Genomic DNA, 111,419 nt, shown 5'->3' with positions numbered 1-111,419 from the left:
CCGTCGGTAAGCGCGTCGCGCGCCTTGTCGGCGGACTTCACCGCGGTTTCGGGTTTGCCGAGCGCGTTCGACGGCGCATTCGCCATCTTGTTCATGCTGCAGCCGGTGGTCGTGAGGCCGAGCACAAAGCCCGACACGGCAAGCTTCATCAGCAGGTTGCGGTTCATGACAGGTCCCCCTTGTTCACTTAGGACTGCATCGTCCGACGCGACGGGCGCGTGGCCGGCAGGCGGCTCGCCATCGCGTCGATCTCGGGCAGCGTTGACAGAAATTCGTCGAGCAGATCGGTCAGGATCACCTGCGAAGAGCGGTTGGTCACCGCGCTCGCCAGCCGCAACCGCAGATGGCGTTCGGCGTCGAGGCGCAGCGTGAACGCCGCCTTGTCGCGGGCGCGCAGCGCGCGCGGCGCGCGCGGCGCGCGCGGCGCGCGCGGCGCCTTCGGCTCGGCGGGCCGCGCTTCGACCTTGCGCGCTACCGCGGCGACGCGGTCGCTCAGCGATTCCTGCTGGCGGACGATTTCGGGAATGACCGGCAACGGCGCGGGGACGAATTCCTCGGCGGCTTCGCTTTCGCCCAGCCAGTCGACGACCTCGTGGCCGGCGCTGTCCTCGACCGCATGTTCGGCCTCCAGATTATGTTCGGGCACCGATCCGCTGAGCAAAGGCTTCAGGTCGACCATATGCGTCGGTTCGCTCGACTGCACCGGGTCGACGTCATAGCCCATGTCGTTCCAGCCGAGGTCGTCGTAACCGACCGTGCTGACCGGAACCGGGCCGCTGCCGAGCGGCTGGCGGCGCATCGCGGGGCGCGCGGCGCCCTTGCGAGCCAACAGACCGGCGTTCAGCGATGCGAGGGGTTTGGGTTCGCCCATGGCTTCCATCTCCCCTTACTGACCGGCGATGCGGCGGCCGAAACCACCGCCCATCGGACGGACGGCGCCATAGCCGCCTTGCGACGGCATCGGCACACCGCTGAACACGGTGCGGCGGAAATTCTTTTCCAGCCGGTCGTTCATATAGGACCACAGCTGGCGGATCTCGTCGGCCGAGCGGCCGTTGGGATCGACCTCCATCACCGTGCGGCCGTCGATCATCGACGCGGCATAATCGGTGCGGTGGTGCAAGGTGATCGGGGCAACGGTGCCATGCTGCGACAGCGCGACCGCGGCCTCGCTGGTGATCTTGGCCTTCGGCGTCGCGCCGTTCACGACGAACACCAGCGGTTTGCCGGCGCGTTCGCACAGGTCGACGGTGGCGCCGACGGCGCGCAAATCGTGCGGGCTGGGGCGTGTCGGGACGACGATCAGCTCGGCGACCCCGATGACGCTCTGGATCGCCATGGTGATCGCCGGCGGCGTATCGATGACCGCGAGCTTGAAGCCCTGCTGGCGCAGGATTTCGAGGTCCGAAGCGAGCCGTGCGACCGTGGTCTGGGCAAAGGCCGGAAGGTCGGTTTCGCGCTCGTTCCACCAGTCGGCGAGCGAGCCCTGCGGATCGATATCGATCAGGACAACGGGCCCTGCGCCGGCGAGTTGGGCCTGCACCGCAAGGTGCCCCGACAATGTCGTCTTACCCGACCCGCCCTTTTGTGAAGCCAATGCCAAAACGCGCACAGCTGTCCCCCTAATGTGACCACGAATTGGCGGTGGAATGCCATGCGGGGGCCTAAGATTGGGTTAACGATGTGAAAATGACGGTAAACGGTCCGTTGGACATCATGGTAAACAGCGACTTAAGATAAAACTGTGCCGTATCGGATCAGAAACACTCTGGTCGACGCGTCGCTAACGGGGTGTTAGCCATTACCCCCTAGCGCCGGGCCGGGGACTGTCGCCGCCCGGGTCCGGGCTGCTGACGTCAGTGGAGATTGTCATGCGTCTATTCCGCACCATCGCCTTGCTTCCGTTGCTGTCGGTGGCGATGTCCGCCGCACCCGCCATCGCGGCACCCGCGGCGAGCAAGCCCGCCGCCGCGACGCCCAGCGTCAAGGACGGCGTCGATCAATGGGAGGCCGGCAACGCCCAGCAGGCGGTATCGATCTGGCGCCCGCTCGCGCTCGCCGGCGATCCCGATGCCCAGTTCAATCTCGGTCAGGCGTACAAGCTCGGCCGCGGCGTCCCCGCCGACCTCGCGCAGGCCGAAAGCTGGTACCGCCGCGCCGCCAAACAGGGGCATCTTCAGGCCGAGGATAATCTCGGCCTCGTGCTCTTCACCGCCAACCGCCGCGAAGAGGCGATGCCGATGATCGTCCGCTCGGCGGCGCGCGGCGAGCCCCGCGCGCAATATGTGCTCGGCACCGCGCACTTCAACGGCGACCTCGCCGCGCAGGACTGGCCGCGCGCCTATGCGCTCACCAAGCGCGCCAGCGACGCCGGACTCGGCATCGCCTCGGCGCGCCTCGCCCAACTCGACAGCCTGATTCCGCTCGAACAGCGCCAGGCGGGGCTCGCAATGCTGCCCGAGATGGAAAAGGCCGAACAGCGCGAACGCCTCGCCGCGGTCAACGCCGCCGCGCCGCCGCCGCCCAAGCCCGCGCCCTCACCGGTCAAGACCGCCAGCCTGCCCGTTTCGGTTCCCGGCACCAGCTACACGCCGCCGCCGGTGATCAAGGCCGACCCCGGTCCGCCGCCGCCCCGCGCGCCCGACCACCTGCCCGCGCCGCCGCCGCCCGAGCCGCGTCCCGCGGTGCCGCAACCGATCAAGACCGCCGAACTCCCGCCGTCGGCCGCCGCCAACGCCGCGGCAAACGCCGCCGCCGAGGCCGCCGCGGCCGCCACCGACGCGAAGGCGGCGCCCGGCACCAGCTACGCCGCACCGCCCGAAAGCGGCGACCTGCCCCCCGCCGCGCCGCCGAAACCCGCGGCGCCGAAACCCGTGCCCATTCCGGTAAAGGCCACCCCGCCCAAACCGCAACCCGCCCCGCCCGCCGCCGCGGTCCACACCGTCGGCGCGGACAATTGGCGCGCCCAGCTCGGCGCCTTCTCGCAGGACGGCAACGCCCGAAATCTGTGGGCCGCGCTCGAACGCAAATATCCCGGCCTCGCCGACCGCCAGCCCTATCTCGTCAAGAACGGCAAGCTCACTCGCCTCCAGGCTGGCAATTTCGCGACCAAGGCCGAAGCCGACAAATTCTGCGCCACCGTCGGATCGGCGAGCCAGCCCTGCGTGGTGATGCGCGGCAAATAGGCGAAACCAATCCTCCCTGTCGCGAAGCGATGGGGAGGTGGCAGCGCGAAGCGCTGACGGAGGGGCCGACGCCGTCAAAAGCTGGCGCAAGGCCGCGCCCCTCCACCACCGCTTCGCGGCGGTCCCCCTCCCCACGGCTTCGCCGCAGGGAGGAATTTCACCCCCGCAAGATCTTCGCCATCGCCTTGCCCTTGGCCAGCTCGTCGATCAGCTTGTCGAGATAGCGGATTTCGCGCATCAGCGGCTCCTCCACATTCTCGACCCGCACCCCGCAAACCACCCCGGTGATCAGCGACCGCGACGGGTTCAACCCCGGGGCTCGATCAAAGAAATCCTCGAAATTCGTGCCCTTCGCCAGTTCGGCTTCGAGCGCCGTCTGGCCATATCCGGTCAACCAGCGGAAAATCTCGTCGACCTCGGCCTTGGTGCGCCCCTTCTTCTCCGCCTTGGCGATATAATGCGGGTACACGCTCGCGACGCTGATCGAATAGATGCGATGTTGGGCCATGCGATCCTCCGACCCGCACGATACTCCCCTTGCCCATCCCCGTCACCCCGGACTTGATCCGAAGACCCGCCGTCATCTACCGGATTTGGGAGTGGGGAGCGGCCGTCGCCGCTCGCCCCTACCCCATCACCCACTGCCGCCGCGGATAGCCCTGCGCCCACAGCAATGCCGTCAGGTCATGGTGCCGGATCACCGCCGCCGCCGCCGCGCCCGCCGACGGGTGCGGGTAATAGCCCACGCCCAGTCCCGCCGCGGTGATCATCGGGATGTCGTTGGCGCCGTCGCCGACCGCCAGCGTCTCGGCGAGCGGCAGGCCGTGCTTCGCGGCCTCGGCCTTCAACGTTTCCAGCTTCGCGGCGCTGTCGACGATCGGCTCCAGCACCCGGCCCGACAATTTGCCGCCCGAAATCTCGAGATGGTTGGCGACCACCTTGTCGAAGCCGATCGCCTCGCCCACCGGGTCGGCAAAGGCGGTGAAGCCCCCCGACACCAGCACCGAATAGGCCCCATGCGCTTTCATCGTCTGGATCAGCGTCCGGGCGCCGCGGGTCAGCCGCACCCGTTCCATCCGGCATTCGGCGAGCACGCCCTCGGCCAGGCCGCCGAGCAGCCCGACGCGCTCGAACAGCGCGGCGCGGAAATCGAGTTCGCCGCGCATCGCGCGCGCGGTGATCGTCGCGATCTGGTCCTTGATCCCGGCATAGTCGGCGAGTTCGTCGATGCATTCGACGGTGATCATCGTCGAATCCATGTCGGCGACGATCAATTTCTTGGTCCGGTCGCCCAGCGGCTGCACCACGACGTCGAGCGCGCCATGGTCCATCTTCGCCAGTTCGGCGCGCGCGCTGACCAGGCTGCCCTGGAACACGATATCGGCGGCGTCGCCGACGTCGAGCCAATGCGGCGCGCCGACCTCGTGCCCCGTCGCGTCGAGCCGGTCGATGCCTTCGCGAACCACCTCGTCGGTCAGCTTCCCGGCTGCTATCAGCGTCGCTACGAACATGGCATCTCCTTCACTCTCTTCGGCCGCGAGGCCGCCCATCGCGCTTATCGCCGGACCGACCGCCAGCGGCAAGAGCGCTTTGGCGGTGGCCCTTGCCGAGGCGCTTGGCAACGGCGTCGTGATCAACGCCGACGCCAGCCAGGTCTATGCCGACCTCGCCATCCTCTCGGCGCGTCCCTCGACCGAAGAGATGGCGGGGATTCCCCACCGCCTCTTCGGCCATGTCGACGGCGCCGAAGCGCATAACGCCGCGCGCTGGGCCGACGAGGCGCGCGCGGCCATCTCGGACGCCCAAGCCGCGGATATGGTTCCCATCCTCGTCGGCGGCACCGGCCTTTATCTGCGCAGCCTGCTGTTCGGCATCGCCCCGGTGCCCGACATCGCCCCCACGGTGCGCGACGCGGTGCGCGCGATGGACGTCGCCGACGCCCACGCCGCGCTGACCGCCGCCGACCCCGCCGCCGCCGCGCGGCTGAACCCCGCCGACCGCACCCGCGTCGCGCGCGCGCTCGAGGTCGTCCGCTCGACGGGGCGCACCCTCGCCGACTGGCAGGCGGCGCAGGAGGGCGGCATCGCGGGCGAGATCGCGCTCGCCCCCTTCCTCCTGCTCCCACCGCGCGACTGGCTGCGCGCACGCTGCGACCTCCGGCTCGACGCGATGTTCGACGGCGGCGCGATCGCCGAGGTCGAGGCTTTGCTGGCGCGCCGCCTCGACCCCGACCTCCCCGTCATGCGCGCGATCGGCGTGCCCCAGATCGCGCGATATCTGCGCGGCGAGATCGACCGCGCCGAAGCCCTCGCCCTCGCCCAGGCCGCCACCCGCCAATATGCGAAGCGCCAGTTTACGTGGTTCCGCCACCAGCCACCCGCCGACTGGCCACGCCATGCGGAATCATTAAACAAGGATTCGATCAACAAAATAGAAATAATATTACGTGATATGCTGTTGACAGGATAGAATCATATACCTATTGCCCGCCGACCTGTTGCAGCGCACAAGCCTCGCCTTTGTGCGCAACGATCGAGAAACGAGGAGTATAGTCGTGACGGAAATGAGTGGTGCCGACATGGTGGTTCAGGCGCTGGTCGACCTCGGGGTCGACACAGTGTTCGGCTATCCGGGCGGCGCGGTCCTTCCCATCTATGACGCGCTCTACAAGCACCCGACGATCAAGCACATTCTCGTCCGCCACGAACAGGCGGCGACCCATGCGGCGGAGGGTTATGCGCGCTCGACCGGCAAGCCCGGCGTCGTGCTCGTCACCTCGGGACCCGGCGCGACCAACGCCGTCACCGGCATCACCGACGCGCTGATGGATTCGATCCCGATGATCGTGCTCACCGGCCAGGTGTCGACCGCGCTGATCGGCACCGACGCCTTCCAGGAATGCGACACCGTCGGCATCACCCGCCACTGCACCAAGCATAATTATCTGGTGATGGACCCCGAACGCCTCGGCCCGATCCTGCACGAGGCCTTCTATATCGCGACCCATGGCCGCCCCGGCCCGGTCGTGATCGACATCCCCAAGAATGTGCAGGTCGCCACCGGCAATTATGTCATCCCCGAAAAGATCGCGCACAAAAGCTATCGCCCGCAGGTCGAACCCGACGCGGCGGCGATCGCCGAAGCCGTCGCGCTGATCGCCGCCGCCGAGCGCCCGATCTTCTACACCGGCGGCGGCGTCATCAACGCCGGCCCCGATGCCAGCGCGGCGCTGCGCCAGCTGGCGTCGCTCACCGGCGCGCCGGTCACCTCGACCCTCATGGGCCTCGGCGCCTTCCCGTGCGACGATCCCAAATGGCTCGGCATGCTCGGCATGCACGGCACCTATGAATCGAACATGGCGATGAACCGCGCCGACCTGATCATCGCGGTCGGCGCGCGCTTCGACGACCGCGTCACCGGCCGCCTCGACGCCTTCGCGCCCGAAGCGAAGAAGATCCACATCGACATTGACCGCAGCTCGATCAACAAGATCGTCGCCGTGGACCTCGCGATCGTCGGCGACGCCGGCCGCGCGCTCGATGCGATCATCGCCGGCTGGCAGGAGGCGGGCCACAAGGCGCGCGACCTCGGCGAATGGTGGCGTCGCATCGACGGCTGGCGCGCGACGCGCTGCCTCGACTTCCCCGAAAAGAAAGAGGACGCCGCCGAAATCATGCCGCAGCGCGCGGTCCGCGCGCTGTTCGACGCGACCCGCGGCCGCGACCCGATCATCACCACCGAGGTCGGCCAGCACCAGATGTGGGCGGCGCAGCATTTCGGCTTTTCGGCCCCCAACCGGTGGCTCACCAGCGGCGGGCTCGGCACGATGGGTTACGGTTTCCCCGCCGCGGTCGGCGCGCAGATCGCGCACCCGAACCGCCTCGTCATCTGCGTCGCGGGCGAAGCCAGCATCCAGATGAATATCCAGGAGATGAGCACGGTCAGCCAGTACCGGCTGCCGGTGAAGATCTTCATCCTCAACAATGAATATATGGGCATGGTCCGCCAGTGGCAGGAACTGACCTATGAAAGCCGCTATTCGAACAGCTATTCGGACAGCCTGCCCGATTTCGTGAAGCTCGCCGAAGCCTATGGCTGGACGGGCCTGCGCATCGACACGCTCGGCGACCTCGAGGACGGCATCGCGAAGATGATCGACACGCCGGGACCGGTGATCGTCGACTGCCGCGTCGCCAAGCTCGCCAACTGCTTCCCGATGATCCCGTCGGGCGCCGCCCACACCGAAATGCTCCTCCAGCCGAGCGACGTCACCGGCACGATGGACGACGAAGCCAAGGCACTGGTGTAAGACATGAAAATCAAAACCGAAGCGGGCGAGCGTCACGTTCTCGCCGTCACCGTCGACAACGAGGCGGGCATCCTCGCCAAGATCACCGGGCTGTTCTCGGCGCGCGGTTATAATATCGAAAGCCTGACCGTCGCCGACATCAGCGCCGATCATGCCTTGAGCCGCATCACCATCGTCACCTCGGGCCCGCCCGCGGTGATCGACCAGATCATCGCGCAGCTCGACCGCCTCGTGCCCGTCCACAATGTCGTCGACCTCGCCGACCAGGGCGCGCATGTCGAGCGCGAGATCGCGCTCGTCAAGGTCGCGGGCACCGGCGAAAAGCGCATCGAGGCGCTGCGCCTTGCCGACGTCTTCCGCGCCAAGGTGGTCGACACCACGCTGACCAGCTTCATCTTCGAAATCACCGGGAACAGCGACAAGGTCGACCGCTTCATCGCGCTGATGCGCGAATGCGGGCTGGTCGAAGTCGGCCGCACCGGCGTCGTCGCCATCGCCCGCGGGGCGGAGGCGGTTTAGGAATTTTCACACCCGTCATCCCGGCGAAGGCCGGGATCTCACCCTCGCGGCCTGCCGCACCGTCGAGATCCCGGCCTTCGCCGGGATGACGAATTAATTGAGCATATGAAGGGACTTATCCAATGCAGGTTTATTACGATCGCGACGCCGACCAGGATCTGATCAAGAACAAGAAGGTCGCCGTCGTCGGCTACGGCAGCCAGGGCCACGCCCATGCGCAGAACATGCGCGACAGCGGTGTGAAGGAGGTCGCGATCGCGCTCCGTCCCGGTTCGGCGACCGCCAAAAAGGCCGAAGCCGCGGGCTTCAAGGTGCTGACCAACAAGGAAGCCGCCGAATGGGCCGACGTCATCATGATCGCCGCGCCTGACGAGCATCAGGCGAAAATCTACGCCGACGACATCGGCCCGAACATGAAGCCCGGCGCCGCGCTCGCCTTCGCCCACGGCCTCAACATCCACTTCGGCCTGATCGAAGCGCGCCCCGACATCGACGTCTTCATGGTCGCCCCCAAGGGTCCCGGCCACACCGTGCGCAGCGAATATCAGAAGGGCGGCGGCGTCCCCTGCCTGATCGCGGTAGCACAGGAAGCGCAGGGCGCGGGTTCGTCGGGCAACGGCTTCGCCAAGGCGCTCGCCCTCTCCTACGCCTCCGCCGTCGGCGGCGGTCGCAGCGGCATCATCGAAACCAGCTTCAAGGAAGAGTGCGAAACCGACCTCTTCGGCGAACAGGCTGTGCTCTGCGGCGGCATCACCCACCTGATCCAGGCGGGTTTCGAAACGCTGGTCGAGGCGGGCTACGCCCCCGAAATGGCCTATTTCGAATGCCTCCACGAAACCAAGCTGATCGTCGACCTCCTCTATGAAGGCGGCATCGCGAACATGCGCTACTCGATCTCGAACACCGCCGAATATGGCGACATCAAGACCGGCCCGCGCATCATCACCGCCGAGACCAAGGCCGAAATGAAGCGCGTGCTGCAGGACATTCAGTCGGGCCGCTTCGTCAAGGATTTCGTCCTCGACAACCAGGCCGGCCAGCCCGAGCTGAAGGCGAGCCGCAAGGCCGCCGCCGCGCACCCGATCGAACAGGTTGGCGGCGAACTGCGCGCGATGATGCCGTGGATCGCCAAGAACCAGCTCGTCGACAAGTCGAAGAACTGACGGAAAATCCTCCCTGTCGCGAAGCGATGGGGAGGGGGACCGTTCGCGAAGCGAATGGTGGAGGGGCCAGCGACCTCGGCGTCATCGCCCCTCCGTCAGCGCTCCGCGCTGCCACCTCCCCATCGCTCCGCGACAGGGAGGATCGCACGGCCTTCCGCAATCGCAGGCAAAGAGCTAGGACCGCGGCATGTCCTCCGACCTCGCCTTCGCCTGCCAATGCGGCGCCGTTTCCGGCACCCTGCTCGATGTCGGCCCCGGCCAAGGCGACCATGTCATATGCCATTGCACCGATTGCCAGGACCTCACGCGCCATCTCGGCCACGCCGAACATGTACTCGACGCGCATGGCGGCAGCGCGCTCTACCAGTCGCGCTGCGCAAAAATGCGCCTCGACACCGGCCGCGAGCGGCTTGCCTGCCTCCATATGACCGACAAGCCGACGCTCCGCTGGTACGCGGTCTGCTGCAACATGCCGCTGTTCAACAGCTATGCGAACGGCAAAATCCCCTACATCACCACCCAGCTCGCCGCCTGCGACCCGGCGACGCGCGACACGCTGGTCGGCCCGCCGCTTGGCCACCTCTTCACGCACGACGGCATCGGCGACACCAGCGCGCTGCCCAGGATGAGCATGGGCCAGCTCATGCGCCGCTTCTTCCCGCGGATGATCAAGGACATGCTCTCGGGCGATCGCCGTCGCTGCGAACTGTTCGACGCCCGGACGCTCGAGCCCATCGCCACGCCACACCGCCTGACCGGCGAAGAGCGGCAGGCCTTGCGCCGCTAAACTTCGTCATTGCGAGCGAAGCGAAGCAATCCAGAGCGGATTACGCGACTCTGGATTGCTTCGCTTCGCTCGCAATGACGAATGAGGATTAGGATGCCAAACGCCCCCTTCGCCGCCCACCACACCGACCTCGCCGCACTCGCGGCGGACGACCGCCGCCGCACCCTCGTGCCGCGCGCCGGCATCGACTTCGCCTCGAACGATTATCTCGCCCTCGCCAGCTCCTACGTCCTCAACGAAGCCGTCGCGCGGGGCCTCCAGCGCGGTCTGCCCGCCGGCTCGGGCGGCTCGCGCCTGCTGCGCGGCAACCACGAAGAACATGAAGCGCTCGAAACCCATGCCGCGCGCCACTACGGCAGCCAGGCGGCGCTCTTCTTCCCGACCGGCTTCGCCGCCAACGCCGCGCTGTTCGCGACGCTGCCGCAACGCGGCGACCTCATCGTCCACGACGAACTCATCCACGCCAGCGCGCACGACGGCATGAAGCTCGGCCGCGCCGACCGCGTCGCCGCCGCGCACAACGACCCACAGGCCTTCGACGACGCGATCGCCGGCTGGCGCGCCAAGGGCGGCACCGGCACCCCGTGGATCGCGGTCGAAAGCCTCTATTCGATGGACGGCGACCGCGCTCCCCTGACCGACCTCGCCGCGGTCGCCGACCGCCACGACGCGGTGCTGATCGTCGACGAGGCGCACGCCACCGGCGTCTACGGCCCCGCCGGCGCCGGCCTCGCCCACGCGCTGGCGCCGCGCGACAATCTCATCACCCTCCACACCTGCGGCAAGGCGCTCGGTTGCGAAGGCGCCCTTCTCTGCGGTCCCGCGATCGTGCGCGATTTCATCGTCAACCGCGGCCGCCCCTTCATCTTCTCGACCGCCCCCTCGCCGCTGATGGCCTGGCTCGTCCGCCAGGCGCTCGAAATCGTCGCGGGCGAACCCGAACGCGCCGCGCGCCTCCACGACCTCGTTGCCCACGCCGAAACCCGCCTCGCCGCGCTCGGCCTGCCCGCCAGCGGCAGCCAGATCATCCCGGTCGTCATCGGCGACAACGCGCGCACGATGCGCATCGCCGGCGCGCTGCAGGACGCCGGGTTCGACGTCCGCGGCATCCGCCCTCCCACCGTCCCGCACGGCACCGCCCGCCTGCGCATCGCGATCACCCTCAACGTCGGCGAGGCCGACATCGACCGCATGACCGACACCCTCGCCGCCGCGATGGCCGCGGCATGACACGCTTCGTCGTCACCGGCACCGACACCGGCATCGGCAAGACCATCTTTGCCGCCGCGCTCGCGGGGGCGACGGGCACCCCCTATTGGAAACCCGTGCAGGCCGGCCTCGACGACGAAACCGACAGCGAGGTCGTCGCCCGCCTCGCCAACGTCGCGGTAGTGCCCGAGGCCTACCGCCTCGTCACCCCCGCCTCCCCGCACCGCGCCGCCGCGATCGACGGCGTGACCATCGACCCCGACCAGCTCACGCCCCCCAAGGGCGACCTGATCGTCGAAGGCGCCGGCGGCGCGCTCGTCCCGCTCACCCGCACCCTGCTCTACGCCGATATGTTCGCGCGCTGGCAGATCCCGGTGATTATCTGCGCCCGCACCGCGCTCGGCACGATCAACCACAGCCTGCTGACGATCGAGGCCTTGCGCGCCCGCGGCGTCCCGATCCACGGCCTCGCCTTCCTCGGCGACGCGGTCGAAGACAGCGAGGCGATCATCGCGGAGATTTCGGGCGTCCGCCGGTTGGGCCGCCTGCCGATCATCGATCCGCTGACGCCGCAAAAGCTGGCGGCGGCGTTCAGCGCGAATTTCGATCTCGCGGACTTTCAATAGATATTCGTCATCCCGGCGAAGGCCGGGATCCCGCCCTCGCATCCTTTCGCACCGGTGAGATCCCGGCCTTCGCCGGGATGGCGGACTAGTATAAGGCGCGCGAATGACCACACCCCCTTCCCCCGTCTGGCACCCCTTCACCCAGCACGGCCTCGGCGACCCGATCCCGCTGATCGCCCGCGGCGACGGCGCGCGCCTCTATGATGCCGACGGCCGATACTGGATCGACGCGATCTCCAGCTGGTGGGTCACCACCCACGGCCACGCCCACCCGCGGATCATGGCCGCGATCCGCGCCCAGTCCGAAAGGCTCGACCAGCTCATCTTCGCCGGCTGGACCCACGAACCCGCCGAAACCCTCGCCGCCGAACTGATCCGCATCACCCCCGCGCCGCTCACCCGCGTCTTCTTCTCGGACTCGGGCTCGACCAGCGTCGAGGTCGCATTGAAGATGGCGCTCGGTTACTGGTACAATATCGGCGAGCCGCGCAGCCGCATCCTCGTCCTCGAACATAGCTATCATGGCGACACGATCGGCACGATGTCGGTCGGCGAGCGCGGCGTCTACAACCGCGCCTGGCAGCCGCTTCTCTTCGACGTCGACACCATCCCCTTCCCCCACGAAGGCCGCGAACAGGCCACGCTCGACGCGCTCGAAGCCGCCTGCGCCCAAAAGCCCGCCGCCTTCATCGTCGAACCGCTCATCCTCGGCGCCGGCGGCATGCTGATCTATCCCGCGTGGGTGCTCGCCGAGATGCGCGCGATCTGCGCCCGCCACAATGTTCTCTTCATCGCCGACGAGGTGATGACCGGCTGGGGCCGCACCGGCACCCGCTTCGCCTGCGACCAGGCCGGCGTGATCCCCGACATCGTCTGCCTGTCGAAAGGTCTGACCGGCGGCGCGCTGCCGCTCGCGGTCACCCTCTGCATCGAGCCGATCTTCGAGGCGCACTGGTCGACCGACCGCGCCAAGACCTTCTACCATTCGAGCAGCTACACCGCGAACCCGATCGCCTGCGCCGCCGCCAACGCAAATCTCGCGATCTGGCGCGACGAGCCCGTCCAGCAACGCATCGACACCCTCGCCGACGCGCAGGCCGCGCACCTCGCGATGCTCGGCCACGACCCGCGCGTCGAGCATCCCCGCCGCCTCGGCACCATCGCCGCCTTCGACATCGCCCAGCCCGACGGCGGCTATCTCTCGGCCCTCGCCCCGCGCCTGATCGCCTTCTACCGCGACCATGGCGTCCTCCTCCGCCCGCTCGGCAACACGCTGTACGTGATGCCCCCCTATTGCATCACCCCCGAAGACCTGGCGCAGGTGTGGACCAGCATCGCCGCCTCGCTCGACACCTTGTAAAACGATCCTCCCTGTGGCGAAGCCATGGGGAGGCGGACCGCTCGCAAAGCGAGTGGTGGAGGGGCCGCGGCCTTGCGCCAACGCCTGCCGCCTTCATCGGCCCGAACCGATCCGCTATCGCCCCGATCCCGCGGGCGTGACTTGTCCGCGGGTTAGGCTTAGGTTCATCTCGCGCGCCTATCGTCGCCACAGGACGGGGACGGTTCGAGGGAATGACGCCAGAATGACCACGCCTGCCCGCCTCCTGCTCCCGCTGCTCGCCGCGCTGGCGCCGATGACGCTCGCCCTCGCCGTACCCGCGCAGGCGCAGGCGCAGGACGACAGCCTCGCGATGTCGTCGCAGCCGCCCGAAAAATTCTCCTTCCTCATCGCCTATGGCAAGGACGAATGCCCCGAGGCTCAGGGCGACGAGATCGTCGTCTGCGCGCAGGAGCCCGAGGCCGACCGCTACCGCGTGCCCAAGGAATTGCGCGAGGAACTGCGCGAAGAGGACAATGTCGGCGGCGGCGGCAGCTGGGCCTCGCGGGTCGAGGCCTATGACGACATCGCCCGCGTCAATCGCCCGAACAGCTGCTCGGTGGTCGGCAGCAACGGCTTCACCGGCTGCACCAGCGCGATGCTGCGCCAATGGTTCGCCGAGCGCCGCTCGACGCGCTAACGGATCAGCGAAGCCCCCGCATAAGGATCGTTGGGCTGCGCCGGCGGCGGCGCGGGCACCGGCGCCGCGGGCGGCACACTCGCCGCGACCTGCACCCCGGCATCGCCCCCCGCCCCCGCCCATTGCATAAAGGCCCCCGCGATCGTCGGCGCGCCAAAGACGATGAAACAGCCCAGCACCACCACCGCCCCGCGCCGCACATCGATCCGCCCCGCGAGCATCGCAAAGCCGACCGCAGCGATCGCGATCGTCGCGACGCCGGTGGCGACGGGCCCGGTCGCAACCGCGGCCACCCACTGGCCCGCGGCGACAAGGACGCTGTCCGGGGCCGGACTCATCGGGATGGCTTCTTCCTGCGGCTTGTCATGACGACGGGACCTTAGCCCCGATCGCCCGGATCACATAGCGGATGCTGACGCGCGGCCCGATCGGGCCGAATGCCCCGTCGCGCATGCCCGCGCGTTGATGAAATCCGCGTAGGGGCGATGGACATGGCGGAAGCTGCGGTACAGGCCGTCGGCGTCCACCGGAACGGCGATGACGTCCCTATGGTTTGGCATCAGGCATAGGACCAGATCGCCGCTCGCGCCTTCGCCGCCGCCTCGGCCAGAAGATCGAGTTAAAGCTGGTACTCCCATCCTCGAAGAAGGTCCGCGCGCGCCGATTGCCGCGCTGCGTCACATGATGCGGGGGACCCGGCAGGACAATGCGGGGGAGGCCGGCCATGGCAGAAAGCTATCCCGATCGGAGCACCTAGTCAATTTCGGAGTTATTCCACCTGTCAACGTAGTCATGATTAGGCGTTTCGAGCGGACTCATCTAGCTCCTGCTGTCTCCGCATTTAGGACAAATGACCGACGCAGGCTTAAGCAAGTTAATATTTGGACCAAAAATAGGTCTAATATTGGGATCAAAGTATAAACTTACTCCGCATTTCTTGCATTTCATAACAAATATAATTACGCACAGAATTGAACAAGAAGCTAAAAAAAATGCAAGTTTAATATATTCTAACTTCGTTGGAACCACGAAGAGAATTAATGTTAATCCTAATATCAAGAAAGAGTATTGCAAAATTCTCGCGACTACAACTTTATTTGACACCGCACGCTCCCGTCAAATTTGGCGTCGGCTCAGAAGTGTTCTTCGAGCTTTCCGTTCTAGTTAAGAGAACCCTAGTGCTCAATTTCCCGCTATATGTTCCTGAAAAGCTCCCGCTATTTGATCGCGACACCGACAACGGACCTGCCCCCAAGGTCCAATTCTCCGATGTATACACAGTGCGAGCTTCAGTGTCTCCAGCGGCAACAGAGATGCCTGCTCCGGCCCCCAGCCCCTCTCCCTTGCTTCCTCCCATGACAAGGCGAAGCTGAAGAGTTCGAGGATCAAAGCTACCGCCAATTTGCCCAGATGCCCCCACACCAAGATAAGCGTCGAAAACACCGGTCACCTCGAGCGGACCGAGACCGCAAAATGTGTCTTTAACTTTCTCGGAAATTTTTTCTATCTCACCAGGTATTCCATCCCATATTAACTCTCCTGGAGTTCGACAATCACCCATAAAACAATCTTCACCAAATCCACGAAGCAATGCCGCAAGATTACCCATTACGAAATCTCGGCCACCCACCTCTATTTGATCAATTCCGTCGTCGTAGCAGCCTGATGGATCACAAAGTATGCCAAATCCATTTGATCTCAAATTCAGCCCGGACGGATCCACAAAATTCACCGGATCCGACCCCACATAATTATACCAGTTCATCCCATCCGAATACCCGATCGGATCGGTCTGCATGAACCGTCCTAGCGTCGGCGAGTACATCCGCGCCTTGTAATACCACATGCCCAGCTCGGGCAGCCAGGTCTGGCCGGTGTAACCGAAGCGCCCGATATTGCCCGGCGCGGGGATGCCATATTCGTCATAGGCGTTGATATGGATCGTCGCGCCCACCGAGTCGGTGATGCTCACCACGCTGCCGCGCTCGTCGGCCATCAGGAACTTGCGCGTCGTGCTGTTGATCGCGCTGCCGTCGTACCACACGATCGGATTGTCGATGCCGGGGCCGTGGACGTATCGCGTCTTCACCGTCGATGGCGCGGTGAACTCGACGATCAGGTCGGTACCGTCATATTCGAACCGCGTCGGCGCTGGCTGGCCGGTCGCAAAGCTCGCCTGCAAGCGCCCCAGCGCATCATATTTGAACGTCGCGCCGCCCGGCCCGTCGGTCATCATATTTTCGGCGTTATAGGTGAAGCCGTTGGTCCCGTCGTTGGTCAGGTTGCCGCGCGTGTCGTAAGCGAAATTCGTGCTCCCCACGCTCATGATCCGGTTCAGCCCGTCGGCGATATAGGCGCGGTCGACATTGTAATGCGCCTGCCAGGCATAGGCATCGTTGGTCCGCGCCACGCTCGCGATCTGGCCCGCGGGGTTATAGGTGAAGCTCTGCGTCAGGTCGTGGGTCGTCGCCGCGCCGCCCAGATTGTTGGTCAGCGTGTCGAGCCGCGACGCGGCGTCATAGGTGAAGCCCTGCACGCTGCCATTGCCGAAGGTCACGCTCGACCGGCGACCGAGATTGTCGAAGGCATAGCTCGCCAGCACCCCGACCCCGCTCGTCGCGCCGTTTTCACGGATTTTGGTGACGTTGCCGGTGACGTCATAGTCGTAATTGATCGTCAGCACCCCGCCCGGATAGGCCATCGTCAGGCGCCGCCCCGCGACGTCATAGGTATAGCTGGTGGTCCCCAGCATCTGCGTCTGGCTCGTCACCCGGCCGAGCGCGTCATGGACGAAGGTCAGCGGGGTTCCCGTCCCCTTTTGCGCGCTGAGCGCACGGCCGAGCAGGTCGTATCCATAGCTGATATCTTCATTGGTCCCGCCCGGAATATCCTTGGCGCTGAGCCGCCCGAGATCATCAAAGGCGTAGCCGATGCTCGTTCCATCGCGCAAGCGGCGCGCCGTCACGCTGCTCCGCGCATCATAGGTCAGCCCTTCATAATCGCCGGTATTGCTGGTGTCGGCGCCCTTGGTCGTCGAGGGATAGCGCGTCTGCGACAGCCGGTTGTGCCCATCATAGATATAGGTCGTGCGGTTGCTTTCGGCATCCTTCACATAATCGAGCAGCCCATTGGCAGTATAGGCGGTGCGCACCTCGTCGGCGGCGGCGGTCGTGCCGACCGCGCTTTCGACCTTGGTCACCCGGCCCTGATTGTCATAGCTGTTGCGGCTGATCCGGTCGGGACCATAGGTCGTCGACATGGTCGCGGCGGTGCAGGCGCTTGTCGGCAGCGCCACCCAGGTCGCGGGGTTCATGCGCAGCGCGGTACAGAGCAGCCGGTTGTCGCTGTCATAGCTATGCTGCACGACTCTGACCGCGCCTGCTGTTCCCGACACCGTCTCCTTCAGCTTTTTGCCGGTGGCGGCATCATAGACGATGTCGACCGTCTGATAGACGGTCATCAGGTTCAGCGCCGCCTCGGTCGCGGCGGTTGCCGTGCCCGTTTCGGCCTTGGTCACCCGGCTCTCGACATCGAAGGTCAAGCGGCTCGCAGCGCGCGGGCGCGTACCCGCCCCGTCGGGATCGGGCCCGATCGTCCCGCGCTGCCGGTTCTGCGCGTCATAGATATAGGTCGTGGTATCGGCGGTTCCGGCAAGCGGCCCGTCGATGCTGACCAGATTGTCGCGCGCGTCATAGGCATAGGTGACGCTCGAGCTGATCGAATTGTCGCCCGCCGAGGTCGTGACCTTGGTCGGCAACAGGTTCGGATTGTTGTACTCGATCGCGACCTTGGTCTCGTTCGCAGTTCCTGCGCAGGTCGCCGCGGTCGCGCAGGCGGTGATCTGGGTCACCTTGTACTGCGTCGTCGTTTGCGGAATCAGCGTGTTGCTGGCGTCGCGCACCTGCGCCGTCAGCGCCGTATAACTGTAATTGATCTCGGGCCGCACCCCCGTCTCGGTCCCCGCCGCATCGGCGTCGGGCGACGGCAGCTGGACACGCGTCACCTGCCCGTGCGTCGCGTCATAGCTATAGTGGGTCCGATTCCCCAGCGCGTCCTGCGTCCAGTTCGGACTGTTGCATTTCGCACCGATCGTACAACCAACGTCGTAATCGGCGGTGGTGACGATATCGGCAAGCCCGCTGCCCGATTTGGCGACATGGCGTGTCTCGGTGATGTTGCCACGCAGGTCGCGCGTGTAGTTGGTGTAATCGCCCTCGGGGCGCGTCTCGCGCGTCACCCGCTGGAAGGCATCATAGACGTAAGTCGTCGTCGCGCTGGTTCCCGCCACCACAGCGGTCGGCTGCTGCGGCGTCGGGTTCGAGGTGACCGCGTCGGTCTCGCCGCCGCCCGTCGTCGCGGTCGAGGTCGTATCGCTGCCCGATGTCGTCCAGTTATAGGTGATCGTCTGCCCGTCGCGCGTGATCGAGGTGGTGCGGCCGGTCGTCGGCACGAAATTGACGACGGTCGTGTCGCTCGTCGCGCCCGGACGACGGATATTGATCTGGCCCGACGTCGCGGTGTCGATGCGCCAGGTCCCGTTCTGACTGTTGGTGATTTCGGTAACGCTGGTCGACGGGTTCGAGTAGCTCACCGTCGGCCAGGTGCCCGCGACGCCGTCGCAATTGTTCGCTGTGGCGTCGCAATAAACCTGGCTGAGATCAAGGAATTTGAGGGTCGCTCGCCGGTACCAACCCGGCGCCGTGACGCCCGTATAGGCGTTGGGTCCGATGTCCGACTGATATTTCACCTTCATGCCGAAGCTCGAATTGCTGCGGACGTCGGACAGACGATAGACGACATTACACACCAGCGAATCGTCTTCGGGCACCTGCGGGCCGCCGGGTCCTTGCGGATATTCGCAGCCATAGGGCGTTTGCCAGGTCAGCTTGTAGGTGCCGCCATCCGGTCGCGCGACGTCGGTCGGCACCGCGCAAAGGACGACACCACCGCCGGAAATGACCGGACATTGGGGAACGTTGACCACCCCCGCACCTAATATCGGACCCGCCAGCGACTGCGGCGTCATATAGACGATGGTCGTGCCGTCGGGCGCGCGATAGGTGAACTTGGTGTCGGCGATATTCTCGGTCAGCGTCGCGCCATTGCCCTTGTCGGCGCCCCAGGATCCGCCGCTTTTCGTGAAGCGCTCCGAAATCTTGCCGAAGATCACGGTCGCATATTGGCCGCCGCCATAATCCGACCGCACCAATTCGCCCGACCAATTGTCCCCGGCCCCCGTGCCATAATAGCGCACCATCGCGACGTCCCCGATGCCACCCTCGGGCATCGTGGTCGAAAAGCGCCCGGTGACGCGGTCGACGCCATTCTCGTCGCGGCTATCATAGGGCGGCGGCGTTTGTGCCGCGGCGGGAGCAAGCAGCCCTCCGGACGCGAACAAAAACAATGTGGTCAGTATCTTGCCAGCTGCCCGCGCCCCAAATGCCGTCATATTCCGATGCCCCCGATTTTCCCCGATCCGATGGCGCTGATGCGCCCGACAGCCCCTAGGGCGGCGGGTTCGGCGAGTTGGTGGTCTTCAGCCGGGTGCGGTTGTCGGCCTTGTCATGGGTGTATTCCACCGTGACATTGTTGTTCACGGTGCCGGTGCGCACCACCTTCACCAGCCGCCCCTTGGCATCGTAACTATATGTGATCGTTTCTGCCGCATTAACCGCAGTAATTGGTACCAATATGGCAGCAATCGCCAACGCCGTTCGGTAGATCCTCATAAGCGATCAATCCCCTTTGCCGCGAATCGAAGGAAATGCTCGATTTTCTATTTATTTGATCTTTAAGCTATCTTTGCGCCCCGCCCCCGTCAACTTGATGCCCGAAAAGGCATGATCGCGGCGAAAAAGCACCGCCGCGCCGGGGGTCGCGCCATTGACGCCGCCCCCCCGCGCCGCTCTGGCCTCCGCCCTCCCCCACCAGCCCGGAGCTTGTCCCATGCCACGGCGGTGACAGACCATTACGGCGACAGCTTATTTTGCCCCCAAACCCCACTCGCCCCGGACTTCGGCCCGCGCTTTCGCGGCCTCAGAGCAAAAGGCCGGTCCTTGCCTCCATATCATCCAAGCATTGCGGCGAGCCGATCGGGCGACCGATGCTTTCTGCTTTGCGCGGCGCGGCATAGGCGAACGCGTCGTCAGCCCGTTGCCGAGGTCCGCCGATTGCATCGGGCGATCACGCCGCGAATTTAGGGGCTTTTGCACCTGTCACCGTAATTCCCACCCGGTTCGTTCAACGGAAAGCATTAAGCCTCGCCGATGAGCTACGAAGATTCGGTGACCCAGCCATCGCACGACGTTCCGTGGAATCTGAGGATAGCATCTAATCGGCGCTGCTCAGCCAAAAGCAGATCGTGATCCGGAAGCATCAAGATACCGGCATAGACAGATATATTGCCGCTCCCATTCACGCCATCATCAACAAAGATTGTGCTCTGATAGCCGTAAGATTCCAAATCCATGACGATACTTTCAGCGGCGTCCAGATCACTTGCCCAGCACGTAAAGTCGATCTTTCTTTTCAGGTTCAGGTCGATACCCTTCGATGCAAGCCTGAACAGAACTTCACCGTCGTCGTCCGCTGGAAAATCGCTACGCACTACACTCATTCGCCTCCGCCAGAAGATCGAGATAAAGCTGGTAGTCCCCATCCTCGAAAAAGGTCCGCTCGCGGCGATTGCCGCGCTGCGTTACGTGATGCGGGAGACCGGGCAGAACGATGCGGGGAAGGCGGCCATGGCAGCAAACTATCCCGATCGGACGGTCGAGTTAATTGAGTGAATATTGCACCTGTCACCGTAATCCGAAATTGATCAGGATCAAATTACAATGCTAAAATAGTCATATATATATTTCATGGAACGTGTACTGATATTATCTCGAATCTATATTTAGATTCTTTACCATGATCCTCATACACTCTCGCAAACATAACGAGATCGCTCGATCCTTCCGCAGTAAAAAGGTCAACAAGGACATCCCAATATTCAATTTGCCACTGACAAACCGATGAAACCCAAGCCTCCTCAGGCAAACTTACCAAGCTCGCTCCATAGTCAGATATATTTGCAAAGATTCTGTCCGCATCTGATTGAGACAGAGGCTCTACGCTTGGTATTTCTCCTATTTCTGAGACGTCACCTGAAATAATACGATCCACGATTTGATAAAATACGCCCCTCCAAACAGAGGGAACGGGGCACTCTCGATCTTCATCCTTTTCAACTGGTACTGAATACATCATGTTCTTAATCCGGTGCATGAAGGTCTTTATGACAGTTTATGCAAACTTCGGCGTGGTTGGCATCCTCAGTTTTACCGCCGTCAGCCCACCTTTCCTTATGATGGCCCTGCGAATTTGAAGCGTCAATGTCACTGCTGCATCCGTTCGCACATTTCTCACCTTGCTCTGCGCGCTTAGCCTCTCGCTCCTTAGGTGTCCAATTGCGCTTAGCATCCCGCTGCCCCTTGGGAACACTACCCGTGCCTCTGGGTGGCTTAGGAAGGCTGCAATTATGCACCAGCACGCGGCGCTCGCCGACGAAGTAGGTTTCGAAATCAGCGACTGTCAGGTTGTAGGTAGCGTCGGTGCGATCAGTCTCGACAACTGACGCAACCACCATGCCGCGTCCATCTTTGGTAACCACCGCCATTCCGGCAGCAAGTTCTTCGGTTCGCTTCCAGCCTTGCCCCGTGACCCACCAAGGATGGTCGTCGGTCGTTTCGAAGGCTTCGGTTTCGCCATTTGCTCCGGCCAGCGACACTTCCCAAATCACCCGCTCGTGGCGCCGGATGAGGTTGGTCACTTCCTTCAGGGCTGTTTCGCCCGTAGCTTGGTCGTGTGCCCAGACCTTGTCGCCTACCGCGATATCCTCGATGGGGCGAAGGCCATCCTCGGTATCGACAAGCGTTCCGGCGACGAAGCAACATGTACTCTTTTTACCACCACCGAAGAGCCGACCAATCGCGCGACCAATACGTTTGAAGAACCCAACATGCCTGGTGCCTTGGACAACAATCGTGGCATCAGGACCAGGAGAAATTGGCGTATTCAGGACGTCGATTACGACGGCCCCCACTTGGACAAGATTATCCACTTGCGCGGCACTTAGATCGCGCTGGCCACAAGAATTATTCATGCAGGTAATGCTGGCCGCTTCTTTGCCATCGAAATCGACCCCATTCACCGGATCGTTTGCGACATATGCGTACCAGTTGATCCCGTCCCTGTACCCAATCGGATCGGTCTGCATGAACCGCCCCAGCGTCGGCGAGTACACGCGCGCCTTGTAATAATAGAGTCCCAGCTCCGGCATCCACACCTGCCCTGTGTACTGGAACGTCCCCACATTGGTTGCCGCTGGAATGCCATATTCGTCATAGCGGTTCACCGCCGTTGCCAGCCCGCTCACATCGCTGACCGCGATCACGCTGCCCCGCTCGTCGCTGTGCAACCAGCGCTTGGTCGTCAATCCGGAGCCGACATACCACACCACCGGTTCATCGTCGCCCGGCCCATGGACATAGCGGTTGGTAATATTGTTGCCCGCATCGCGCTCGATAACCAGCCTCGGTCCAAGGTGCTCATACTTCTTTGTTGTGCCGCCCTTGGTCAGCCTCGAAATGCGCCCAGTCGGGTCGTACAACACAGTGGTGCCACCCGGTCCCGTCGCGAGGCGGTTCTCGCTGGTATAGGTATACCCATCAGTCCCGGAACTGGTCAGGTTGCCCCGACCGTCATAACCCAGCGGCGTCGCTCCGGCACTGGTCAACTGGTTCAGCCCGTTGCGCGCATAGGAGCGGTCGACGTTGAAATGTCCGTTCCACGCATAGAGGTCGTTGGTCCGAACCTGCGACACGATCTGCCCGGCGGGGTTGTAGATCATGCTGTTCCCGTTGGGACTGCCCGTTCCTTCGACAAAGAGATCATGGCTCGTCCCAGCCAGATCCTCGCGCATGCGCCGCAACCGGCCTATCTCATTGTATTGATAGCCCTTCACCGTCCCGTTGCCGCGCGTGATCGACTTGCGCAGGCCAAGATCGTCATAGGCATAGGTAGCGAGGCCGACGGTGCCGTTTTCCTTGATGCCGGTCAGATCGGCGGTGTTGTACTCGTAGGTGAAATAATTGCCATCGGGGTACGTGACGCGCTTCAACCGCCCTGCCTCGTCATACAGCATGCCGATCGTGCCGAACGGGCTGGTCTGCGCCGTCATCCGGCCCAGCGCGTCGAAGGTCGATCCGACATTGTTGCTCGCCGTGTCGGCGACCAGGATCGGGCGGTCGAGATTGTCGTAGGTCGTGGTGACGTCATATTCACCGGTGACGATGTTCGGGACATTCTTGTCCGTCATCCGGTTGAGATTGTCGTAGGCGTAGTAGATCTTCTGCGTGTCACGTAGCTGACGCTCAATGACATTGCCATTGGCATCGAAGGTCAGCAGTTCGCAGTCGCTGGTCGAACTCGCCAAGGCGCCAACCGTCGCCACGGGATAACAGGTCTTCGACAGGCGGTCGTGCCCGTCATAAGTGAAGGTCGTGCGGTTGTTCTCGCCATCGGTGACCGTCGCGAGCTTACCGTTCAGCGTATAGCTGTTGGTCTCCTGATCGGTCTGTAGCGGCGTGCCATAGGCGAGCGTCGTCTTGGTGATCTCGCCTGCGGCATTGTAGGTCAGCCTGGTGATGCGGTCGGGGCCGAAGTCGTTCGCGCCCGTTCCTTGCGTCCCCAGCGTACAGGCACTCGCAGGCAGGGACACGAAGGCCGCGGGGTTCATCCGCACCGCGGTGCAGTCGAGCCGCCCGGCAAGGTCATAGCTATACTGCGTCATCGTGTGTGTGCCGCTGGTCGGGCCGGAGACCCATACGCGGGTCTTGCGGTCGAGCGCATCATAAGCGGTCTCGGTCGTCACCAGCGTCGCGAAAGCCGTCCAGTCGGTGCCCGACTGGCTGTCGACCGTGCCCTGTTCGACCTTGGTCAGCCGGCCCGCCACGTCATAGGTGTTTCGGGTCGCGCGGAACTTGTATGCGGTCCCGGCTCCATCGGGATCGGGCGCAACGACGCCGATCACCCGCCGCTGTGCATCATAGCGCCAGCGCGTCGTATCGTCCGCCCCCGCCAGTGGCCCGTCCTCGGTCAGCTTGTTGCCGAGCGCGTCATAGGTCCAGGTCGTTGTCGCCGAGAGGCTGGCGTCACCCGACGCGACGGTCTGCGACACGGGGAGCAGGTTGTTCGCGCTGCCGGTCGGTCCGTAGGTGAAGGTCGTGCGGGTTTCATCGGCGGTGCCGACGCAGGCTGGCGCTGCGCCCGTCCGGCATTCCGATATCTGGGTCACCAGCCATGTCGCATAGGGCGACTGGACGAGCGTTCCGGCCGCGTTTTTGTACGAGGCATAGAACTGCTGATAGGTGTAGCGCTTCTGTGGTCGCGCCGCGCCTGTCGTAGGTGCCGCACGGGTTTCAGTGAGCACGCCGCCATGGGTCGAGGACCATGTATAGTCGGTCGTGATGCCTTTGGCATCGGTGATTGTAAGCGGACGATCGCAGGACGGCAAAAAACTCAAACAGGCCGTGCCGCTGTAGGTTGCAGTTTCCACTATGTCTGCGAGGCCCGACCCCGCCTTTGCAACACGCCTGATTTCGATAGGATTGCGGTTAACACCATGTTTGAAATAGATTGTCGTACCATCGGGGTTGGTCTGCGATTGCAACAACGTGACGAGGCAGCGATTGTGCTCCCAGGCGGGAAGGCCCGCCATCGCAGCCGCGTCGCAATAGTTGCTCGTCGTCGTACGCCCCAGCGGATCAGACACCAAGGCCGGGCCTGTGGTTACTTGATATACGATATCACCAAAGTTCACATAGGAGTGTCCCGGCGCCCCGGGCAGTCGCGGAGGACTCCGTGAATATGGCAGGGGTGGGAAATCATAAAGTACTTGTGTAATATGCCCCAAGGCATTTACGAACGCCCCGCCCGCGATCGACATGAAGCTGGTCGTGGTTCCGAACGGATCACCTGTAAAAGGTGTGTATTCATAACTATATGTAAAACTAGATCCATCAATAAAGCTCTGCGCGGTGATGATGGGCTCGGGATACCCCTTCGAGGTGGTACTATGCGACACTGTGTTTGTTTTCCACGGAGCGTTTTCCCCCGGTTTCGTGAAAGACATCACAAAATCGCTGCCTGATCCGCTCAAGGCATAGCCGAAGGCCTCGGTCGCTCCGTCAGCACCCGTGGCGCTCGCAAGCATAGCGCTGGAAAAGAGGCCAACATAGCTGTATGTCGCAGTCGCGTGTGATCCCGCAGGGCAAATATTATTTGCCGGCTTGGCGACAGAACCAAGGTTTATTACACAGGCCTTTGATATCTGATTCCAGCCCGCCTCGGCTGCGCCATACTCAAATAGCAAAGCATATCCGCGCGAACTTTTAACACTGCGCAATCTCGTCTTATTTTCTGTCGCCGTTCTATTTTCATATTCGAAATCGAAGCGCGTGCCGTCCGGCTCCACGATGTAGGAAACAAACGCACATTCGCCGGCGCCACATTCCCCATAGACCGTGGGCCTGAACACGGCGGTAGTGCCATCCTTGGCCTGATAGGTGTAAACGGCGCCAACCGCACCAGCGAAACCCGTTGTCGTCAGCCGGTTATAGTCGTTCTGGGATATCGGCCGGAATGTCGAATCCTGCATGTAAATTTTGATGAAGTCCGCCGACCGCATGCCGTAATTGACTTGGGCTTGGTAATCGTAGTCATTATACGCTTCGACAAGATCGGGCTGTATTGTGACCGTGATGTCCCAATTGTGGTACAGATTCCCGAAAGGCGCCCCGTCCAAACGGGTTGCAACAGGCGTCATGCGGACCAAGTCGATGGCGCCCGGGCCATCGCCGATCGAAATATCGCTCTTGTTGTAGACGGGACGCCCTGTCCGAATATCGACGCCGCCTGGAGCGATCGCCAGCTCTTCCGGTGATGGTGCGCTCAAATGTGCTGCCTGTGCGTGAGCGCTTTGCGACGGGGCGATGACCGAAAAGAATGCGGCAAAAACGATGAACGCTCGGCGGGCTGCCTTCGGAAAAGCCGCCTTCAATCGCGTCGCTTCTACCACTATTCTGCTCCTGTCATTTTACGCTAAGCCAAATTGACATCTGCTCTCAAACCCTGTTGCCATTCGCGGCGGAGGGGCGTTGGGCGAATGATGGCTTCGACCTTCTTCCGGTTGTCGGCCTTGTCATGCTCGTATTCGGTGGTGACATTGTTGTTCACCGTTCCCGTGCGAACCATCTTCACCAGCCGGGCCTTGGCATCATAACTGTAGGCGATCATCTCTGTCGCTGAAGCCGGCACGGAAATAAACGGTAGCACAGAAAAAACCAATGCGAAATCGAGGTATTTATAGACCCCCACCAAATTCCCTCCCCCGACGAATCAAACAATGTTCTGCACTGGCCATTCTGCCCCGGTGTCTTGAAACCAGTCAATCTGTTCTTTTTGAAAATACATATCTTTTCTGTTCAATAGCTTGCCAGCCACGCGCATTTGTCGAACCTGGGCATCGGCATGGCATCGGCATCGTCTTCGACCTGCTCCGGAAACGCTGCGTTTCCGCCGCACCGATTGACGCCGCCCCCACCGCTGGCCTAGCCTGAGCCTCCCCCACCAGCCCGGAGCTTGTCCATGCGTTACGCCCTCCCCCTCGCCGCCATCGCCGCGATCATCGCGGTTCCCGTCATCGCGCAGCAGAGCGGCCCGCCGGGCGCGCCCGACAAGGCGCGCGTCACCGCGGGCACCTATGCCGCCGACCCCGGCCACACGATGGTCGTGTGGGAAGTCGATCATTTCGGCTTCAGCAAATATTCGGGCCTCTTCGGCGACGTCACCGGCACGCTGGTGCTCGATCCCGCCAACCCCGCGGCGTCGAAGGTCGAGGTGACGATCCCCGTCGCCAAGGTCACCACCGCCAGCGCCGGCCTCACCGGCCATCTGCTGCGCGCAGGCAAGGACGGCGGCAAGCCCGACTTCTTCGGCGCCGCCCCCGCCGACGCCAAATTCGTCTCGACCCGCGTCGTCCTCGACGACGACGGCGACGAGGCCAAGGTCACCGGCAACCTCACCCTTAACGGCGTCACCAAGCCCGTGACCCTCGACGTCGATTTCCACGGCGCCGGCACCAACCCGTACAACAAGAAGGCGACGATCGGCTTCAACGCCGAGGCGACGATCAAGCGCAGCGACTTCGGCATCGCCTTCGGCATCCCCGCGGTCAGCGATACGGTCGACCTCGAAATCCACGCGGCGTTCGAGAAACAGTAAACACCCTCGTCATTGCGAGGAGCGAAGCGACGCGGCAATCCAGAGCGTGCGTAAGCCGCCCTGGATTGCTTCGCTTCGCTCGCAATGACAACGGGATATGGTTCATCGTCCATCCATCCCCCACCCCCTAACCTCCCGCCACCAAAGAGGGAGGATCATCATGCGCAAGGCCCTGCTGCTCGCCGCCATTCTCGCCGCCACCCCCGCGCTGGCGCAGACCAATCCGCTGATCGACTATCCCGGCTTCCAGGCGCTCACCGCCGAAGTCGAGCCGCAGCGCGCCGAACGCCTGCTCCCCTTCGCCGCATTCAAGGCCGAGGCCGCGAAGCCCGAAGTCCTGCTCCTCGACGCCCGCTCGAAGGATGCCTTCGCGCGCGGCCATATCGCGGGCGCGGTCAACCTGCCCTTCACCGATTTCACCGCCGACAGCCTCGCCGCGGTCGTCGGCGCCAACTCGGACCGCCCGATCCTCATCTATTGCAACAATAATTTCTCGAACAACCGCGCCCCGGTGCCGACCAAGGCGCGCCCGCTGGCGCTCAATATCCAGACCTTCATCAACCTCGTCGGCTATGGCTATGCCAATGTCTGGGAACTCGGCGACGTCGTCGACTTCGACGATCCCGCGGTCGGCTGGGTCAAGGGGTAGCGCACCGCCGCACCCCATATTGTCACACGCACCATGTAGGAATCGGGCCGGGGCCAGACACGCCCCTCCCCCAATTCCCGCAAGGAGCGTATGTGATGAGCGAACTGGTACGCGAAATCGTCGAAGTGAACGCCTTCATCGAAGGCGATGAGGACAATCCGCTGCTCACCGTCGAGGCCGAGGGTCTGGCCGCGACGACCGGCTGGACCGCCGTCCGGCTCGAGGCGCATGTCTATATCACCCCGCCCGAGGACGGCTATCAGGACTTCGACCTCGTCGGCGACCGCCCCGCGGAAACGTCGGCCGACGCCCTCACCCCGGTCGAGGCCGCGTGGGAAGGCCCGCTCGACGACTGGGTCGTCGGCGTCCGCGTCCACGCCATCGACAACCTGGTCGAGGACGAGATTTTCGAATTCGAGGAAGAGGATGACGCCGACAGCGAGGCCGCCTGACGCCCGCCGCCGCCGCATCCCCCCCTGCGCCGGACCGCGAACGCCGTATCGCGGTCCGGCGACATTTTGCGCCCCTCCCCCTTGCCAAGCGCGACATTTTGCATCATTGGGTCGCCCATGCGCGGCAACGCCCTCCTTCTTCTGCGACTTACACGCCCTTGGGCGTGACGATGACGCTGCGCCCAGGGTGGCGCGCGACCGCCCAAGGGTAATTCGACACCAACTCCCTTCTCGCAGAAGAACCCAGACCCATGACCATGCTCCGCGACCCTTCGGTCAAATATACCGCTTTCCCGCAGGTTCCCCTGGCGACCCGCGACTGGCCCAGCCGCGTCACCACCAAAGCGCCGATCTGGCTGTCGACCGACATGCGCGACGGCAATCAGGCGCTGATCGACCCGATGGATGCCGAAAAGAAAGCGCGTTTCTTCGACCTGCTCGTTCGCGTCGGCCTCAAGGAAATCGAAGTCGGCTTCCCCAGCGCCGGCGCCACCGAGTTCGACTTCATCTCGGGCCTCGTGCGCAATGGCCGTATCCCCGACGACGTCACCCCGCAGGTGCTGACCCAAAGCCGCGCCGACCTCATCCGCACCAGCTTCGACAGCCTCGCCGGCGCGAAGACCGCGATCGTCCATGTCTATAATGCGGTCAGCCCCGCCTGGCGCCAGATCGTCTTCGGTTTGGAAATGCCCGAGATCAAACAAATCGCGATCGAGGGTGCGAAGCAGCTGCGCGACAATGCCGCGCGCCTGCCGCAGACCAATTGGCGCTTCGAATACAGCCCCGAAACATTCTCGACCGCCGAGCTCGATTTCAGCATCGAATGTTGCGCCGCGGTGATGGACATCCTCCAGCCCACCGCCGAAAACCCGATCATCCTCAACCTGCCCGCGACGGTCGAGGCGGCGACCCCCAATATCTACGCCGACCAGATCGAATATTTCGCCAAGAATTTGCCGAACCGCGGCCGCGCGCTGATCAGCCTGCACACCCACAACGACCGCGGCACCGGCGTCGCGGCGGCCGAACTCGGCCTGCTCGCCGGCGCCGACCGCGTCGAGGGCTGCCTGTTCGGCAATGGCGAGCGCACCGGCAACTCGTGCCTCGTCACCATCGCGCTCAACATGTACACGCAGGGCATCGACCCCGAACTCGACTTCTCGAACATCGACGAGGTCATCGCGACGGTCGAATATTGCAACCAACTCCCCGTCCACCCGCGCCACCCCTATGGCGGCGAGCTGGTCTACACCGCTTTCTCGGGCAGCCATCAGGACGCGATCAAGAAGGGCTTCGCCGCGCGCGAACGCCAGAATGACGAACGCTGGCACGTCCCCTATCTGCCCATCGATCCCGCCGACCTCGGCCGCAGCTATGAAGCGGTAATCCGCGTCAACAGCCAGTCGGGCAAGGGCGGCGTCGCCTGGGTGCTCGAACAGGACAAGGGGCTGAAACTGCCCAAGAAGATGCAGGCGAGCTTCAGCCACATCGTCCAGGCGCTCGCCGACGAGACGAGCCGCGAACTCGGCGCCGAGGACATCTGGGGCGCCTTCGAAACCGCCTATCTGACGGTCGAGGACAAGCGCTTTCAGCTCGTCGACTGGTCCGAAAGCCATGCCGGAACCGACCGCATCTTCGCCGGCAAGCTGACCATCGAAGGCACCCCGCGCACCGTCAGCGGCCGCGGCAACGGCCTGATGTCGAGCGTCATCGCGGCGCTCAGCGAAAGCGGCGGCCCGATCATGGACATCGTCGATTACAGCGAGCATGCGATCGGCCAGGGCAGCAATGTGCAGGCGGCGGCCTATGTGGAGTGCCGGACGGCGGACGGGAAAAGCCTGTTCGGCTGCGGCCTCGACACCGACGTCGCGACGGCGAGTGTTCGGGCGATCTTGTCGGCGGCCAACGGCGCGTAACCCGAGAGGTCGCTGCCCCTCCACCACTGCGTGGTCCCCCTCCCCATGCCTCCGGCACAGGGAGGATTTGGGCACGCCAATCCTCCCTGTCGCGAAGCGATGGGGAGGGGGACCGCCCGAAGGGTGGTGGAGGGGCACCCGCGCCTTAAGCAATTGAAAAGCACGCCATGCGATCTTCCGCTCTCCGGGGGAGAATTGCCATGCGCCAATGCACCATCGCCATCCTGATCGCAGCGGGCCTTGCCCTGACCGGTTGCGCCAAGCCGTGGGAACCCGAACGCGGCCCCGGGCCGCTCAAATTTGTGGACGCCTGCCCCGGCCGCAAAGCGCCCGTCGTCGCCGACTTCGGTCCGCAAGGTGTCACCGCCGCCTATCATTTCGTCGTGACGGGCGCGTCAGAAAAGGAGATCGCCGCCCTGATCGACCGCGCCGAAAAGGCCGGGCTGGAGGTCCATCTCGCCTCGCTGACGATCGTCATGAACGGCACCGACGCGCTGTTCGCCAGCAGCAAGGCGCCGCTGCTCGACCAGCCCGCGGTCGACGCCGAATTCGCGGCGATCTGCGCGATCAAGGTCCGGAGCACCCACCTGACCAACGTCCAGTACAACCGCGTGGGTATCGAGGATCAGTGGATCCGGATTCGCTGAGCGAAGCACCCGGCCCCTCTACCGCCTCGAGGCCCGCTCCCTTTCGCTTCGCGACAGGGAGGATTTGGCGCCGTCCTCAAAAATCCTCCCTGTGCCGAAGGCATGGGGAGGGGGACCGCCGCGAAGCGGTGGTGGAGGGGCGATAGCGCCGCCCCTTCGCCTCAACGCAACGTCACCAGCGCAACCACCCCCGCCACAACCCCATCCACGTCCCGCAACACATCCGCAGCCGCCACCCGAACCACCACAAACCCCTGCCCGCGCAACCAGTCGTCGCGCACCGCGTCATGCTCCACCCGAAAATCATGCGCCAACCCATCGACCTCGACAATCATCCGCGCATCGGGCGCATAAAAATCCGCCACATAGGCCCCCACCGGATGCTGCCGCCGAAACTTCGCCCCACCCGGCCGCCCGCGCAACCGCTGCCACAACAGCACCTCGGGCGACGACATAACCCGCCGCAACCCCCGCGCCTTCTTGACGGTGGCTTTAGAAGTCTGCCGCACCCAAGCCTCCTCCCCAATCCTCCCTGTGGCCGAAGGCCATGGGGAGGTGGCAGCGCGAAGCGCTGACGGAGGGGCAAAAACGCCGGCGCCGCCGCCCCTCCACCAACGCCTGCGGCGTCGGTCCCCCTCCCCATGCCTACGGCACAGGGAGGAAGTCAGAAACCCAAACCCGCGCCACCCCGGACCAAACAAATCCTCCCTGTCGCGAAGCGATGGGGAGGGGGACCGCTCGCGAAGCGAGTGGTGGAGGGGCGATGCGACCGCGCAACAATCACCCAACATTAGCTGGACTGAATTTGCTTGTCGTCCTAGCCTCCCAATTCTGCACGTCGGAGTTGGGAGGGAACTATGTCGGTCGCAGTAAAAATCCCGAAGAAGGTTCAAGACCGTCTTCTCGCAGGCATCAAGAAATACCAGCCGATTGTTCGCAAGCTTGTCGCCCGCGATATTTCGGAGGCGGACACCGTCACTGTCATCAAGGACATGCTCAACGACATATTTGGCTATGACAAATATGTCGAGGTGACGAGCGAGCAGCAGATCAGGGGGACGTTCTGCGACCTTGCCATAAAGGTCGAAGGCAAAATCCAGTATCTATGCGAAGTGAAGTCAGCAGGCACGACGCTGAACGACAACCACCTTCGCCAAGCCGTCAACTACGGCGCCCACCAGGGCATCGAATGGGTCATCCTGTCGAACGCTATCGTCTGGAAAATCTATCGGATCAAATTCGCCCAGCCCATCGAATGGGAGGAGGTGCTTTGCTTCGATTTCTCGCAGATCACCAGATCAGCCGACGACATCGCAAAACTCTTCATGCTTTGCCGCGAAAGCATCAACAGCGAAACATTGGACGCATTCCATCGGCAGGCGCAGATTGTGAATCGCTACGTCATCGCTGCGACGTTGTTATCCGACGCCGTGATCGGCTCGATCAGAAAGGAGTTTCGGCGAATTTTTGACGGCCTAAAGGTGACAGACGCCGATCTCCGGGTAATCCTGGCTAACGAGGTCATCAAGCGCGACGCGCTCGACGGTGACGGCGCTACGGCGGCCAAAAATGTGATAAAAAAGGCTGAGAGCACCCAACGCCGACGCGCTGCGAAGGCAGCAAAATCCGCGGCACCAGAATGATAGGTTATCCGGCAAGGACTGTTAGATTCACGAGTCTTGGGTAGCCCAATCTGTTGCGAGCAATTGGCCTCTCGTTTGAGGCCCCTCCCCAAGTGGTAGGGGAGCTGCTATAATCCAAGTCAATCCGAGTTCAGCGTTGGTGACTTTGGGTTTTACGATTGGAGATGTTGGAGCGTGGTTGTTCGTTCTCTGGGCCTGCATTGAATTGTATTTCAATATCGATGCAAAAATGGAGGCGTCTATGAAAGCTGCGTTCAAAACTGGTATGGAAGCTCTCGCGGTTCTGTGGGCCTAGTTGGGACGAGCAACCACGCTATCAACAAGAAGATCCGAATGCCCAAGGTCGGGCTGAGAGAACGCGAGGGGCGGTGCAAATCCGCCCCCCCACACTCAAAAACCCCTTTCCTAAAAAACACCGATATGGTTCATTCTATCAGTTTCACCTAACCACAGGAGCGACTCGATGGAAAACCTTGCCCACAACCCCGCCGACATCCCGGCCCCCGCCAGCTATCACTGGACGCTACGGCTCCAGCGCGACTTTCTCGAGCATGTCGCCACCACCGGCTCGGTAACGATCTCGGCGGCGCGCGTCGGCATGTCGCCCGCCGCCGCGTACCAGCTCAAGCAGCGGCCCGCGGGCGCGGCGTTCCGGCTCGGCTGGGCGGCGGCGGTGCTGATCGCGCGGGGCCGCCTCGCCGACGAACTGCTCGACCGCGCGATCTGGGGGCATGAGGAGACGACCACCATCCTGCGCGAAGAGGACCGCAGCTTCGTCAAGCGCCGCCGCACCGACGCGCGCCTCGGCCTCGCGATGCTCGCGCGGCTCGACCGCATGGTCGAAACCCGCGCCCGCGCCGGCGAGGAGATGCTGGCGCAGGTCATCGCCGGCGACTGGACGGGCTTCCTGTCGCTGTTCGACGCCGCCGAAACCGCGCGCACCACCACCGCCGCCGGGGACGCGTCCGAAACCACCCCCGACAGCCCCGACGCCGACCGGGCGGAAGGCATGGCCGCCGCCCTCGCGCTCTGGCTCGCCGGCCGCGACAACCGGGCCAACCCGCTCGCGGCGCTGTGGCGCGGCAGTGCGATCGCGGATGAAGTTGCGCAGTTTTCCGACGATTTCGACGACGACGTCGACGTCGAACAGACCCCCGAGAAGGAAGCCGCCGAGATGACCGTCTGGCACGACGACGAACGCGGCGAATGGCGCACCAACTTCCCGCCGCCCGAAGACTTTCTCGGTATCGAGGAAGGCCAGTTCGGCGACGAGACCTATGAACGCACCCTCGACACCGACGAAGAGGAGGCGATGGAAGCCGCACGCGCCGCCGAAACCGCCCCGCTGCGCACCGCCGGCGAAGCCGCCCGCCGCGCCTTCTTCGGCCTGCCGACGCCGGCGAACGACACGGAAAAGACGAAAGAACAGGATGTTTCGCGCAAAGACGCGAAGACGCGAAAGCGTTGAGACCTGAAGGGCTGTGTTCGGGCGAAACGCGACGTTCCATTTCCCGTCACCCCGGGCTTGACCCGGGGCCTGCCTTGTCTTTGATCCGGCGCCGCAAGAAGGCGGGTCCCGGGTCAAGCCCGGGATGACGATGATGGAGGCGTCCGCTCCCCACCGAAAAGCCGCCCGCCCCGCACCTTACAATCGCGCCCCCGCATCCCCATATCTCTTCCATCGCGGCACGCCTTTCCGTAAGCCGCCGCGACTGAGAGACAGGCGTGCGCTCCCGCTTACCGACAGGAGCCGTCCCATGGACCAGCCGCCCGCCAGCCCCGCCGTCACGCGCCGCACCAACAGTCCTTTCCGCAAGCGCGGCACCCCGCTGCCGTCCGCCGACGCGCGGCGCCAGGGCGACATCAGCCAGCTCGCCTATCTCCAGATGGGCGGGCGCGATCCCGCCATCGCCTTCCTCAACAGCGACCATGACGCGCTCGGCGGCCGCCCGCTCGCCATCGCCACCGCCAGCGCCGAGGGTTATGCCCGCGTCGCCGGGGTCATCCGCGCCTGGACCGCGCCGGCGGACGCGGCATGAGCCGCGCCATGAACGTCACGCTAGACGAAGCCGGGGTCACCGACATGTGCCGCACCGCGGGCGTCGCGATCAGCGCGATCGAGCCGTTGCCGAACGGCGGCACCCGCCTCGTCTGCGTCTCGCCCGACGGCGCCGACCAGATGCGCCGCAAGCTCAAGAAACATCTGATCGACGGCGAGGTCGCGCGCCACCGCTTCTACCGCGCGCCCGGCGCACCCGGCGGCTACTGACCGGGCGGTTGACGCAGGCGCGGCGGGCGCGGCATGGCGAGCCCATGTTCACCCACCGCCCCTTTACCAGCCGTCTGGCCACCCCTGCCGACCTCGATGCTCTCCGCACCGTCATGGCCCTCGCCATCGCCGAACTGCAAAAGGGCTTCCTCACCCCCGAACAGATCGCCGCGAGCAACGCGGTGATGGGCCTCGACACCCAGCTGATCGCCGACGCGACCTATTTCGTGATCGAGGATGCCGACGGCGCGATCGCCGGCTGCGGCGGCTGGTCGCGGCGCGCCACCCTCTATGGCGGCGATCACAGCAAGGACCTGCGCGACCCCGCACTGCTCGACCCGGCCACCGACGCCGCGCGTATCCGCGCCATGTACACCCACCCCGATTTCGCAAGGCGGGGCGTCGGCCGCCTGGTCATGGCGCTGTGCGAAGACGCCGCCCGCGCCGCCGGCTTTGCCCGCGCCGAAATGATGGCGACGCTGTCGGGCGAACCGCTCTACCGTGCTTGCGGCTATACCCCGATCGAGCATGTCGCGGCGCCGGGACCCGACGGGGTCACCGTGCCGCTGATCCGCATGGGCAAGTCGCTCTGACCGGCGCGCTAATCCGCGACCCAATAATCGGCGGCGCCACCCGGCTCGCCGCCGCGACGGCAGACGATCTCGCCGTCCAGCGACAGCTCGGCCCAGCCGCCGATCGGCTCATGCTCCATCATCGCCAGCGCCGCCGCGACATCGGGCGCCTCGAACGCGACACGCTTTTCCATCCCGAACCACCGGTCCTCATAGCGCAGCACATAGGTCGTCGCCGCGCTCGCTTCGACGGGCGGCGGCGCGGCATCGGGAGCCTTGGCGGCAGGGCGCGGCAGGCAGTCGCAGCCGCCATCGCGGCCTTTCGGATTCTGCTGGGGGAGCTTCAAAGGGGCAAAACCTTCGTGGGGGGATCGAAGGGGCGGCATGCGCGACGGGTCGCACGCACCACCGGGCGGACAGGATCAAACGGCTATGGCATCTCCACTGGCGGGCCGGTCGCGGCGCGCAGGCGCGGCGATGCCCTTGAAAATCTATGCTATTCCATCGCCGTAAAAGGGAAGCATTCTATGCTTCATCGACGGGTGGCCCCTCCGGATCGACCAACGACCGGCGTCGGTCGGGCGGGGGCGCGGTGCGAGCGGGCACCGGCTGGCGTTTCCGGATCGGGAGCATGGGGCATTTTCTCTGGTTCAGGCGGCGGGGGAACCGCGCTGGCCGACGGCTTGTCGCGCTGCCATGGCGTCACCGCAAGGATGTTACGGTGTACTCTCCGCGACATGGCGATTTCCTCTGCCCGTGTCGGTGCGGGCGTCGCCCCCTCGCCCGGATCGACACCACGACAAAAATCGCCGCAGACCGACAAACTGCACAATTTGACGAAACAAATATCCATGTCCGGCATAGTTTTTTCGGGGAATATTTCGTATTGGGATAGTGTAGAAACACGAGTCGCCTGACTGGGGGAAGGGCTTATGAAACTCTGGTTTTCTCTAATCATCATCGCCGCATCTTTTTCTATGCTGCATTTTATCATCGCACCCGCCCTGGAAAAGAGCTGGAAGACCAGCGGGAATATCGGAAAATTTGCCAAATTGGGGACGATCGCCGCGACGAAGACGCTCGCCGACTTCCTGAAAATTGCCCTGATCGTCTTTGGCATTGCCTTCCTGATCTTGACCATCCTGTCGTTGATAGCCCCCGTTTTCGGCGCCGGGCTGCTCGATGCCAGCTACGGATTTGTCGCCTGGCTCCACGCGCTCACCGAACCGGTACGCACCTTCCTCGGCGGCGCGATCTTCTGGATCGCCTTGCTGGGACTATTCTGGTGGGCGTGGCGGATGAAGAAAGGCGATCTGACCAAAACGCTCGAAACCGAGCGGCGGCGACAGATCGACGTTCTGCTGGCGGAAAATGCGACGCTAGCGGACCTGCCGCCGACCGCGGACATGGACAAGCTGGCACAGAATATCGCGACCTGTGACATGCTCGCCGCCGACCTCGCCGGCACCCCGGATGCGGGCGCGCAATCCAAGTTGAAGCAACTCCTCGAATTGCGCGACGCGTTGGTTTCACAATATGCCTTTCTCGATGTCGATCGCCGGATCGACCTGTCCGACGTGTCGATCGCCGACCCCGCGCCGGCAAAAGAGGGTTTCTGGTCCCGGTTGCGCCTCGGGCTTTTCAGCAAGGGCATGCAGAAAAGCCTCTCGGCGTCGGACAAGTTGCTGAGACGCGGCGGCATCGCGGCCGCCTGCCTCCTCGTCATCGGGGTCGGCTCGCCCGTGCTCGCCAATGCCGGGCTTGTCCCTACGCTCGGTTCGATCAACGACATTCAAGTCTATCGATCGCAGCAAGCGGCTCAGGATAGCCTCAAAAAGATCGCCAGGGCCGCGGTGCAGGAACCGGCCGATGCCTTGCCGGCCGCCAGTTCACCGGTACCGAATTATCGTCTGGCGGCCGAGCAGTTCGCCCGCGCCCTTATCGCCTCGTCCGACTGGCGTTCGTCGGTGGCGCGGGCTCAGCCGGACCTTGCGGCGACCACGGCGCGACGGGTGGACCTGCTGGTCGAAGAAGTCGCGATCCGCGACAATATCTTGCGCCAATTCTCGTCCAATGCGGCCGAGCGCGCGATCCCGATCCGGGGGGTCGGCTTTGGCGAAGCCGACGCCATGCCCGAAAGCGCGCGCCGACAATATGGCGAGTTTCGCGATTTTGTCGCTCGCAACGCGGCCGCGCCGCAGGGCAGCCCGCTCGTCGACCGTATCGAACGGTGGATGCGGGCGAAGGCGGAGGCGTCGCCCGCCTTTCGCCAACGGCTTGCGGCCGGAATGGCGTCTTTTCGACAGCCCGCGACGCTCGGCGACATGTTCGGGACCGTATTGGAGGAAACGCTGTCATCCTCGCTCGACGCAGCGCTGCCCGATCCCGCCGACCGTGCGCTCTTCGCGGGTCAAGCGGACGACGCGGCGCGCAAGGGCTTGCAGGACCCCGCATCGCGCATGGTGCAGGTCAAATTGACCGAGTTTCTGGCCGATATCGAATCGGGCCGTGGCTACGCCGATGCGATGGCGCGCGTTCAGGCCCGTGGAAACGTCCCCGCTCTGTTCACGCAGGCCGACGCCGTGCGCGCGCGCGCCGCGGTGGTCGATGGTGATCTCAACATGGCACGCGTGGCCGCGACGGCGGATGATCTTCACCCCAGTCTGGAGAAGAGGAATTCACCGAAAGCCACGACGCGTGTCGAACGTGCCGTGTCGCAACTGCGTCCAGTCGTCAGCGGCGGCGACGACCTGCGGCGGGCGATTGAAGGCTCGGCCGGTTCCTATGAGGATCTCTTTCCCGGACGCGCACAGGCACATGCCGAATCACCGCTTGGGCGCGCGCTTGCGCGAATTTACGGCTCGACGACCGAACTTCCTGCCGCGGTCGCCGAGGCTGCCAGTGGCGGTTTTGGCGGCGGTGGCGGCGGAAGCGCGGCGTCCGGCGACCGCCCCGGCAACACGCGCATGGCATCGCGCAGCTTCACCAGGCTGCGCGGTTCGGTCCGCGTTGGCGGGGTCCTGATCGGTGCCGATCCGACCGCCGGCGCGCCCCTCGACGTTCGTGACATCGGCTGGCGTGTCGACGGCGCCACGCTCGCCCTGACGCTCAAACTCGCGGACCGGACAATCGATGTCGGGCGCTTCGACGGCGAGACGGTCCAGCAGGCGCTCGCCTATGCCGCCGACGAGCGCCCGACGACGGTGACCATGACCTCGGGGCCGCTGATGCCAAAAATCCTCCGCGTTCACCTGCATCCAAGCCTCGTCGATACCGAACTCGGTTGCCACATGATCGAACTCGATCGCTTCGTCGACACCGCCACCGGCGACTGGTCAGATCGGTCGCTCTGGTCGAATATGGTGAACACCCAGTTGGCCGTCTACAACGCCGCCGCCGGCGACCGCGGCGCACTCGGGATGTTCGACGGCGCCGAAGCGCAGTTGTTCACGGCAGCGATAAACGATGCTTTTCCTGATAGTTGGCGACAATCCGACGCCGCCCAGTCGGTGTTCGCGCACGACACCCAGCGCTTCGACATGGACCTCGTGGGCCAGATGAAGCAATGTCGACCGAAGGCCGCCGAAGGACGCGATGCGTATATGCGCTGCGTCGCCGAAAGCTTCACGACGAAGCCGCCGCAGCCTTTTGCGATTTGGAGCGGCGTCCGCGAAGCCACCTATCCGTTGACCGTCGCCGGTCTGACGCCGACCCAGGCGTCAGCCGACGGCGATCCGGTGCTGCGTTTCATGCTCCAGGTCGCCTTCGAGAACGAGGTCGAGTGCGAAGACGGCGACTGCCCGGAAGCTGGCGGAGTGCCTTGGGAGTTTCCCGTCATTGCCAAGGGGGTCGGCGACCGCACCATGGCCTTCGCCCAAGGCAACCCCGTGGCGGCGCGGATTCTCGGCAAGGCCGAACAATTCACCGCCTTGCAGCGGCTGTTTCGCGCCGCGCTCTCCGGAGCGCTCGGCCCGAATTTCCCCCGTCACAAATTGATCGCACTGATGCGCGACGCCGCAAAGGCCGACCCGATCGATCGCGTGCCGACGCCAGACTGGAATCAGTCACGCGAAAGCGCGACGATGCTGCTGGCGTTGCTCAAAGCGGAACCCCGCCGGCCCCCCGACGAAAGCGCGCTTGCCGATACGCAGATCGATTTCGTCGGCAGCGTCCTCGAACCCGCCAGCGGCGAACGCTTTTCGGGGACCGAAACGTGCCGCGGCGGCGCCCTCGCCTTGCGTTAGCCGAGCACCCGTTCGCGGTCGGCGCCCCGGCTGGTCAGCGCGTCGCCGGGCCCGCGTTGAGCGCCGCCGCCGCCGCGAACAGCGCCTTCAGCCCCGCCTCGTCGATCGGATCGCCCGCGCCGAAATCGATCGCGCGGCGAGCGTTGCCATCCAGGCTCGCGTTGAACAGTCCCTTCGGATCACTCAGCGCCGCGCCTTTGGCAAAGGTCAGCTTGACCTTGTCCTTATATGTCTCGCCGGTGCACACGATCTTGCCGCCCGCATACCATGTCGGCACCCCGCGCCATTTCCATTCCTCGACCAGGTCGGGGATTGCCGCCTTGATCAGCGCCCTGACCTTCGCCAGCACCTCGCCGCGCCAGTCGCCGAGTTCGGCGATGCGCGCGTCGATCAGCTCTGCCGGGGTTCTCTCTGGGGTCATCCTGCCTTGTCCTTCGCATGCGAAATCCAGCCGGGCAGCGCCGCCGCCTGGCGGATCCAGCTCACCAACAACGCCTCGTCGATCGCCTCATCCTCATGGATATGGAAATAGCGCGCATCGGGGTCCTTCGAGCCGACCGGCGGCACCGGGTCGAGTTGCTGGCCGCGAAACCAGGTCAGCTTGATGTAGCGGTTGAAGCAATGAAAGCACAGGAACCACCCCTGCCCCGGCACCCCGTAAAAGGGCGAGTTCCAGCGCACCGCTTTCTCGACCCCCGGCACCGTCCGTTCGATCAGCGCGTCGAGATTCTTCCCCGCCACCCTTTTCCACCCCGGCATCGCGGCGATATAGGCCTGCACCGGCGCGTCGCCGTCGCCCTTGGCGATCTGCGGATTGCCGCCCGACAGCAGCACGACCTCCTTCTTGCCCGCCATGGCTCAGCCTTTCACCCGCCGCCGCGCGGCATATGGCAAGGCAAAGAGATACAGCCCACTTGCCAGCATCAGGAACAAGGGCGGCAGCGGCAAATAGACGAGCCACATCGGCGGCGCTCCCATCGCCATCGCGGCGAAATTGGCTATCACGGTCAGCGTGAACAGGATCGACAGCCAGCGATGGCCCTGCCGCATAAATTGGCTGAAATTCATGAGCCGCTCCTTCAATCGAGGCGTTCGAGCAATTGCTCGAGCTTGTCGAAAAATTGCTGCCACCCCATGCGTGCGCCGCCGAACGCCTGCTTCTGCTCTGGCCGGAAACCGGTCTGCTCCATACGCAGCAAGGTGCCCTTGCCGACCGGGGTCAGCGTGAAGGTCACCACGCTTTCGAGGTTGAACGCCGCATCGGCACTGGCGTGATTCCAAGTGTAGGAGAGCGTCTCGCCCGGCTCGACCTCGAGCACCTCGCAATCGAGCACCCCGCCCCACTCGCCGCGCAACTGAAAGCGGTGGCCGACGTCGGGTAGGAAATCATTGGCCATCAGCCATTCGGCGATCAAATGCGGCCGGGTCAGCGCGCGCCACAATTTTTCGGGTGGATGCGCGATCTCGCGCTCGACCACGACGGTGCGAACGTCGCTTGTGCTCATTGATCCATCCTCGCCAGCAAATCTTCCAGCTTGTCGAACCGGCTCTCCCAGAAACCCGCCATCCGGCTCGTCCAGTCGACCAGCGGGGCCAGCGCGCTGCGCCGCGCGCTATAATGGGTCAGCCGCCCCTCGGGCCGATCGACGACCAGCCCCGCGGCTTTCAGCACCGCCAGATGCTTCGACACCGCGGGCTGCGACACCCCGGCCAGCGCGGTCAGCGCCACCACGGTCTGCTCGCCGTCACGGCACAACCGCTCGAACAGCGCGCGCCGGGTCGGATCGGCGAGGGTCTTGAACAGAATATTCTGGCGATCGGGCATGAAACGGATAACTCACTGGCTATGGACCTATTCCATAACCAATGAGTTATGAATAAGTCAAGCGCCGCGTGACGCGCCGTCGACCAGCAAGCCGCGCACGATCAGCTCGGCGGCCTCCATCGCATGGTCGAAAGGCGGCGGCGTCCCTTCCCCGCCCGTCGCCTCGACCAGCGGGCGCAAGGCGATCAGCGCCCCCGCGCCATGCGCCAGCAGGGTGAAGGGCACCGCGACCGCGACCGGCCGGAACAGGCCCTGCGCCTGGCCCGCCTCAAGCAGGCTCTGGATCGGCCAGGTCCTGCTGCGGAAGAAACGATCGGCAATGAAGGCCAGCCGGTCGCCGGACGTTGCCCCCTCGACGTTCATCAGCTGGATGATCGCGGGCACCTCAGCCAGCCCGACGACGAAGTTGCGGCACGCGAGCCGCATCCGCCCGACGATGTCGTCGTCGCCCGCGCGGTTGTCCGCGAGCTTCGACATATGCGTGTGGAGCCGATCCATGCCATAACCCACCGCCGCCTCCCATAGCGCCCGTTTCGATCCGAATTTGGCGTTGAGCAGCCCGTGGCTGACCCCCAGCGTCCGCGCGACCTCGCGCACCGAGGTGCCGTCATAGCCTCTGTCGGCAAAGGCGGTCAGCGCGGCGTTCAGGCACGCCGCGTCATCGACCGTCATCTCGCCGATCGCCGGTCGCCCGCGCTTGCGCACCCCCTGCTGTCCCGTCCCGTTCATCGCCGCTTCCTAGCATCGAAACGCCGGGCTTCAAATTTAATTAGACAGATGGTCATTTAATGCTTAGCCTTCTAATTAATAGAGGGAGAGATTCGATGCCGACCACCAGCGACCAGCTCCGCGAACGCGCCCGCGCGCTCGCACCCGCCATTGCCGCCCGCGCGCCGGACGCCGAGCGGCAACGCAAGCCGCACGACGAAACCATCGCCGCGCTGGTCGAGGCGGAAATCCTCCAGATGCTCGTCCCCGCACGCTGGGGCGCCCCCGAATCCGACCTGCCAACGATGTTCGGGGTGGTCGAGGAGATCAGCGCCGCCTGCGTTTCGACCGGCTGGATCGCCTCCTTCTACATCAACCACAATGTCTATGCCGCGAAGTTCAGCGAGGCCTTGCAGCAGGAGATTTTCGGCACGCGCGGCTTCACGCTGATGCCCGGCGCCAATTCGCCGACGATGAACGCGGTGCGCGTCGAGGGCGGCTGGCGCGTCAGCGGTCGCGCCTCATGGGGTTCGGGCGTCATGCACGCCGACTGGGTCTATGTCAGCGGGCTGACCGCCGAAGGGCCGCGCGCCTTCGCTCTGCCCGTCGCCGACGTCCGGGTCGAGGATGTGTGGCACATGACCGGCATGGCGGGCACGGGCAGCAACGACATCGTGATCGACGATGCCTTCGTTCCCAACCACCGCGTCACCAATGGCGTCGAGTTCCGCGCCGGCCCCACCGCGGGCTCGGCGCTCTACGCCAATCCGCTCTATTCGATGCCGCAACTCCCGCTCGCCTATTGCACCGTCGTCGGCGTCCTCTCGGGTGGCTTGGCCGGCATGATGCGCGCCTACCGCGACATCGTGACCAAGCGCGTGCGCAATTTCAGCGGCTCCGTCGTCAAGGACCAGCAGCACGCGCATGTCGCGCTCGGCGATCTCGAACTGCGCACCATGATCGCACATGATCTCGCGCGCGGCCTGATCGAAAAGATCGAGTTAATCCTCCACAGCCGCCCCTTCACGCTCGACGACCGAGTCGCGCTCAAGGGCCATCTCGCCTTCGTCTCGCAGCATGTGCGCGACAGCGCCAATGCGATCATGGCCGCCGCCGGGGCGTCGAGCTTCCATGTCGACCAGCCGCTCCAGCGCTTCTGGCGCGACCTCAACACCGTCTGCTCGCACGCCTTCTGGGACTGGGACACCACCCGCGAACTCGTCGGGCGCCAGCAACTGGGACTGGAGCTCAACCACCCGCTGGTCTGAGCCCTTCCCTCAGTAACGCGCACGCACCCCTAGGAAAAAGCTGCGCCCGGGTTCGGGAAAACCGTCGGTCAGCGCATAATTGGCGTCGAACAGGTTGCGCCCGCCGACACCGAGCGTGATCCGGTCGGTGACGTCGAAATCGACACGCAGCGACGCCGTGACATAGCCTTCGGTCTTGTAATAGACCGGCGCCAGCCCGTTCGCCGACGCCGGGGTCACCGTCGTCCGCCCCGACGCAAACTCCAGGCTCGGCACCACCTCCAGCGCCGCGACCGGCTTCCACGCCACATAGGCAAAGCCCTTGTGCGCGGGCACGTCGGTCAATTCGAACGGGCGGATCAGCCCGCCCGGCGGCGGCGTCCCGATGTCGAAGCTGCGATGGATATAGCTGTAATTGACCCCGGCGTTCAGCGTGCCGCCGAGCCGCAGGTCGACCGCGATCTCGGCGCCATAATAATCCGCCGACCCGATATTCTCGCGCCGGTTGAGGTTCTGCGGCGTCCGCACCGACACCAGGGCATCGTCGATCCAGCTATAGAAGATCGCGCCCGACACGGTCACCGCGCCCATCGCGCTGCTGGCGCCGATCTCGGCATTGGTGGCGCGCTCGGGCTTCAGGTCGGGATTGGCGACCGCGGTCCCGAACTGGCTCGAAAAGCGCTCGAACAAAGTCGGGAAGCGCGCCCGCGACGACAGGCTGGCATGGACCTCGGTGCCATTCTCGCCGCGCCAGTCGATTCGCCCCTGCGCATTCCAAGCGCTGGCGTTGCGCAGCGGGTAGCCGAACAGCCGGTTCGCCCCGGTCGCGCCCGGCGGCAGGCCGAATTCGTCGGCGCGTGCCAGTTCGCGCCAGTCGAAACTGCCGCCGGCGGCAAAGGTCAGCCGCGGCGCCAGCGCCAGCCTGTTCTCGGCGGCGATGCTCCACGTCCGCTCGATGCTGCGCTGGTTGGGCTCGGGGGTGCTCGTCGGCAATCCCGGCCGGCTCGTCTGCGCCTCATTATGTTCGTCGCGGCGATAGTGGAGCGCGAGCGCCAGCCGGTCGTCCTCGCCAAAGGTGCGCAGCGACAGTTCGGCCGACCCGCCATAGGCGTTATCGTCATAGGGGCTGTCGAACGCACGGTTCAGTATCTGCGTCGTCTGCGTGCGGTCGTCGAACGACTGCAACAGGTTCGCCAGCCGGTTGTAATAGGCGCGCGTCTTCAACGTCGCCCGGTCGCCGAGCGCGGTGGTCGACAGGAAATAGACGCTTTCGACATTCCATTCGGGCCATTTCCAGTTGCGCAGCGACACATTGCTGGTGTCGGTGATGTGCAGCGGCGCATTCTTTCGCCCCTCCTGCCGCGTGTAACTCAGCACATATTCGTCGCTGTCATTGGGCGCAAAGCCGATTTTGGCATTGACGCGCCAGTCGCGCGCCCTCGAAAAATCGCGCGCGCCGCCATCCTCATTGACTGTCGGCGCGAAACCGCCCGGCAGATCCCAATGGTCGGTGATGTTGATCGCGTAGCTCGCCTGCGCATAAAATTTGTCCTGCCGCGTGCCGACAAGCCCGAATCCGGTGAAGCCGCCATAATCGAGGTCGGAATCGAGATTGAGCTGCGCCCGCCCCTCGATCTCCAGCGCCTTGGTCGGCGAGCGCGTCACCAGATTAACCGCGCCGCCCATCGCGCCCGGTCCGTCGAGCACCGACGCATAGCCTTTCGCGACCTGGATCTCGGCCACGTCAGGAGTCAGGAAGCGCCCATAATCGAGCCGGTTGTCGGCGGGCAGGTAGACGCGGATGCCGTCGATCGACAGCGGCACCTGGAACCGGTCGAACCCGCGCACGAACAACAGCCGCTCGTTGCGCGACCCGCCCGAATTGCTCGCCACCACGCCCGGGATCAGGCTCGCGGCATCGTCGAGCGTGCGGCGGTCGAAGCGATAGATCGCCTCCTGCCCGACGCGGTCGCTCTCGATCGCCGCATCGACGCTGCGATAGCCGGTGACGACGATTTTCCCCAGCTCGAAGGCGCTGTCGTCAGCGCCGCTTTTGGATGGAGCCGGCGCGACGTCCTGCGCCCAGGCGGGCACAGCGATCAGGCAGGCGGCACTGAGAAGAATCCGGCGCATCATATCCCCTTTATGCGGTCGCAGGCGGTTGTTGCCGCCGCGAATCTATATATCGCGGTATATAGGTCGCCGGACGGGAGCAAGCCGGAAACGCGGCGATCGCCATCGCCTGCGCGTAGCCGCTGCACGTACCACCCCCCTCCTAACCACCGCCCGCCAACCGCCACCTTGCGACCTGACAAAGGATCGCTGGCAGCGAACGCGGTCCAAAACCTTGACTTTTTGCAGCACGCCTGCCATATCGGCTCCGCTAACGTCGCCTGCGACGGAAAATAGATGCCCCCTCGGGGTGGATACTTCCCTTCACTCGCTACCAGCCCTGCCGGTGCATTTGCCGGTGGGTTATTTATGTTTTCGTGAAAGGAAACTCCCATGCCGACCGGCACCGTCAAATTCTTCAACACCGACAAGGGCTATGGCTTCATCTCGAATGAAGATGGTTCGGGCGACGCGTTCGTCCACATCACCGCCGTCGAGCGTTCGGGTCTCGCGACCCTGAACAAGGACCAGCGCATCACCTATGAGCTGGAAACCGACAACCGCGGCAAGACCTCGGCCGTGAATCTTCAGTCGGCCTGATTTTGGCCAAAGAAGAAATAATCACCTTCGATGGTGTGATCGACGAAATCCTGCCCGACGCCCGTTTCGGCGTCATGCTTGAAAATGGTCATCGCATCATCGCCTATACCGCTGGCCGGATGCGACGCTTTCGCATCCGGTCGGTCGTCGGCGATGCCGTGAAGATCGAAATGACCCCCTATGACCTCAGCAAGGGGCGCCTCGTCTATCGCGAGCGCGGACCCGGAGGTCCCGGCGGCGGCGCACAACGACGCCGCTGATTTCCCCAAAAAATGACCTGAATATCACGTCAACGACAACAGAAACTACGAGAGACTATGTTTAATCATTCCAATGCCTTTCCGCATGTCGCGGTTCTTTCTTCGCCCAAGGCCCCGCAGCGGGCCCAGGCATCGCGTCGCTCGCCGATGCTCTCGCGCAGCGAGTTGCGACGGCTGATCGCCGACATGATCGACTGATCGACATACACCCCGGCGGCGGCCCTCCCGGCCGTCGCACAAGGAGAAAACGGCCGTGTCCACCACCAGCGACTTCTATCTGGCCCAGGCCGACAAATGCGCCAGCGACGCGGCCGCCACCTCGCTCACCCAGGTCCGCGATCGCAATCTGCGCGCCGAGGCCGCGTGGCGCTCGATGGCCGAAAAAATCCTCCTGACCGAACAGACCCGCGCCCGCCGTGACGCGGCGAAGGACGAAGCGGCCGCCTAATCGGCGCACGCCGCGGCGCGTGCCTGCAGCCATTCGCGCTCGCGCGCATTGCCCGACAGGGCCGCGGCATCTTCGAACGCCGCCCTCGCCTCGCTCCACCGCCCCGCGCGAAACAGGAAATCGCCGCGCGCCGCCGGCAAGGGCGCGTAATTGCGCAGTGCCGCCGTGCCGGCGATCGCATCGACCAGCCGCAACCCCGCCTCGGGCCCGAACGCCATACTGTGTGCCACCGCGCGGTTGAGCTCGACGACGGGCGACGGCATCACCGTGCCCAGCCGGTCATAGAGCCACGCGATCCGTACCCAATCGGTATCCTCGGCCCGCCGCGCCCGCGCATGACAGGCCGCCAGCGCCGCCTGCAGCGCATAGGGTCCATCGGCGCCGCCCAGCGCCTCGACCTTCGCAAGCGCCGTCAGTCCGCGGTGGATCAGCAACTGGTCCCAGCGCGCGCGATTCTGCTCGTTCAACGGGACAAAAAGCCTGTCGGGTCCTGAGCGCGCCGCCAACCGCGACGCCTGGATTTCCATCAACGCGAGCAGGGCCAGCACCTCGGGTTCCGTCGGCATCAGCCCGGCCAATATCCGTCCAAGCCGCTGCGCCTCGGCGCACAGCGGCGGGCGCACCAGCGCCTCCCCCACGGTCGCGGCATACCCTTCGTTGAAGATCAGATAGATCACCTCGAGCACCGAGCCGAGCCGGACTTCCAGTTCGGCACCGCGCGGCACTTCGAACGCCACCCCGGCCCTGGCGATCGCCTTTTTCGCCCGCGTGATCCGCGCCGCGATCGTGGCCTCGTTCGACAGGAAGGCGCGCGCGATCTCCCCGACCGTCAGCCCGCCGACCAGCCGCAAGGTCAGCGCCGCCCGCGCTTCGGGCGCGATCACCGGATGGCACGCCGCAAAGATCAGCCCGAGCAGTTCGTCGCCGAGCGGATCGGCGATCGCCGCTTCGACCGCGTCGATGCTCATGTCGCCTTCCCTGTCCAGCTCGCGGGCGATTTCGGCATGTTTGCGCTCCCGCATGGCAGCGCGACGCATCGCGTCGATCGCGCGCCGCTTCGCCGCCGCCATCAGCCAGGCGCCCGGCCGGTCGGGCACGCCCGATTTCGGCCATTCGGTCAGCGCGATCAGCAGCGCGTCCTGCGCCAGTTCCTCGGCGCGGTCGACATCGCGCGTCATCCGCGCCAGCCCGGCGATCAGACGTGCCCGCTCGATACGGAACACCGCCGCGATCGCCCGATGGGTTTCGTCCTGCGCCATGCCCGCCTTCTCGGCCAGACGTTCCGGGGAGGCAAGCATGGCGGCAAGGCGCGTTATTCGCCCGCCATCCGGTCGCGCAATTTCTGTTCCTGTTCGATGATCTCGGGGGTCAGCACCTCGCCGAAATCCTCCATTTCATAGAAGGGCCGGATTTCGAGCTCGCTGGGCCCCGGCATCGGGTTCGGACAGCGCTTGGCCCAGGCGACCGCCTCGTCCATGTCCTTGACCTCCCAGACCCAGTAACCCGCGACCAGTTCGCGCGTCTCGGCGAACGGCCCGTCGATCACGCTGCGGTTCGCCCCGTCAAAGGCGATCCTCTTGCCCGCCGATGAAGGCTTCAGCCCGTCGCCGTCGACCATCACGCCGGCGTTGACCAGTTCCTCGTTGAACTTGCCCATCGCCTCGAACATCGCGGTCATCTCGGGCGTCGGGTCGATCCCGCGTTCGCTATCCTCGGTCGCTTTCACGAACACCATTACACGCATTTTCCGTCTCCTTTTCGCCGGGGCCGGCATGGCCTCCTGTCTAGACGACGAACGGTCGGTTGCGGAATCGACAGGTCGCGAATTTTTTTCGTCATGACGCTATGCCGAAGAGCGTTATATGGTGAACCGCGCTTAATCATCTTCACGCGCCGCCGTTAATCGTCGCATGACCACCATTGCACCTTCTTCAGGCGAGCCGGTAGGGCGGCTCCTCGGATGGCTCGGGCTTCGCTCCCCCCGGAACGGCGACTCCCAACCGGCGGCCGAGCCGGGGGGTGTACGCGACCTTGCCCGCCTCACGCGGCGCGACATGGTCGATGCGATCGGCGCCTTCCTGATCGACAATGACCTCGACGTGACGCCCGCAAACCTGATCTTCGCGCACAGCGCCTTTTCGGGCAAGAACCCGCGCCTCGCGCGCCAGATCACCGCGCGCACCGGCAATGGCGGCGTGACGCAGAAATGGCTCGACGAGCTGACCGAAGAGGCCGCCGACAGCTCGGCGCAGGCCGAACTCGAACGGCTGATGGCGCGGCTGGAAACCAATCTCGACGCCTTTCAGGCGCAGAGCAAGTCCGCACACAAGCAAGCCGTCGACTATGGCAGCGAACTCGAACAGCATGTGAGCGATCTCGAACAGCTGCAGAAGACCGGCCAGATCGTATCGAACCTCGCCGACCTCGCCAAGACGATGCTCGAACGCACCCGCAAGGCCGAGGACGATATGCGCAAGAGCGAGGAGGAAGCCAAATCGCTCCGCCGCAGCCTCGAACGCGCCAAGCGCGATGCCGAGATCGACTATCTCACCGGCCTGCCCAACCGCCGTGCCTTCGAGGAACTGCTCGAAGTCCAGTATCGCGAAGCGCAGATGGCGATGGAGCCGCTCAGCGTCGCCTTTTGCGACATCGACAATTTCAAGGCGATCAACGACGCCCACGGCCATGAGGCCGGCGACCGGGTGCTCAAGACGATCGCCGACACGCTGTCGCAAATCAGCGACGACCAGTGCCATGTCGCGCGCCACGGCGGCGAGGAATTCGTCATGCTGTTCCGTGGCAAGAATCCGGCTGCGGCCGCCGAACGGCTCGACCAGGCCCGCGAGCATCTCGCGGCGCGCCGCCTGATCAATCGCAAGACCGACGAACCCTTCGGTCAGATCACCTTCTCTGGTGGAGTCGCCGACATCTTCGGCTTCGGCGACGCGCGCGCGGCGCTCAAGGCGGCCGACGACGCGCTCTACCTCGCCAAGCAGAACGGGCGGAATCGCATCGAGATTGCCGCATCGGTCTAAGGCGTAGTGAACCAATCCCCGCGCCGCCCGTTGGACAGCCTGCCCTCCCCTTCTATATGCAGGCTCCATGGACTCCACCAAAGCCAAGCTCGTCATCCGCAACAGTGCTCCCCGTGACGCCGCCGCGATCGCGCGCCTGACCGCCAAGGTCTATGGCCGCGGCGAAGGCTATTCGGCGGCGCAGATCCGCGGCCAGATCAATAATTTCCCCGACGGCCAGTTCGTCGCCGAATATGAAGGCGCGATCGTCGGCCTCTGTGCGACGCTCATCGTCCCGCAGGAGGCGGTGTTCACCGATCATCGCTGGGGCGCGATCAGCGGCGGCGGCTTTGGCACCAGCCATAACCCCGACGGCGACATCCTCTATGGCATGGAGGTGTGCGTTGATCCCGATTACCGCCGCCTGCGCATCGGCCAGCGCTTCTATCGCAAGCGCCAGGAACTGTGCCAATCCTACGAGCTGAAGGGCATCGCCTTTGGCGGCCGCATGCCGGGTTACGCCCGCCGCCGCCGCAAATATCCCGACCCGCAGGATTATCTCGACGCGGTCATCGAAAAGCAGCTGCGCGACCCGGTGATCAATTTCCAGATCGCGCAAGGGTTCGAGCCGCGCTCGGTACTCCATCATTACGACCGCCGCGACCTCGACAGCGGCGGCCACGCCGTGCTGATGTATTGGGAAAACCCGCTTGAACCACAGGACGCCGCGAACCCCAAGGCGCGCGGCGCGGTCCCCGACCGCCTGCCCGCCTCGGTCCGCGTCGCGACCGTCCAGTTTCAGATGCGCGGCATCTCGAAGATCGAGGAGTTTGAGGAACAGGTCGAATATTTCGTCGACGTCGCCGCCGACTACAAGGCCGATTTTGTTGTCTTTCCAGAACTTTACACGCTGGAATTGCTGTCGATCGAAAAGAAAAAGCTCGAACCGCAAGCCGCGATCGAAAAGATCGCCGACTATACCGAGCGTTATATCGCCTTCATGGAAAAGCTCGCGGTCAGCTATAATATCAACATCATCGGCGGTTCGCACCCGACGCGCAGTGCCAATGGCGACATCCTCAACGTCGCGTACGTGTTTCTGCGCGACGGGTCGGTGCATACCCAGCAGAAACTCCACCCGACCCCGTCCGAGCGCCGCTGGTGGAACATCAAGGGCGGCCACGGCGCCGACGCGATCAACACCGACTGCGGACCGATCGGGGTGATGATCTGTTACGACAGCGAATTCCCCGAACTCGCGCGCCATCTGGTCAACCAGGGCGCGATGATGCTGTTCGTTCCCTTCTGCACCGACGAGCGCCGCGGCTACCTCCGCGTCCGCTATTGCTGCCACGCGCGCGCGGTCGAAAATCAATGCTATGTCATCACCTCGGGGGTCGTCGGCAATTTGCCGAACGTCGAGAATATGGACATTCATTATGCCGAAAGCGCGATCCTGACGCCGTCGGACTTCGCGTTCGCGCGCGACGGCGTCGCCGCCGACACCGCGCCGAACACCGAAACGATCGCGATCGCCGACCTCAGCCTCGCCGACCTGCTCACCAGCCGCCAGAGCGGCGCGGTGCAGAACCTGCGCGACCGCCGTTTCGACTTGTACCGAGTCGACTGGAAGGATGCGCCGACGCCGGGCATCGGGTCGCGCTGATGATCAACGAAAACATCCATTCCGACCGCCCGACCTTCGTCACCCATCTCGAATGTTCGCTGACCGGCGAGATTTACCCGGCGGACCAGCTTCACGGCCTGTCCGCCGCAGGCCGGCCGCTGCTCGTCCGCTACAATCTCGACGCCATTGGCGCCGCGCTGACGCGCGACACGCTGACGGCACGCCCGACCGATATGTGGCGCTGGCGCGAAATGCTCCCGGTTCGTCGCACCGAAAATATCGTTTCGCTCGGCGAGATCGAAACCCCGCTCATCCCGATCCCGCGCTCGGGCGGGACCAATGTGCTCGTCAAGGACGAAGGTCGCCTGCCGACCGGATCGTTCAAGGCGCGCGGCCTTGTGATGGCGGTCGCGATGGCGCGCGAACTCGGCGTGACCAAAATCGCGATGCCGACAAACGGTAACGCCGGCGCCGCGCTCGCCGCCTATGCGACGCGCTGCGGCATCGAAACCATCGTCCTCTGTCCCGAGGAGACCCCCGAAATCAACGTCCGCGAGATCGCCGCCCAAGGCGCACGCGTCTGGCGCGTCAACGGTCAGATCGACGATTGCGGCGCGATCGTCGCACGCGGCGCCGCCGAGGGCCGCTGGTTTGACTTTTCAACGCTGAAAGAGCCCTATCGGATCGAGGGCAAAAAGACGATGGGACTCGAACTCGCGGCGCAATTCGGCTGGGAATTGCCCGACGCGATCTTCTATCCCACCGGCGGCGGCACCGGGCTGATCGGCATGTGGAAAGCCTTCGACGAACTCGAAGCGCTCGGCTGGATCGGCCCGAAGCGCCCGCGCATGTACGCGGTGCAGGCATCGGGCTGCGCCCCGATCGTCCGCGCCTATGAGGCGGGCGAGGAGCATGCCGAACGCTGGGAGGATGCCGCGACCGTCGCCGCGGGCATCCGCGTGCCGCGCGCGGTCGGCGACTTCCTGATCCTGCGCGCCGTCCGCGCGTCAGGCGGCGCCGCGCTCGCGGTCGGCGACCCCGCGATCCTCGCCGCGGTCGACGCAGCGGCGCGTAAGGACGGCCTGCTGCTCTGCCCCGAAGGCGGCGCGACGCTCGCCGCCTATCACCAGGCGATCAGGGACGGCCATGTCGATCCCGACGAGCGCGTCGTGCTGTTCAACTGCGCCACCGGCCTCAAATACCCGATGCCCGAGGCCCCGCAGTGGCTCGACCGGCATGGAGACATCGATCTCTCGGCGCTCTGATTCCAGCACAGACGGTTCCTTTGATCACATCGTCATTGCGAGCGCAGCGAAGCAATCCAGAGTGGTATACGCTACTCTGGATTGCTTCGCTGCGCTCGCAATGACGAGTTCCCTTTTTTGACAATGGCCGGCTCATCGTTCCCCCTTGCCTCGCTTTCCGTTTACGTTAAGGTCAGTTGCAAAGAGCAACCAACCGGAGTGCGTGATTCATGGCCCTTCCCCCGATCTTCGACCGCCTGCGCCTGCCCGTTATCGGTTCGCCCCTGTTCATCGTCTCGGGGCCCGAACTCGTCATCGCGCAGTGCAAGGCGGGGGTCGTCGGTAGCTTCCCCGCGCTCAACGCGCGCCCGCAGGCCCTGCTTGACGAATGGCTCCACCAGATCACCGAAGAACTGGCGGCATGGGACCGCGACAATCCCGACCGCCTGTCGGCGCCCTATGCGGTCAACCAGATCGTCCACAAATCGAACGACCGGCTAGAAGCCGACATCGCGACCTGCGCCAAGTGGAAGGTGCCGATCACCATCACCTCGCTCGGCGCGCGCGAGGAACTCAATCAGGCGGTGCACGGCTGGGGCGGCATCACCCTCCACGACGTCATCGACGATCGTTTCGCGCGCAAGGCGGTCGAAAAAGGTGCCGACGGCCTGATCCCCGTCGCCGCAGGTGCGGGCGGCCACGCCGGCGTCCAGTCGCCCTTCGCGCTGGTCCAGGAAATCCGCGAATGGTTCGACGGCCCGATCGCGCTGTCGGGCGCGATCGGCCACGGCCGCTCGATCCTCGCCGCGCAGGCGTGCGGCGCCGACCTCGCCTATATCGGCAGCGCCTTCATCGCGACCGCCGAAGCCAATGCCGATCCGGGCTACAAGAACGGCATCGTCGAGGGCCGCGCCGCCGACATCGTCTATTCGAACCTGTTCACCGGGGTGCACGGCAATTATCTGCGCGGCTCGATCGTCGCCTCTGGTATGGACCCCGACAATTTGCCCGAAGGCGACCTCAAGACGATGAACTTCGGATCGGGCGGCAACACCAAGGTCAAGGCGTGGAAGGACATCTGGGGTTCGGGCCAGGGCATCAGCCCGGTACGCGGCGTGCTGCCCGTGGCCGACTTCGTCGCCCAGCTTGAAGACCAATATCTCAGTGCGCGCCGCGAGTTGGAGGCGAAAGTTCGGCTTTAAAGGCAGGCCGGCGCCTCAATGCCTAAAAGTGATCCTGCGCCCATTTGAGGCTTTCGGGATAGAAGCGCTCGAGCACCTCCCGGCATTCGCTGACGACGTAGCGGACAACCTCGGCGGGCAGTTCGGTCTTCCACGCACCGGCATCGCCCGAACGATAATGAGATCCGTCATCGATTTCGCCGGCTCTCCTGCCGACGGAGAGCTTTTCGAAGGTGAAGTTCGCCTGGTCCGGCCATTTCAGCGACCCCGATGCTTCCCCCAGCGCCGCGCGCAAAAAATCGGTAAATTTGTCGAAGCCATCTTCGATGCGCAGGGTTTTGATCGCGGGATCGTCGTAATTCCAGTTTCGTATCGCATATAAGGGTCCGGCCGTTTCCGGATAAAATTCCTCACTGTTACAGAAGGTCGCGGTCATCAGCATGCCGCGCGGTTTGTCGACGGTTTTCAGCATCTCCCTCTGCGCGGCCAGTTGCGGCCATCCATCCAGGCCATGTGTGTGCCTGTGCGAATAATAGGCAGACTGAACGATGTTCAGCGGGTTCCTGACGAGGTGCAGCGCAAAACCCGGAACATGGCCTTTAACCACATCATATTGGGCATTCGACAAGCAGCAGATGCCGTCGCCCGTCGGCGGCCGCGTGGATCCCAGATGCGACAGGAACAATGGCTGCCCGCTACCGTCACTCAATTGCCCCAAAAAGGAAACAAGCGCGCTCGACCCACTTTTATGGTGCGTGAAAAAGCTGATCATGCTCCCTCTTTACGGATGTTTGGGAGCAGGCATAGCCCGGCCTCGGCAACCACGTCCTACCCGGCAAACAACCGGTCGATCGCATCGTCGAGATAGGGTCGGTCGGCGAACAACCGCATCGGGTCGCGACGGTTGAGCCAGAAGGTTGTGCCGTGTCGGTCGGTCAGCGACCGCCGGAGCACGTCCTGCAACAACCGCAACCGCATCGCCGCGACGCGCGCTGCCGCGACCGGATCGCGCGCCGCCTGCAACGCATGATATGCGCGCACCTGTTCTACCCGTGCCGTAACGACGTCGCTATACGCGTGATGCGGCCCGCGGTGCAGCGCGTGTCCCGACACCAGCGCCAGCCGCTCGTTGCCCGGCAGCAACAGCCCGTTGCGATCGAAGCGCTGCAGCGCGAAGCCCGCACCGTGCAATTGCGCAAACATCGCCGCCATCTGCGGTCGCTGTAGCAGCACGACGGGGATCAGGTGGTGGCGCTGATATCCCGTTTCGGCGGGCGCGGCGCAGGACCAGCGGCATCGGGGCGGATCGGGCGCAGCGCCCCCGCCCATCACCGATCGAAACTGAACTCGACCAGCACCGCCGCCGGCCCGTCGCGCGCGCCGCCCTGCGGGGTCAGTGCGACCCACTCCCCGGCCTGCAGCCCCGGCGTCTGCTGCGGCTGCACGACCGGCCCGTGGAGCATGATATCGAGCGCCAGGCGCGCCAGCCGCTTGACCATCGCTGCCATGTCCCACCCCGGCGGAACCGCGGCGTCCAGTTCCTGCCCGGCAAAGATCGCCAGCCCGCGCGTCGCGACATGCGGGGCCGCGGCGCCGTCGCGACGGCGAAAGGCGATCAGGTGCAGCACCGGCGGCATGCCGCTCGTCTGCATCTCGGCGATCGCGCCGCGAAACTGCCTTGCGTCGGTCCACAACCGCGCCGGCGACCAGAAGATGTGGTCCGCGTCGAAGGCGTCGATCAGCAGCACGATCATCTGGAACAAGGTATCGAACGGCGCCGCCGCGATCCCGTCGCCGCGCGCCGACCGCACGATCCAGCTCCCCCCGGCATCGCGCCAATCCGCGGGCAGCGGCGTCCCCAGGCTGCTCGTCGCGACATCGCCCGGATCCGCCAGCGCGAAGTCGTCCGGCGCCGCGCGGTCTATCGTCACGGTCAGCCCTCCCAGCGTCAGCTGCAACGGCAATCCGCCCGCCCGCGCAGCGTCGGGCCGGAGCCCCATGCGCCGCATCACGCCTTCGAGCGCATCGTCGGCCACCGCTTTCCCGACGATCAACGCAAAGGGCGCGTGCACCTCCGGCCGGGTCGTCGGGTCGCGGCGGGTCAATATCATGGCATCACGCTCTGGGGTCCTGACCCGCTGGCCTCGGTTCGCGGCAGCATCGCAAGACTGCCCGCCTTGTTCAAACGCTTATTGCGACGATACGTCCGAAACGGAGGCGCGTCAGATCGCGACCTGGCTGCCCAGTTCGACGACGCGGTTGGTCGGCAGGCGAAAATATTCCATCGCGCTTTCCGAATTGCGCAGCATCCACGCAAACAGCCGTTCGCGCCAGATCGGCATGCCCGGCGTGCTCGCCGCGATCAGCGTCTGGCGCGACAGGAAAAAGCTCGTCTCGAGCATCTTGAAATCGCCGCCGCATCCGGTGACGCGGTGCAGCGCCGCGGGCACGTCGACCGGCTGCATGAACCCGTAATGCAGGATCAGCCGGTGGAATCCCTGCCCCAGATCGTCGAGCGTGCAGAATTTCGCCTCGGGGACGAAGGGCACGTCGGCGATCTTGATCGTCAGCAGGATGATCCGCTCGTGCAGCACCTTGTTGTGCTTGAGATTGTGGAGCAGCGCGTGCGGCACTCCGTCGGCGCTCGACGTCATGAACACCGCGGTGCCCGGCACCCGCGTCGCGCTGTTCGCCGCCGACTTGACGAACACCGGGATCGGCATCGCGCCGTCGGCCATTTCCTGCTGCATCAGCTTGCGGCCGCGCGACCAGGTGGTCAGCATCGTGAAGATGATCAGCCCGATCGCCAGCGGCACCCAACCACCGTCGGGCACCTTGATCAAATTCGCGCCGAAATAGGCGATGTCGACGATGAAGAAGACCGCGAGCACCGGCAGCGCCTTCCACGCCGGCCACTTCCACAACGTGAACAGCACGACGCTCAGCAAACAGGTGTCGATGAACATCGCCCCCGTCACCGCGATGCCATAGGCGGCGGCGAGGTTGCTCGACGATCCGAAGAACAGGACGAGGATGATGACCATCGTCATCAGGAACCAGTTCACGACCGGGATATAAATCTGCCCCGCCGCCGACGCACTGGTATGCTCGACGCGCAGGCGCGGGATGAAGCCGAGCTGGATCGCCTGCTGGGTCAGCGAGAAGGCGCCCGAGATGACCGCCTGACTGGCGATGATCGTCGCCAGCAGCGCCAGGATCACCACCGGCACCTGCCACGCCTCGGGCATCATCAGGAAGAAGGGATCCTGGATCAGCCCCAGCCGCTGCCCGACGTCGGCCTCGAGCACCATCGCGCCCTGCCCCATATAGTTGAGCATCAGCGCCGGCAGCACGAAGGCGAGCCAGCTGAGCCCGATCGGCCCGCGCCCGAAATGCCCCATGTCGGCGTAGAGCGCCTCCGCCCCGGTCACCGCAAGCACCACCGCGCCCAGCGCGATGAAGGCGGTGAAGCCGTCGACATAGAAGAAGTTCAGCGCATTCAGCGGGTTGAGCGTCGCGATGATAATCGACGGATGGTCGACGATATGCATCACCCCCAGCGTCGCGAGCATCAGGAAATAGCAAAGCATGATCGGCCCGAACAGCATCCCGACCTTTGCCGTCCCACGCGACTGGATCGCGAACAGCCCGATCAGGATCGCGAGCGCGATCGGCACGATATAGGGATCGAAGCCTTGGTTGATATAGCTCAGCCCCTCGGTCGCCGACAGCACCGACATGGCGGGCGTGATCATGCTGTCGCCATAGAAGAGCGCGGTCGCGAACACCCCGAGCAGGATAATCGGCCAGGTCCAGCGCTTCTCGCCCGACGACCGGCTGATCAGCGCGAGCAGCGCCAGGCTGCCCCCCTCGCCCTTGTTGTCGGCCTTCATGATCGTCAGCACATATTTGAAGGTGACGACGAGCATCATCGACCAGAAGACGAGGCTCAGCACGCCATAGATGTGCAATCGGTCGGCATCGATCGAATGATGGCCGGCAAAGGTCTCGCGGAACGCGTAGAGCGGGCTGGTGCCGATGTCGCCGAACACGACGCCGACGGCGCCGACCGCAAGCTTCAGCTTGCCGTCACCGTGATGGCCGTGACCGGGTTGTCCGGTTTCGGCGGCGTCGGGCGCGGCGCCGTCGGCGCCGCCTGCCGCCATGTGCGACTCAGCAGTCATCGGGCGCCTTTAGCCCAGCCGTGGGAAAAGGCCAGTGGTAGAAAATGGACCGTGCGCGCGTCACGGCGCCCCGGTGGTCTCGGGGGCCGCGCCGCCCGGCACCCCAGCCGGTGTTTCGGGTGGCAGCTGCGGCCCCATCGCCTGGCGAAGCTGCCCTAGCCGCATCTCGAGGTCGGGGCGCCACGGCGCATCGGCGGGGCTGCGCCGCAGCAATTCGCCCCACACCGCCTCGGCGCCTTTCAGATCGCCGCCCTGCGCCAGCGCGAGTCCGGCGAAGAACGGCGGCGCCGGGTGCGTTGGGTCGCGCCGCGCCGCTTCGTCGAACGCCAGCGCCGACGCCGGCGACATCACCCCGCCGCCATGCGCGACGAGCGCGTTGCCAAGGCCGACCCACAGGTCGACATTGTCGGGATATTTTTCGAGTCCCTTTTCCAGCGTCTGCGCCGCAAGCTGGGTCCTGCCGGTGCGCGCGAAGCCGTCGGACATGCCCAGCCATTGGGCGGCGGGGCCGAACCGGTCGGCCATGCCTTGCCGCGGATCGGTCAGCGCCTGACCGAAACCGGAGTCGTCGGCCGCCGCCGCTACGGGCTTGCCGGGCAGCGCCGGACTGCCCTGCAGCGCATAGCCCGCAAGCCCCAGCATCACCGCCGCCCCCGCGAGCGGCCGCGCCGCCGGCGGCAGCTTGCCCAGCCACATCATCGCACCGATCGTCAGCGCCGCGGCGAGCAATATCCACAGCCAGATCATGCCGCATCCTCCCCCTCGGCATCGCCGCGCCGGAAGCGCCCGAAGGCGAGCCAGCCGCCAAGCGCAAGGAACAGCAGCGGCCCGAGCCACAGGAAGGCGGTCGCCATGTCGAACGGGGGATCGTAACTCACCCAATTGCCATAGCGCGCGATAAGCCAGTCGCGGATCGCATCGGGGCTTTCGCCCGCGGCGATCTTGCCGCGCACCTCGTTGCGCATGTCGCCCGCCAGCGGCGCGTCGCTGTCGGCGATCGACTGGCCCTGGCAAACGAGGCAGCGCAGCGTGTCCATCAGCGCCTTGGCCTTCGCCTCCTGCGCCGGATCGGCGAGCTGCTGATAGGCATAGGGCGCCGGCGGCAACCGGTCCTGCGCCGCGACCGGCGCCGCGACCAGCGTCAGCAGCGCGAGCAGGACGAGGCGCGGCCTCACTTCATCGCCTCCAGCTTGGCGACGATCTCGGGCACCTGTTCGGCGAGGATCACGCCCTGAATCTGTTCGCGAATAATGCCCTTGCCATCGATCAGGAAGGTTTCGGGCACACCCGACGATCCCAGCGCGATCTGCACGCTGCTCTGCACGTCGGATCCGATGCGGTCGAACGGGTTGCCCACGTCAGCCAAGAACTGCGCGACATCCTGCGGCCGGTCGCGGATCGCGATGCCGTCGATCGGGACCCCTGCGGCCTTCAATGCCTCAAGCTGCGGTGCTTCGGCGCGGCACGGGATGCACCAGCTGGCAAAGACGTTAACCAGCCGCGGCCGCCCGTCGGCAAGTTGGCTGCTCTTCAATCCCTCGACCCCCGCGGTCGCGGGCGGCAGGTCGAACAGCGGCATCGGCTTGTTGATCCACTGCGACTCGATCAGCTTCTCGCCCGGCACCGTCAGCCGATAGACAAAGGCACCGAACAGCAATCCCATGATCGCCAGCGGCACGAACAGGACCCAGCGCGACTTCATTTCCAACGGCCCTCATCCTTGCGCGCGCGCCGTGCCCGCCACAGCGCCAACAATTGCGCGCGGCCAAGCATCGAAAGCGCCGCGCCGAGCGCGATCAGCCCGCCGCCCAGCCATATCCACCACACCAGCGGTTTCCACCATAGCCGCAGCTGGTACCGGTCGGCGGCGCCATCGGCGCCCGGCACCGGCTGGCCGAGCACGACATACAGCTGCCCGCCCGGCCGCGTCAGCAGTGCGGCTTCGTTGGTCTCGGTCGGCGCGGTGCCCATCAGCCCGGGGAACATCCGCGATTCGGGTTTCAGCACATGCGACCCGCCGCCCGTCGTCGCGATGAGCGTGCCTTCGATCGCGGTATAATTCGGCCCCGCGACCGGCTGCACACCCTTGAATAATACGTCGAAATCGCCGACCCGCACCGTCTCCCCCGGCGCCGCAGCGACCAGCCGTTCCTTGATGAAGGCGCTCTCGGCGCCCATCCCGGCGAGCGTCACCGCGACCCCGAAATGCGCGATCACCATGCCCCAGGTCGGCAGCGGCGTGCGGCGAAGATTGCGACCCCACAAGGGTGCGAGGCTGGCAACTGCGACGACGCCTGCGACGGACATGCCGAGCAGCGGCAAAATCCCGACCTTGCCGCCAAAAATCACCAGCAGAACCAGCACCAGCGCCCCGGCAAACGCCGCCATCGGCAGCCGCGACCGCAGTTTCCGGCCATCGTCCTTGCGCCATGCCAGCAACGGACCCGCGACCATGACGAGGCACAGGATCAGCGCAAGCGGCCCCGCTACCTTGTTATAATAGGGCGGCCCCACGGAAATCTTCTCGCCCATGGCCTCGGCGACGATCGGATAGAGGGTGCCGAGCAGCACGAGCGCGAGGATCGTCGTCAGCAGCAGGTTGTTGATCACCAGCGATCCCTCGCGGCTCAGCAGCGCGAATTTCTTGCCCTCGGCGACCGTCCCGGCACGCAGCGCAAACAAAGTCAGCGCGCCGCCGATATAGATTGCCATCAGCGCGAGCAGGAAGGTGCCGCGCTCGGGATCGACCGCGAAACTGTGCACGCTGGTCAGCAGCCCCGACCGGACGATGAAGGTCCCCACCATCGACATCGAAAAGCCGATCACCGCGAGCATCACCGTCCACGCGCGCAACGCGTTGCGCGTCGCGGTCACCGCAACCGAATGGAGCAGCGCAGCCCCCGCGAGCCAAGGGATCAGCGAGACGTTCTCGACCGGGTCCCAGAACCACCAGCCGCCCCAGCCGAGTTCGTAATAGGCCCAATAGCTGCCGGCGGTGATGCCCAGCGTCAGGAAAATCCAGCTTCCGAGTACCCACGGCCGCATCGCGCGCGCGAACGCCGGGCCGATCTCGCGGGTGATCAGCGCGCCGACCGCAAAGCTGAACGCGACCGACAGCCCGACATAGCCAACGTAAAGCGTCGGCGGGTGAAAGGCGAGGCCGGGGTCCTGGAGCAGCGGGTTGAGCCCCTGCCCATCGGGAGGTGCGACCGGCAAGCGGTTGAACGGGTTGGACGAAAAGATCAGGAAGGCGAAGAAGCCAAGGCTCAGCGCCGCTTGCGCCGCGAGCGTCGCGATCAGCGTATCCTCGCGCAATCGCCGCTCGAAAATCGCGACCAGCGCGCCGGAAATCCCCAGGATCGTCAGCCACAGCAGCATCGACCCTTCGTGATTGCCCCACGCGCCCGCAACCTTGAACAGCATCGGTTTCAAACTGTTGCTGTTGCGCGCGACCAGCTCGACCGACATGTCCGACCGCACGAACAGCGCGATCAGCAGGCCAAAGGCCGCCGCGGTCAGCATGCCCTGCGCGACGCTCGCGGGCCGCACCAGCGCCGCCAGGTCCTTCTGGCCACCGCGCAGATACAGCGTACCCGCGACGAGCGAGAGACACGCGAGCGCCGCCGCGATCCACAACAGGGCAAGGCCAAGTTCGGCGATCATCTATCCAGCGCCCCCTCCGGCCCACCAAAAAACCTCATCATTGCGAGCGAAGCGAAGCAATCCAGGGGCGGCCTTGCACCGCTCTGGATTGCTTCGTCGCTTCGCTCCTCGCAATGACGGGTAAAAATAATACTCATGTCTGCGGCGCCGCCTTGGCCACAGCCTTGTCCATGCCTTCCATCTGCGGTGGCATATATTTCTCGTCATGCTTGGCCAGGATCTTGTCGGCCACAAATGTGCCATCGGCACGCATCCGGCCGTCGGCAACCATGCCGCTTTCCTCGGCGAACAGGTCGGGGACGATCCCGGTGAATTGCACCGGTACCGACGCCTTGCCGTCGGTCGCGACGAAGCGGATCGTCACGCCGTCGCTCTGCCGTTCGATGCTGCCCTTGGCGACCATGCCGCCGAGCCGCATCGGCTCGCCGATGATCGCCTTGCCGGCCTTGATCTCCTCCGGCGTGCGAAAATAGGCGGCCTCGTCGCGGAGCGCGCTCGCGCCGAGAACGCCCGCGCCCGCGACGCCCGCGAGCGCCACGACGGCGAGGATCAGTCTTTGATGCTTGGCTTTCATTTCGGGTCCCCGCGCGGGATCTCGCCGCGCCGATTATTGGCGCGCAGCGCATCGCTGCGCTTCTCAGCCTTCACCATAGCGTGCCAGCTGGACCACAGCACGATGCCGGTCAGCACGGCGGTCAGCCCATAGGCCGCCGCGACAAAGGCCCATTGGCCGCCCCCACTGATCACCCCGGTCACGCGTCAATTCCCCTCATCGTCGGCGAGCCGCCGCAATCGCGCGGCGACGCGGTTGTCGGCGATGATCCGCCGCATCCGCATCAGCACGATGGCGCCGAACAGCAGCGAGAAACCCGATACGGTCAAACCCAGCGGCCAAAGCAACGCGCCGTCGATGCTCGATCCGCGCAGCGTGATGCTCGGCCCCTGATGCAGGCTGTTCCACCACACGACGCTGCGGTTGATGATCGGGATGTTGATCGCGCCCACCAGCGCATAGATGGCGGCGCCACGCGACAGCGATCCGCCCTGCTTCTGCCCCTCGTCGCCATTGGTCAGCGCGATGAAGCCGGCATAGAGAAAAAGCAGGACGAGCATCGACGTCATCCGGCCGTCCCATTCCCACCAGGTCCCCCATGTCGGCCGCCCCCAGATCGACCCGGTGGCGAGGCACAGCGCCGTGAACAACATGCCGGGCACTGCGATCGCGCGCGCCGCGATTCCCGAGAGCGGATGGCGCCAGACGAGCTGGATCAGCCCGGCGATCGCGAGGCTCGTCCAGCCGCCCATGCCGAGCCAGGCCGACGGGACATGGACATATAATATCCGCGCGGTTTCGCCCTGCTTGTAATCGCCCGGCACCACGGCGAGCCCCGCCCAGCTGCCCGCGAGCAGCAACAGCAGCCCGACGCCGAGCAGCCACGGTGTCAGCGGTTTGGCGATTGCCAGGAAACGGGTCGGATTCGCATAGGCGTGCATCGGTTCGCGTCGTCTTTAGGTGAGGCCGATATATCGGTCCAGTGAATTGCCCGGCGCGACCCGGCGGCGCTTCTCTCGCCCGCCCTGCGAACAAGGTCAAGCGCCGCGCTTCGGCACCCCGCACCGTCTATCGCATTGAGCGAGGTCAAAATTCGCCTCACCCCTCGGGGCGCGTCCAGATCCAGCTCCCGGTCACCCCCGCCACGACGATCGGCACCATCATCCACGGCCAGGGCGAAAAGAGCAAAGCGAGCAGGATGCTGAAAGCGAAGGCGGCCGTCGCTGCGATCTTGCCCTTGCGGCTGATCGCCCCCTTCTCGCGCCAGGCGAGAATATGGTGGCCGAAATGCGGATGATTGACCAGCCATGCCTCGAGCCGCGGCGACGAGCGGGCGAAACAAAAGGCCGCGAGGATAACGAACGGTACCGTTGGCAACAGCGGCAGGAACGCCCCGATCGCGCCGAGCGCGAGCGACAGCCAGCCACAGACGAGGTAGAAATGCCGCTTCATCACGGGCGGGCTTAGCGGAAATTGAGCGGTCCGCCATCCCCGACGCTCGCGCTTTGCCGCTCTGGATTGCTTCGCTTCGCTCGCAATGACGAAGCGCATCACAATCTCGTCATTGCGAGGAGCGAAGCGACGCGGCAATCCAGAGCATCACAACGCGACGCTCCGATTTCCCGAAATTACCCGCGCCCGATCAGCTTCTGCGCCATCCGGTCGGCGACGACCGACGCCGGGATGCTGCTCGCCTTGCTCTCGGCCCAGATGTCGGCCAGCCGGCCGGGGATCTGGCGGATGCGGCTCTCGACTTCCTCGGCGTTGCCCTGCCCCAGATATTCGAGTGCGACGTTGATGATGCCGCCCGCATTGATCACATAATCGGGGGCATAGGTGATGCCGCGGTCGTGGATGCGCTGGCCGTCGGCGGCGGTCGCGAGTTGGTTGTTCGCGCCGCCCGACACGATCGGGACATTGAGCTTGGCGATGCTTTCCTCGGTCAGGATCGCGCCGAGCGCATTGGGGCTAAGAACGTCCGCCTCAATCTCCATGATCGCCGCCGAATCGGCCAGATCGGCACCCAGTTCGTCCGCCAGCGCCTTGGCGCGCGCCAGATTGACGTCGGCGAGGGTCAGGATCGCGCCATCGGCCGCCAGCCGCCGCGCGACCCCGCCGCCGACGCTGCCGACACCCTGGATCGCGACGCGCACGCCCTTGGCGCTGTCGGTGCCGAGACCGTTCTTGATCGCGGCGAGTATCCCCAGATAAACGCCCAGCGCGGTCTGCGGACCCGGATCGCCGCCCACTTCGCCGCTCGCTACGGGCAGTCCGCTGACATGCTTGGTCTGGTGCGAAATCGCGACGATGTCGGCGACCGACATGCCGACATCCTCGGCGGTAACATAGGCACCGCCCAGCGAATCGACCGCGCGCCCGAAGGCCGCAAGCATCTCGGGCGTCTTCTCGGCGCCCTCGTCGGCCAGGATCACGCCCTTTGCGCCGCCCATCGGCAGGCCCGCCATGGCGTTCTTGTAGCTCATGCCCCGCGACAGGCGCAGCGCATCGGTGATCGCCGCCTTGCGCTGCGGATAATGCCAATAGCGCACCCCGCCCGCGCCGGGGCCGAGGTGGGTCGAATGCACCGCGATGACCGCGGTCAGCCCGCTGGCGCGATCGCGGAACATGTGGACATGCTCATGATCGTCGAAATCGGCGAAATCCCAGACAGCAGACATGCGCGACTCCTCGCGTTAGAAAATTACGTTGATACGTAATAATCCAATAGCGACGATGAGTCACCCCAAATCCCGCATATGCGCGATGATTGAGAAAATGGGGCGACCAACGGGGCTCGAACCCGCGACCTCCGGTACCACAAACCGGCGCTCTAACCAACTGAGCTATGGTCGCCACATAAGCGAAGAGGGCGCGCTAAGCGGCCTCGACAGCGCGCGGCGATAGGCGCGGGAGGCCCCGTTCGTCAAGCATTGTTCGTGAAACATATGCCCCCTAAAAGCGCGGCATGACCGACAGGATCGTCGATATGGCCACTTCGGGCGCCGACCGCACAGCCGATCGCCTCGCCGCCGTGCCTGGCATCCGCCGCGCGCCGACGCCCAAGCTGCAGCAATATATGCTCTCGCGCTTCCTCGACGCCGATACCTGCGCCGCGCTGATCGAGCGCATCGATCGCGACGTGCGCCCCTCGACGATCGCCGATCCCAACGGCGACGAAGCCTTCCGCACCAGCGCGACCTGCGACCTCGACCATCGTGATCCTGTCGTCCGCGCCGTGAATGACAGGCTCCACGCGCTCACCGGCATTCCCCTGTCCTATGGCGAGCCGCTGCAGGGTCAGCGCTATGACGTCGGACAGGAATTTAAGGCGCACACCGATTTTTTCGATCCGCGTGGCTCCGATTGGGAGCAATATTGCGCGATCCCCGGTCAGCGCAGCTGGACGCTGATGATCTACCTCAACGAACCGCCCGCGGGCGGCGCGACGCGTTTCCTCGCGACCGGCAAGATGCACCAGCCCGAGGCCGGAAAGCTGCTCGCCTGGAACAATGTCCGCCCCGACGGCACGGCGAACGACGACACGCTCCACCACGGGATGAAGGTGCGCAAGGGACGCAAATATATCATCACAAAATGGTTCCGCGAACGGCCCTGGCCGTGGGCGGAGGGGGAGCTGGACTAGCCAGCTCCCGACCCGAATTACCGCACCAACCGATACTCGAAACTCAGCGTCAGCGTGTTCGCGACCTGGCCCGGCTCGACCGGGGTCGCCTTGGCGTCCATCGCCTGCAGGCGCACCATCGGCATCGGCGGCTGCGGGCCACCAAAGCTGCCTTCGCTGATCGACACCAGCTCGGCACCGCGATATCCCGCGAGCTTGGCATAGTCTGCCGCCTTCGCCTCGGCCGCCTTGATCGCCGTGCCGCGCACACCGACGAGCTGCGCATCGGGGTCCTTCATGGAAAAATAGGGACCGTCGATGTTCGTCCCGCCCGCGGCGACCAGCGCGTCGAGCAGCGGGCCGATGTCGTCGATCTTCGGCGTGGTCGCGCGCACCGTGTTCGACACCTGATAGCCGATGAAGCGCGGCGGCTGGCCCGCCACCTGATTGTTATAGTCATATTGCGGCGACAGGTTGATGCCGCTCGTCTGGATATCCTCGGCCTTGATCCCGCGCGCTTTCGCTGCGGCGATCAGCTTGTCCATCGCGGCGGCATTCTGGCGCATCGCCTCGACCGCGGTCGGCGCGGTCGTCGTCACCCCGGCGCCGACGGTCGCCTGGTCGGGGCGCGAGCGCACTTCCTCGCTGACGCTGAAGGTCAGGATCGGGCCCTGCGTCGTCGCTGTCGTCACCGTCGTTCCCCCTTGCTGTGCAAGCGCGGGCGTTGCCGCCATCAGCGCCAGTCCACTGGCCATAGCGGTGAGCATATGCTTCGTCATGTTCTTCTCCTGTCGGCCGGACCCCCGGCCAGTTCCGGGTCGTGCCCCCCGAACGCAGACGGAGGCGACCCGTTCCGGCCTTTGCCTCCACGGCGCTTGCATGATGCTGAACACCTCAGTAGCGAGCCGTTCATCATGGCAGCCCCGATTTTATCATATGAAGGCCTCGGCCTTGTGCAGGGCAGCGGCTGGCTGTTTCAGAATCTCGACATCTATGTCGGCGAGCGCGACCGCCTCGCGCTGATCGGCCGCAACGGAGCGGGCAAGACGACCCTGCTCAAATTGCTCGCCGGACAGATCGACGCCGACAAAGGCAAGCGCGTGATCGTGCCCGGCACCCATGTCGTGATGCTCGAACAGGAACCCGATTTCCGACCTTTCGATACCCTCATGGATTTCGCCGTCGCCGCGCCCAACGCGCCCGAGGCCTATGAGGTCGCGGCGATCGCCGACCAACTCGGCATCGACATGAGCCGCGCCGCCGCCAGCGCCTCGGGCGGCGAGCGCCGCCGTGCCGCACTGGCAAGGGCATTGGCCCAAAACCCCGACGTGCTGTTGCTCGACGAGCCGACCAACCATCTCGACCTCGCCGCGATCGACTGGCTCGAGAGCTGGCTCGCGCGCTACACCGGCGCCTTTGTCGCGATCAGCCACGACCGTACCTTCCTCACCCGCCTGACGCGCCAGACGCTGTGGCTCGACCGCGGCAGCATCCGGCGCAAGGAAATCGGCTTCGGCGGCTTCGAGGAATGGAGTGATTCGGTCGCGGCGGAGGAAGCCCGCGCCGCACAGCGCCTCGACTCCAAGCTCCGCTTGGAAGCGCACTGGCTTGAGCGCGGCGTCACCGCGCGCCGCAAGCGCAATCAGGGGCGCCTCGAAAAGCTCAAGGAAATGCGCGCCACCCGCGCCGCGATGATCGGCGGTCCCGGCGTCGCCAGGCTCGGCCTCGCCAACGATGATGTCCGCTCCAAATCGGTGATCGTCGCCGAAAATGTCAGCAAAAGCTTCGGCGACCGCCCGATCATCAAGAATTTCGATTTCCGCGTCCAGCGCGGCGACCGCATCGGCATCGTCGGCGCCAATGGCGCGGGCAAGTCGACCTTGCTCAAACTGCTCACCGGCGAAATCGCGCCCGACAGCGGCAAGATCACCCTCGCCCCGACCCTCGACGGCATCGTCATCGACCAGCAGCGCAGCCTGATGTCGCCCGAAAAGCGCGTCCGCGATATCCTCGCCGACGGCGGCGACTGGGTCGAGGTGCGCGGGGTCAAGAAGCACATTCAGGGTTATCTCAAGGAATTCCTCTTCGACCCCGGCGTCGTCGAGGCGAGCGTCGGCGCGCTGTCGGGCGGCGAACGCTCGCGGCTCTTGCTCGCGCGCGAATTCGCCCGCGAATCGAACCTGCTCGTGCTCGACGAGCCGACCAACGACCTCGACCTCGAAACGCTCGACCTGTTGCAGGAAGTCATCGCCGACTATGCCGGCACCGTGCTGCTCGTCAGCCACGATCGCGATTTCCTCGACCGCACCGTCACCGTCACCCTCGGCCTCGACGGAACGGGCAAGGTCGACATCGTCGCCGGCGGCTATGCCGACTGGGAAGCCAAGCGGGTCAAGCCGAACGCGGTAAAGGCGAAGTCCGCATCCACCGGCGCGGCGGCGCCGCCGCCGCCGCAGGCGCGCAAAAAACTCAGCTACAAGGACCAGCGCGACTACGACCTGCTGCCCGCGCGGATCGAGGCGATCGAAAAGGAAATGGCCGGGATCGAAAGCGATCTCTCCGACGGCAGCCTGTTCACCCGCGATCACAAGCGCTTCACGACGCTCACCGAAAAGCTCGAAACGCTACGCGACGAAAAGGCCGCCGCGGAAGATCGCTGGCTCGAACTGGCGGAACAGGTCGAGACGTTGGGCTAAGCACGTCCCCGTGATCTTAACGCACTAACTCTTTGGGCATGCGTGGGTCAGATACCGGAATCCACGACAAATTTGTAAACGGAACCCTAAAATACTGCGCCCCGTCAATTCGGGCATAAATTTCATCATACTCTTTGTCGTCCGCTGGGACATAAAATGTTACGCGCTTGCCGGAAAACTTGGCTCCCGGAAGGCCGAACTGCTTTTCTATTACAGAGTTTCCGATTGCCGATATACGTCGCCCTCCCAAGTCGAAATCGTTCGGATAGTGGATGTAGTTGACCAGAAAAACAAAAGCATCGGCAGGAATCCCCGAGCGAAAGCGAACGGTGCTCACCCCATGATCGTCGGTCTCGACGCTCATCAGGTCCTCATCCAAACCATATTTCTGGCAGAAGTCGTTTAGGATTTTCCGAAGCTCATCGTTCCGCCAACCTTGGACGGCGATTGACGCTTGGTTGCCCGATATGGACTCCGATGAAACTCCGCCACCTCCACCCGTGTCACTTCGCCTGCCCGTCACCATCAGGCTTGCCAAAAAAAGCATCGCGGTGCTGACGACCAATATGCCAATCAACCATTTCATTTCAGGCTCTCCAAATCGCAGGCATAGCAGGGCCACGATAGCCAACAAGCCGGTTCGGCGGCCGAAAGGGTTTGATTGTTCTTGAATGCGAATGCCATCACGCCGTCCCGTAAAACCGCGCCAGCCGGTCGAGCGCCAGCCCCAGCACCAATTTCCCCGACCGCGCCGGCCATCCCAGCCCTTTCTCAGCGCACCCGATCCCCTCGCTCGCGCAGATAACCCGCCAACAAATGTCCGCCAGCCCCGGCCCCGCCGCATCAAGCGCGGCATGGAAGCGCCGATGCGCGTCGATCCGCGCCAACGATGCGTCCGCCGCCTTCGCGCCGCCGCGCGTCTTCGCGGGCGCCGCCGCGTCCCAGCGCATCGTCACCCGCGCCGACAGTCCCGCGCGCTCATAATCGCCGCGCAGCCGCTCGCCTGCATCAAGCTGCGCGGCCGTGAGATGACCGCGCGCCGCGAGCCAGGCGATCGGACTCTCGCCCAAATTGACCGTGACATGCCGCATCACTTGCGGCCCGGCCTTGCCCGGATCGAGCCGGTCGTCGGGATGGATTCGGGTTTCAAGGCGGCGTGCAGGCATGCGAGTCTCCTTCGTCGAAACCCCGGCTTGACAATGGAATGTTTTTTAGGAAAGAAGAAACCGATTTGGTTATCAACAAATTTCAATGATGAGGTCGCCATGATCAACAGCATCCGCGCCGTCCGCCGCGCCAAGGGTCTGACACTCGAAGAGGTCGGGCAGCGCTGCAACCCGCCGACCACCGCGCAGACGATCGGCCGCCTCGAAACCGGCACCCGCACCCTGTCGCTCGGCTGGATGAACCGCATCGCCAAGGCGCTCGGGGTCGAAGCGGCGGAGCTTGTGCAACTGCCGCAGGACACCCAGCTCACGGTCACCGCGCTGCTCGGTCCCGACGGCGCGATCGCCCCGACACGCGTCGAACAGGCACTCACCGCACGCCCGGGCGAGGATATGGTCGCGGTGCGCGTGTCTGCGTCGATCGGCGACTATCGCGCCGGCGACGAAATCTGGTGCCGCAAGATCGAGGGCGACTGGGCTGGCGCGCTCAACCGCGACCTGCTCGTCCCGCGCCCCGCCGGCCGCTTCTTCTTCGCCCGCCTGCTCAACGTCGACGGCGAAAAGCTCCATTTGCTCCCGCTCGGCATCGGCCAGCGCCAACAGGTCGTCAGCAACCCGCCCTGGGCGGCGGTCGCGGTCCGGCTGATCCGCAGCCTGTGATCAAAACACTCGTCCTTGCGAGCGAAGCAAAGCAATGACGAATTGATGGGACCTGCGACATGACTCCCCTCCGCATCCTGTCGATCGCGACGCTTTTTCCCGATGCCGCGCGCCCCAACTTCGGGCTGTTCGTCGAAAAAAGCCTGCGCGCCCTCACGGCGCAACCCGGCATCGACCTCACCATCGTCGCCCCAGTTGGCCTGCCGCCCTTCCCGCTGTCGCTCCATCCACGCTACCGCGCGCTGCGCGACCTGCCGCTTCACGAAGACTGGAACGGCCTCACCGTCCGCCGCCCGCGCTTCACGCTGCTCCCAAAAGTCGGTTCGCGCTTCAACCCCGCGAAGATCGCGCGTGCGGTGCTTCGCGCCACCGGCGACCAGTCCTTCGACGTTGTCGATGCGCAATTCTTCTACCCCGACGGCCCCGCAGCCATGCGCGTGGCCGACGCGCTCGACCTGCCCTTTTCGGTGAAGGCGCGGGGTGCCGATATCAGCCATTTCGGCCATGACCCGGTGACCACGCCGCAACTGATCGAGGCCGCCGACAAGGCCGCTGGCCTGCTCGCCGTCTCCGACGCGATGCGCCGCGACATGGCTGCGATCGGAATCGACCCAGCCAAGATCGCCGTCCACTATACCGGCATCGACACCGCCCGCTTCGCGCCCGGCGACCGCGTCGCCACGCGCGCCGCGTTCGGCATGGACGACGCCCCCGTCATCCTCACCGTCGGCGCGCTGATCCCGCGCAAGGGGCAAGCGCTGGTAATCGACGCCCTGCCCAGGCTGCCCGGGATCCATTATTGGCTCGTCGGTGCGGGAGAAGAGGAAGCGCGCTATCGCGCGCTGGCCCAGCGGCTCGGCGTCGCCGACCGCGTCCATTTCCGCGGCCCCATCGCCAATGCTGACCTGCCGGGGCTCTACCGCGCCGCCGACATCGTGGTCATGCCCTCGGCCAGCGAGGGCCTCGCCAACGCATGGGTCGAGGCGCTCGCCTGCGGCACGCCGATCGTCATCAGCGACGCCGGCGGCGCCGGCGAACTCGTCACCTCGCCGGTCGCGGGTCGCATCGTCGCGCGCACGCCTGCGGCCATCGCGGAAGCCGTAAAGGCGATCCTCGCCGCCCCGCCGACTCCGCAGAACGTCGCCGCGACGCTTGCAGGCCGCTTCGACTGGGACCGCAACGGCCGCGAACTCGCCGACCACCTGCGCCGCTGCACCCAAAAATAAGGGGGGCCGAAGCCCCCCTCTGGTTCCCTCGGGACGAGCGATACTCAGACGACCGCGCCGTCGTCCTTGCGCTCGATACGCTCGCCGCCGCCAATGCCCGACGTGGTGCGCGGCACGAAGCTGTCGGGGCCGACCTTCAGCCACACCAGCACCGGGGTCGACATCAGGACCGACGAATAGCCGCCGATGAATACGCCGAACAGCATCGCCGCGGTGAAGCCGAAGATCACGTCGGGACCGAAGATCAGCAACATGCCGAGCGCCAGCACCATCGCCAACGTGGTCATCACCGTGCGCGACAGCGTCTCGTTGATGCTGAGGTTCAGAAGCGGAATGATCTCCATCTTCCGGTACTTCTTCAGATTTTCGCGGATACGGTCATAGACGACGATGGTGTCGTTGAGCGAATAGCCGACGATGGTCAGCAGCGCCGCGACGCTGTTCAGGTCGAACTGCATCTGCGTCACCGCGAACAAACCGAAGGTCAGCGACACCTCGTGGAACAGGCGGCCGAGCGCGCCGACGCCGAACTGCCATTCGAAGCGGATCCAGATGTAGATCGAAATGCCCAGAATCGCGAGCGCAAGGCTGATCGCACCCGTGCGAAGCAATTCGCCCGACACCTTGCCCGACACGGTTTCGACCGCACCCGTCTTGGCGGTGGGAAAGGCCTTCGCGATACCCGCGACAAGCTGTTCGCCCGCGCGATCGGCCGTCGCCTTGTCGCCCTCGGGCAGTGCGGTGCGGATCGATATCGCCTTGTCCGACCCGAATTGCTGGATCGTCGGCTCGCCAAGGCCGATCGTGGCGACCTTCTCGCGAATTTCGTCGATCGGCGGCATTTCCTGCTTGAATTCGACGCGGACCGACTGGCCGCCGACAAAGTCGACCCCGAGGTTCAAGCCTTTGACCGCGACCAGCGCGATCGACACGACCACTAGGAAAAAGCTCATGAAGGAAGCGACTTTCCGCCATTGCAGGAAGTCGATGTTGGTGTCGTCGGGGACGAGTTTGAGCAAGCGCATCGTTTTCGCTCCCTTAAATGTTGATCGACGTCGGACGCGCCGACCGCAGCCAATGGGCGACGAACATGCGGGTGACGGTGACGGCGGTGAAGACGCTGGTGACGATGCCGATCGTCAGCACGACCGCGAAGCCCTTGATCGGACCGGTGCCGAACCAGAACATCAGCGCCGCGGCGATGACGTTGGTGACGTTGGCGTCGAAAATCGCGCGGCTCGCCTCGGTATAACCCAGCTCGACCGCCTGGAAGGTCCGCCGCCCGCGTTTCAATTCCTCGCGTATTCGTTCGTTGATCAGCACGTTGGCATCGACCGCGGCGCCGATCGTCAACACGAAACCGGCAATGCCGGGCAAGGTCAGCGTCGCATTGAACGCGGCCATGATGGCGATGATCAGGAACACGTTGAACGCGAGCGCGATGTTCGCATAGACGCCGAAGCGTCCATAGACGACGAGCATCAGCACCAGCACCGAAACGGTCGCGATGATCCCGGCGATGGCGCCCTTGCGGATCGAATCGGCGCCCAGTTCGGGCGTGACCGTGCGTTCCTCGACGACGTCGAGCTTGACCGGCAGCGAACCCGAACTCAGCGCGATCGCGAGCTGGTTCGCCGACTGTACGGTGAAATTGCCTGAAATCTGCGCGCTGCCGCCCAGAATCGGTTCGTTGATCGACGGTGCCGACAGCACCTTGCCGTCGAGTACCATCGCAAAGCGCTTGCCGACATTCTGGCCGGTGACGCGCGCGAAGGTATTGGACCCCGCCGAATCGAAGCGCAGCGACACCGCCGGCATCTGCTGCTGGTTGAAATCCTGCTTGGCGCTGATCAACTGGTCGCCGCTGATCATCACCTGGCGACGCAGCACCTCACCGGGGGCACCGCCGCCCTCGCCGGGCGCATAGGGAACGAGCTCGCTGCCGACCGGGACATTGGCCGCGCCATTGGGACCGACACCGCCATTCGGATCGACCATGCGGAACTCGAGCCGCGCGGTCTGCCCGAGCAGGTCCTTGAGCGCCTTCGGGTCCTGCAGGCCGGGGACCTGCACCACGATGCGGTCGTTGCCTTCGCGAATGATCGTCGGTTCGCGCGTGCCCAGTTCGTTGACCCGCTTGTCGACGATGTCGCGCGCCGATTCCATCGCGCGGGCGACCGCCTGGTCGCGCCCGGCCGCGGTCATCGTCATGACGATTCGCGTCGTGTCGACGACATCGACGCGCCAGTCGCGCTGACCGGTCATGCCCGCACCCTGCGTTTCCTTGGCCAGCCGGTCGCGCGCGTCGTCGAGCTGCTTCTGGTCGCGGATCAGGAAACTGATCGTGCTGCCCGACGCCTTGAAATCGCCGATCGCGATATCGTCGTCGGGGCCGCGCTCGCCGCGCATCGCCGCGCGCACCGTCTTTTCCATGTTGGCGAGCTGCGTTTTGTTGAGGTCGGCAAGGTCGGCTTCGAGCAACAAGTGGCTGCCACCGGCAAGGTCGAGGCCCAGATTGACCTTGATCTGCGCAAAGCCGGGCAACTGGTCGACGGTCTTTTGCGGCAGAAAGCTGGGGATGGAGAACAGGATGCCGAGCAGCAGGATGATACTGATGCCGACGGTCTTCCAGCGCGGGAAATCGAGCATGTTTTTGGTCCGATAACTTGGGTGCGGGGTCGCGCGGCGCGCAACCCGCCGGATCAATCGTTGGCGGGTTTGCCGCCGGGCTGCAGGACGTCGGACAGGGTCGCCTTGACGACCTTGATCTTCACCCCTTGCGCGATTTCCACGTCGGCGAAGTCATCGTCCACGCGCGTCACCTTGCCGACGATGCCGCCGCCGGTCACCACCTGGTCGCGCGGCTTCACCGCCGCGATCTTCGCACGATGATCCTTCATCCGCACCTGTTGCGGGCGGATCAGGAAGAACCAGAACACGACGAAGATCAGGACCATCGGGATAAGCTGTGCGAAGGGGAAGGCGGCTCCCCCGGTTCCGGCCGCCTGGGACAGAAGCAATGTCGTCGACATGAATGAAAAACTTTCCGTTCGATGCAGCGCCATCCCCACCCGGGACAGGCGCGCAAGATAATGGCGCGGCGCCTATCACGCGGGGGCGCGGCGTGCAACCGGCGCCGCAAGCCGTCCCCCCCGGCAAGCAGGGCGGAAATGGGGCGCCGCCAAGCGAGTTCAAGGCGCGCCGCGACGATATTGCATTGCCCTCGCCTCTCCGCTTGCATCGCCGACCAAGCCGCGCTAGGGGCCTCGCCTGCCCAATCGGGCCGGTCGGGACGTAGCGCAGCCTGGTAGCGCATCACACTGGGGGTGTGGGGGTCGGAGGTTCGAATCCTCTCGTCCCGACCAATTCAATCCGCAACCAAGGCGGGACTTTCCGGAAACGACGGCTTGATTGCCGCGAAACGCTTGCGCATCGGCTCCTGTCGATGGCAAGCTGGCTTCGGCCGGTCTGAAACAGCACCGCTTTATTGGCGGGGGAGCCAGCAGGAGCGTGCGATGGGATATTTCCAGTCCATAATCCGGGAAGCGGGTCCCGGAGCGAGCCTGTGACGGAGCCATCGAGCGCCGCACGTCGATCTCTGATCGGGCGCGCGTTCGCCGGCTGGTTGAAGCTCGTCCGGCACATGGCGCCGCCGACGCTGTTCTTCTTCGTCGGCTTCAACCTGATTTTAGGAACCACGCGGCTCGCGCTCGCCGAACATGGCATCGACGTCAAGGGATTTGCCACCGCGACCATCGCCGCTCTGCTTGTGGGCAAGGCGGTGCTGGTCACCGACAGCATCCGTTTCATGGCGCGCTTCGACGGCGCGCCGCTGATCCAGCCGATCCTTTTCAAAAGCGCAATCTACTGGCTGTGCGTCTTCCTCGTTCGCCTGGCCGAAGCGCTGGTCCATTATGTGATCGAGCACGGGACCCCCGGCGGCTTCCTGCCCTATCTCGTCGATCATTTCAGCTGGAGCCGTTTCCTGTTCATCCAGGTCTGGCTGATGCTGCTCTTCCTGCTTTATGTCACGATCCACGAACTCGACAATCTGTTCGGGCATGGCGAACTGCGCCGGATATTCTTTCGCTGGAATACGACAGAGACCAAGCTGACCCGGCGCCGACGCGTCCGGTTGCTCGCCCGGCTCAACCGCTTGACCGAGGCCAATTCGGTCGCCGCGATGAGCGCGCCCGGTTCGCGACCGCACGACGAACTGGTGACGATATTGAACGAACTCGCGGACCATCCCAAAGGAAAGCCGCGCAAATAGGACGGGCGGCGCCGTCCCCTCAGGGCCGGCGCCGCCTTTCCATCGTCAGTGCTTCGCTTCGCCGTCGGCGGCATGCGCCTTGCGCATCGCGTCCATCTCGGCCTTGTCGACGGCGCCATCGCCGTTGGTGTCGATCCGCTTGATCATTTCGTCGATCTTCGCGGTGTCGACCGGCGCGGTGTCGCCCTTCTTCGCGGCCTGCGCTTCGGCCGCCTTCGTCAGTTCGGCCTTGTCGATCTTGCCGTCGCCATTGGCATCCATCCTGGCGAACAGGGCGTCGCCACTGGGAGCCGGTTCCGCCGCATAGGCGGCCGGGATGGCCAGCGCCAGCGGTGCGGCGATCATAAGCAATGTCTTCACGTCATTTCCTCTCGGATAGGTAGCGGCGTTTCCGCCGGAGAGCCCCGGCGCCGCTATGACGGTCGGATCGCCGCAAGACCATATCGCAAGGATTCGGGCCGCCGCGATTGCACGGCGATTCGGCGGTCAGGCGTTAGGGGATCAGGACGACCTTCCCCACCACCGCGCGCCGTTCGAGCATCGCAAAGCCCTCGCGCCAGTCAGCGAGGGTCAGCGCGGCATGGACATGCGGCCGGATTCGTCCCTCGGCGGCCAGCGCATCGATCGCCGCGATATTCTCGGCACCGCGCGCCGGGAACCGGCGGCCATATTCGCCCGCACGCACCCCGACGACCGAAAAGCCCTTGATCAACGGCATATTGACCGACACCTCGGGGATGCGTCCCGATGCGAAGCCGATCACCAGCAGCCGCCCGCCGAACGCGATGCAGCGGGTCGATTCGTCGAATATATCGCCCCCCACGGGATCGAAGATCACGTCGGCGCCGCGCCCGCCGGTCAGCGCCTTGACCTCGTCGCGAAAGCCCGGATCGGCCGCGATCACCGCGTCGGGCGCATAATATTCGGCCAGCGCCGCGCGCTTCTCCCCGCTGCTCGCCGCCGCGATCACCTGCGCGCCCAGCGCCTTGCCCAAATCGACCGTCGCCAGACCGACCCCGCCCGCCGCGCCGTGCACCAGCACCGTTTCGCCCGCTTCGACCCGCGCGCAGCGAACGAGCGCGACATAGGCCGTCAGATACGCCACGCCATAGGCCGCAGCCTCCTCCCACGACAGCCGCCCCGGTTTGGCGCGCAGGGCCGCCGCCGGCACCACGACATAGTCTGCCATCGCCCCGAAACGGTTGCCGCCGATCACCGCGTCGCCGACCGACCAGCGCAAAACCCCCTCGCCCAGCGCGTCGACTTCGCCGGAAAATTCCAGCCCCGGCACGAACGGCAGGTCGGGTTTCAACTGATACGCCCCGCGCGTCATCAGCAGGTCGGGGAAATTCACCGCCGCCGCGCGCACCCGCACCCGCACCTCGCCCGTCCCCGGTTCGGGGACGGCCAGGTCGACCAACCCGCAGCCACCATGATTTTCCGCCAATTCACGGACCTGCAAAGCCTGCATGGAGAAAAGCCTTTCCTAATTTATTCCAATATGGTTCGCTTTGTCCGTTCAACAAACCGGAGATGCGACTCATGCCCAGACCACAAAGATCGTCTTTCGACGCCGACGCGATGATCGATGCCGTCATCGACCGCGAAGGCGCTTATGTAAACCACTCCGCCGATCGTGGCGGCGCGACGTGCTGGGGAATCACCGAGGCCGTCGCTCGCGCGCAGGGCTATGGCGGCGACATGCGCGGCCTGCCGCGCGAGGAGGCCGTGTCGATCTACCGCCGCCTCTATTGGCAGCGCCCCGCTTATGACCGGGTCGCCCACCGCGCGCCCACGATCGCCGCCGAACTGTTCGATACCGGCGTCAACATGGGCACGGCCACCTCGACCGGCTTTCTGCAGCGCGCGCTCAACGCCTTGAACCGCTCGGCGCGCGACTATCCCGACGTCGCGGTCGATCGCGAGGTCGGCCCGCGCACCCTCGCCGCGCTCGATGCCTTCCTCCGGGTGCGCGGCGCGGGCGGCGAGACGGTGCTGCTACGCGCGATGGAGGCGTTGCAGGGCGAACGCTACATCGCGCTCGCTGAACGCCGCCCCAGCCAGGAGGCCTTTCTCTACGGCTGGCTGGCGAACCGTATCGGGTCGGACTGACCTTTCGAGACCATGTCGATTCAGTGTGAAGTTGTGAGGATTCTCTAGCAAAAAGGAAATGACGTCATGAGCATCATCGAAGGCCTGATCGGCCCGATCGCCAAGTTGATCGATAAGATCATCCCCGACCCCGAAGCGCGCGACCGCGCCAAGCTCGAACTGCTCAAGCTCGAGGGCACACAGGAAATGGAAGCGATCCGCACCCAGATGACCGCGATCGTCGCCGAGGCGAACAGCGCCGACCCGTGGACCAGCCGCGCGCGGCCGAGTTTCCTCTATGTCATGTACGCCCTGTTGCTGTGGGCGATCCCGATGGGCCTGATCGCCGCGGCGCGGCCCGAGATGGCAAAGGGCATCGCCGAGGGTATGAACGCTTATCTCGCCGGCATCCCCGAACCGCTCTACGCGCTCTTCGGCACGGGCTATCTGGGCTACACCGCCGCTAGGGCGTGGGGGAAGGCAAAGGGGGTGGAGAGCTAAAAACGGCAAAGCCCACCTCAAATCCCGTTCGTGTCGAGCGAAGTCGAGACACCCGTCGGGTGCAGCGCTTTCGAGGCATCTCGACTTCGCTCGATGCGAACGGGATTTCTATGGTGTCGTTATTCCTCCACCACCGCCGCCAGATTCGCCAGCGAGGAATTCAGTCCCTCCAGATGGTCCTTCGCCGAAATCCCCGGCGGCACATGATGCGCGTCGATCGTCACCAGCGTGCCGCCGCTCTGGCGCGACAGATACCAATGCATCGCCATCGTGCCGGAAAAGCGCGGATCGTCCGACACGAACTCGACCTCCCAGACGACAAGCCGCCCGTCGTCGAGCACCGGAATATATACCTCGACGACATCGCTCTCGTCGTCGCTCTTGGTCTCGACATCGGCGTCGTCGAACGTCAGCCGCATCAGAAAGCCGCCGCCGGCGCTCAAGTCGATATGCTCAAACGTCCCCGTCGCGCCCTCGGGCGGCAACCAGCGCGCCAGCTTCGCCTCGCTGGTGAAGGCGGCAAACACATCGACCAACGGCGCGGCGATCAGCCGTTCGGCATGATCGGTACGCCGCGTCTTCTTGGTCGGTTTCAAGCGAGCGCGGCTTTGACGGCCGCGACCGCGGCATCGGCGGCAGCGCCGTCGGGACCGCCGCCCTGCGCCATGTCGGGACGACCGCCGCCGCCCTGTCCGCCCAGCGCCGCGACCGCGAGCTTGACCAGATCGACGGCATTGTGGACTACGCCCTCGGTCACGCCCACCGCAACCGAAGCGCGCCCGTCGTTAACCGCAACCAGCATCGCCACACCGCTGCCGACCTGCTTCTTCAAGCCATCGACCGTACCGCGCAGTTCCTTGGGATCGAGCCCCTCGACGACCTGCGCGAGGAAGGCGGTATCACCGATTTGCTCCACCGCCGGCCCCGCCGCGACACCGCCGCCGCCAGAACCGCCAAGGGCGAGCGCCTTCTTCGCGTCGGCCAGTTCGCGCTCGGCCTTCTTCAATTGCTCGGCGAGCGCCGCAACGCGCGCCGGCACATCGTCGGGCGAGGTCTTGAGCGCCGCCGCCGCCGCCTTCAACGCCTCGTCGCGGCCGTTCAGCCACAACCGCGCCGCATCGCCGGTCAGCGCCTCGATCCGCCTCACGCCCGACGACACCGCCGATTCGCCGACGATCTTGAGCAAAGCGATATCGCCCAGCGCCCGCACATGCGTCCCGCCGCACAGCTCGACCGAATAATGATGATCGTCCGCCGCACCCATGCTGAGCACGCGCACCTCGTCGCCGTATTTCTCGCCGAACAGCGCCAGCGCGCCCGCCGCGACCGCATCGTCGGGGGTCATCAACCGCGTCGTCACCGCCTCATTGCCACGGATCTGCGCATTCACATCGGCCTCGACGTCGGCGATCTCTTCCGCCGTCAGCGCCTTGGGGTGCGAAAAGTCGAAGCGGAAGCGGTCCTCGGCGACCAGGCTCCCCTTCTGCGTCACATGCCCGCCGAGCCGGTTGCGCAGCGCCGCGTGCAGCAGATGCGTCGCGCTGTGGTTGGCGCGAATCCGGTCGCGCCGCGCCGCATCGACGGTCAGTTGCACGGTGTCGCCGACCTTCAGCGTCCCGCTCTCCAGCTTCGCCTGATGCGCGTGCAATCGCCCGAGCGGCTTGCTCGTATCACTCACCGTCGCCGCCGCGCCGCCGAGCGTCGCGATCGTACCGCTGTCGCCCATCTGGCCGCCGCTTTCGCCATAGAAGGGCGTCTGGTTGGTCAGCACGACCAGTTCGTCGCCCGCCTTCGCCTCATTGACCTGCACGCCATCCTTGACGAGCGCAATCACCTCGCCCTCGCCGACCGTCGCGCCATAACCGGTGAATTCGGTGCTGCCGTTGCTCTCGGCCAGATCGAACCAGATTTCTTCCGACGCCTTCTGCCCGCTGCCCTTCCACGCCGCGCGCGCCGCCGCCTTCTGCTGCGCCATTGCCGCGTCGAAGCCCGCGCGATCGACCGTGATATCCTGCGTGCGCAGCGCATCCTCGGTCAGATCATAGGGGAAGCCGTAGGTGTCATAGAGCTTGAACGCGACATCACCGGGCAAAGTCGCGCCGGCGGCCATGCCGACGGTCGCCTCGTCGAGCAGCCGCAACCCCTTGTCGAGCGTCTGACGAAACTTGGTCTCCTCGCGCTCCAGCGTCTCGGCGATCAGCGGCTGGGCGCGGATCAGCTCGGGATAGGCCGCGCCCATCTCGGCGGTCAGCGACGGCAGCAACCGGTACATCAACGGGTCCTTGGCACCGAGCAGATGCGCGTGGCGCATCGCGCGGCGCATGATCCGGCGCAGCACATAACCGCGCCCCTCGGCCGACGGCAGCACCCCGTCGGCGATCAGGAAGCTCGATGCGCGCAGATGATCGGCGATTACCCGGTGGCTCGCCTGCGTTGCGCCCTCGGCGGGAACGCCGGTCAGATCTACCGACGCCGCGATCAGTGCCTTGAAGGTGTCGGTGTCATAATTGTCGGTGACGCCCTGCAGCACCGCGGCAACGCGCTCCAGCCCCATGCCGGTGTCGATGCTCGGCTTCGGCAGGTCGATGCGGTCGCCCGGTCCGCGCTGGTCATATTGCATGAACACCAGGTTCCAGATTTCGACGAAGCGGTCGCCGTCCTCCTCCGCCGATCCCGGCGGGCCGCCCCAGATATGGTCGCCATGGTCGTAGAATATTTCGCTGCACGGCCCACACGGCCCGGTGTCGCCCATCGACCAGAAATTGTCGCTGGTGGCGATGCGGATGATCCGCTCCTCGGGCAGGCCCGCGATCTTGCGCCACAGGTCATAGGCCTCGTCATCGGTGTGATAGACGGTCGCGGTCAGCCGCTCGGGTGCAAGGCCCCAGGTCTTGGTGATCAGCGTCCAGGCATGGTGGATCGCCTGTTCCTTGAAATAGTCGCCGAAGGAGAAATTCCCGAGCATTTCAAAGAAAGTATGGTGGCGCGCGGTGAAGCCGACATTGTCGAGGTCGTTGTGCTTGCCGCCGGCGCGGACACATTTCTGCGACGAGGCCGCAGTGCTGTACGGGCGCTTCTCCAGCCCGGTGAAGACATTCTTGAACGGCACCATCCCGGCGTTGACGAACATCAACGTCGGGTCGTTGTACGGCACCAGCGGCGCCGACGGTTCGATATGGTGGCCGGTCCCCGCGAAATAGTCGAGGAACGAGCGGCGAATGTCGTTGGTCGATGTCATCCGCGCGATCTAGTGCGCTACGCCGCGTTTCTCAAGCATGATGGTTGGTTTGCCCCCAACCTATCGCTGGCAAAGCCGATTAAGCTCCTCATCGGAATATCCGGCTTCGTCGATCAAGGCCTGCGAGACGTAGCGCACATCATATTGCGATACGTTATAGACGCCGGTGCGGACGCGATAAAGAAGCAGCCCACCACAGGTCCCCACGATCCCGGGATGCGAGCTCAGAACCGCGAAATAGGCATAGGCGCCGGGATAGGCCGCATCCTCGGGATTGTTGAGCCAGCCGTCGAGCCGCGCTGTGAACTGCCCCGCGCCCGTCTGGTGCATCTTCGCTTCCTTGCTGAAGCGGGCCATTTCGTCCGGGGTCGCCTCAAGTGCCGGGTCCATCATGCCCGCCAGCGTCGCGCTATTCCCTCGGTCGAGATTGTTCAGAAAGCGCGTCGCAAATTGTGTGGCCGCCCCGATCTCGACAGCATTCGCCGTCCAGTCGATGGGCACGGGCTTATAGGGATCGGTCGCCGGATCGTAGCAGGAGAAGTTCTGACGGAAATCCTTGATCACCGTCACACCGCGATCGACGTCGATCTGGTTGTCGAAATAATAGCGGCCAAACCGGACCTTGAGTGCCCCGCAGCGTTGAGTGGCCAGCACCTTGATGCGATCAATGACGGGATCATATTGATCGGCGTCGATCACCGCGACGGTCGCGACAAAGCCCTTCCCGGGCACCGGCGCGACCTTGATTTCAGGCTGGCCGGCCGCAGCCGCCAGCAACGCAAGAGCCATCACCGCCATGATCATTCCCCCACCGGAAACCGCCGGACGGCGGCGCGCGAAGCTTGCCGCGCGCCATATCGCACCGCAAGCCGAATTTGCTTGGGTTTCAGACCTGTACCGTCAAAAGGCGGTCGCGATCCCCTTACCAAGATAACAGGGCAGCTGGCGCAGGACTTCGGCCTTGGGGATGCCATCCTCCATCATCTCGATCGGCACCTCGGACGTGTCGGTGCGTACGATGGTGAAGCCCGATCCCGGGGCCGCGCGGTGGACGACGACATAGCCGCAATCCATCGTACCGTCGGCGCGATCGCCGCGAAAATCGAAGGCGGCGTAAAGCCCCGGCGGCTGCCCGGCCGGATCCTGGTACCAGCTCAGCCGCAGGACGCGGATGATGCCGTCGGCCCAAAGCGTCTCGCGCTTGCGCAAATTGGTTTCCCATTCTAGCCGCGGGTTCGACGCCTGAAACGACAGCCGCAACATCGCATAGGCCGACGCGAAATCGCGCCGCGCGAGCGCCATCGTATAGGATGCGACACGGCCCATCGCGTCACTCTCGTCGGCGGCGTCCGGCACGAAGCTTGCGCCTTCGGGGGCGTTGACGACGCGCTCGACCTCGGGACCGAGCAGCGGCGATTGCGCCGCCGCCGGAACCGCGAGGCCGAACAGGACGGCGGTGGCAATAATGCGCAGGCGGTCAGAAGACAAAATAAGCCCCGCCCTTCGCACGCGCCGCCTGCCACGTCGGGCGTGCGTGCATCGCGGCCACGAATGCCGCCAGCTTCGGATATCGGTCGGCGCCGCCCATCGCGGCAACCTCTGCCGGGAAGCTGAGCATGATGTCGGCCGCCGACAGCCCGTCGCCGATGAAATGGCCGGCGTCGTTCAGTTCATTGTCGAGATAGCGGAAATGCGCGTCGAGTTGCTCGTCGATCCGCGGCTTCACCGGCGCCGCGGCGTCGCCGAGCCGGCCAAGGTAGATGTTGAGCAGGATCGGGGTCATCGCCGATCCTTCGGCGAAGTGGATGAGTTCGAGGTGGCGGACATGGTCGTCGGTGCCGCGCGCCGGAACCAGCGCCTCACCGCCATAATTGTCGCACAGATATTCGGCGATCGCGCCCGATTCCTGAATCACCCGCCCCGCATCTTCAAGCAACGGCGATTTGCCGAGGGGATGAATGGCCTTCAATTCGGGCGGCGCGAGGTTGGTCACCGCGTCGCGCTGGTAATGCTTGATCTCATAGGGCGCACCCAGTTCCTCGAGCAGCCACAGGATGCGCTGCGAACGGCTGTTGTTCAGGTGGTGGATGATCAGGCTCATGTCGCTCTCCTCTTATGGTTTGTAGGTCCCGTTGCGATCGATCAGCGCCGCGATCTCGCGCACCAGCTTGGCGCCGAGGATCGCGGTGACCTCACCGGTATCGCGGCCGGGATGATGTTCGACGATATCGGCGCCGATAATCGGCGCGGTCTGTTTGTGCAGGACGGCGAGCAATTCGCGCACCGTCAGTCCGCCAGGCTCGGGATGCGCGACGCCGGGCGCCGCCGACGGGTCGATGCCGTCCATGTCGATCGAGATGTAGAGCGGGCCTTCGAGTACCGGCACCGCGTCGGGGGTGAAACCCGCCATCGGCACGATCTCGACCCCGAAGCGGTCGGCCTGCTCGCGGCAGTGTCGGTTCAGCGTGCGGATGCCGACCTGCACAAGCCGCGCGGCATGGCCGCCATCGTAGATGCGGGCGAAGGGCGAGGCGTGGCTGCGCGGATTGCCCTCGAAATCGTCGTAGAGGTCGGGATGCGCGTCGATATGGAGGATGTTGACCGGCCCGAAACAGGCCGCCGCCGCCTCGACGAGCGGAAAAGTCACGGCATGGTCGCCGCCGAGGGCGAGTGGAATTTCACCATCTTCGCGCACAAGCGCGACGTGGCGGCGGATCATCGCGTCGTCGCGCGCGGTGTCCTCGGTCAGCGCGAGGTCGCCGTCGTCGGTGAAGGCGATGTCGGTGCCGAGTTCGGGGCCGAGTTCGCTCGCCATATTGCCGCGCTCGCTCCAGAGCTGGGCGCGGATCGCGGCGGGGCCGGCGGCGGCGCCGCGTTCGAAGCTGCTGTTGACGTCGGTGGGCAGGCCAAAGAGGCGGATCGCGGGCATGGCGTGCTTGTAGCCGCTCGAAGGGGCCGCGCAAGGCCAACGGCGGGCGGGCCGGTCCGCGAGAGGGTTGCGAACCTGAGGGGCAAGGAACCCGCCGCCGTTGGACGGCCGGTCCGCAGGAACGGACCGACCGGATTCCTATCAGTCGTCGGTGTCGTCGTCGGGGCCGACCATCATTTCCTCGGCGACCTGGTCTGTCTTGCCGCGGATCGCGGTTTCCAGCCGTTCCATCAGTTCGGGGTTATCCTTGAGGAAGGTTTTGGAATTCTCACGGCCCTGTCCGATGCGGATCGAATCATAGCTGAACCAGGCGCCCGATTTCTCGACGATGCCCGCCTTGACGCCGAGATCGAGAATCTCGCCGATCTTGGATATGCCCTGGCCATACATGATGTCGAATTCGACCTGCTTGAACGGCGGTGCGACCTTGTTCTTGACGACCTTGACGCGGGTGGTGTTGCCGACGATCTCGTCGCCATTCTTGATCTGGCCGGTGCGGCGGATGTCGAGGCGAACCGAAGCGTAGAATTTCAGCGCGTTGCCGCCCGTCGTTGTCTCGGGGTTGCCGTACATCACGCCGATCTTCATGCGCAGCTGGTTGATGAAGATCACCATGCAGCGCGAGCGGCTGATCGAGCCGGTGAGCTTGCGCAGCGACTGCGACATCAAGCGCGCCTGCAGGCCGACATGGCTGTCGCCCATCTCGCCCTCGATTTCGGCACGCGGAACGAGCGCGGCGACCGAGTCGACGACGAGCACGTCGATCGCGTTCGAGCGCACCAGCGTGTCGACGATTTCGAGCGCCTGTTCGCCGGTGTCGGGCTGCGACACGATCAGTTCGTCGATATTGACGCCAAGTTTCCTGGCGTAGACCGGGTCGAGCGCATGTTCGGCGTCGACGAAAGCGACGGTGCCGCCGCCCTTCTGCGCCTCGGCAAGGACGTGGAGCGCGAGGGTGGTCTTGCCCGAGCTTTCGGGGCCGTAGATTTCGATGACGCGCCCGCGCGGCAGGCCGCCGACGCCGAGGGCGATGTCGAGTCCGAGCGATCCGGTCGAAATCGCTTCGACCTGCATCGTCTCCTTCGAACCCAATTTCATCACCGAGCCCTTGCCGAAGGCGCGATCGATTTGTGCCAAGGCGGCGTCGAGCGCCTTCTGCCTGTCCGTGCTGTTCACTGATTTCCCCGATTCGACGAGTGACAATTGACCGGCCATGACCGTCCCTTTCCTGCTCTATCGCGAAGGCAGAAGCATCGCAACGCCGGACCTGTGTACGGCATTTGTTCTTTAGGAACAAGAGTGGAACAAAATTAATTGCGGCGGCGCGAACCGCACACTTATCCGTCGAAAAATTCGTTGAGAACGGTTTCGATTTCGCTGAGCCGGAACGGCTTCGATACCAGCTTGCGGTGGGCGTGCGCCGGCGGAATCGCGTCGCCACCACCCGACGTGAAGGCGAAGGGAATATCCTTCGCCGCGAGCGCATCGGCGACCGGCCAGCCCTTCGCCTCGCCGAGATTGATGTCGACCAGCGCCGCGTCGACCGGCTGCGCCGCGATGATCGCCAGAGCATCCTCGACGCTCGCCGCCTGTGCGGGTTCGGGGAAGCCCAGCGCGTCGAACATGTCGACCAGCATCATGCCGATCAGCACATCGTCCTCGACGAGCAGGATGTTGCGATTCGCCGTCATCAGCCGGCCCGCTGCGCCGCGGCGTCGAGCGCCGCCGAGGTCGCCTCGGTCAATTGCGCGACCGAAAAGGGTTTGGGAAGAAAGGACACATGATCAATATCGATCGACTGGCGCAATTGTTCCTCGGCATAGCCCGACATGAACAAAACGGGCAGCTCGGGACGCTTGGCGCGCAACGCGCGGACCATCGCCGGCCCGTCCATCGTCGGCATCATCACGTCGGTCAGGATCAGGTCGACCTTGTCCATCTGGCCGAAGCGTTCGAGCCCTTCCTCGCCCTGCGACGCGGTGACGACGGTGTAGCCGGCACGGGTCAGCGCGCGTTCGGCGACCGCACGCACCATATCCTCGTCCTCGACGAGAAGGATCGTGCCGGTGCCCCACTGGCTCTTCTTGGGTTTGGGGGGCGGCGGCGCGACGGCGGGCGCATCCTTGTCGGCGCGATGGACCGGCAGGTAGATGGTGAAGCTCGCGCCCTCGCCCGGCTTGCTGTCGGCGAAGATGAAGCCCGCCGACTGCTTGATGATGCCATAGACGGTCGAGAGGCCGAGTCCGGTTCCCTTGCCGACATCCTTGGTGGTGAAAAAGGGTTCGAAAATCTTGGGCAGCACGTCGGCGGGAATGCCGCCGCCGGTGTCGCTGACCTTGAGCGCGCTATAATCGGCGGGCGGCATCACGTCGCTGCCCATCGCGCGCACCTCGGCGGCGGTGACCGGATAGGTCTCCATCGTCAGCGTCCCCTGCCCGGCCATCGCATCGCGCGCATTGACCGCAAGGTTGATGATGACCTGTTCGAGTTGCCCCGGGTCGGCACGCACCGCGCCCAGTCCGCGCCCGTGGCGCACCGACAATTGCACCGTCTCACCGATCAGCCGCTTGAGCAGATGCGACACCTCCGAAATCACGTCGGGCAATTGCAGAATCTGCGGGCGCAGCGTCTGTTGCCGCGAGAAGGCGAGCAACTGCCGTGTCAGGCTCGCGGCGCGATTGGCGTTGCTGCGGATCTGCTGGATATCGTCATAGTCGCTGTCGCCCGGCGTGTGGCGCATCAACATGAGGTCGCAGCTGCCGAGCACCGCGGTCAGGATGTTGTTGAAATCATGCGCGACGCCGCCCGCGAGTTGGCCGACCGCCTGCATTTTCGACGCCTGTGCGACCTGGCGCTTCAGGCGCGATTCTTCGCTCGAATCCTTCAGACTCAGCAGCACCGCCGCCTCGCCGAGTCCGCGCACCCCGACGACGCGCATCGACACCGGCTCGTCGCCCTGCCCCGCCAGCCGGATCGACAGGTCGCCGCCGACCTGTTGTCCGCTGCTGTGGCGGCGAATCATGTCGGCGAGCGGGCCCTTGTCCTCACTGACGACGATATCGCCCGGGTAGCGCGGCATCTTGCTCTCGGACAATCCGGCGGCGCGCACGAAGGCGCGGTTCATATAGAGGAAGCGCCCGTCGCGATCGACCATCGCGAGTCCGAAGGGCAGAAGCGAGAGCAAGGTCTCGACATAAGTTTGCGCGGTGCCGCGATCGGCCGCGCCGACCTCCTCGTCGATCAGCGCCAGCAGCATCGGACCATGGCTGTCGGCGGGGATCAACGGGATCTGGAGCAAGCGGACCGGCGTCGCGCGTTCGCCCTCGCGCCCGAAATAGAGCGTCCCGGCATCGTCGAGCCGGAGCAGCGGCGCGACGTCGCGGCCCGCATAATGGGTCGCGTCGCTCTCGCCGAGCGCGCGCAGCAGGAAGGCGTGATTGGCAACGCGCAGCCGTCCCTCGGCGTTGACCAGCGCCGCCATGATCCCCGCCTGGCCGAGCGTGCGGCCCGCCGGGCCGTCGAGATGGCGGCTGATTTCGGAGACGAGATCGAGCCGTTCGACCGCCGAAAAACGCCACACCAGATAATCTTCGGACAGGCCGGTGCGGATCACCTGCGCGCGCAGGTGGAGGGTGCCGACCGTCAGGTCTTCGACCTCGCCCTGGCCGTCGCGCCAGGCGGTGCGCCCGGCGTTCTTGAGCAGTTCGGCGCCGCGTCCTTCGAGCGGCAGGCCGGGCGGGGTCACGAAGCCGCCCATCCAGGTCGCGAACAGGTCGTTGGCGCAGACGAGTCGCCCGGCGCGGTCGGTCACCGCGATACCGACATCGTCATGATCGACCGCAGCGCGCAGCATCGTCCAGTCGGGCAACGCCGCCTCGCCGCCGACCGCCGCAGGAAAAAGGCGGCGCAGCAGGATCACCGCGCCGCCGGTAACCGCCAGCCCGGCGAGGAAGCCCGCCGCCAGCACCGCGTCGCGCGTTGCCCAGAACAACAGCGCCATCGACACGATCGCCAACCCGCCGAGCAGCGCCGCGTCGAACCGCGACAGCCCGCCGGCAAGCTCCGGCGACACCCCCGGGCCCGCCCCCCTGCTGAAGTCGTTTTCAGCGGAAGGCAGGCTCGTGGTGGTCAATGAGATGTCCCTTTAAGGCGTTACCAGATGCGGACGCGGTCCGCCGGCGCCAGATACAGCTTCTGGCCTTCCTTGATCTGATAGGCCTTATACCAAGGGTCAAGGTTGCGCGAGACCCAAGTCCGCTGGATCGAGGGCGAATGCGGATCGGTGGTGATGCGCTGCGCCAGATTCTGCTCGCGATAGTTGCGCCGCCACACCTGCGCCCAGCCGAGGAAGAAGCGCTGGTCGCCGGTCAGTCCGTCGATCACCGGCGCCGGCTTGCCGCCCAGCGACTTCTGATAGGCGTCATAGGCGATCGTCAGACCCGCGAGATCGCCGATATTCTCGCCCAGCGTGAACGTGCCGTCGAGATGTTCGCCGGGCAGCACTTCATAGGCGTCATATTGCGCGACCAGCGCCTTGCCGGCGGCTTCGAACGCCGCGACGTCGGCGGGGGTCCACCAGTCGGCGAGCTTGCCGGTCTCGTCATATTTCGCGCCCTGATCGTCGAAATGATGGCTGATCTCGTGCCCGATCACCGCACCGATGCCGCCATAGTTGACCGCCGCATCGGCGTGCGGGTCAAAGAAGGGCGGCTGCAGGATCGCGGCCGGGAAGACGATCTCGTTCATGCCGAAATTGGCGTAAGCGTTGACCTCCATCGGGGTCATCCCCCATTCCCAGCGACGGATCGGACCGCCGAGGCGGCTGACATTGTCGTCATGCGCGAACTGGTTCGACCGCAACGCATTGCCGAACAGGTCGTCGGCCTTGATCTCGAGCTTGCCATAATCCTTCCACCGGTCGGGATAGCCGATCTTGGTGGTGAAATTCGCAAGCTTCTTCTTCGCCTTCACCTTGGTTTCGGGCTGCATCCATTCGAGGTTGCCGATGCGGGTGTCGAGCGCGGCGAGCACATTCTTGACCAGCCCGTCCATCGCCGCCTTGGTTTCGGGCGGGAAATATTTCGCGACATAATCCTGCCCGACGGCCTCGCCCATATTGTTGGTGGTGAAATCGACCGCGCGCTTCCAGCGCTCCTGCATCTGCGGCGTGCCCGACAGCGCGGTGCCATAGAAGGAGAAGGCTTCCTTGGCGACGGCATCGGGCAGCACACCCGAGAAGGCGTCGAGGCTGCGCACGATCAGCGCGTCGCGGATCACGCCGATCGGCGCGTCGGCGAGCAGCTTGGCCTCGCCGGTGAAGGCGGTCGGCTGCGCCACGATCAGCGAGGTTTCGTTGATGCCGATGCCCTTGACGAAGGCCGCCCAGTCGAAGCCGGGAGCCGCCTGCGTCAATTCACCTATCGTCATCTTGTTATAGGTCTTGGTCGCGTCGCTGCTGTCGTTCTTGTCCCAATGGACCGTCGCGACCTGCTTTTCGAAGTCATAGATCGCCTGCGCGCGCGCCGCGGCGTTGGTTTCGCCCGCCAGCAGCAGCACATTTTCCAGATGCTTGAGATACGCCGCCTGCAGCTTGGCGTTACGCTCGCCGTCCTTCAGATAGAAGTCGCGGTCGGGCATGCCGATGCCGCCCTGGAACACCGAATAGATATAGACGTCGGGGTTCTTGTCGTCCTGGCCGACATAGCCGCCGAAGAAATGCTGGACGCCGCTGCGGTCGGCTTCGGCGAGCAGCTTGGCGAGCCCCGCCTTGTCGACGGCGCGGATCTTGGCCAGCCAGGGCTGGATCGGCGCCAGGCCCTTGGCCTCCACCGCCGCACCGTCGAGATAGGAGGCGTAAGCGCGGCCGATCATGCTGTTCGGGTCGCTCTTCGCCACGTCGAGGATTTCGCGGGTGCGCGTCTGCGACAGGTCGGCGAGCGCGGTGAACATGCCATAATTGGACTTGTCGTCGGGGATGAGGGTCTTCTTGGCCCAGGCGCCATTGGCATAGGCATAGAAATCGTCGCCAGGCTGGACGCTCTTGTCCATGCCGGTCGCGTCGAAACCGAAATCGCCGATCTCGGGCTTGGCGGCGGGTTTCGCGGCGGCCTCGGTCGTCGTCGCCTTTTCCTTGGCGATGGCGGGCACGGCGGCAAAGAGCAGGGCGCCAAGCGCCGCGGTCGCCAGAAGGCGAGGATGCTGTGTCGGACGAGTCATGATATTCCCCAGTGGTATATGGCTCCGCGATGCATGCGGGGCGATCTTGCGATGGGAAAATCTATACGCCGCCGCGCGGGCGGTTCAACCGACCACCGTGTCGCTCGTCGATGCCTCAAGTCGTTTGTCGCGCGCGCGGCTGATCTTGCGGCGCCAGCGGAGGCGAATCCAATTGTCCCAGATCACCGACGCGAGCACATAGCCAACGACCGCCGACACCGCCGAGATCACGAACAGCCCCGCCAGCCCGCCGAGCAGCGCGGTGCCGGCATTCGCGGTGAACCAGTCCCACCATTCGACGAGCGAGGCACCCTCATCATAGAGAATGTAGAGGTTCGAGACATTGGTGTGCAGCCCGAACAGGAAGCTGCCGAGCCACACCGACGCCGCGAGGATCAGCGGCGTGGTTACCGGGTTGGACAGGAAAGTCATCGCAGCGCCGATCGGGATATTGGCGCGAAAGGGCAGCGCGAGCAGCGCGACGCCAAGGATCTGGACGCCGGGGATGAGGAAGAAGATACCGACGAACAGCCCGAGCGCGGTGCCGCGCCGCACCGAAGTGCGCGTGAAGCGCCACAAATGGCTGTGCGCGACGCGGTGCGCGAACGGCTTGATGAAGCGGCTTTCCAGCAACTCCTCGCGCGAGGGCGAGTTGCGGCGGATCCAGTTCATCACCGCCGCCTTGTCGCGCACCTTTTTCTCCGGCCCGCTCATCCGCGGTCCTTCATCAGGCGCTGCTTGTCGCGCTTCCAGTCGCGTTCCTTGATCGATTCGCGCTTGTCATGCGCCTTCTTGCCCTTGGCGAGCGCGAGTTCGACCTTGGCGCGGCCGCGGCTGTTGAAATAGACCGACAGCGGCACGAGCGTCATGCCCTGCCGCGCGACGCCGGCGTGCATCTTGTTGACCTCGCGCCAGTTGAGCAACAGCTTGCGCGGCCTTTTGGGTTCATGGTTCAACCGGTTGCCGTGGCTATATTCGGGAATGTTGGCGTTGATCAGCCACACTTCACCGCCTTTTACCTCGGCATAGCTTTCGGCGATCGTGCCCTCGCCGAAGCGCAGCGCCTTGACCTCGGTCCCCTGCAGCGCGATTCCCGCCTCGAACACCTGCTCGATGGCAAAGTCGAAGCGTGCGCGCCGGTTCTCGGCGACGATCTTTTTCTTGTCGAATTCGGCGGCAGACTGCGGGCGGGCCATTTTGAACCTAGATCACTCCAGCCGCGGACAATGCGGCATCGACGGCCTTGCACGATGCATCGGACGCCGGGATGATAGGTAGGCGCACTTCGGGCGAAAACCAGTCGTGGAGGCGCGACAGTGCATATTTTGCCGGCGCGGGCGAGCTGTCGCTGAACATCGCCTGGTGCAGATCGAACAAGCGGTCGTGCAGCGTCAGCGCATTGGCCCAGTCGCCCGCGGCGCAGGCGGCGGCGAAGTCGGCACACAGGCGCGGCGCGACATTGGCGGTGACCGAGATGCAGCCGACGCCGCCCATCGCGGCGTGCGGCAGCCACAGATCGTCGTTGCCGCTGAGCTGGCAGAAATCCTTGCCCGCCCCTGCCCGGTGCATCGTCACGCGGGCGAGGTCGCCGCTGGCGTCCTTGACCGCGACGACACTCGGAATTTCGGCGAGCCTGTTCATCGTCTCGGCGCCGATGTCGGCGACGGTCCGGCCGGGGACGTTATAGACAACGATCGGCAGGTCGCTGGCATCGGCGAGCGCCTGATAATGGGCGAGGATGCCCGCCTGGCTCGGCTTGTTGTAATAGGGCGCGACGATCAGCGCGGCGGCGGCGCCTGCGGCTTGGGCGTGGCGCATGTGACGGATCGCGGTGGCGGTGTCGTTCGACCCGCAGCCGGCGATCACCGGGACCCGGCCCGCAGCGGCATCGAGGCAGCAGTCGATGACCTGATAATGTTCTTCGAACCCGAGCGTCGGGCTTTCGCCGGTCGTCCCGCACGGCACCAGCGCGCTCGTCCCCTCGCCGATCTGCCAGTCGACCAGCCGTGCGAACGCCGGAGCGTCGAACGCCCCGTCGCGAAACGGCGTCACCAAGGCGGGAATCGAACCCGAAAACATGCCGGACTCCTTTACAAAAACGGCGGCGCGACCGATAGCTGGCCAAAGCGCGCCCGCTCATGGACGCCTATTCAGCGCCCCGCAAGGAGTTTGCCACTAGCATGGCCCTTATGAATTCGCTGCTACCCGTTTCCCGCCTCGCGCTCGCCGCGGCCCTCTTTCTTCCCACCATCGCGCACGCCAGCGAACTCACCCCCGAACAAATGGCCTGGTACCGGGCGCAGATGGGGCTCGCCACGGCGTCGGCATCGCCACCGGTCAGCACCAACTCTGTAGGCGATGCGGTGATGGAATGGCGGCGGCTGACCGCCAACAGCGGCGCCTCGTTCGACCAGCTGTCGCGCTTCCTGCTCGCCAACAAGGGCTGGCCCGATTCCGACAAGATGCGCGCGCGCGCCGAAAAGGCGATCGCGATCGACAGCTATGACCCCGCGCGCACCCTCGCCTATTTCCAGACCTATCCGCCGCAGACCGCGAGCGGCCATTTGCGTTACGCGCTCGCTCTCAACGCCTCGGGCCGCCGCGACGAAGCCAATGCCGCGGTGCGCCGCGCCTGGACCGGCGGCACGCTCGACGAGGTCGAGACGAGCCGGGCGCTGTCCTTCTTCCCCGGCGCGCTGACGCTGGCCGACCATGACGCGCGCATGGACCGCCTGCTGTGGTCGGGCGCGACCGGCGCCGCGAGCCGGCAACTCGCTTTCGTGTCGCCCCAACGGCGCGCGGTCTTCGCTGCCCGGCTGGCGATGCGCAGCAATGCCGTCGATGCCGCGCTGCAGGCGTCGGCGGTCGAAAGCGCCGACCCAGGACTGACCCGCAGCGACGCGGGCTATATCACCGACAAGGCGACCTGGTTGCGCAAGGCGAACCGCGTTGTCGAGGCGCGTGCCCTGCTCGCCGCGCCGCGCAGCCTCGCCAGCGCGCCGACCGATGCCGAGGAATGGCTCGAAACCCTGCTCACCAATGCGCGCGCGGCCGACAGCGCGGGCGACAAGCTCACCGCCTACAACATCGCGCGCCAGCTGAGCGACACCTTCCCGCCGGGCACCGTCGTCCGCGAAACCCCGCTCAGCGTGCGCGACGATTTTACTTCGCTTGCGTGGCTCGCGGGCCAACTTGCCTTCAGGGATTTGCGGCGCCCGGCCGAAGCCGTGCAGTTGTACCGCACCTATGGCGAGGCGGCGCGGTCGGCGCAGACGCGGACCAAGGGCTTCTACTGGGCCGGGCGCGCCGCGCTCGCGGCCGGCGACAGCGGCACGGCCAATGCCCATTTCGCCGATGCCGCGCAGCATTATGACCAATATTACGGCCAGTTGTCGCTCGAGCGGCTGAACCGGCCGCAGCCGCGCCCGACGCCCGTGCCGTCGATCCAGATCAGCCAGGCCGAAAAGACCGCGTTCGAGGACGACCGCCTCGTTCGCGCCGCCCGGGCGCTCGGCGAGATCGGCGCGTGGCGCGAACAGTCGCTGTTCCTGCGCGCGCTCGCCAACCGTGCGACAACGCCTTCCGACCATGTCCTCGCCGGCCAGCTGGCGTCGTCGATCGGGCGCCTCGACCTTGGCGTGATGATCGGGCGCAGCGCGCAGGCGAACAGCCTCGACGCGGTCGAGGTGTCGGGCTTCCCGACCGTTCGCGTTCCCGCGGGCCATGAGGGCAACTGGACCTTCATCCACGCGATCACGCGCCAGGAAAGCCAGTTCGACCGGCAAGCGATCAGCCACGCCGGCGCGCGCGGGATGATGCAGCTGATGCCGGGCACGGCGCGCGAGGTCGCGGGCAAGCTCGGCCTGAACTACGACGCCGGGTCGCTGACCGTCGATACCAATTACAACATGACGTTGGGGTCGACCTATTTCCAGCAGATGCTGAGCTATTTCGGCGGCAGCTATCCGCTCGCGGTCGCGGCGTACAACGCCGGACCCGGCAATGTGAACAAATGGCTGCGCGCCAATGGCGACCCGCGCAACGGGACGATCGAGATGATCGACTGGATCGAGGCGATCCCGATCTTCGAGACGCGCAACTATGTGCAGCGCGTGCTCGAAAATGCCGTCGTCTACGACACGCTGCGCGACCGGCCGCTGCCCAATGCGCCGCTGAGCTTCTACCTCGGCAAGCGCACCCCCGGCTGATCGCTCATGGCGGGGGACAAGGCGAATATCATCAGCCCGGCGGGCTACGCCGCGCTGCGCGCCGAATATGACGCGCTGCTCGGCGACGAACGCCCGAAACTGGTCGAGGTGATCAGCTGGGCGGCGGGCAACGGCGACCGCAGCGAGAATGGCGACTATATCTATGGCCGCAAACGGCTGCGCGAGATCGACCGGCGCCTCGGCTTCCTCGCGCGCCGGATGAAGGCGGCACGAGTGGTGAACCCCGCCGAACAGCCCGACAAGAGCCGCATCTGGTTCGGCGCCACCGTCGAGCTCGCCGACGATGACGATGCTCGGCGCACCGTCACGCTGGTCGGCGACGACGAGGCCGAGGCGGGCGACGGCCGGATCGGCTGGAACAGCCCGCTCGCCCGTGCGCTGCGCGGCGCCGGGGTCGGCGATTTGCGCACCGTGCAATTGCCGGCGGGACCCAAGGAATGGGAAATCATCGCCGTCCGCTATCCCTGACGGCGCGTCATTCCCCGACTCCGGCGATCAGGTCGCGCTGGTCCTTCCTGAGTTCGGGAAGGTCGCGCGCCAGCTTGGCCCAGAAGGCCGCCTCCTTCGCGTCGACCGGCACACCGTCGCCCTTCGCATAGGCGTCGGCGAGAATGGCGCGCGAGCCGGCGAAGCCCGCGCGGGCACCGACACCGCAATCCTCGATCGCGTCCCTTCGCGTCTTGTCGGCGAAATGCGCCTCGCACAGCCAGTGATTGCCCTCGGGATTGCCACCGTCGGCGAGCGCGCGCAGTCGGGCCATGTTCGCGGTGCGCGTGTCGGGGAAATAGGTAAGCGCGAAAATCGCCGCCGGATGCCCTTTCGCCGCGGCTTCGGCGTACAGCGCCTGCGACCGAACGAAATCGGCGGGGCCGAAGGTGCCCACCGCGAGACGATAGGCCAGATGCGTCTTGGCCTTGGAAAATCCGGCGTTCGACGAGGCGAGATAGAGGTCGTAGGCGCGCTTCACATCGTCCGGCGACGGGTCATTCTCGAGCAGCAGATAAGCGAGTTCCTGCTGCCCGGCCGGGAACCCCTGCGCCGCCGATTGTTCGAGGTAGGCGCGGGCGCGCGGCAGGTCCTTCTTCACCCCGACACCCAGCGAGAACATATAGCCCGCGAGATGCTGCGCGAGCGGGTGGCCACCGTCGGCGAGTGCGACCAGTTGGGCGGCGGGATGATGCGCCAGGACGTCGGCGACGAGCAGCGGTTCGTCCTCGATCGCCAGCCGGTCGAGCGAAATGTCCGCGAGCGGATCGGCCGCCGGTTTCGCCGGCCCCCGCGTTGCGCCCGCAGGCGGTGCCGCCGCCGCCGTGACTGGCAACGCCGCGGCGGCGGCGCGCGCCTGCGGGACCTCGACCGGCGCGACGAGATAATAGTCGTCGAACCAGCTGCCATAGTGGAAGGGCTGCTGCGGCCCGAGCTGCATGCCGAAGGTCGCCTTGTAGACGTCGCGCGACACGATCTTGAAATAGTCCGAAATTTCGAGCCCCGGGATCGCCAATTGATGCACCACCGCGGCGGCGAAGGGGCTGACCGGCGACCCGACCGGTGCGAAATCGAGCGCCGGCCGTCCTTTCGCGGTCGAATAGAAGACCGCACCCTGCCCGATGTCGAGCAGACCGAGCGGCGCCGACCCCGCCACCCCCGCCGCGACATCGACATCCTCGACCCGCACCACGGGTTCGGTGGTGCGGCAGGCATCGACGAAGAGCAGAGTGAAGGCGCCTGTGGGAACGACATGCTTCACCAGTGCCTCGATCGACAGATAGCGTTTTTCGACATCGGCGCGGCGCGTCGCGGGCGGCGCGTCCATCGGCACCAGCCAGTTGCGCCCGCCATATTCGAAGCCATGCCCGGCATAATAGATCAGCACCGATCTGGCGCCCCTGGCCTCGGCGGCAAAATCGTCGAGCGCCTTGTCGAGCGCCGCCTTGTCGGCGTTGCGGACGATCCGCGGCGCCATGCCGGCGCGTTCGAAGGCCTCGCAGACATAGTCGATGTCGTTGACCGCGTTCTTCAGCGACGGCCATTCGAAGTCATTATAGGCGCTGTTGCCGATGAGCAGCGCCACCCGCTCGCCCTTGAGCGGCGCGGTGCCGCAGGATTGCGCCGCAGCCGCCGGCGCGAGGCCGCCCAGCGCGAGAAGTCCGGCGACGAGCGCGATGATCCGCCTGACCTGTTTCATTCTGCCCCCTGCCCCGAGTCGCGGCGATCGATACCGCCGCACCGAAACCCCGGAAAACTGCCCAACTTCACACGCGATCGCATGTTCGGCGGCAACCCCGCGCCCCCGCTTCATGCCGCCGCGAGGGTAAGCCAGCGGCATATTGTAGGAAAGCGCTAACTGCCCTGTGTGCCGCATCACCCGCATCGACTGGACGATCGGCTAACAGCTGATACTCTGATCGGGTTGGAGGGAGTGACGATGATGCGAAGCCTAGCGATTGCCGCCGCCCTGTTGCTCTGCGGCACCGCGCACGCCGCGCCGGCCCGCACCCCGATGCCGCCGATCACCGACGCCCTGCTTCTCGACGGGCTGGAACTCGGGGAAGAGATCGAGGGCCGGGTCGATGGCGATCTCAATGGCGACGGCGATGCCGATACGGTGTTCGTGGTGGCGAGCCCCGACGCGCGGACGCTGTATGTCGTCCTGAGCTATCACGGCGAGGTCGACATGGGGCATGAACCCGCAGGCAATTTCCGCCTGGGTCCCGACCCGCTGGGGCCGGCGACGCTGTCGATCGGCAAGGGTGTGCTGGTGGTCGAGGATCTGACCGGCGGCACCACCGCACTGTCGGCGACCTATCGCTATCGCGCGGACAAGAGCCGGCCGAAGATGCGGCTGATCGGGCTCGACACGACGGTGTACAGCCGCACTTATGCCCATGACGGCAACGCGATGAGCTGGAACCTCATCACCGGCGACGTCGAAACCAAGGTGCTGAAACTGACGGGCGAAGGCGAGGACGCCGCCTATGAGGACGCGTTCGTCAAGCGCTTCAAAAGGCCGAGCAAGCCGGTCTTCATGGAGGATACGCCCGACCCCGAGGGGCAGCTTGTCGCCTTTACGAAGGCGAAATAGGCCGTCCGCCCCGCGCTATTTGAGCAGCGCGGGAACGATCCACGCAACGGACATCACGACGATCGCCGCGATCAGCGAAAAGGCCAGCACGTAGCGGACATTGTGCCCCTTCACGCCGCCGCTGGCTTCCTCATCGGTCACTTCGATATGTTCATCGACGACTTTCATGGTCTTTCCCTTTCGTCCGATTGCGGATCAAACGCGGGAGCCGCCGACGCGGTTCCCGCACCGCTGGCGGGGAGAGGATGCCAGAGGGTCTGTAAGCCGGGTTCTGTCCACCCCTTTCGGGGATAGGCGATCATTCCTCTAGGCCGGCGGTTACCCGACGGCTCAAGCAGTCAACCCGGATGGCGAGACCGGAGCCGGTCCTGAGTAACCTCGTGCCATCCCTATTCGACCTTGCTCCCGGTGGGGTTTGCCGTGCCGCGTCCGTTACCGTCCGCGCGGTGCGCTCTTACCGCACCCTTTCAACTTTCGCCGGGCCGAAGCCTGTGGCGGTCTCTTCTCTGTGGCACTTTCCCTGAACCTGTCCGAAGACAGGCCCGCCGGACGTTATCCGGCACCGTGGTTTCCGTGGAGCCCGGACTTTCCTCCCCCGGCGGGATACCCCACCGGCGGCGATCGCCCGACCCTCTGGCGGGAACGAGCATAGCGCGAACGAAATCCATTTACGAGCGATTGTATGATACGGGCGCGCTAAGATGGGAGGTCTGCCGAGCCCACTCCAATCTTATGTCGCACAGACTAGTGCCCGCTGCGGTGTACTGCATTGAGTAGCGCCGAGTACGCGAAATAAATCAGCCCCCCCGCTGCCCCGACCAGCGCTGCAGCCGCAGCGTCATGATCGCTCACGCCTAGATCGATACCAAACACCTGCTTGATGGAGTAGGCTAGCAGAGCAGAAACACAAACTGCCTCAAGCAATATCAAGGTCAGTTTCGCGTCTTTCCGCATCCAATCTGCATCGAAGCGTGCCACTGTCGCCCTCAATCCCCCTCGGGCTGGGGCAGCAGCAGCGCCAACAGGATCGCGCGGCATTCGCCATCGATCGTGCCGTCGATCAGTTCGGGCCGGAAACGGCGCTGGAACGCCACCGTCGCCGCAAAGCCGTCGGTCACGTCGTAACCGAAACGTTCGAGCGCGAGCAGGAACCCCGCGTCGGTCCACAGCGGATCGGTCAGCTTCTTGGTCGGGCGCGGCAGCGCGAGACGGCGGCGCGCGAGTTCGTGCCATGGGAAGAGTTCGCCCGGATCCTGCTTGCGCGTCGGCGCGATGTCCGAATGGCCGACGACATTGCCGCGGGTGACCTCGTGTCGGTCCTTGATCATATGGACGAGGCGGACGACCGAGGCGACCTGCGGTTCGGGAAAGGGCACATAGCCATGCTCATGCCCCGGGTTGACGATCTCGATCCCGACGCTCGCCGAATTGATGTCGCTCGTCCCGCGCCAATGCGCGCGCCCGGCGTGCCAGGCGCGCTTGTCCTCGGGCACCATATGGGTGATCTGGCCATCCTCGCTGACGACATAGTGCGCCGACACCTTTGACGCAGGATCGGCAAGCCAATCAATGGCTTCGGCACCGCTCTTCATACCGGTATAATGGAGTATGATCATCGAGACCGGTAGCACGCGCTCGTCGAAATTGGGAGACCAGCGTTCGATAAAATCGCTCATGCGTGTCGCGGCCCAATCGTTGCAAACCCGCCCTCACCTGCGCCAGCCCCGCGCAAATTGCAAGGCGGGTTCAGGCGGCCGCCACGCGCCGCACCTGCTGGTCGGCGGGTTCGTAGAGGCCGCGCAGCCGCGGGCTCGCGACATATTGGTCGGTCTGGCCAAGCACCGTCTCGCCCGCGCCGAGCACCAGGAAGCTTTGCGGGGCCGCCATCGCGCGCATCCGCGCAAAGGCTTTCTGCCGCATCGGCAGCGCGAAGTAGAGCAGCAGGTTGCGGCAGAAGATGAGGTCGGCGGGGCTCGCGAGCGGCGGCCGGTCGGTGAGCATGTTCTGCACCGAAAAATCGATCCGGCGGCGCAGGTCGGCCTTCGCCAGCCAGCCCGCCTCGGTCTGGTCGAACCAGCGCACCATGCGCTGCACCGGCAGGCCGCGCTGGATTTCGAACTGGCTGTACAGGCCGACGCGCGCGCGGCTGATCGCATGATAGCTGACGTCGGTGCCGACGATGTCGACCTGCCACCCCGCCCATTTCGCTTCCTGCTCGGCGAGCAGCATCGCCAGCGAATAGGCCTCCTGTCCCGTCGACACGCCGCAATGCCAGATGGTGATGCGCCGCTTGTCGGCATTTATGACGCGAAGTTGTTCAAGCGCCGTCTTCGCAATGTCATCGAACACACTGTGTTCGCGATAGAAAAATGTCTCGTTGTTGAGCATCGCGTCGACCGTATCGTCGAGCAGCTGGCGGCTGTTCGAGGTCACCAGCGCCGCGACCAGCGCGTCGAGATCGGCGATGCCATGGCGCTGCATCACCGGTTTCAGCGACATTTCGATGCGCCAGATACGGCTCGGCGACAATGTCTGGCCGGTGCGCGATTCGAGCACCCCCATCAGGATGCGATAGGCCGATTCGCTCGCCGTCCCGCCCATCATGACCGGATCCGCCCTTTCAGGAAGCTGCCGAGCATCAGCGCGATCGCATCGGGATTGAGCGTCGCGGCGGCGATCCCCGCCTTGGCGACCGCGCCGGGCATGCCCCAGATGACGCAGCTTTCAGGCGCCTGGGCAAAGATCGTCCCGCCCGCCGCCTTCAGCCGCGCCGCACCGTCGGCGCCGTCGCGGCCCATGCCGCTGAGCACCACCGCCGCCGCGCGTCCGCCATAGACGTCGGCGAGCGAATCGAACATCGGGTCGGCCGAGGGGCAGCAACCATTGGCGACCGGACGCCGGTCGAGCGCGATTTCGCGGCGGCGGCCGCTGGCGACGACAATCAGATGCGCGTCGCCGGGCGCGAGGTAGATATGATTTTTTTCCACCACCATGCCCGCCGCCGCGACGACGACCTTGCGCGTCGTCATCGTCGCGATCTGTTTGGCGTAAAATTCCATGAAGGCATCGGGCAGATGCTGGGTGAGCAGGATCGGCGCGGTGATGCGCGGGTCGAGATGGGTGAGGAAGCTGGTGAAGGCGGGAATGCCGCCGGTCGAGGCGGCGACCGCGATGCATTCGAGCGGCTGGTCGGTCTCGATCGCGATCGGCACGGGCGCCGGCACCGGGCGCGCCGCGGCGCGGATCTCGATGGGGGCGATCGACGGCAGGTGGCCCAGCGTGCGGATGCGGTCGGTCAGCACTTCGGCGAACCGTCCCGAAAAACTGCCGCGGCCGGGCTTGGCGAGCGTATCGCTGGCCCCAAGCGACAACGCCTCGATCGCCGCAGGTCCGCCCTCGATGCAGTTCGACGAGAGGATCAGCACGCGCGCCTTTTCGGCGCGTTCGAGCATCAGCGGCAGCGCGGTGATGCCGTTCATCCCCGGCATTTCGATGTCGAGCACGACGACATCGACGGGTTCGCGGGCCAGAAAAGCGAGCGCGTCCTGCGCCGAGGCGATCGACGCGCAAACCGTCAGGCCGTCGGTCTGGTCGATGATTCGTTCGAGGATGCTGCGTACGACAAGGCTGTCGTCGACGAGCATGACGCGGACGTTGCGCGCCACCGGCATCGGCGCATCCGCGGCACCTTCGCGCGCCAGGGATCGGGAAGCCGCCACCCGCCGAACCTCAGGCGACGCCGACGAGCTGCAATTTTCCTTCGAGCGTTTCGCGGTCGAACGGCTTCATCACATATTCGTCGGCCCCGGCCTCGATCGCGGCACGGATATGGTCGATGCTGTTTTCGGTGGTGCAGAATACGACACGGGGGCGTTCTTCGCGCCCATAGTCGAGATCGTTGAACGCCCCCAGAAATTCCATGCCGCTCATCACGGGCATGTTCCAGTCGAGCAGGATCACGTCAGGACGATTGGCGCGGCAAAAGGTCAGCGCCTCCTGCCCGTCGGCGGCCTCGTCGACCGAAAAGGCCATGCCTTCGAGAATGTGGCGTGCGACCTTGCGGATCACTTTGCTGTCATCGACTACCAGACAGGATTTCGACATAAATTTACTCCGACCCCCGGGTGATGGAACCACCCTAAAGGCAAAGGGGTGTTCAGCCCGTTAATGTCAGGCCGCCCTGGCGACCGGCAACGTGATGAAATGCGACGGGTCGACGACGAGCAGCGAGGCGCCCTCATGCTCGATCATCGCATCGGCGACGCGCGCCCAGCCAGGCAGCAGCCGTCCGGTGACCCGCGTCTCGGGCGCGTCGATGAAACAGACATCCTCGATCGCGTCGGCGAGCAGCGCATAACCATGGTCGGCGACATCGACGACGATCACCCGCTGCCCCGGCGCGACGGCCGTCGGCGGCAGGCCGATCACGACATGCGGGTCGATCAGCGTGAAGACGCGGCTGCGCAGCGCGAACAGGCCCGCGACATGCGGCGGTGCCGCGGGGACATGAACGGGAGTTCCCACCGTCACCACCGAATTGATCGCGCGGCTGCGCAGCGCGACGCGCGTGTCGGCGATGCGCGCGATCAAATAGAGTTTTTCCATCATGAACCGGCTCCTGCGACGCGGGTGCGCAGCGCTTCGAGCAGCGCGCCGCGGTCGTAACGATAGATGCTGTCGTCGTCGGGGCCCGTCGCCGCAACCGACGACCGCAGGCGGACGAGCGGGACGTCGGCGGCAACCGGCGCCGACTGTTCGTCGACGAGGCAAAGCTGAACGTCGGGGCGTTCGCCGTCGGCGGTCTCGTCACCGCTGACGACGCGGTAGCCCGCGCCGCGCAGGATCGGCGCGAGGAAGTTCGCCGCCCAGCCGTCGGCATCATCGGACAGGCGGCAAAGCGGCTGGCGGAGCAGCGGCGCGGCCTGGCCGGCGCCATATTGCGCCATCAGCCAGAAAGGATCGATCAGTTCGACCGGCTCACCGCCGATCAGCACGACCCCGGCGATCAGCCCCGGCGCCGACGCCAGCTGGACCGCGTCGGGCAGGCGAACGATGTCGATCACCGCCGCGATCGGATAGCAGAGCACCGACTGGCCGTCGTGAAGGCGGAGCAGCTTGACCGCTTCGGGTCCGGCCGGAACCACAGCGGCATGGACCGGGAAGATTTCGGTGCCGATCTGCGCCTTTACCGCGCCCGCGCTTTCGAACAGCGCCGACGCCGGCACTTCTTCGACGCGTTCGATCACCGACAGGCGAACCCCGCGCGTGCGGCCGCCCGCATCGCGGAACAGCAGCAGTTGCGCCGCGTCGCGCGCGGCGGCGGCTTCGGCGGCGGCTTCGGCGCTCGCATCGTGGATGCGGCCCGCTTCGGACGCGTCGACCCCGGCGGCCGCAAGCAGCCCCTGGACATCGAGCAGCAGCACCGGCCGGCCGTTGTCGGGCAGGGTCGTGCCCGCATAGAGCCCGGTCGCCATGATCATCGGCGCCGCGGGCTTGATCACCAGTTCCTCATGGTCGTGGATCGCCGCGACGCTCAGCGCATAGCTGTGCCCCTGCCCCGGCCGGACGAGGATGATCGCGCGGTCGTCCTGGTCCTCGCTGTCGTCGACGGTGCAGCCAAGAACATGTTCGAGCCGCAGCAGCGGAAATTGCTCGCCGCGCACGGTGGCCAGTTCGCCGCCGCCAACACGGTCGATGCGGACCGAATCGCTCGTTTCGAGCAGGATTTCGCGCACCGAACCCCGAGGAATCGCAAAATATTGGCCCGACGCACGAACCATCAGGCCGGAGATGATCGTGAGGGTCATCGGGACGCGCAGCACGATGGTCAGGCCGCGGCCCTCCTCGTTGCGCAGTTCGACGACGCCGCCGATCTTTTCGAGGTTCGCCTTGACGATATCCATGCCGACACCGCGGCCCGAGATCGCGGTGATTTTCGCCGCCGTCGAAAAGCCGGGGCGGAAGATGAGCTCAAGCTTTTCGCGCGCGGTCAGCGTCTTGGCCTCGGCGGCGCCGATGACCCGCGCCGAAATCGCCTTGGCGACCAGCGCGTCGGGGGACAGCCCGCGGCCGTCGTCGCGCACCACGATCTCGATCTGGTTGCCCGACTGGCGCGCCGACACGTCGATGCTTGCGGTGATGCCCTTGCCTGCGGCGACACGCTCGTCGAGCGGCTCGATGCCATGGTCGATCGCGTTGCGGACGATGTGGATCAGCGGGTCGCGGATATTCTCCATCATCTCGCGGTCGAGTTCGACCTCGCCGCCGCTGGTCGAGAAACGCACCTTCTTGCCGAAATCCTGCGCGAGGTCGCGGACGATGCGCGGCAAGGGAGAGAAAAGCTTGTCGATGCGCTGCATGCGCATCTGGCTGACCGACTGGCGCATGCCGGCGATCGAATCGGACAGACGGTCGAAGGAGGCGATCACCGACGCATCGGCGCCCGATTCGCGCAGCAGGCGTGCAAATTCGTTGCGCGCGAGCACGATGTCGGTGACCCCGGTCATCACGCTGTCGAGCAAAGGCAGCGGCACCCGGATCGAACGCCAGCTCTGCAGTTCGGCGTTGATGTCTTCGTCGGTCAGCGCGGCGACGGGTTCGGCGGGCACGGCCGGTGCGGCGGGGCCTTGGTCGACCGCCGCCAGTGCGCCGATCACATCGCTATCGTCGCCCTGCGGTTCCTTGCCGCTGTTGCCGAGCGCCGCGCAAAGGCTCGACAGGCGGTCGACGATCGCGAGCACCGCGGTGACGAGCGCGGCGTCGGCGGCACGATTGCCACGGCGGACCTGATCGAGCGCATCCTCGGCGGCGTGCGACAGCGCGGTGACGCGCGGCAATGACAGGAAACCCGAGCTGCCCTTGATCGTATGGACAAGGCGAAAAATCGCGTCGAGTCCGGCGCGATCGGCGGGGTCGGCTTCCCACGCGACGAGCGCGCCACCGGCCTCGGCCAATATTTCTGCCGTTTCGGCGAGAAAATCGTTGAGCAGATCGTCCATCACGTTGTCGGTGCGCCCCAAAATTCTGAGGCTTCACCATGAAGGACAATGGTTAACGGAGCGTTTGCCCGCGCCCGAAATCAGCCGCGCAGGACGGCCCCGACGAGCAGCGAGGTCGGCGTCTCGCGCGCCAGCATCACGGTGCCGCCATTCTGCGCCGCGACCGCCTGGACGAGGATCGCGGGGGCGGTGCGCGACGTCATCGGGCTTGCGCCTTCGCCGTCCTTCAGGATGCGTTCGACATCGGCGTCGAGGAAGATGCGCTCGGCCTCGACGTGCAGCGCGATTTCGATGCCCCCGCCATGATTCTCGCACCCGATGTCGAGCCGCCCGCCGCGCACCAGCGCGTCGACCAGCAGCAGCGCGAGGTTGAGGACGATCTTCACCGCGGGCTTCGGCAGCGGCTCTGCGCCGATCATCCAGTTGAGGTCGATCGCGCGATCGCCGATGATCCCCTGGATCGCCGATCTCGCCTCATCGGCGGGCACCAGCTCGCCGAAACCGCCCGCCGATCCGAAGGCGAGACGAAAGAATTTCAGCTTGTTCGCCGACGTCCGCGCGCTCTGTTCGAGCAGTTCGGTGACACGCGCGCGCATTTCGGGATCGCGTTCATCGGCGAGCAGTTCGAGGCCGTTGGCGAAAGCCCCTACCGGGCTGAGAAGGTCGTGACACAGGCGCGATGCCAGCATCGAGGCGAAATCGACGCGATCGTCGGACATGGATGGCTATGCTCCCCGCGGATCCGGCAGTTTCCGGCTGGCTGCTCCTAGGGCAGGCATAGCGACCAGTGCAAGGCTTGTGCGTCGTGCGGGGCTTGCGGAGCGATGCGAGCGATGCAAGACAGGGCCATGTTCAAGCTCGGCCTCATCGATCGCACGCGCAGGATGTTTGCGGAGCAATTCGAGGCCGACGGCGACGGCTTTTTGTATCGAAAATACCGCAAGGGCGCCCCTATTCGCGTGACCCCTCGGGAGCGCGATGATTTCGTATCTGCCTTCGAACGCGACTATCCGCGCGCCTATCTTGCCATGATCGCCGGCGCCGTCGTTACATTGCTAGGGCTGGTGACGATCGCGGTCGTCATCGAACGCGATCTCTCGAAGCCGGTCATCTACGCAGCGGTGGGAAGCGTGTCGGCGCTCTTCCTGATCGCCCATCTTCGGGTCTGGAGCGCACCCGCCCGGGCGCTGGAACGCCGGCCAGCAGTGGGCCAGGAACGATCGCGCGCCGAAATGCGCGACATCATGACCGCCGGCACCAGCTATCGCTATTATGTCATGATGCTGACGCTGTTCCTCCTGTTGCTCTTCAGTTTCAGCTTTCGGACCGAGGCTTTCAGCGGCGAGGACATGTTCCTGATCGCCTTCTACGTCTTTGCGTCGGCAATGATCGCGTCTTTGATCCTCCGAAAATGGCGCTTCGACCGGCGAAACCGCACTTCCTGAAGCCTCCCCCGCCCCCTTGAATTTCGGCGCCCCGAAACCACATTCGAACCAATGCAGGGGGACGACCAAGTTTTGACCGTGGCGCTCGGCGATAGCGCCGCCGGGCTGCGGCTCGACCGGGCGCTGGCGGAGGCCTTGCCGGACCTTTCGCGCGAGCGGCTGAAGTCGCTGATCAAGGGCGGCCGCGTCGCCCGCGGCGACGGCACGATCCTCTGGGACCCCTCGGCGAAGGCCGTGCCGGCGACGCTCGAACTGCGGCTGCCCAAACCCGCGCCGGCGCATAATGTCGCGCAGGACCTGGGCCTCGTCATCGCCTATGAGGACGAGCATCTGATCGTCGTCGACAAGCCCGCGGGACTCGTCGTCCATCCGGCGGCAGGCAATTTCGACGGCACGCTGGTCAACGCCCTGCTCCACCATTGCGCCGGGCAGTTGTCGGGCGTTGGCGGGGTCGCGCGGCCGGGGATCGTCCACCGCATCGACAAGGACACCAGCGGGCTGATCGTCGCCGCCAAGCACGACAAGGCGCACGAAGGCCTGGCGAAGCAATTCGCCGCGCACAGCATCGACCGGCGTTATCTGGCGCTCGCCACCGGCCGCCCGATGCCGGCGAACGGCACCGTCAACGCCGCGCTCGGGCGTTCAGCGACCAACCGCAAGAAGATGGCGGTGGTCGCCGAGGACCGCGGCAAGCATGCGATCACCCATTATCGCACGGTCGAACCGCTGAAGGGCGCGACGCTCGTCGAATGCCGGCTGGAGACCGGACGCACCCACCAGGTGCGCGTCCATATGATGCATATCGGTCACCCGCTGGTCGGAGACCCGGTCTATGGCCGCGCCAAAAAGCCGCTGTCGGACGTACTGAAAGCGCGGAATTTCACGCGCCAGGCATTGCACGCCGCCCATTTGGGCTTTATTCATCCGGTGACCGGTAACGTCATCGCGCTCGACAGCGAAATACCCCCCGATATGCGGGAACTGATCGACATATTGCGCGTTTAGGTTTCGAATGAAAATCTATTTTGACCGCGGGACCCAACTGCGGCATTCATGGTTCAAGGATTTAAGGGAAGACGCTCTCCAATGGCTAACAAAAGCAATGTTCCCGCGACGGTGCCGGCGCTTGGCGGCGAAGCCAGCCTCAACCGGTATTTGTCCGAAATTCGCAAATTCCCGCTGCTCACCCCCGAGCAGGAGTTCATGCTCGCCAAACGTTTCCAGGAACATGGCGACAATGAAGCCGCGGCGCAGCTCGTCACCAGCCATCTGCGGCTCGTGGCGAAGATCGCCATGGGCTATCGCGGCTATGGCCTGCCGGTCAGCGAGCTGATCAGCGAAGGCAATATCGGCCTGATGCAGGGGGTGAAGAAGTTCGACCCCGATCGCGGCTTCCGCCTCGCCACCTACGCGATGTGGTGGATCCGCGCCTCGATCCAGGAATTCATCCTGCGCTCGTGGAGCCTCGTCAAAATGGGCACCACCGCGGCGCAGAAGAAGCTGTTCTTCAACCTCCGCCGGATGAAGAACCAGCTCGAAGCGTTCGAGGACGGCGACCTGACGCCCGAACATCTGACCAAGATCGCGACCGACCTCGGCGTTACCGAGGACGAGGTCACCAGCATGAACCGCCGCATGGCGATGGGCGGCGACACGTCGCTTAACGTGCCGATGGGCGAGGATGGCGACAGCCAGTGGCAGGACCTGCTCGGCGATGAAGGCCCGTTGCAGGACGAGCGCGTTGCCGAAGCGCAGGAGCGCGACGTGCGCCACTCGTTGCTCAACGAGGCGCTCGACACGCTGGGTGAACGCGAACGCCATATCCTGACCGAGCGCCGCCTGACCGACGATCCCAAGACGCTCGAGGATCTGAGCCAGGTCTATGACGTGAGCCGCGAACGCGTCCGCCAGATCGAGGTGCGCGCGTTCGAAAAGCTGCAGAAGGCGATGCTCAAGCTCGCGGGCGACCGGCGGTTGGTCGGCGCCTGACCGGGCGCAGGAAATCGGGGCGACACGACCGGGCTTTTCCGGATGAAGGAGTGTTTGCCATGCGTTTCCTGACCCTCGCCGCCGCGGCCCTCGCCATCGCCTTGCCCGTCACCGCCGCCGAAGCTCCCGCGAAGGTGACGGTCGAGATGGCGAATTTCAGCTACACCCCCGCCGACCTGCATCTGCACGCCGGACACAGCGTCACGATCCATTTCGTCAACACCGGGTCGGGCGGGCACGACTTCACCGCCGAAGAATTTTTCGCGGCGGCGACGATGGACGCGGCCAATCGCGCGCACGTCGGCGGCGACAAGGGCCGCGTCTCGCTCGGCAAGGGCGAAAGCGCCGATGTGACGCTGGTCCCGAAGGCCGGCACCTACAAGGTCCATTGCTCGCACTTCATGCATTCGACGATGGGCATGACGGGCAAGATCATCGTCGACTGACCGCCCCCATCAAAACCACGACCGTCAAAAACGCCGGACATAACCCGCATAGAGTTCGACATCGGGGCTGTCGCGATTGAGGCCCGCGTTGACGCCGACATCCCACTGGCTCTCGGCGTCGGGCTGCCAGCCCAGCGACAGGCCCGCGAGCGCCTCGGTGCTGCGCCCGCCGGGGTCGTCGTCGCGCGCAAGGGATAGTTCGGCGGCCGCCGACACATCGTCCGACACACCGAAACCCAGCCCGACCACCGTGCCATAGGCCAGATGGCGGCCGTCGCCATCGGCATCGACCGCCGCGTCGACATGCGGCGTCATGCCGAGCGAGATCGCCCCCAGGTCGAAGCTGGCGGGAACGAGCAGCCCCGCGCCCCAATCGCCCGAGCCGACACCCGCGCCGCCCACCGGCAGGGTCGCATAGGGCATGACCGCGATCGAGAACCCCGAACCATCGGGATTGCGCAAGTTCTGGCGTAGCGCGAGCGTGACGTCCCCGGTTCGTGTCGTGCTGCTGGTGTGGCCCGTCGCCCGATCGCGCTCGCGCACATGGCCGAGCATCGTCCAGCCGACCTGCAACTCCAGCGACGGGGTGAGGCCCGCGCGAAGCAATGCATCGCCGAACACCCAGCTGTCGGTCCGGCTGTCCGCGCCGCGATCGAGCGTCCAGTCGGCGAGACCGATCTCCAGCATCGTCCGGCCCTCATCGACCGTGCAGGCCGGCGTGCCAAGCCCCGGGCGGTCGGGACAAAGGTCGCGTGCCTCCGCCGCAAAAGCCGGCGCACTCACCGCGACGGCGGCGAACAGCATGATCTGCCGCAGTGGCATCCTATTCCCCTTCGTGTCCGGCCGGTCTTTCTTGTCCCGGAAAGCGCGATTGCAATCAAGCCCGCTTGCCTCGCGGCGATGAGCGGCTAGTTTGCCGCGCATGGCAACGAAGACCCGCGCGTCGAAGCGCAAACTCCCCTGGTATCTGCGGCCGTTCAAATGGTTGCTGTGGTTCGTCATCCTGTCGGCCCTGTGGGTGCTGGTCTATGCCGTCGTGCCGCCGCCGGTGACGGTGACGATGCTGACCGACGGCAATGGCATCACCAAGGACTGGACCAGCCTGTCGAACATCGACCGCAACATGGTCGGCGCCGCGATCGCCGCCGAGGACGGGAAATTCTGCAGCCATGACGGCTTCGACCGCGACGCGATCGAACAGGCGATCGAGCGCAACGCCAAGGGCAAGCGCCTGCGCGGCGGATCGACGATCAGCCAGCAGACCGCGAAGAATGTCTTTCTGTGGCAGGGCAGCGGCTGGACGCGCTACGTCCGCAAGGTTCCCGAAATCTGGTTCACCTTCCTGATCGAAAAACTGTGGAGCAAGCGGCGGATCATGGAGGTCTATCTCAACGTCGCTGAAACCGGCCTCGGCACCTATGGCGTCGAAGCCGGGGCGCAGCGCTATTTCAAGCATGGCGCGAGCAAGCTGACCCCCTCGGAGGCCGCGCGCATCGCCGCGATCCTGCCCTTGCCCAAGAAGCGCGAGGCGATCAGCCCGTCGGGCTTCACCCGCCGTTACGGCAACACGATCCGCGCGCGCATCGGGGTGGTCCGGCGCGAGGGGCTGGATGCCTGCATCTACAAATAGACGCCGCTCACCACCTGGAGGTCAATGGCGGCTTGGGATGGTAAGCGGACACTCCGGCACAACCCGTTCCCCGGCGAAGGCCAGGGAACGGGTCCGATAGGGCCACTATCGCCCGAAACCAGCCATTTCCCTCTCGTCCAGGTCGCCTGCGGCGGCCCTATTCCGACGCGTCGCGCGCCGCGTCGGCGACCAACAGTCCGCCGATCACGAGGACCGCGACGACACCGATCGCGATCCCCACCTCGGTCGAGAGATTGTTCCGCTGTTTCCGTTCGAGCGGTCGACCATTGAGGAGGAGGCTCTGTTCACCGTCGAGTGCGATGCCGATCCGGCTCTCGAAGCGCCGCACTTCGCGATCCGACTGGCGGCTGCCGTCGATGTTGATGGTGTCGCGCGCGAGACGCAGTTCGAGGCGCGGTGCCTCCTTATGCCGGCCGCCGCCCAAAGGCAGCGTGAAGCCAACGCCAACGATGCCCTCGGCACGACCGAGCCCCTGATCGCGAAACCCCCCGGACTGGGCCAAGGCAGGCGTCGTCAGCGCCGCAGTGAGCAGCATCGCGATTATCGTTCGCATATCGTCCATCCCCCATGTTCGCCCTGATTCACTCTATGTTAAAAATATATAACATGGAGTCAATTGGAATTTACATTGTTGGCGCTTGCGCGTCCCGCCTACGCCGGTTTCCAGCTCTTTCGCTCTTCGGCCTGTTTAAGCACTTCGAACGCCGCCTGCCCCGCCGCGAAGCGCTTCGCGGCCTCTGCGTCGCCGGGCTTGACGTCGG

The 111,419-nt window shown here is 65.1% G+C and carries 113 protein-coding genes, 2 tRNA genes, 1 other RNA gene and 1 pseudogene (2 of these 117 running past the window's edge); 45 read left to right on the top strand and 72 right to left on the bottom strand.

The genetic code is table 11. From position 1 onward, the window contains the following. The 3 genes in view from AC07U1_RS17655 to AC07U1_RS17645 are tightly spaced (at most 20 nt apart) and all read right to left on the bottom strand, a layout consistent with a single transcriptional unit that may run on beyond the window. Positions 1 to 167, bottom strand: partial view of an SPOR domain-containing protein gene (locus tag AC07U1_RS17655; RefSeq protein ID WP_495178124.1) — the beginning only. 1,216 nt of this gene lie to the left of the window's left edge; only the first 167 of its 1,383 coding nucleotides appear in the window; the start codon lies at positions 165 to 167; its stop codon lies off the left edge, out of view. A 20-nt stretch (positions 168 to 187) separates the two neighbouring features. Then, the gene (locus AC07U1_RS17650) at positions 188 to 871 is read right to left on the bottom strand and encodes a hypothetical protein (RefSeq protein WP_495178125.1); all 684 of its coding nucleotides are present in this window, start codon (positions 869 to 871) and stop codon (positions 188 to 190) included. 15 nt (positions 872 to 886) lie between these two features. Further along, positions 887 to 1,612 (bottom strand): AAA family ATPase, encoded by a 726-nt coding sequence (locus AC07U1_RS17645; RefSeq protein WP_495178126.1) that lies wholly within the window; start codon positions 1,610 to 1,612, stop codon positions 887 to 889. 259 nt (positions 1,613 to 1,871) lie between these two features. On the opposite strand from AC07U1_RS17645, the gene AC07U1_RS17640 reads away from it, so the two are divergent. Continuing rightward, entirely contained in the window at positions 1,872 to 3,185 is a 1,314-nt protein-coding gene (locus tag AC07U1_RS17640; protein WP_495178127.1) for an SPOR domain-containing protein, read from the top strand. Positions 3,186 to 3,342: 157 nt separating this feature from the next. Here the strand turns inward: AC07U1_RS17640 and AC07U1_RS17635 are convergent, their stop codons facing one another. Both AC07U1_RS17635 and serB read right to left on the bottom strand, forming a co-directional pair. Further along, the gene (locus AC07U1_RS17635; RefSeq protein ID WP_495178128.1) at positions 3,343 to 3,693 is read right to left on the bottom strand and encodes a DUF2200 domain-containing protein; all 351 of its coding nucleotides are present in this window, start codon (positions 3,691 to 3,693) and stop codon (positions 3,343 to 3,345) included. A gap of 118 nt (positions 3,694 to 3,811) precedes the next feature. Continuing rightward, positions 3,812 to 4,696 carry a phosphoserine phosphatase SerB gene (gene serB, locus AC07U1_RS17630; protein WP_495178129.1) on the bottom strand — a complete coding sequence of 295 codons (885 nt, stop codon included), beginning with the start codon at positions 4,694 to 4,696 and terminating at the stop codon, positions 3,812 to 3,814. Between serB and miaA the strand changes: the two genes are divergently transcribed. From miaA to AC07U1_RS17585, 9 genes are all read left to right on the top strand, one after another. Further along, positions 4,695 to 5,654 (top strand): tRNA (adenosine(37)-N6)-dimethylallyltransferase MiaA, encoded by a 960-nt coding sequence (gene miaA, locus AC07U1_RS17625; protein WP_495178130.1) that lies wholly within the window; start codon positions 4,695 to 4,697, stop codon positions 5,652 to 5,654. The two genes, serB and miaA, sit on opposite strands and share 2 nt — an antisense overlap. 85 nt (positions 5,655 to 5,739) lie before the next feature. After that, positions 5,740 to 7,494: an acetolactate synthase 3 large subunit gene (locus AC07U1_RS17620; RefSeq protein WP_495178131.1), complete on the top strand. Its 1,755-nt coding sequence runs from the start codon at positions 5,740 to 5,742 to the stop codon at positions 7,492 to 7,494. A 3-nt stretch (positions 7,495 to 7,497) separates the two neighbouring features. Beyond that, positions 7,498 to 8,013: an acetolactate synthase small subunit gene (gene ilvN, locus AC07U1_RS17615; RefSeq protein WP_056349802.1), complete on the top strand. Its 516-nt coding sequence runs from the start codon at positions 7,498 to 7,500 to the stop codon at positions 8,011 to 8,013. 122 nt (positions 8,014 to 8,135) lie between these two features. Continuing rightward, entirely contained in the window at positions 8,136 to 9,176 is a 1,041-nt protein-coding gene (ilvC, locus tag AC07U1_RS17610; protein ID WP_056349800.1) for a ketol-acid reductoisomerase, read from the top strand. Positions 9,177 to 9,363: 187 nt separating this feature from the next. Next, positions 9,364 to 9,963, top strand: coding sequence for a DUF6151 family protein (locus tag AC07U1_RS17605; protein WP_495178132.1), 600 nt, complete (start codon positions 9,364 to 9,366; stop codon positions 9,961 to 9,963). Positions 9,964 to 10,056: 93 nt separating this feature from the next. Then, complete coding sequence (locus tag AC07U1_RS17600; RefSeq protein ID WP_495178133.1) at positions 10,057 to 11,193, top strand: 8-amino-7-oxononanoate synthase; 1,137 nt, start codon at positions 10,057 to 10,059, stop codon at positions 11,191 to 11,193. Next, a complete protein-coding gene (bioD, locus tag AC07U1_RS17595) occupies positions 11,190 to 11,798 on the top strand; it encodes a dethiobiotin synthase (protein ID WP_495178134.1) in 609 nt (202 codons plus the stop codon). The genes AC07U1_RS17600 and bioD overlap by 4 nt, the downstream gene beginning before the upstream one ends. A 103-nt stretch (positions 11,799 to 11,901) precedes the next feature. Next, positions 11,902 to 13,158: an adenosylmethionine--8-amino-7-oxononanoate transaminase gene (locus AC07U1_RS17590; RefSeq protein WP_495178135.1), complete on the top strand. Its 1,257-nt coding sequence runs from the start codon at positions 11,902 to 11,904 to the stop codon at positions 13,156 to 13,158. Between the two features lie 223 nt (positions 13,159 to 13,381). Then, complete coding sequence (locus tag AC07U1_RS17585) at positions 13,382 to 13,816, top strand: hypothetical protein (RefSeq protein WP_495178136.1); 435 nt, start codon at positions 13,382 to 13,384, stop codon at positions 13,814 to 13,816. Here the strand turns inward: AC07U1_RS17585 and AC07U1_RS17580 are convergent. The 7 genes from AC07U1_RS17580 to AC07U1_RS17550 form a co-directional block, all read right to left on the bottom strand. Next, on the bottom strand, positions 13,813 to 14,154 hold the full coding sequence (locus tag AC07U1_RS17580; RefSeq protein WP_495178137.1) for a TrbC/VirB2 family protein: 342 nt from the start codon (positions 14,152 to 14,154) through the stop codon (positions 13,813 to 13,815). The genes AC07U1_RS17585 and AC07U1_RS17580 overlap by 4 nt on opposite strands. Positions 14,155 to 14,909: 755 nt before the next feature. Further along, positions 14,910 to 19,265 carry an RHS repeat domain-containing protein gene (locus AC07U1_RS17575; protein WP_495178138.1) on the bottom strand — a complete coding sequence of 1,452 codons (4,356 nt, stop codon included), beginning with the start codon at positions 19,263 to 19,265 and terminating at the stop codon, positions 14,910 to 14,912. Positions 19,266 to 19,320: 55 nt separating this feature from the next. Beyond that, positions 19,321 to 19,506 carry a hypothetical protein gene (locus tag AC07U1_RS17570; protein WP_495178139.1) on the bottom strand — a complete coding sequence of 62 codons (186 nt, stop codon included), beginning with the start codon at positions 19,504 to 19,506 and terminating at the stop codon, positions 19,321 to 19,323. A 581-nt stretch (positions 19,507 to 20,087) separates the two neighbouring features. Then, positions 20,088 to 20,432 carry a ribonuclease E inhibitor RraB gene (locus tag AC07U1_RS17565; RefSeq protein ID WP_495178140.1) on the bottom strand — a complete coding sequence of 115 codons (345 nt, stop codon included), beginning with the start codon at positions 20,430 to 20,432 and terminating at the stop codon, positions 20,088 to 20,090. Between the two features lie 245 nt (positions 20,433 to 20,677). Next, the gene (locus AC07U1_RS17560) at positions 20,678 to 21,067 is read right to left on the bottom strand and encodes a DUF7668 domain-containing protein (protein ID WP_495178141.1); all 390 of its coding nucleotides are present in this window, start codon (positions 21,065 to 21,067) and stop codon (positions 20,678 to 20,680) included. Positions 21,068 to 21,071: 4 nt separating this feature from the next. After that, complete coding sequence (locus AC07U1_RS17555; RefSeq protein ID WP_495178142.1) at positions 21,072 to 25,937, bottom strand: polymorphic toxin-type HINT domain-containing protein; 4,866 nt, start codon at positions 25,935 to 25,937, stop codon at positions 21,072 to 21,074. 23 nt (positions 25,938 to 25,960) lie between these two features. Continuing rightward, positions 25,961 to 26,239, bottom strand: a complete 279-nt coding sequence (locus tag AC07U1_RS17550; RefSeq protein ID WP_495178143.1) for a hypothetical protein — start codon at positions 26,237 to 26,239, stop codon at positions 25,961 to 25,963. 267 nt (positions 26,240 to 26,506) lie between these two features. Here AC07U1_RS17550 and AC07U1_RS17545 point away from each other — a divergent pair, with 267 nt between their 5' ends. The 5 genes from AC07U1_RS17545 (at position 26,507) to AC07U1_RS17525 (ending at position 30,806) form a co-directional block, all read left to right on the top strand. Beyond that, positions 26,507 to 27,142: a YceI family protein gene (locus AC07U1_RS17545; protein WP_495178144.1), complete on the top strand. Its 636-nt coding sequence runs from the start codon at positions 26,507 to 26,509 to the stop codon at positions 27,140 to 27,142. A gap of 160 nt (positions 27,143 to 27,302) precedes the next feature. After that, positions 27,303 to 27,791, top strand: coding sequence for a rhodanese-like domain-containing protein (locus AC07U1_RS17540; RefSeq protein WP_495178145.1), 489 nt, complete (start codon positions 27,303 to 27,305; stop codon positions 27,789 to 27,791). A 95-nt stretch (positions 27,792 to 27,886) separates the two neighbouring features. Next, positions 27,887 to 28,243 (top strand): hypothetical protein, encoded by a 357-nt coding sequence (locus tag AC07U1_RS17535; RefSeq protein WP_495178146.1) that lies wholly within the window; start codon positions 27,887 to 27,889, stop codon positions 28,241 to 28,243. Between the two features lie 251 nt (positions 28,244 to 28,494). After that, positions 28,495 to 30,159, top strand: coding sequence for a 2-isopropylmalate synthase (gene leuA / locus AC07U1_RS17530; protein ID WP_495178147.1), 1,665 nt, complete (start codon positions 28,495 to 28,497; stop codon positions 30,157 to 30,159). 200 nt (positions 30,160 to 30,359) lie between these two features. Then, the gene (locus AC07U1_RS17525) at positions 30,360 to 30,806 is read left to right on the top strand and encodes a hypothetical protein (protein ID WP_495178148.1); all 447 of its coding nucleotides are present in this window, start codon (positions 30,360 to 30,362) and stop codon (positions 30,804 to 30,806) included. A 161-nt stretch (positions 30,807 to 30,967) separates the two neighbouring features. Here the strand turns inward: AC07U1_RS17525 and AC07U1_RS17520 are convergent, their stop codons facing one another. Then, a complete protein-coding gene (locus tag AC07U1_RS17520; RefSeq protein ID WP_495178149.1) occupies positions 30,968 to 31,315 on the bottom strand; it encodes an endonuclease domain-containing protein in 348 nt (115 codons plus the stop codon). 348 nt (positions 31,316 to 31,663) lie between these two features. Here AC07U1_RS17520 and AC07U1_RS17515 point away from each other — a divergent pair, with 348 nt between their 5' ends. The 5 genes from AC07U1_RS17515 (at position 31,664) to AC07U1_RS17495 (ending at position 35,311) form a co-directional block, all read left to right on the top strand. Further along, on the top strand, positions 31,664 to 32,449 hold the full coding sequence (locus AC07U1_RS17515; protein WP_495178150.1) for a hypothetical protein: 786 nt from the start codon (positions 31,664 to 31,666) through the stop codon (positions 32,447 to 32,449). Between the two features lie 463 nt (positions 32,450 to 32,912). Beyond that, positions 32,913 to 33,917: a hypothetical protein gene (locus tag AC07U1_RS17510; RefSeq protein WP_495178151.1), complete on the top strand. Its 1,005-nt coding sequence runs from the start codon at positions 32,913 to 32,915 to the stop codon at positions 33,915 to 33,917. Positions 33,918 to 34,206: 289 nt separating this feature from the next. Continuing rightward, positions 34,207 to 34,488, top strand: a complete 282-nt coding sequence (locus AC07U1_RS17505) for a hypothetical protein (RefSeq protein WP_495178152.1) — start codon at positions 34,207 to 34,209, stop codon at positions 34,486 to 34,488. 8 nt (positions 34,489 to 34,496) lie between these two features. Then, positions 34,497 to 34,718, top strand: a complete 222-nt coding sequence (locus AC07U1_RS17500) for a hypothetical protein (protein WP_495178153.1) — start codon at positions 34,497 to 34,499, stop codon at positions 34,716 to 34,718. 44 nt (positions 34,719 to 34,762) lie between these two features. Further along, positions 34,763 to 35,311: a GNAT family N-acetyltransferase gene (locus AC07U1_RS17495; protein ID WP_495178154.1), complete on the top strand. Its 549-nt coding sequence runs from the start codon at positions 34,763 to 34,765 to the stop codon at positions 35,309 to 35,311. An 8-nt stretch (positions 35,312 to 35,319) separates the two neighbouring features. On the opposite strand, the gene AC07U1_RS17490 is transcribed toward AC07U1_RS17495, so the two are convergent. Next, positions 35,320 to 35,637 (bottom strand): hypothetical protein, encoded by a 318-nt coding sequence (locus tag AC07U1_RS17490; RefSeq protein ID WP_495178155.1) that lies wholly within the window; start codon positions 35,635 to 35,637, stop codon positions 35,320 to 35,322. Between the two features lie 630 nt (positions 35,638 to 36,267). Here AC07U1_RS17490 and AC07U1_RS17485 point away from each other — a divergent pair. After that, a complete protein-coding gene (locus AC07U1_RS17485; RefSeq protein ID WP_495178156.1) occupies positions 36,268 to 39,534 on the top strand; it encodes a hypothetical protein in 3,267 nt (1,088 codons plus the stop codon). A gap of 34 nt (positions 39,535 to 39,568) precedes the next feature. Here the strand turns inward: AC07U1_RS17485 and AC07U1_RS17480 are convergent, their stop codons facing one another. From AC07U1_RS17480 to AC07U1_RS17455, 6 genes are read right to left on the bottom strand one after another with little or no spacing between them, the layout of a single operon-like run. After that, the gene (locus AC07U1_RS17480; RefSeq protein ID WP_495178157.1) at positions 39,569 to 39,955 is read right to left on the bottom strand and encodes a DUF1801 domain-containing protein; all 387 of its coding nucleotides are present in this window, start codon (positions 39,953 to 39,955) and stop codon (positions 39,569 to 39,571) included. Next, complete coding sequence (locus tag AC07U1_RS17475) at positions 39,952 to 40,389, bottom strand: DUF1801 domain-containing protein (protein WP_495178158.1); 438 nt, start codon at positions 40,387 to 40,389, stop codon at positions 39,952 to 39,954. Before AC07U1_RS17475 ends, AC07U1_RS17480 begins: the two co-directional genes overlap by 4 nt. Positions 40,390 to 40,392: 3 nt before the next feature. Next, positions 40,393 to 40,602, bottom strand: coding sequence for a hypothetical protein (locus AC07U1_RS17470; RefSeq protein ID WP_187139470.1), 210 nt, complete (start codon positions 40,600 to 40,602; stop codon positions 40,393 to 40,395). Positions 40,603 to 40,613: 11 nt separating this feature from the next. Then, positions 40,614 to 41,039 carry an SRPBCC family protein gene (locus AC07U1_RS17465; protein ID WP_495178159.1) on the bottom strand — a complete coding sequence of 142 codons (426 nt, stop codon included), beginning with the start codon at positions 41,037 to 41,039 and terminating at the stop codon, positions 40,614 to 40,616. Beyond that, positions 41,036 to 41,359, bottom strand: coding sequence for an ArsR/SmtB family transcription factor (locus tag AC07U1_RS17460; RefSeq protein ID WP_492740256.1), 324 nt, complete (start codon positions 41,357 to 41,359; stop codon positions 41,036 to 41,038). The genes AC07U1_RS17465 and AC07U1_RS17460 overlap by 4 nt, the downstream gene beginning before the upstream one ends. 57 nt (positions 41,360 to 41,416) lie before the next feature. Further along, complete coding sequence (locus tag AC07U1_RS17455; protein ID WP_495178160.1) at positions 41,417 to 42,088, bottom strand: TetR/AcrR family transcriptional regulator; 672 nt, start codon at positions 42,086 to 42,088, stop codon at positions 41,417 to 41,419. A gap of 95 nt (positions 42,089 to 42,183) precedes the next feature. On the opposite strand from AC07U1_RS17455, the gene AC07U1_RS17450 reads away from it, so the two are divergent. Further along, positions 42,184 to 43,335 carry an acyl-CoA dehydrogenase family protein gene (locus AC07U1_RS17450; protein WP_495178161.1) on the top strand — a complete coding sequence of 384 codons (1,152 nt, stop codon included), beginning with the start codon at positions 42,184 to 42,186 and terminating at the stop codon, positions 43,333 to 43,335. Between the two features lie 9 nt (positions 43,336 to 43,344). Here AC07U1_RS17450 and AC07U1_RS17445 read toward each other — a convergent pair whose 3' ends face one another. Further along, positions 43,345 to 45,447 (bottom strand): TonB-dependent receptor plug domain-containing protein, encoded by a 2,103-nt coding sequence (locus AC07U1_RS17445; RefSeq protein ID WP_495197759.1) that lies wholly within the window; start codon positions 45,445 to 45,447, stop codon positions 43,345 to 43,347. Positions 45,448 to 45,819: 372 nt separating this feature from the next. On the opposite strand from AC07U1_RS17445, the gene AC07U1_RS17440 reads away from it, so the two are divergent. The 3 genes from AC07U1_RS17440 (at position 45,820) to AC07U1_RS17430 (ending at position 46,734) form a co-directional block, all read left to right on the top strand. Then, complete coding sequence (locus tag AC07U1_RS17440; protein WP_056349747.1) at positions 45,820 to 46,026, top strand: cold-shock protein; 207 nt, start codon at positions 45,820 to 45,822, stop codon at positions 46,024 to 46,026. A gap of 2 nt (positions 46,027 to 46,028) precedes the next feature. Next, positions 46,029 to 46,286: a translation initiation factor IF-1 gene (infA, locus tag AC07U1_RS17435; protein ID WP_056349745.1), complete on the top strand. Its 258-nt coding sequence runs from the start codon at positions 46,029 to 46,031 to the stop codon at positions 46,284 to 46,286. 253 nt (positions 46,287 to 46,539) lie between these two features. After that, a complete protein-coding gene (locus AC07U1_RS17430) occupies positions 46,540 to 46,734 on the top strand; it encodes a hypothetical protein (RefSeq protein WP_056349743.1) in 195 nt (64 codons plus the stop codon). Here the strand turns inward: AC07U1_RS17430 and AC07U1_RS17425 are convergent. Continuing rightward, positions 46,731 to 47,993: an RNA polymerase sigma factor gene (locus AC07U1_RS17425; RefSeq protein ID WP_495197758.1), complete on the bottom strand. Its 1,263-nt coding sequence runs from the start codon at positions 47,991 to 47,993 to the stop codon at positions 46,731 to 46,733. The two genes, AC07U1_RS17430 and AC07U1_RS17425, sit on opposite strands and share 4 nt — an antisense overlap. A gap of 125 nt (positions 47,994 to 48,118) precedes the next feature. Then, positions 48,119 to 48,478 (bottom strand): annotated as a pseudogene (locus AC07U1_RS17420) (YciI family protein); the annotation flags it as partial. A 310-nt stretch (positions 48,479 to 48,788) separates the two neighbouring features. Here AC07U1_RS17420 and AC07U1_RS17415 point away from each other — a divergent pair. The 4 genes from AC07U1_RS17415 to AC07U1_RS17400 all read left to right on the top strand — a co-directional run bounded on the left by AC07U1_RS17415 (position 48,789) and on the right by AC07U1_RS17400 (position 53,821). Then, positions 48,789 to 49,769, top strand: a complete 981-nt coding sequence (locus AC07U1_RS17415) for a diguanylate cyclase (protein ID WP_495178164.1) — start codon at positions 48,789 to 48,791, stop codon at positions 49,767 to 49,769. 67 nt (positions 49,770 to 49,836) lie between these two features. Then, complete coding sequence (locus tag AC07U1_RS17410; protein ID WP_495178165.1) at positions 49,837 to 51,414, top strand: carbon-nitrogen hydrolase family protein; 1,578 nt, start codon at positions 49,837 to 49,839, stop codon at positions 51,412 to 51,414. Beyond that, positions 51,414 to 52,640 carry a threonine synthase gene (locus AC07U1_RS17405; RefSeq protein ID WP_495178166.1) on the top strand — a complete coding sequence of 409 codons (1,227 nt, stop codon included), beginning with the start codon at positions 51,414 to 51,416 and terminating at the stop codon, positions 52,638 to 52,640. The genes AC07U1_RS17410 and AC07U1_RS17405 overlap by 1 nt, the downstream gene beginning before the upstream one ends. A gap of 209 nt (positions 52,641 to 52,849) precedes the next feature. Beyond that, a complete protein-coding gene (locus AC07U1_RS17400; RefSeq protein WP_495178167.1) occupies positions 52,850 to 53,821 on the top strand; it encodes an NAD(P)H-dependent flavin oxidoreductase in 972 nt (323 codons plus the stop codon). Positions 53,822 to 53,843: 22 nt separating this feature from the next. Here AC07U1_RS17400 and AC07U1_RS17395 read toward each other — a convergent pair whose 3' ends face one another. The 14 genes from AC07U1_RS17395 to AC07U1_RS17330 all read right to left on the bottom strand — a co-directional run bounded on the left by AC07U1_RS17395 (position 53,844) and on the right by AC07U1_RS17330 (position 65,053). Then, the gene (locus tag AC07U1_RS17395) at positions 53,844 to 54,572 is read right to left on the bottom strand and encodes a hypothetical protein (protein WP_495178168.1); all 729 of its coding nucleotides are present in this window, start codon (positions 54,570 to 54,572) and stop codon (positions 53,844 to 53,846) included. A 56-nt stretch (positions 54,573 to 54,628) separates the two neighbouring features. Next, positions 54,629 to 55,129 carry an AHH domain-containing protein gene (locus AC07U1_RS17390; RefSeq protein ID WP_495178169.1) on the bottom strand — a complete coding sequence of 167 codons (501 nt, stop codon included), beginning with the start codon at positions 55,127 to 55,129 and terminating at the stop codon, positions 54,629 to 54,631. After that, complete coding sequence (locus tag AC07U1_RS17385; RefSeq protein ID WP_495178170.1) at positions 55,129 to 55,911, bottom strand: hypothetical protein; 783 nt, start codon at positions 55,909 to 55,911, stop codon at positions 55,129 to 55,131. The genes AC07U1_RS17390 and AC07U1_RS17385 overlap by 1 nt, the downstream gene beginning before the upstream one ends. A gap of 111 nt (positions 55,912 to 56,022) precedes the next feature. After that, on the bottom strand, positions 56,023 to 57,984 hold the full coding sequence (locus tag AC07U1_RS17380; RefSeq protein WP_082545115.1) for a potassium transporter Kup: 1,962 nt from the start codon (positions 57,982 to 57,984) through the stop codon (positions 56,023 to 56,025). A gap of 60 nt (positions 57,985 to 58,044) precedes the next feature. After that, on the bottom strand, positions 58,045 to 58,731 hold the full coding sequence (locus tag AC07U1_RS17375) for a tetratricopeptide repeat protein (protein WP_495178171.1): 687 nt from the start codon (positions 58,729 to 58,731) through the stop codon (positions 58,045 to 58,047). Then, entirely contained in the window at positions 58,728 to 59,159 is a 432-nt protein-coding gene (locus AC07U1_RS17370) for a cytochrome c-type biogenesis protein (protein WP_187139457.1), read from the bottom strand. Before AC07U1_RS17370 ends, AC07U1_RS17375 begins: the two co-directional genes overlap by 4 nt. Then, positions 59,156 to 59,686, bottom strand: coding sequence for a DsbE family thiol:disulfide interchange protein (locus AC07U1_RS17365; RefSeq protein WP_056349720.1), 531 nt, complete (start codon positions 59,684 to 59,686; stop codon positions 59,156 to 59,158). Before AC07U1_RS17365 ends, AC07U1_RS17370 begins: the two co-directional genes overlap by 4 nt. Continuing rightward, a complete protein-coding gene (locus AC07U1_RS17360; RefSeq protein ID WP_495178172.1) occupies positions 59,683 to 61,647 on the bottom strand; it encodes a heme lyase CcmF/NrfE family subunit in 1,965 nt (654 codons plus the stop codon). Before AC07U1_RS17360 ends, AC07U1_RS17365 begins: the two co-directional genes overlap by 4 nt. 133 nt (positions 61,648 to 61,780) lie before the next feature. Beyond that, entirely contained in the window at positions 61,781 to 62,221 is a 441-nt protein-coding gene (gene ccmE, locus AC07U1_RS17355; protein ID WP_495178173.1) for a cytochrome c maturation protein CcmE, read from the bottom strand. Further along, the gene (locus AC07U1_RS17350) at positions 62,218 to 62,403 is read right to left on the bottom strand and encodes a hypothetical protein (protein WP_495178174.1); all 186 of its coding nucleotides are present in this window, start codon (positions 62,401 to 62,403) and stop codon (positions 62,218 to 62,220) included. The genes ccmE and AC07U1_RS17350 overlap by 4 nt, the downstream gene beginning before the upstream one ends. A gap of 3 nt (positions 62,404 to 62,406) precedes the next feature. Continuing rightward, positions 62,407 to 63,141, bottom strand: coding sequence for a heme ABC transporter permease CcmC (ccmC, locus tag AC07U1_RS17345; protein ID WP_056349713.1), 735 nt, complete (start codon positions 63,139 to 63,141; stop codon positions 62,407 to 62,409). 157 nt (positions 63,142 to 63,298) lie between these two features. Further along, positions 63,299 to 63,652, bottom strand: a complete 354-nt coding sequence (locus AC07U1_RS17340) for a YbaN family protein (RefSeq protein WP_495178175.1) — start codon at positions 63,650 to 63,652, stop codon at positions 63,299 to 63,301. A gap of 176 nt (positions 63,653 to 63,828) precedes the next feature. Then, positions 63,829 to 64,878, bottom strand: a complete 1,050-nt coding sequence (locus tag AC07U1_RS17335) for a Glu/Leu/Phe/Val family dehydrogenase (protein WP_495178176.1) — start codon at positions 64,876 to 64,878, stop codon at positions 63,829 to 63,831. Positions 64,879 to 64,976: 98 nt separating this feature from the next. Further along, positions 64,977 to 65,053, bottom strand: a tRNA-His gene (locus tag AC07U1_RS17330). A gap of 112 nt (positions 65,054 to 65,165) precedes the next feature. Here AC07U1_RS17330 and AC07U1_RS17325 point away from each other — a divergent pair. Beyond that, a complete protein-coding gene (locus AC07U1_RS17325; protein ID WP_495178177.1) occupies positions 65,166 to 65,843 on the top strand; it encodes a prolyl hydroxylase family protein in 678 nt (225 codons plus the stop codon). 17 nt (positions 65,844 to 65,860) lie between these two features. On the opposite strand, the gene AC07U1_RS17320 is transcribed toward AC07U1_RS17325, so the two are convergent. After that, positions 65,861 to 66,601 carry an SIMPL domain-containing protein gene (locus AC07U1_RS17320; protein ID WP_492740236.1) on the bottom strand — a complete coding sequence of 247 codons (741 nt, stop codon included), beginning with the start codon at positions 66,599 to 66,601 and terminating at the stop codon, positions 65,861 to 65,863. 135 nt (positions 66,602 to 66,736) lie between these two features. Here AC07U1_RS17320 and AC07U1_RS17315 point away from each other — a divergent pair, with 135 nt between their 5' ends. Then, entirely contained in the window at positions 66,737 to 68,518 is a 1,782-nt protein-coding gene (locus AC07U1_RS17315) for an ABC-F family ATP-binding cassette domain-containing protein (protein ID WP_495178178.1), read from the top strand. Between the two features lie 16 nt (positions 68,519 to 68,534). On the opposite strand, the gene AC07U1_RS17310 is transcribed toward AC07U1_RS17315, so the two are convergent. Then, positions 68,535 to 69,104, bottom strand: a complete 570-nt coding sequence (locus AC07U1_RS17310; protein ID WP_495178179.1) for a hypothetical protein — start codon at positions 69,102 to 69,104, stop codon at positions 68,535 to 68,537. Positions 69,105 to 69,201: 97 nt separating this feature from the next. Beyond that, entirely contained in the window at positions 69,202 to 69,684 is a 483-nt protein-coding gene (locus tag AC07U1_RS17305) for a DUF6456 domain-containing protein (RefSeq protein ID WP_495178180.1), read from the bottom strand. Between the two features lie 99 nt (positions 69,685 to 69,783). On the opposite strand from AC07U1_RS17305, the gene AC07U1_RS17300 reads away from it, so the two are divergent. Both AC07U1_RS17300 and AC07U1_RS17295 read left to right on the top strand, forming a co-directional pair. Beyond that, positions 69,784 to 70,344, top strand: coding sequence for a helix-turn-helix domain-containing protein (locus AC07U1_RS17300; RefSeq protein ID WP_056349701.1), 561 nt, complete (start codon positions 69,784 to 69,786; stop codon positions 70,342 to 70,344). Positions 70,345 to 70,403: 59 nt separating this feature from the next. Continuing rightward, complete coding sequence (locus tag AC07U1_RS17295) at positions 70,404 to 71,570, top strand: glycosyltransferase (protein ID WP_492740233.1); 1,167 nt, start codon at positions 70,404 to 70,406, stop codon at positions 71,568 to 71,570. Positions 71,571 to 71,614: 44 nt separating this feature from the next. On the opposite strand, the gene secF is transcribed toward AC07U1_RS17295, so the two are convergent. The 3 genes from secF to yajC are packed head-to-tail and all read right to left on the bottom strand — an operon-like array spanning position 71,615 to position 74,635. Further along, on the bottom strand, positions 71,615 to 72,595 hold the full coding sequence (gene secF / locus AC07U1_RS17290; protein ID WP_495178181.1) for a protein translocase subunit SecF: 981 nt from the start codon (positions 72,593 to 72,595) through the stop codon (positions 71,615 to 71,617). A 13-nt stretch (positions 72,596 to 72,608) separates the two neighbouring features. Beyond that, positions 72,609 to 74,219: a protein translocase subunit SecD gene (gene secD / locus AC07U1_RS17285; protein ID WP_056352039.1), complete on the bottom strand. Its 1,611-nt coding sequence runs from the start codon at positions 74,217 to 74,219 to the stop codon at positions 72,609 to 72,611. A 53-nt stretch (positions 74,220 to 74,272) separates the two neighbouring features. Continuing rightward, positions 74,273 to 74,635, bottom strand: a complete 363-nt coding sequence (gene yajC / locus AC07U1_RS17280; protein WP_235535793.1) for a preprotein translocase subunit YajC — start codon at positions 74,633 to 74,635, stop codon at positions 74,273 to 74,275. A gap of 223 nt (positions 74,636 to 74,858) precedes the next feature. Here yajC and AC07U1_RS17275 point away from each other — a divergent pair. Together AC07U1_RS17275 and AC07U1_RS17270 are read left to right on the top strand one after the other, a co-directional pair. Next, a tRNA-Pro gene (locus AC07U1_RS17275) sits at positions 74,859 to 74,935 on the top strand. Between the two features lie 200 nt (positions 74,936 to 75,135). Beyond that, positions 75,136 to 75,843 (top strand): hypothetical protein, encoded by a 708-nt coding sequence (locus tag AC07U1_RS17270; protein ID WP_492740211.1) that lies wholly within the window; start codon positions 75,136 to 75,138, stop codon positions 75,841 to 75,843. A gap of 45 nt (positions 75,844 to 75,888) precedes the next feature. Here the strand turns inward: AC07U1_RS17270 and AC07U1_RS17265 are convergent, their stop codons facing one another. Both AC07U1_RS17265 and AC07U1_RS17260 read right to left on the bottom strand, forming a co-directional pair. Beyond that, on the bottom strand, positions 75,889 to 76,203 hold the full coding sequence (locus AC07U1_RS17265) for an EF-hand domain-containing protein (RefSeq protein WP_492740210.1): 315 nt from the start codon (positions 76,201 to 76,203) through the stop codon (positions 75,889 to 75,891). Between the two features lie 133 nt (positions 76,204 to 76,336). Next, entirely contained in the window at positions 76,337 to 77,314 is a 978-nt protein-coding gene (locus AC07U1_RS17260) for an NADPH:quinone oxidoreductase family protein (RefSeq protein WP_495178182.1), read from the bottom strand. Between the two features lie 110 nt (positions 77,315 to 77,424). Between AC07U1_RS17260 and AC07U1_RS17255 the strand changes: the two genes are divergently transcribed. Further along, on the top strand, positions 77,425 to 77,955 hold the full coding sequence (locus AC07U1_RS17255) for a glycoside hydrolase family 108 protein (RefSeq protein WP_495178183.1): 531 nt from the start codon (positions 77,425 to 77,427) through the stop codon (positions 77,953 to 77,955). Positions 77,956 to 78,021: 66 nt separating this feature from the next. Next, positions 78,022 to 78,435, top strand: a complete 414-nt coding sequence (locus tag AC07U1_RS17250) for a holin family protein (RefSeq protein WP_495178184.1) — start codon at positions 78,022 to 78,024, stop codon at positions 78,433 to 78,435. A 119-nt stretch (positions 78,436 to 78,554) separates the two neighbouring features. Here AC07U1_RS17250 and AC07U1_RS17245 read toward each other — a convergent pair whose 3' ends face one another. The 13 genes from AC07U1_RS17245 to dapA all read right to left on the bottom strand — a co-directional run bounded on the left by AC07U1_RS17245 (position 78,555) and on the right by dapA (position 92,897). Continuing rightward, the gene (locus AC07U1_RS17245; protein WP_495178185.1) at positions 78,555 to 79,031 is read right to left on the bottom strand and encodes an SRPBCC family protein; all 477 of its coding nucleotides are present in this window, start codon (positions 79,029 to 79,031) and stop codon (positions 78,555 to 78,557) included. Next, positions 79,028 to 81,673: an alanine--tRNA ligase gene (gene alaS / locus AC07U1_RS17240; RefSeq protein WP_495178186.1), complete on the bottom strand. Its 2,646-nt coding sequence runs from the start codon at positions 81,671 to 81,673 to the stop codon at positions 79,028 to 79,030. The genes AC07U1_RS17245 and alaS overlap by 4 nt, the downstream gene beginning before the upstream one ends. Positions 81,674 to 81,733: 60 nt before the next feature. After that, complete coding sequence (locus tag AC07U1_RS17235; protein WP_156377748.1) at positions 81,734 to 82,477, bottom strand: hypothetical protein; 744 nt, start codon at positions 82,475 to 82,477, stop codon at positions 81,734 to 81,736. A 96-nt stretch (positions 82,478 to 82,573) separates the two neighbouring features. Beyond that, a complete protein-coding gene (locus tag AC07U1_RS17230; RefSeq protein ID WP_056349669.1) occupies positions 82,574 to 83,161 on the bottom strand; it encodes a hypothetical protein in 588 nt (195 codons plus the stop codon). After that, entirely contained in the window at positions 83,151 to 83,774 is a 624-nt protein-coding gene (locus tag AC07U1_RS17225; protein ID WP_495178187.1) for a glutathione S-transferase family protein, read from the bottom strand. Before AC07U1_RS17225 ends, AC07U1_RS17230 begins: the two co-directional genes overlap by 11 nt. A 12-nt stretch (positions 83,775 to 83,786) precedes the next feature. Continuing rightward, positions 83,787 to 84,602 carry an agmatinase gene (gene speB / locus AC07U1_RS17220; protein ID WP_495178188.1) on the bottom strand — a complete coding sequence of 272 codons (816 nt, stop codon included), beginning with the start codon at positions 84,600 to 84,602 and terminating at the stop codon, positions 83,787 to 83,789. 141 nt (positions 84,603 to 84,743) lie between these two features. After that, positions 84,744 to 85,817 carry a recombinase RecA gene (gene recA / locus AC07U1_RS17215; RefSeq protein ID WP_056349659.1) on the bottom strand — a complete coding sequence of 358 codons (1,074 nt, stop codon included), beginning with the start codon at positions 85,815 to 85,817 and terminating at the stop codon, positions 84,744 to 84,746. Between the two features lie 122 nt (positions 85,818 to 85,939). After that, positions 85,940 to 86,293 (bottom strand): response regulator, encoded by a 354-nt coding sequence (locus tag AC07U1_RS17210; RefSeq protein WP_056349656.1) that lies wholly within the window; start codon positions 86,291 to 86,293, stop codon positions 85,940 to 85,942. Further along, the gene (locus tag AC07U1_RS17205; RefSeq protein WP_495178474.1) at positions 86,293 to 88,602 is read right to left on the bottom strand and encodes a hybrid sensor histidine kinase/response regulator; all 2,310 of its coding nucleotides are present in this window, start codon (positions 88,600 to 88,602) and stop codon (positions 86,293 to 86,295) included. Before AC07U1_RS17205 ends, AC07U1_RS17210 begins: the two co-directional genes overlap by 1 nt. A gap of 152 nt (positions 88,603 to 88,754) precedes the next feature. Continuing rightward, positions 88,755 to 90,818, bottom strand: a complete 2,064-nt coding sequence (locus AC07U1_RS17200) for a M13 family metallopeptidase (protein ID WP_056349653.1) — start codon at positions 90,816 to 90,818, stop codon at positions 88,755 to 88,757. 84 nt (positions 90,819 to 90,902) lie between these two features. Then, positions 90,903 to 91,532 carry a DUF2062 domain-containing protein gene (locus AC07U1_RS17195; RefSeq protein ID WP_082545114.1) on the bottom strand — a complete coding sequence of 210 codons (630 nt, stop codon included), beginning with the start codon at positions 91,530 to 91,532 and terminating at the stop codon, positions 90,903 to 90,905. Next, on the bottom strand, positions 91,529 to 92,014 hold the full coding sequence (gene smpB / locus AC07U1_RS17190; protein WP_056349650.1) for an SsrA-binding protein SmpB: 486 nt from the start codon (positions 92,012 to 92,014) through the stop codon (positions 91,529 to 91,531). The genes AC07U1_RS17195 and smpB overlap by 4 nt, the downstream gene beginning before the upstream one ends. 7 nt (positions 92,015 to 92,021) lie before the next feature. Next, a complete protein-coding gene (gene dapA, locus AC07U1_RS17185; protein WP_495178189.1) occupies positions 92,022 to 92,897 on the bottom strand; it encodes a 4-hydroxy-tetrahydrodipicolinate synthase in 876 nt (291 codons plus the stop codon). 101 nt (positions 92,898 to 92,998) lie between these two features. Here dapA and AC07U1_RS17180 point away from each other — a divergent pair, with 101 nt between their 5' ends. Beyond that, positions 92,999 to 95,026, top strand: a complete 2,028-nt coding sequence (locus tag AC07U1_RS17180; protein ID WP_495178190.1) for a lytic transglycosylase domain-containing protein — start codon at positions 92,999 to 93,001, stop codon at positions 95,024 to 95,026. Positions 95,027 to 95,032: 6 nt separating this feature from the next. Further along, a complete protein-coding gene (gene greB / locus AC07U1_RS17175) occupies positions 95,033 to 95,515 on the top strand; it encodes a transcription elongation factor GreB (protein WP_495178191.1) in 483 nt (160 codons plus the stop codon). Positions 95,516 to 95,522: 7 nt separating this feature from the next. Here the strand turns inward: greB and AC07U1_RS17170 are convergent, their stop codons facing one another. Beyond that, a complete protein-coding gene (locus AC07U1_RS17170) occupies positions 95,523 to 97,232 on the bottom strand; it encodes a caspase family protein (protein WP_495178192.1) in 1,710 nt (569 codons plus the stop codon). Between the two features lie 240 nt (positions 97,233 to 97,472). On the opposite strand from AC07U1_RS17170, the gene AC07U1_RS17165 reads away from it, so the two are divergent. Next, entirely contained in the window at positions 97,473 to 98,129 is a 657-nt protein-coding gene (locus AC07U1_RS17165) for a hypothetical protein (RefSeq protein ID WP_495178193.1), read from the top strand. Positions 98,130 to 98,144: 15 nt separating this feature from the next. Here AC07U1_RS17165 and AC07U1_RS17160 read toward each other — a convergent pair whose 3' ends face one another. The 10 genes from AC07U1_RS17160 to AC07U1_RS17115 form a co-directional block, all read right to left on the bottom strand. Further along, positions 98,145 to 98,297: a hypothetical protein gene (locus AC07U1_RS17160; RefSeq protein WP_200938049.1), complete on the bottom strand. Its 153-nt coding sequence runs from the start codon at positions 98,295 to 98,297 to the stop codon at positions 98,145 to 98,147. A 76-nt stretch (positions 98,298 to 98,373) separates the two neighbouring features. Next, positions 98,374 to 98,766: RNase P RNA component class A (gene rnpB / locus AC07U1_RS17155), an RNA gene on the bottom strand. 107 nt (positions 98,767 to 98,873) lie between these two features. After that, positions 98,874 to 99,107, bottom strand: coding sequence for a hypothetical protein (locus AC07U1_RS17150; protein ID WP_156377747.1), 234 nt, complete (start codon positions 99,105 to 99,107; stop codon positions 98,874 to 98,876). Positions 99,108 to 99,115: 8 nt separating this feature from the next. Then, positions 99,116 to 99,805 (bottom strand): N-acetylmuramoyl-L-alanine amidase, encoded by a 690-nt coding sequence (locus tag AC07U1_RS17145; protein ID WP_495178194.1) that lies wholly within the window; start codon positions 99,803 to 99,805, stop codon positions 99,116 to 99,118. A gap of 70 nt (positions 99,806 to 99,875) precedes the next feature. Next, positions 99,876 to 100,733 carry a CheR family methyltransferase gene (locus tag AC07U1_RS17140; RefSeq protein WP_056349626.1) on the bottom strand — a complete coding sequence of 286 codons (858 nt, stop codon included), beginning with the start codon at positions 100,731 to 100,733 and terminating at the stop codon, positions 99,876 to 99,878. After that, entirely contained in the window at positions 100,730 to 101,800 is a 1,071-nt protein-coding gene (gene cheB / locus AC07U1_RS17135) for a chemotaxis-specific protein-glutamate methyltransferase CheB (RefSeq protein WP_495178195.1), read from the bottom strand. Before cheB ends, AC07U1_RS17140 begins: the two co-directional genes overlap by 4 nt. A gap of 58 nt (positions 101,801 to 101,858) precedes the next feature. Beyond that, a complete protein-coding gene (locus AC07U1_RS17130) occupies positions 101,859 to 102,233 on the bottom strand; it encodes a response regulator (RefSeq protein ID WP_056349620.1) in 375 nt (124 codons plus the stop codon). Positions 102,234 to 102,299: 66 nt separating this feature from the next. Beyond that, positions 102,300 to 102,737: a chemotaxis protein CheW gene (locus AC07U1_RS17125; RefSeq protein WP_262408102.1), complete on the bottom strand. Its 438-nt coding sequence runs from the start codon at positions 102,735 to 102,737 to the stop codon at positions 102,300 to 102,302. Beyond that, positions 102,734 to 105,127, bottom strand: a complete 2,394-nt coding sequence (locus AC07U1_RS17120; protein WP_495197757.1) for a chemotaxis protein CheA — start codon at positions 105,125 to 105,127, stop codon at positions 102,734 to 102,736. Before AC07U1_RS17120 ends, AC07U1_RS17125 begins: the two co-directional genes overlap by 4 nt. 80 nt (positions 105,128 to 105,207) lie before the next feature. After that, the gene (locus AC07U1_RS17115) at positions 105,208 to 105,846 is read right to left on the bottom strand and encodes a histidine phosphotransferase family protein (protein WP_495178197.1); all 639 of its coding nucleotides are present in this window, start codon (positions 105,844 to 105,846) and stop codon (positions 105,208 to 105,210) included. A 129-nt stretch (positions 105,847 to 105,975) separates the two neighbouring features. On the opposite strand from AC07U1_RS17115, the gene AC07U1_RS17110 reads away from it, so the two are divergent. From AC07U1_RS17110 to AC07U1_RS17095, 4 genes are all read left to right on the top strand, one after another. Beyond that, positions 105,976 to 106,572, top strand: coding sequence for a hypothetical protein (locus AC07U1_RS17110; RefSeq protein ID WP_492742580.1), 597 nt, complete (start codon positions 105,976 to 105,978; stop codon positions 106,570 to 106,572). A gap of 51 nt (positions 106,573 to 106,623) precedes the next feature. Further along, positions 106,624 to 107,577 carry an RluA family pseudouridine synthase gene (locus AC07U1_RS17105; protein ID WP_492740189.1) on the top strand — a complete coding sequence of 318 codons (954 nt, stop codon included), beginning with the start codon at positions 106,624 to 106,626 and terminating at the stop codon, positions 107,575 to 107,577. Between the two features lie 81 nt (positions 107,578 to 107,658). Further along, positions 107,659 to 108,561: an RNA polymerase sigma factor RpoH gene (gene rpoH, locus AC07U1_RS17100; protein WP_056349598.1), complete on the top strand. Its 903-nt coding sequence runs from the start codon at positions 107,659 to 107,661 to the stop codon at positions 108,559 to 108,561. A 59-nt stretch (positions 108,562 to 108,620) separates the two neighbouring features. Next, entirely contained in the window at positions 108,621 to 109,007 is a 387-nt protein-coding gene (locus AC07U1_RS17095; RefSeq protein WP_495178198.1) for a cupredoxin domain-containing protein, read from the top strand. A 24-nt stretch (positions 109,008 to 109,031) separates the two neighbouring features. Here AC07U1_RS17095 and AC07U1_RS17090 read toward each other — a convergent pair whose 3' ends face one another. Beyond that, positions 109,032 to 109,829, bottom strand: a complete 798-nt coding sequence (locus AC07U1_RS17090) for a transporter (RefSeq protein WP_495178199.1) — start codon at positions 109,827 to 109,829, stop codon at positions 109,032 to 109,034. Positions 109,830 to 109,929: 100 nt separating this feature from the next. On the opposite strand from AC07U1_RS17090, the gene mtgA reads away from it, so the two are divergent. Beyond that, the gene (mtgA, locus tag AC07U1_RS17085) at positions 109,930 to 110,637 is read left to right on the top strand and encodes a monofunctional biosynthetic peptidoglycan transglycosylase (protein ID WP_492740186.1); all 708 of its coding nucleotides are present in this window, start codon (positions 109,930 to 109,932) and stop codon (positions 110,635 to 110,637) included. 157 nt (positions 110,638 to 110,794) lie between these two features. On the opposite strand, the gene AC07U1_RS17080 is transcribed toward mtgA, so the two are convergent. Together AC07U1_RS17080 and AC07U1_RS17075 are read right to left on the bottom strand one after the other, a co-directional pair. Then, the gene (locus AC07U1_RS17080; RefSeq protein ID WP_495178200.1) at positions 110,795 to 111,211 is read right to left on the bottom strand and encodes a hypothetical protein; all 417 of its coding nucleotides are present in this window, start codon (positions 111,209 to 111,211) and stop codon (positions 110,795 to 110,797) included. A 98-nt stretch (positions 111,212 to 111,309) separates the two neighbouring features. Further along, positions 111,310 to 111,419, bottom strand: partial view of a J domain-containing protein gene (locus AC07U1_RS17075; protein WP_495178201.1) — the final stretch only. It continues 427 nt past the right edge of the window; 110 of the gene's 537 nt are visible here — the last part of the coding sequence; the start codon falls outside the window, past its right edge; it ends in the stop codon at positions 111,310 to 111,312.

This window comes from Sphingopyxis sp. GW821-FHT02C12 (assembly GCF_059421785.1).
Note: the sequence above shows the minus strand (reverse complement) of the source record. Positions and strands in the feature narration are given on the sequence as shown.

Excerpts from the sequence above, each read along its gene's own strand:
- AC07U1_RS17650 (WP_495178125.1), bottom strand. The coding sequence starts at position 871 with ATGGGCGAACCCAAACCCCTCGCATCGCTGAACGCCGGTCTGTTGGCT.
- AC07U1_RS17640 (WP_495178127.1), top strand. The coding sequence starts at position 1,872 with ATGCGTCTATTCCGCACCATCGCCTTGCTTCCGTTGCTGTCGGTGGCG.
- AC07U1_RS17635 (WP_495178128.1), bottom strand. The coding sequence starts at position 3,693 with ATGGCCCAACATCGCATCTATTCGATCAGCGTCGCGAGCGTGTACCCG.
- miaA (WP_495178130.1), top strand. The coding sequence starts at position 4,695 with ATGGCATCTCCTTCACTCTCTTCGGCCGCGAGGCCGCCCATCGCGCTT.
- serB (WP_495178129.1), bottom strand. The coding sequence starts at position 4,696 with ATGTTCGTAGCGACGCTGATAGCAGCCGGGAAGCTGACCGACGAGGTG.
- ilvN (WP_056349802.1), top strand. The coding sequence starts at position 7,498 with ATGAAAATCAAAACCGAAGCGGGCGAGCGTCACGTTCTCGCCGTCACC.
- ilvC (WP_056349800.1), top strand. The coding sequence starts at position 8,136 with ATGCAGGTTTATTACGATCGCGACGCCGACCAGGATCTGATCAAGAAC.
- AC07U1_RS17605 (WP_495178132.1), top strand. The coding sequence starts at position 9,364 with ATGTCCTCCGACCTCGCCTTCGCCTGCCAATGCGGCGCCGTTTCCGGC.
- AC07U1_RS17600 (WP_495178133.1), top strand. The coding sequence starts at position 10,057 with ATGCCAAACGCCCCCTTCGCCGCCCACCACACCGACCTCGCCGCACTC.
- bioD (WP_495178134.1), top strand. The coding sequence starts at position 11,190 with ATGACACGCTTCGTCGTCACCGGCACCGACACCGGCATCGGCAAGACC.
- AC07U1_RS17590 (WP_495178135.1), top strand. The coding sequence starts at position 11,902 with ATGACCACACCCCCTTCCCCCGTCTGGCACCCCTTCACCCAGCACGGC.
- AC07U1_RS17585 (WP_495178136.1), top strand. The coding sequence starts at position 13,382 with ATGACCACGCCTGCCCGCCTCCTGCTCCCGCTGCTCGCCGCGCTGGCG.
- AC07U1_RS17580 (WP_495178137.1), bottom strand. The coding sequence starts at position 14,154 with ATGAGTCCGGCCCCGGACAGCGTCCTTGTCGCCGCGGGCCAGTGGGTG.
- AC07U1_RS17575 (WP_495178138.1), bottom strand. The coding sequence starts at position 19,265 with ATGACGGCATTTGGGGCGCGGGCAGCTGGCAAGATACTGACCACATTG.
- AC07U1_RS17565 (WP_495178140.1), bottom strand. The coding sequence starts at position 20,432 with ATGAGTGTAGTGCGTAGCGATTTTCCAGCGGACGACGACGGTGAAGTT.
- AC07U1_RS17560 (WP_495178141.1), bottom strand. The coding sequence starts at position 21,067 with ATGATGTATTCAGTACCAGTTGAAAAGGATGAAGATCGAGAGTGCCCC.
- AC07U1_RS17545 (WP_495178144.1), top strand. The coding sequence starts at position 26,507 with ATGCGTTACGCCCTCCCCCTCGCCGCCATCGCCGCGATCATCGCGGTT.
- AC07U1_RS17540 (WP_495178145.1), top strand. The coding sequence starts at position 27,303 with ATGCGCAAGGCCCTGCTGCTCGCCGCCATTCTCGCCGCCACCCCCGCG.
- AC07U1_RS17535 (WP_495178146.1), top strand. The coding sequence starts at position 27,887 with ATGAGCGAACTGGTACGCGAAATCGTCGAAGTGAACGCCTTCATCGAA.
- leuA (WP_495178147.1), top strand. The coding sequence starts at position 28,495 with ATGACCATGCTCCGCGACCCTTCGGTCAAATATACCGCTTTCCCGCAG.
- AC07U1_RS17525 (WP_495178148.1), top strand. The coding sequence starts at position 30,360 with ATGCGCCAATGCACCATCGCCATCCTGATCGCAGCGGGCCTTGCCCTG.
- AC07U1_RS17515 (WP_495178150.1), top strand. The coding sequence starts at position 31,664 with ATGTCGGTCGCAGTAAAAATCCCGAAGAAGGTTCAAGACCGTCTTCTC.
- AC07U1_RS17510 (WP_495178151.1), top strand. The coding sequence starts at position 32,913 with ATGGAAAACCTTGCCCACAACCCCGCCGACATCCCGGCCCCCGCCAGC.
- AC07U1_RS17505 (WP_495178152.1), top strand. The coding sequence starts at position 34,207 with ATGGACCAGCCGCCCGCCAGCCCCGCCGTCACGCGCCGCACCAACAGT.
- AC07U1_RS17500 (WP_495178153.1), top strand. The coding sequence starts at position 34,497 with ATGAACGTCACGCTAGACGAAGCCGGGGTCACCGACATGTGCCGCACC.
- AC07U1_RS17495 (WP_495178154.1), top strand. The coding sequence starts at position 34,763 with ATGTTCACCCACCGCCCCTTTACCAGCCGTCTGGCCACCCCTGCCGAC.
- AC07U1_RS17485 (WP_495178156.1), top strand. The coding sequence starts at position 36,268 with ATGCTGCATTTTATCATCGCACCCGCCCTGGAAAAGAGCTGGAAGACC.
- AC07U1_RS17480 (WP_495178157.1), bottom strand. The coding sequence starts at position 39,955 with ATGACCCCAGAGAGAACCCCGGCAGAGCTGATCGACGCGCGCATCGCC.
- AC07U1_RS17475 (WP_495178158.1), bottom strand. The coding sequence starts at position 40,389 with ATGGCGGGCAAGAAGGAGGTCGTGCTGCTGTCGGGCGGCAATCCGCAG.
- AC07U1_RS17470 (WP_187139470.1), bottom strand. The coding sequence starts at position 40,602 with ATGAATTTCAGCCAATTTATGCGGCAGGGCCATCGCTGGCTGTCGATC.
- AC07U1_RS17465 (WP_495178159.1), bottom strand. The coding sequence starts at position 41,039 with ATGAGCACAAGCGACGTTCGCACCGTCGTGGTCGAGCGCGAGATCGCG.
- AC07U1_RS17460 (WP_492740256.1), bottom strand. The coding sequence starts at position 41,359 with ATGCCCGATCGCCAGAATATTCTGTTCAAGACCCTCGCCGATCCGACC.
- AC07U1_RS17455 (WP_495178160.1), bottom strand. The coding sequence starts at position 42,088 with ATGAACGGGACGGGACAGCAGGGGGTGCGCAAGCGCGGGCGACCGGCG.
- AC07U1_RS17450 (WP_495178161.1), top strand. The coding sequence starts at position 42,184 with ATGCCGACCACCAGCGACCAGCTCCGCGAACGCGCCCGCGCGCTCGCA.
- AC07U1_RS17445 (WP_495197759.1), bottom strand. The coding sequence starts at position 45,447 with ATGCGCCGGATTCTTCTCAGTGCCGCCTGCCTGATCGCTGTGCCCGCC.
- AC07U1_RS17440 (WP_056349747.1), top strand. The coding sequence starts at position 45,820 with ATGCCGACCGGCACCGTCAAATTCTTCAACACCGACAAGGGCTATGGC.
- AC07U1_RS17425 (WP_495197758.1), bottom strand. The coding sequence starts at position 47,993 with ATGGCGCAGGACGAAACCCATCGGGCGATCGCGGCGGTGTTCCGTATC.
- AC07U1_RS17415 (WP_495178164.1), top strand. The coding sequence starts at position 48,789 with ATGGTCGATGCGATCGGCGCCTTCCTGATCGACAATGACCTCGACGTG.
- AC07U1_RS17410 (WP_495178165.1), top strand. The coding sequence starts at position 49,837 with ATGGACTCCACCAAAGCCAAGCTCGTCATCCGCAACAGTGCTCCCCGT.
- AC07U1_RS17405 (WP_495178166.1), top strand. The coding sequence starts at position 51,414 with ATGATCAACGAAAACATCCATTCCGACCGCCCGACCTTCGTCACCCAT.
- AC07U1_RS17400 (WP_495178167.1), top strand. The coding sequence starts at position 52,850 with ATGGCCCTTCCCCCGATCTTCGACCGCCTGCGCCTGCCCGTTATCGGT.
- AC07U1_RS17395 (WP_495178168.1), bottom strand. The coding sequence starts at position 54,572 with ATGATCAGCTTTTTCACGCACCATAAAAGTGGGTCGAGCGCGCTTGTT.
- AC07U1_RS17390 (WP_495178169.1), bottom strand. The coding sequence starts at position 55,129 with ATGGGCGGGGGCGCTGCGCCCGATCCGCCCCGATGCCGCTGGTCCTGC.
- AC07U1_RS17385 (WP_495178170.1), bottom strand. The coding sequence starts at position 55,911 with ATGATATTGACCCGCCGCGACCCGACGACCCGGCCGGAGGTGCACGCG.
- AC07U1_RS17380 (WP_082545115.1), bottom strand. The coding sequence starts at position 57,984 with ATGACTGCTGAGTCGCACATGGCGGCAGGCGGCGCCGACGGCGCCGCG.
- AC07U1_RS17375 (WP_495178171.1), bottom strand. The coding sequence starts at position 58,731 with ATGATCTGGCTGTGGATATTGCTCGCCGCGGCGCTGACGATCGGTGCG.
- AC07U1_RS17365 (WP_056349720.1), bottom strand. The coding sequence starts at position 59,686 with ATGAAGTCGCGCTGGGTCCTGTTCGTGCCGCTGGCGATCATGGGATTG.
- AC07U1_RS17360 (WP_495178172.1), bottom strand. The coding sequence starts at position 61,647 with ATGATCGCCGAACTTGGCCTTGCCCTGTTGTGGATCGCGGCGGCGCTC.
- ccmE (WP_495178173.1), bottom strand. The coding sequence starts at position 62,221 with ATGAAAGCCAAGCATCAAAGACTGATCCTCGCCGTCGTGGCGCTCGCG.
- ccmC (WP_056349713.1), bottom strand. The coding sequence starts at position 63,141 with ATGCACGCCTATGCGAATCCGACCCGTTTCCTGGCAATCGCCAAACCG.
- AC07U1_RS17340 (WP_495178175.1), bottom strand. The coding sequence starts at position 63,652 with ATGAAGCGGCATTTCTACCTCGTCTGTGGCTGGCTGTCGCTCGCGCTC.
- AC07U1_RS17335 (WP_495178176.1), bottom strand. The coding sequence starts at position 64,878 with ATGTCTGCTGTCTGGGATTTCGCCGATTTCGACGATCATGAGCATGTC.
- AC07U1_RS17325 (WP_495178177.1), top strand. The coding sequence starts at position 65,166 with ATGACCGACAGGATCGTCGATATGGCCACTTCGGGCGCCGACCGCACA.
- AC07U1_RS17320 (WP_492740236.1), bottom strand. The coding sequence starts at position 66,601 with ATGACGAAGCATATGCTCACCGCTATGGCCAGTGGACTGGCGCTGATG.
- AC07U1_RS17315 (WP_495178178.1), top strand. The coding sequence starts at position 66,737 with ATGGCAGCCCCGATTTTATCATATGAAGGCCTCGGCCTTGTGCAGGGC.
- AC07U1_RS17310 (WP_495178179.1), bottom strand. The coding sequence starts at position 69,104 with ATGAAATGGTTGATTGGCATATTGGTCGTCAGCACCGCGATGCTTTTT.
- AC07U1_RS17305 (WP_495178180.1), bottom strand. The coding sequence starts at position 69,684 with ATGCCTGCACGCCGCCTTGAAACCCGAATCCATCCCGACGACCGGCTC.
- AC07U1_RS17300 (WP_056349701.1), top strand. The coding sequence starts at position 69,784 with ATGATCAACAGCATCCGCGCCGTCCGCCGCGCCAAGGGTCTGACACTC.
- AC07U1_RS17295 (WP_492740233.1), top strand. The coding sequence starts at position 70,404 with ATGACTCCCCTCCGCATCCTGTCGATCGCGACGCTTTTTCCCGATGCC.
- secF (WP_495178181.1), bottom strand. The coding sequence starts at position 72,595 with ATGCGCTTGCTCAAACTCGTCCCCGACGACACCAACATCGACTTCCTG.
- secD (WP_056352039.1), bottom strand. The coding sequence starts at position 74,219 with ATGCTCGATTTCCCGCGCTGGAAGACCGTCGGCATCAGTATCATCCTG.
- yajC (WP_235535793.1), bottom strand. The coding sequence starts at position 74,635 with ATGGCGCTGCATCGAACGGAAAGTTTTTCATTCATGTCGACGACATTG.
- AC07U1_RS17260 (WP_495178182.1), bottom strand. The coding sequence starts at position 77,314 with ATGCAGGCTTTGCAGGTCCGTGAATTGGCGGAAAATCATGGTGGCTGC.
- AC07U1_RS17255 (WP_495178183.1), top strand. The coding sequence starts at position 77,425 with ATGATCGATGCCGTCATCGACCGCGAAGGCGCTTATGTAAACCACTCC.
- AC07U1_RS17250 (WP_495178184.1), top strand. The coding sequence starts at position 78,022 with ATGAGCATCATCGAAGGCCTGATCGGCCCGATCGCCAAGTTGATCGAT.
- alaS (WP_495178186.1), bottom strand. The coding sequence starts at position 81,673 with ATGACATCGACCAACGACATTCGCCGCTCGTTCCTCGACTATTTCGCG.
- AC07U1_RS17235 (WP_156377748.1), bottom strand. The coding sequence starts at position 82,477 with ATGATCATGGCGGTGATGGCTCTTGCGTTGCTGGCGGCTGCGGCCGGC.
- AC07U1_RS17225 (WP_495178187.1), bottom strand. The coding sequence starts at position 83,774 with ATGAGCCTGATCATCCACCACCTGAACAACAGCCGTTCGCAGCGCATC.
- speB (WP_495178188.1), bottom strand. The coding sequence starts at position 84,602 with ATGCCCGCGATCCGCCTCTTTGGCCTGCCCACCGACGTCAACAGCAGC.
- recA (WP_056349659.1), bottom strand. The coding sequence starts at position 85,817 with ATGGCCGGTCAATTGTCACTCGTCGAATCGGGGAAATCAGTGAACAGC.
- AC07U1_RS17210 (WP_056349656.1), bottom strand. The coding sequence starts at position 86,293 with ATGACGGCGAATCGCAACATCCTGCTCGTCGAGGACGATGTGCTGATC.
- AC07U1_RS17205 (WP_495178474.1), bottom strand. The coding sequence starts at position 88,602 with ATGGCGCTGTTGTTCTGGGCAACGCGCGACGCGGTGCTGGCGGCGGGC.
- AC07U1_RS17200 (WP_056349653.1), bottom strand. The coding sequence starts at position 90,818 with ATGACTCGTCCGACACAGCATCCTCGCCTTCTGGCGACCGCGGCGCTT.
- AC07U1_RS17195 (WP_082545114.1), bottom strand. The coding sequence starts at position 91,532 with ATGAGCGGGCCGGAGAAAAAGGTGCGCGACAAGGCGGCGGTGATGAAC.
- smpB (WP_056349650.1), bottom strand. The coding sequence starts at position 92,014 with ATGGCCCGCCCGCAGTCTGCCGCCGAATTCGACAAGAAAAAGATCGTC.
- dapA (WP_495178189.1), bottom strand. The coding sequence starts at position 92,897 with ATGTTTTCGGGTTCGATTCCCGCCTTGGTGACGCCGTTTCGCGACGGG.
- AC07U1_RS17180 (WP_495178190.1), top strand. The coding sequence starts at position 92,999 with ATGGCCCTTATGAATTCGCTGCTACCCGTTTCCCGCCTCGCGCTCGCC.
- greB (WP_495178191.1), top strand. The coding sequence starts at position 95,033 with ATGGCGGGGGACAAGGCGAATATCATCAGCCCGGCGGGCTACGCCGCG.
- AC07U1_RS17170 (WP_495178192.1), bottom strand. The coding sequence starts at position 97,232 with ATGAAACAGGTCAGGCGGATCATCGCGCTCGTCGCCGGACTTCTCGCG.
- AC07U1_RS17165 (WP_495178193.1), top strand. The coding sequence starts at position 97,473 with ATGATGCGAAGCCTAGCGATTGCCGCCGCCCTGTTGCTCTGCGGCACC.
- AC07U1_RS17160 (WP_200938049.1), bottom strand. The coding sequence starts at position 98,297 with ATGAAAGTCGTCGATGAACATATCGAAGTGACCGATGAGGAAGCCAGC.
- AC07U1_RS17145 (WP_495178194.1), bottom strand. The coding sequence starts at position 99,805 with ATGAGCGATTTTATCGAACGCTGGTCTCCCAATTTCGACGAGCGCGTG.
- AC07U1_RS17140 (WP_056349626.1), bottom strand. The coding sequence starts at position 100,733 with ATGATGGGCGGGACGGCGAGCGAATCGGCCTATCGCATCCTGATGGGG.
- cheB (WP_495178195.1), bottom strand. The coding sequence starts at position 101,800 with ATGCCGGTGGCGCGCAACGTCCGCGTCATGCTCGTCGACGACAGCCTT.
- AC07U1_RS17130 (WP_056349620.1), bottom strand. The coding sequence starts at position 102,233 with ATGTCGAAATCCTGTCTGGTAGTCGATGACAGCAAAGTGATCCGCAAG.
- AC07U1_RS17125 (WP_262408102.1), bottom strand. The coding sequence starts at position 102,737 with ATGATGGAAAAACTCTATTTGATCGCGCGCATCGCCGACACGCGCGTC.
- AC07U1_RS17120 (WP_495197757.1), bottom strand. The coding sequence starts at position 105,127 with ATGGACGATCTGCTCAACGATTTTCTCGCCGAAACGGCAGAAATATTG.
- AC07U1_RS17115 (WP_495178197.1), bottom strand. The coding sequence starts at position 105,846 with ATGTCCGACGATCGCGTCGATTTCGCCTCGATGCTGGCATCGCGCCTG.
- AC07U1_RS17110 (WP_492742580.1), top strand. The coding sequence starts at position 105,976 with ATGTTCAAGCTCGGCCTCATCGATCGCACGCGCAGGATGTTTGCGGAG.
- AC07U1_RS17105 (WP_492740189.1), top strand. The coding sequence starts at position 106,624 with ATGCAGGGGGACGACCAAGTTTTGACCGTGGCGCTCGGCGATAGCGCC.
- rpoH (WP_056349598.1), top strand. The coding sequence starts at position 107,659 with ATGGCTAACAAAAGCAATGTTCCCGCGACGGTGCCGGCGCTTGGCGGC.
- AC07U1_RS17095 (WP_495178198.1), top strand. The coding sequence starts at position 108,621 with ATGCGTTTCCTGACCCTCGCCGCCGCGGCCCTCGCCATCGCCTTGCCC.
- AC07U1_RS17090 (WP_495178199.1), bottom strand. The coding sequence starts at position 109,829 with ATGCCACTGCGGCAGATCATGCTGTTCGCCGCCGTCGCGGTGAGTGCG.
- mtgA (WP_492740186.1), top strand. The coding sequence starts at position 109,930 with ATGGCAACGAAGACCCGCGCGTCGAAGCGCAAACTCCCCTGGTATCTG.
- AC07U1_RS17080 (WP_495178200.1), bottom strand. The coding sequence starts at position 111,211 with ATGCGAACGATAATCGCGATGCTGCTCACTGCGGCGCTGACGACGCCT.